The 115,343-nt window shown below is 72.2% G+C and carries 99 protein-coding genes, 2 pseudogenes and 1 riboswitch (1 of these 102 running past the window's edge); of the genes and pseudogenes, 37 read left to right on the top strand and 64 right to left on the bottom strand.

From position 1 onward, the window contains the following. The 4 genes from AC5L30_RS27695 to AC5L30_RS27680 all read right to left on the bottom strand — a co-directional run. On the bottom strand, window positions 1-1,162 hold the 5' portion of the coding sequence (locus AC5L30_RS27695) for an ABC transporter permease (protein WP_494870731.1). It extends 1,313 nt beyond the left edge of the window; only the first 1,162 of its 2,475 coding nucleotides appear in the window; its start codon is at window positions 1,160-1,162; its stop codon lies off the left edge, out of view. A 147-nt stretch (window positions 1,163-1,309) separates the two neighbouring features. After that, window positions 1,310-1,975: a response regulator gene (locus tag AC5L30_RS27690; protein WP_494870729.1), complete on the bottom strand. Its 666-nt coding sequence runs from the start codon at window positions 1,973-1,975 to the stop codon at window positions 1,310-1,312. Beyond that, window positions 1,972-3,192: a sensor histidine kinase gene (locus AC5L30_RS27685; RefSeq protein ID WP_494870728.1), complete on the bottom strand. Its 1,221-nt coding sequence runs from the start codon at window positions 3,190-3,192 to the stop codon at window positions 1,972-1,974. Before AC5L30_RS27685 ends, AC5L30_RS27690 begins: the two co-directional genes overlap by 4 nt. 48 nt (window positions 3,193-3,240) lie before the next feature. Continuing rightward, complete coding sequence (locus AC5L30_RS27680) at window positions 3,241-3,948, bottom strand: DUF305 domain-containing protein (RefSeq protein ID WP_494870727.1); 708 nt, start codon at window positions 3,946-3,948, stop codon at window positions 3,241-3,243. A gap of 138 nt (window positions 3,949-4,086) precedes the next feature. Here AC5L30_RS27680 and AC5L30_RS27675 point away from each other — a divergent pair, with 138 nt between their 5' ends. Both AC5L30_RS27675 and AC5L30_RS27670 read left to right on the top strand, forming a co-directional pair. After that, complete coding sequence (locus tag AC5L30_RS27675) at window positions 4,087-5,532, top strand: LVIVD repeat-containing protein (protein ID WP_494870726.1); 1,446 nt, start codon at window positions 4,087-4,089, stop codon at window positions 5,530-5,532. Window positions 5,533-5,688: 156 nt separating this feature from the next. Then, window positions 5,689-6,012: a hypothetical protein gene (locus tag AC5L30_RS27670; protein WP_494870725.1), complete on the top strand. Its 324-nt coding sequence runs from the start codon at window positions 5,689-5,691 to the stop codon at window positions 6,010-6,012. A 40-nt stretch (window positions 6,013-6,052) separates the two neighbouring features. Here AC5L30_RS27670 and AC5L30_RS27665 read toward each other — a convergent pair whose 3' ends face one another. The 8 genes from AC5L30_RS27665 to AC5L30_RS27630 form a co-directional block, all read right to left on the bottom strand. Continuing rightward, complete coding sequence (locus AC5L30_RS27665; protein ID WP_494870723.1) at window positions 6,053-6,880, bottom strand: MerR family transcriptional regulator; 828 nt, start codon at window positions 6,878-6,880, stop codon at window positions 6,053-6,055. Between the two features lie 62 nt (window positions 6,881-6,942). Then, complete coding sequence (locus AC5L30_RS27660; protein WP_494870721.1) at window positions 6,943-8,532, bottom strand: asparagine synthetase B family protein; 1,590 nt, start codon at window positions 8,530-8,532, stop codon at window positions 6,943-6,945. Window positions 8,533-8,536: 4 nt separating this feature from the next. Continuing rightward, window positions 8,537-9,505, bottom strand: a complete 969-nt coding sequence (locus AC5L30_RS27655) for a DUF5715 family protein (protein WP_494870719.1) — start codon at window positions 9,503-9,505, stop codon at window positions 8,537-8,539. Window positions 9,506-9,707: 202 nt separating this feature from the next. Continuing rightward, window positions 9,708-10,505, bottom strand: a complete 798-nt coding sequence (locus AC5L30_RS27650; RefSeq protein WP_494870717.1) for an isocitrate lyase/PEP mutase family protein — start codon at window positions 10,503-10,505, stop codon at window positions 9,708-9,710. Then, window positions 10,502-11,536, bottom strand: a complete 1,035-nt coding sequence (locus tag AC5L30_RS27645; protein ID WP_494870715.1) for a cytochrome P450 — start codon at window positions 11,534-11,536, stop codon at window positions 10,502-10,504. The genes AC5L30_RS27650 and AC5L30_RS27645 overlap by 4 nt, the downstream gene beginning before the upstream one ends. Window positions 11,537-11,607: 71 nt before the next feature. Next, on the bottom strand, window positions 11,608-12,351 hold the full coding sequence (locus tag AC5L30_RS27640; RefSeq protein WP_494870713.1) for an ArsR/SmtB family transcription factor: 744 nt from the start codon (window positions 12,349-12,351) through the stop codon (window positions 11,608-11,610). 97 nt (window positions 12,352-12,448) lie between these two features. Beyond that, window positions 12,449-14,758, bottom strand: a complete 2,310-nt coding sequence (locus AC5L30_RS27635; protein WP_494870711.1) for a DUF8189 domain-containing protein — start codon at window positions 14,756-14,758, stop codon at window positions 12,449-12,451. Between the two features lie 472 nt (window positions 14,759-15,230). Then, window positions 15,231-24,674 carry a LamG-like jellyroll fold domain-containing protein gene (locus tag AC5L30_RS27630; RefSeq protein ID WP_494870709.1) on the bottom strand — a complete coding sequence of 3,148 codons (9,444 nt, stop codon included), beginning with the start codon at window positions 24,672-24,674 and terminating at the stop codon, window positions 15,231-15,233. 672 nt (window positions 24,675-25,346) lie between these two features. On the opposite strand from AC5L30_RS27630, the gene AC5L30_RS27625 reads away from it, so the two are divergent. Next, entirely contained in the window at window positions 25,347-27,368 is a 2,022-nt protein-coding gene (locus AC5L30_RS27625; protein WP_494870707.1) for a tachylectin-related carbohydrate-binding protein, read from the top strand. A gap of 52 nt (window positions 27,369-27,420) precedes the next feature. On the opposite strand, the gene AC5L30_RS27620 is transcribed toward AC5L30_RS27625, so the two are convergent. The 4 genes from AC5L30_RS27620 to AC5L30_RS27605 form a co-directional block, all read right to left on the bottom strand. Then, on the bottom strand, window positions 27,421-27,972 hold the full coding sequence (locus AC5L30_RS27620; protein WP_494870705.1) for a 2'-5' RNA ligase family protein: 552 nt from the start codon (window positions 27,970-27,972) through the stop codon (window positions 27,421-27,423). A 59-nt stretch (window positions 27,973-28,031) separates the two neighbouring features. Then, the gene (locus tag AC5L30_RS27615) at window positions 28,032-29,231 is read right to left on the bottom strand and encodes a low temperature requirement protein A (RefSeq protein WP_494870703.1); all 1,200 of its coding nucleotides are present in this window, start codon (window positions 29,229-29,231) and stop codon (window positions 28,032-28,034) included. A gap of 101 nt (window positions 29,232-29,332) precedes the next feature. Then, window positions 29,333-29,938 (bottom strand): response regulator transcription factor, encoded by a 606-nt coding sequence (locus tag AC5L30_RS27610; protein WP_494870701.1) that lies wholly within the window; start codon window positions 29,936-29,938, stop codon window positions 29,333-29,335. Then, window positions 29,935-31,089, bottom strand: coding sequence for a sensor histidine kinase (locus AC5L30_RS27605; RefSeq protein WP_494870699.1), 1,155 nt, complete (start codon window positions 31,087-31,089; stop codon window positions 29,935-29,937). The genes AC5L30_RS27610 and AC5L30_RS27605 overlap by 4 nt, the downstream gene beginning before the upstream one ends. A gap of 132 nt (window positions 31,090-31,221) precedes the next feature. Here AC5L30_RS27605 and AC5L30_RS27600 point away from each other — a divergent pair, with 132 nt between their 5' ends. Further along, window positions 31,222-32,136, top strand: coding sequence for a hypothetical protein (locus tag AC5L30_RS27600; RefSeq protein ID WP_494870697.1), 915 nt, complete (start codon window positions 31,222-31,224; stop codon window positions 32,134-32,136). Between the two features lie 105 nt (window positions 32,137-32,241). Further along, window positions 32,242-33,975: a DEAD/DEAH box helicase gene (locus tag AC5L30_RS27595; protein ID WP_494870695.1), complete on the top strand. Its 1,734-nt coding sequence runs from the start codon at window positions 32,242-32,244 to the stop codon at window positions 33,973-33,975. Window positions 33,976-34,071: 96 nt separating this feature from the next. Here AC5L30_RS27595 and AC5L30_RS27590 read toward each other — a convergent pair whose 3' ends face one another. The 5 genes from AC5L30_RS27590 to AC5L30_RS27570 all read right to left on the bottom strand — a co-directional run bounded on the left by AC5L30_RS27590 (window position 34,072) and on the right by AC5L30_RS27570 (window position 40,129). After that, on the bottom strand, window positions 34,072-35,208 hold the full coding sequence (locus AC5L30_RS27590) for a right-handed parallel beta-helix repeat-containing protein (RefSeq protein ID WP_494870693.1): 1,137 nt from the start codon (window positions 35,206-35,208) through the stop codon (window positions 34,072-34,074). A 228-nt stretch (window positions 35,209-35,436) separates the two neighbouring features. Further along, window positions 35,437-35,841, bottom strand: coding sequence for a DoxX family protein (locus AC5L30_RS27585; RefSeq protein WP_494870691.1), 405 nt, complete (start codon window positions 35,839-35,841; stop codon window positions 35,437-35,439). 131 nt (window positions 35,842-35,972) lie between these two features. Further along, window positions 35,973-38,303, bottom strand: a complete 2,331-nt coding sequence (gene lon, locus AC5L30_RS27580) for an endopeptidase La (RefSeq protein ID WP_494870689.1) — start codon at window positions 38,301-38,303, stop codon at window positions 35,973-35,975. A gap of 141 nt (window positions 38,304-38,444) precedes the next feature. Next, window positions 38,445-39,314: a manganese catalase gene (locus tag AC5L30_RS27575; protein ID WP_494870688.1), complete on the bottom strand. Its 870-nt coding sequence runs from the start codon at window positions 39,312-39,314 to the stop codon at window positions 38,445-38,447. Between the two features lie 83 nt (window positions 39,315-39,397). After that, window positions 39,398-40,129 carry a sensor histidine kinase gene (locus AC5L30_RS27570; RefSeq protein ID WP_494870687.1) on the bottom strand — a complete coding sequence of 244 codons (732 nt, stop codon included), beginning with the start codon at window positions 40,127-40,129 and terminating at the stop codon, window positions 39,398-39,400. Between the two features lie 98 nt (window positions 40,130-40,227). Between AC5L30_RS27570 and AC5L30_RS27565 the strand changes: the two genes are divergently transcribed. Both AC5L30_RS27565 and AC5L30_RS27560 read left to right on the top strand, forming a co-directional pair. Continuing rightward, on the top strand, window positions 40,228-40,836 hold the full coding sequence (locus tag AC5L30_RS27565) for a response regulator (RefSeq protein WP_494870686.1): 609 nt from the start codon (window positions 40,228-40,230) through the stop codon (window positions 40,834-40,836). Window positions 40,837-40,981: 145 nt separating this feature from the next. Further along, complete coding sequence (locus AC5L30_RS27560; RefSeq protein WP_238672224.1) at window positions 40,982-41,329, top strand: histone-like nucleoid-structuring protein Lsr2; 348 nt, start codon at window positions 40,982-40,984, stop codon at window positions 41,327-41,329. Window positions 41,330-41,458: 129 nt separating this feature from the next. Here the strand turns inward: AC5L30_RS27560 and AC5L30_RS27555 are convergent, their stop codons facing one another. Next, window positions 41,459-42,730, bottom strand: a complete 1,272-nt coding sequence (locus tag AC5L30_RS27555) for a hypothetical protein (RefSeq protein WP_494870684.1) — start codon at window positions 42,728-42,730, stop codon at window positions 41,459-41,461. Between the two features lie 296 nt (window positions 42,731-43,026). Beyond that, window positions 43,027-43,902, bottom strand: a complete 876-nt coding sequence (locus AC5L30_RS27550) for a DUF2726 domain-containing protein (protein ID WP_494870683.1) — start codon at window positions 43,900-43,902, stop codon at window positions 43,027-43,029. 164 nt (window positions 43,903-44,066) lie between these two features. Here AC5L30_RS27550 and AC5L30_RS27545 point away from each other — a divergent pair, with 164 nt between their 5' ends. From AC5L30_RS27545 to AC5L30_RS27525, 5 genes are all read left to right on the top strand, one after another. Further along, complete coding sequence (locus tag AC5L30_RS27545; protein ID WP_494870681.1) at window positions 44,067-44,258, top strand: hypothetical protein; 192 nt, start codon at window positions 44,067-44,069, stop codon at window positions 44,256-44,258. Then, the gene (locus AC5L30_RS27540) at window positions 44,255-44,635 is read left to right on the top strand and encodes an Asp23/Gls24 family envelope stress response protein (protein WP_494870679.1); all 381 of its coding nucleotides are present in this window, start codon (window positions 44,255-44,257) and stop codon (window positions 44,633-44,635) included. The genes AC5L30_RS27545 and AC5L30_RS27540 overlap by 4 nt, the downstream gene beginning before the upstream one ends. A 1-nt stretch (window position 44,636) precedes the next feature. Continuing rightward, window positions 44,637-45,158, top strand: coding sequence for a DUF6286 domain-containing protein (locus tag AC5L30_RS27535; RefSeq protein WP_494870677.1), 522 nt, complete (start codon window positions 44,637-44,639; stop codon window positions 45,156-45,158). Then, on the top strand, window positions 45,155-45,718 hold the full coding sequence (locus tag AC5L30_RS27530; RefSeq protein ID WP_494870675.1) for a hypothetical protein: 564 nt from the start codon (window positions 45,155-45,157) through the stop codon (window positions 45,716-45,718). Before AC5L30_RS27535 ends, AC5L30_RS27530 begins: the two co-directional genes overlap by 4 nt. A gap of 62 nt (window positions 45,719-45,780) precedes the next feature. Continuing rightward, window positions 45,781-46,506, top strand: coding sequence for a helical backbone metal receptor (locus tag AC5L30_RS27525; protein WP_494870673.1), 726 nt, complete (start codon window positions 45,781-45,783; stop codon window positions 46,504-46,506). Between the two features lie 72 nt (window positions 46,507-46,578). Here the strand turns inward: AC5L30_RS27525 and AC5L30_RS27520 are convergent, their stop codons facing one another. Next, window positions 46,579-47,535 (bottom strand): TerC/Alx family metal homeostasis membrane protein, encoded by a 957-nt coding sequence (locus tag AC5L30_RS27520; protein WP_494870671.1) that lies wholly within the window; start codon window positions 47,533-47,535, stop codon window positions 46,579-46,581. Window positions 47,536-47,719: 184 nt separating this feature from the next. Between AC5L30_RS27520 and AC5L30_RS27515 the strand changes: the two are divergent. Further along, a pseudogene (locus AC5L30_RS27515) lies at window positions 47,720-48,204 on the top strand (hypothetical protein). A 216-nt stretch (window positions 48,205-48,420) separates the two neighbouring features. After that, complete coding sequence (locus tag AC5L30_RS27510; protein WP_494870669.1) at window positions 48,421-48,813, top strand: FKBP-type peptidyl-prolyl cis-trans isomerase; 393 nt, start codon at window positions 48,421-48,423, stop codon at window positions 48,811-48,813. Window positions 48,814-48,897: 84 nt separating this feature from the next. Here AC5L30_RS27510 and AC5L30_RS27505 read toward each other — a convergent pair whose 3' ends face one another. After that, a complete protein-coding gene (locus AC5L30_RS27505; protein ID WP_494870667.1) occupies window positions 48,898-49,284 on the bottom strand; it encodes an STAS domain-containing protein in 387 nt (128 codons plus the stop codon). A 182-nt stretch (window positions 49,285-49,466) separates the two neighbouring features. Here AC5L30_RS27505 and AC5L30_RS27500 point away from each other — a divergent pair, with 182 nt between their 5' ends. Next, complete coding sequence (locus AC5L30_RS27500) at window positions 49,467-50,483, top strand: SMP-30/gluconolactonase/LRE family protein (RefSeq protein ID WP_494870665.1); 1,017 nt, start codon at window positions 49,467-49,469, stop codon at window positions 50,481-50,483. A gap of 164 nt (window positions 50,484-50,647) precedes the next feature. Here the strand turns inward: AC5L30_RS27500 and AC5L30_RS27495 are convergent, their stop codons facing one another. Then, a complete protein-coding gene (locus AC5L30_RS27495; RefSeq protein WP_494870664.1) occupies window positions 50,648-51,916 on the bottom strand; it encodes a L,D-transpeptidase in 1,269 nt (422 codons plus the stop codon). Between the two features lie 1,228 nt (window positions 51,917-53,144). On the opposite strand from AC5L30_RS27495, the gene AC5L30_RS27490 reads away from it, so the two are divergent. Together AC5L30_RS27490 and AC5L30_RS27485 are read left to right on the top strand one after the other, a co-directional pair. Continuing rightward, entirely contained in the window at window positions 53,145-54,110 is a 966-nt protein-coding gene (locus tag AC5L30_RS27490) for a sugar phosphate isomerase/epimerase family protein (RefSeq protein WP_494870663.1), read from the top strand. A 22-nt stretch (window positions 54,111-54,132) separates the two neighbouring features. Then, on the top strand, window positions 54,133-56,232 hold the full coding sequence (locus AC5L30_RS27485) for a PQQ-dependent sugar dehydrogenase (protein WP_494870662.1): 2,100 nt from the start codon (window positions 54,133-54,135) through the stop codon (window positions 56,230-56,232). 125 nt (window positions 56,233-56,357) lie between these two features. Here AC5L30_RS27485 and AC5L30_RS27480 read toward each other — a convergent pair whose 3' ends face one another. The 4 genes from AC5L30_RS27480 to pdhA form a co-directional block, all read right to left on the bottom strand. After that, window positions 56,358-58,037 carry a right-handed parallel beta-helix repeat-containing protein gene (locus AC5L30_RS27480; protein WP_494870765.1) on the bottom strand — a complete coding sequence of 560 codons (1,680 nt, stop codon included), beginning with the start codon at window positions 58,035-58,037 and terminating at the stop codon, window positions 56,358-56,360. 186 nt (window positions 58,038-58,223) lie between these two features. Then, window positions 58,224-59,690: a dihydrolipoamide acetyltransferase family protein gene (locus AC5L30_RS27475; RefSeq protein WP_494870764.1), complete on the bottom strand. Its 1,467-nt coding sequence runs from the start codon at window positions 59,688-59,690 to the stop codon at window positions 58,224-58,226. Next, window positions 59,675-60,679 carry an alpha-ketoacid dehydrogenase subunit beta gene (locus tag AC5L30_RS27470; protein WP_494870763.1) on the bottom strand — a complete coding sequence of 335 codons (1,005 nt, stop codon included), beginning with the start codon at window positions 60,677-60,679 and terminating at the stop codon, window positions 59,675-59,677. The genes AC5L30_RS27475 and AC5L30_RS27470 overlap by 16 nt, the downstream gene beginning before the upstream one ends. After that, a complete protein-coding gene (gene pdhA, locus AC5L30_RS27465; RefSeq protein ID WP_494870661.1) occupies window positions 60,676-61,842 on the bottom strand; it encodes a pyruvate dehydrogenase (acetyl-transferring) E1 component subunit alpha in 1,167 nt (388 codons plus the stop codon). The genes AC5L30_RS27470 and pdhA overlap by 4 nt, the downstream gene beginning before the upstream one ends. A 105-nt stretch (window positions 61,843-61,947) precedes the next feature. Here pdhA and AC5L30_RS27460 point away from each other — a divergent pair, with 105 nt between their 5' ends. Beyond that, a complete protein-coding gene (locus AC5L30_RS27460) occupies window positions 61,948-62,454 on the top strand; it encodes an Lrp/AsnC family transcriptional regulator (RefSeq protein WP_494870660.1) in 507 nt (168 codons plus the stop codon). 10 nt (window positions 62,455-62,464) lie between these two features. Here AC5L30_RS27460 and AC5L30_RS27455 read toward each other — a convergent pair whose 3' ends face one another. Beyond that, entirely contained in the window at window positions 62,465-63,487 is a 1,023-nt protein-coding gene (locus AC5L30_RS27455; protein ID WP_494870762.1) for a DNA polymerase domain-containing protein, read from the bottom strand. Window positions 63,488-63,545: 58 nt separating this feature from the next. On the opposite strand from AC5L30_RS27455, the gene AC5L30_RS27450 reads away from it, so the two are divergent. From AC5L30_RS27450 to AC5L30_RS27440, 3 genes are all read left to right on the top strand, one after another. Next, the gene (locus tag AC5L30_RS27450) at window positions 63,546-64,277 is read left to right on the top strand and encodes a histidine phosphatase family protein (RefSeq protein WP_406065141.1); all 732 of its coding nucleotides are present in this window, start codon (window positions 63,546-63,548) and stop codon (window positions 64,275-64,277) included. Then, entirely contained in the window at window positions 64,261-65,130 is an 870-nt protein-coding gene (locus AC5L30_RS27445; protein ID WP_494870658.1) for an NAD(P)H-hydrate dehydratase, read from the top strand. Before AC5L30_RS27450 ends, AC5L30_RS27445 begins: the two co-directional genes overlap by 17 nt. Before the next feature lie 79 nt (window positions 65,131-65,209). Continuing rightward, window positions 65,210-65,710: a hemerythrin domain-containing protein gene (locus tag AC5L30_RS27440; protein ID WP_238685752.1), complete on the top strand. Its 501-nt coding sequence runs from the start codon at window positions 65,210-65,212 to the stop codon at window positions 65,708-65,710. A 60-nt stretch (window positions 65,711-65,770) separates the two neighbouring features. On the opposite strand, the gene AC5L30_RS27435 is transcribed toward AC5L30_RS27440, so the two are convergent. Then, complete coding sequence (locus AC5L30_RS27435; protein WP_494870656.1) at window positions 65,771-66,577, bottom strand: SDR family NAD(P)-dependent oxidoreductase; 807 nt, start codon at window positions 66,575-66,577, stop codon at window positions 65,771-65,773. A gap of 149 nt (window positions 66,578-66,726) precedes the next feature. Continuing rightward, window positions 66,727-66,816: riboswitch (ZMP/ZTP riboswitch) on the top strand. Between the two features lie 19 nt (window positions 66,817-66,835). Here AC5L30_RS27435 and AC5L30_RS27430 point away from each other — a divergent pair. Further along, window positions 66,836-68,272, top strand: coding sequence for a glycine hydroxymethyltransferase (locus tag AC5L30_RS27430; protein WP_494870654.1), 1,437 nt, complete (start codon window positions 66,836-66,838; stop codon window positions 68,270-68,272). A 123-nt stretch (window positions 68,273-68,395) separates the two neighbouring features. Here AC5L30_RS27430 and AC5L30_RS27425 read toward each other — a convergent pair whose 3' ends face one another. The 6 genes from AC5L30_RS27425 to AC5L30_RS27400 form a co-directional block, all read right to left on the bottom strand. Then, complete coding sequence (locus AC5L30_RS27425) at window positions 68,396-68,656, bottom strand: hypothetical protein (protein WP_494870761.1); 261 nt, start codon at window positions 68,654-68,656, stop codon at window positions 68,396-68,398. A gap of 67 nt (window positions 68,657-68,723) precedes the next feature. Continuing rightward, window positions 68,724-70,067 carry an aminotransferase-like domain-containing protein gene (locus AC5L30_RS27420; protein WP_494870653.1) on the bottom strand — a complete coding sequence of 448 codons (1,344 nt, stop codon included), beginning with the start codon at window positions 70,065-70,067 and terminating at the stop codon, window positions 68,724-68,726. A gap of 3 nt (window positions 70,068-70,070) precedes the next feature. Next, window positions 70,071-71,174, bottom strand: coding sequence for an alpha-hydroxy acid oxidase (locus tag AC5L30_RS27415; RefSeq protein WP_494870651.1), 1,104 nt, complete (start codon window positions 71,172-71,174; stop codon window positions 70,071-70,073). Beyond that, a complete protein-coding gene (gene lipP1 / locus AC5L30_RS27410; RefSeq protein WP_494870650.1) occupies window positions 71,167-72,171 on the bottom strand; it encodes a LipP1 family hormone-sensitive lipase in 1,005 nt (334 codons plus the stop codon). Before lipP1 ends, AC5L30_RS27415 begins: the two co-directional genes overlap by 8 nt. A 7-nt stretch (window positions 72,172-72,178) precedes the next feature. After that, window positions 72,179-73,390: a cytochrome P450 gene (locus AC5L30_RS27405; protein ID WP_494870759.1), complete on the bottom strand. Its 1,212-nt coding sequence runs from the start codon at window positions 73,388-73,390 to the stop codon at window positions 72,179-72,181. A gap of 70 nt (window positions 73,391-73,460) precedes the next feature. Beyond that, complete coding sequence (locus AC5L30_RS27400) at window positions 73,461-74,738, bottom strand: SGNH/GDSL hydrolase family protein (protein WP_494870758.1); 1,278 nt, start codon at window positions 74,736-74,738, stop codon at window positions 73,461-73,463. A 312-nt stretch (window positions 74,739-75,050) separates the two neighbouring features. Between AC5L30_RS27400 and AC5L30_RS27395 the strand changes: the two genes are divergently transcribed. The 6 genes from AC5L30_RS27395 (at window position 75,051) to AC5L30_RS27370 (ending at window position 81,063) form a co-directional block, all read left to right on the top strand. Next, a complete protein-coding gene (locus tag AC5L30_RS27395; protein WP_494870648.1) occupies window positions 75,051-76,610 on the top strand; it encodes an AMP-binding protein in 1,560 nt (519 codons plus the stop codon). Next, window positions 76,607-77,830, top strand: coding sequence for an MFS transporter (locus AC5L30_RS27390; RefSeq protein WP_494870646.1), 1,224 nt, complete (start codon window positions 76,607-76,609; stop codon window positions 77,828-77,830). Before AC5L30_RS27395 ends, AC5L30_RS27390 begins: the two co-directional genes overlap by 4 nt. 40 nt (window positions 77,831-77,870) lie before the next feature. Next, window positions 77,871-78,794, top strand: coding sequence for an aminoglycoside phosphotransferase family protein (locus AC5L30_RS27385; protein ID WP_494870644.1), 924 nt, complete (start codon window positions 77,871-77,873; stop codon window positions 78,792-78,794). Window positions 78,795-78,812: 18 nt separating this feature from the next. Further along, a complete protein-coding gene (locus AC5L30_RS27380; protein ID WP_494870642.1) occupies window positions 78,813-79,217 on the top strand; it encodes an MmcQ/YjbR family DNA-binding protein in 405 nt (134 codons plus the stop codon). A 175-nt stretch (window positions 79,218-79,392) separates the two neighbouring features. Further along, window positions 79,393-80,331, top strand: coding sequence for an exo-alpha-sialidase (locus AC5L30_RS27375; RefSeq protein WP_494870640.1), 939 nt, complete (start codon window positions 79,393-79,395; stop codon window positions 80,329-80,331). Window positions 80,332-80,370: 39 nt separating this feature from the next. Next, window positions 80,371-81,063, top strand: coding sequence for an SGNH/GDSL hydrolase family protein (locus tag AC5L30_RS27370; protein WP_494870638.1), 693 nt, complete (start codon window positions 80,371-80,373; stop codon window positions 81,061-81,063). Between the two features lie 69 nt (window positions 81,064-81,132). On the opposite strand, the gene AC5L30_RS27365 is transcribed toward AC5L30_RS27370, so the two are convergent. The 11 genes from AC5L30_RS27365 to AC5L30_RS27315 all read right to left on the bottom strand — a co-directional run bounded on the left by AC5L30_RS27365 (window position 81,133) and on the right by AC5L30_RS27315 (window position 91,569). After that, window positions 81,133-82,491 (bottom strand): hypothetical protein, encoded by a 1,359-nt coding sequence (locus AC5L30_RS27365; protein WP_494870636.1) that lies wholly within the window; start codon window positions 82,489-82,491, stop codon window positions 81,133-81,135. Beyond that, window positions 82,491-83,456, bottom strand: coding sequence for an alpha-ketoacid dehydrogenase subunit beta (locus tag AC5L30_RS27360; RefSeq protein WP_494870634.1), 966 nt, complete (start codon window positions 83,454-83,456; stop codon window positions 82,491-82,493). The genes AC5L30_RS27365 and AC5L30_RS27360 overlap by 1 nt, the downstream gene beginning before the upstream one ends. Window position 83,457: 1 nt before the next feature. After that, on the bottom strand, window positions 83,458-84,432 hold the full coding sequence (locus AC5L30_RS27355) for a thiamine pyrophosphate-dependent dehydrogenase E1 component subunit alpha (RefSeq protein ID WP_494870633.1): 975 nt from the start codon (window positions 84,430-84,432) through the stop codon (window positions 83,458-83,460). A gap of 1 nt (window position 84,433) precedes the next feature. Beyond that, window positions 84,434-85,363, bottom strand: coding sequence for a phytanoyl-CoA dioxygenase family protein (locus AC5L30_RS27350; RefSeq protein WP_494870632.1), 930 nt, complete (start codon window positions 85,361-85,363; stop codon window positions 84,434-84,436). Next, a complete protein-coding gene (hppD, locus tag AC5L30_RS27345) occupies window positions 85,360-86,451 on the bottom strand; it encodes a 4-hydroxyphenylpyruvate dioxygenase (RefSeq protein ID WP_494870630.1) in 1,092 nt (363 codons plus the stop codon). Before hppD ends, AC5L30_RS27350 begins: the two co-directional genes overlap by 4 nt. A 75-nt stretch (window positions 86,452-86,526) precedes the next feature. Beyond that, window positions 86,527-87,765: a beta-ketoacyl-[acyl-carrier-protein] synthase family protein gene (locus AC5L30_RS27340; protein ID WP_494870629.1), complete on the bottom strand. Its 1,239-nt coding sequence runs from the start codon at window positions 87,763-87,765 to the stop codon at window positions 86,527-86,529. After that, a complete protein-coding gene (locus AC5L30_RS27335; RefSeq protein WP_494870628.1) occupies window positions 87,762-89,378 on the bottom strand; it encodes a class I adenylate-forming enzyme family protein in 1,617 nt (538 codons plus the stop codon). The genes AC5L30_RS27340 and AC5L30_RS27335 overlap by 4 nt, the downstream gene beginning before the upstream one ends. Further along, entirely contained in the window at window positions 89,375-89,812 is a 438-nt protein-coding gene (locus AC5L30_RS27330) for a beta-ketoacyl synthase chain length factor (protein WP_494870627.1), read from the bottom strand. Before AC5L30_RS27330 ends, AC5L30_RS27335 begins: the two co-directional genes overlap by 4 nt. Window positions 89,813-89,958: 146 nt before the next feature. Beyond that, window positions 89,959-91,065, bottom strand: a complete 1,107-nt coding sequence (locus tag AC5L30_RS27325; RefSeq protein WP_494870625.1) for a beta-ketoacyl synthase N-terminal-like domain-containing protein — start codon at window positions 91,063-91,065, stop codon at window positions 89,959-89,961. Continuing rightward, a complete protein-coding gene (locus AC5L30_RS27320; RefSeq protein ID WP_494870623.1) occupies window positions 91,058-91,303 on the bottom strand; it encodes an acyl carrier protein in 246 nt (81 codons plus the stop codon). The genes AC5L30_RS27325 and AC5L30_RS27320 overlap by 8 nt, the downstream gene beginning before the upstream one ends. Beyond that, window positions 91,303-91,569 carry an acyl carrier protein gene (locus AC5L30_RS27315; RefSeq protein ID WP_203119726.1) on the bottom strand — a complete coding sequence of 89 codons (267 nt, stop codon included), beginning with the start codon at window positions 91,567-91,569 and terminating at the stop codon, window positions 91,303-91,305. The genes AC5L30_RS27320 and AC5L30_RS27315 overlap by 1 nt, the downstream gene beginning before the upstream one ends. Window positions 91,570-91,584: 15 nt before the next feature. Here AC5L30_RS27315 and AC5L30_RS27310 point away from each other — a divergent pair, with 15 nt between their 5' ends. Beyond that, window positions 91,585-92,271 carry a 4'-phosphopantetheinyl transferase family protein gene (locus AC5L30_RS27310; RefSeq protein ID WP_494870621.1) on the top strand — a complete coding sequence of 229 codons (687 nt, stop codon included), beginning with the start codon at window positions 91,585-91,587 and terminating at the stop codon, window positions 92,269-92,271. Here AC5L30_RS27310 and AC5L30_RS27305 read toward each other — a convergent pair. From AC5L30_RS27305 to AC5L30_RS27255, 11 genes are all read right to left on the bottom strand, one after another. Next, window positions 92,199-93,548 (bottom strand): class I adenylate-forming enzyme family protein, encoded by a 1,350-nt coding sequence (locus tag AC5L30_RS27305; protein WP_494870619.1) that lies wholly within the window; start codon window positions 93,546-93,548, stop codon window positions 92,199-92,201. The two genes, AC5L30_RS27310 and AC5L30_RS27305, sit on opposite strands and share 73 nt — an antisense overlap. 325 nt (window positions 93,549-93,873) lie before the next feature. Then, entirely contained in the window at window positions 93,874-94,701 is an 828-nt protein-coding gene (locus AC5L30_RS27300; protein WP_494870617.1) for a M55 family metallopeptidase, read from the bottom strand. A gap of 210 nt (window positions 94,702-94,911) precedes the next feature. After that, window positions 94,912-95,229, bottom strand: coding sequence for an antibiotic biosynthesis monooxygenase family protein (locus AC5L30_RS27295; RefSeq protein ID WP_494870615.1), 318 nt, complete (start codon window positions 95,227-95,229; stop codon window positions 94,912-94,914). Then, window positions 95,226-96,482, bottom strand: coding sequence for a beta-ketoacyl synthase N-terminal-like domain-containing protein (locus tag AC5L30_RS27290; RefSeq protein WP_494870613.1), 1,257 nt, complete (start codon window positions 96,480-96,482; stop codon window positions 95,226-95,228). The genes AC5L30_RS27295 and AC5L30_RS27290 overlap by 4 nt, the downstream gene beginning before the upstream one ends. Before the next feature lie 76 nt (window positions 96,483-96,558). Next, window positions 96,559-97,833 (bottom strand): beta-ketoacyl-[acyl-carrier-protein] synthase family protein, encoded by a 1,275-nt coding sequence (locus tag AC5L30_RS27285; protein WP_494870611.1) that lies wholly within the window; start codon window positions 97,831-97,833, stop codon window positions 96,559-96,561. A 55-nt stretch (window positions 97,834-97,888) separates the two neighbouring features. After that, window positions 97,889-98,293: a cupin domain-containing protein gene (locus tag AC5L30_RS27280; RefSeq protein ID WP_196922953.1), complete on the bottom strand. Its 405-nt coding sequence runs from the start codon at window positions 98,291-98,293 to the stop codon at window positions 97,889-97,891. Then, window positions 98,286-99,041 carry an SRPBCC family protein gene (locus tag AC5L30_RS27275; RefSeq protein WP_494870609.1) on the bottom strand — a complete coding sequence of 252 codons (756 nt, stop codon included), beginning with the start codon at window positions 99,039-99,041 and terminating at the stop codon, window positions 98,286-98,288. Before AC5L30_RS27275 ends, AC5L30_RS27280 begins: the two co-directional genes overlap by 8 nt. Further along, on the bottom strand, window positions 99,038-100,468 hold the full coding sequence (locus AC5L30_RS27270) for an acetyl-CoA carboxylase biotin carboxylase subunit (RefSeq protein WP_494870607.1): 1,431 nt from the start codon (window positions 100,466-100,468) through the stop codon (window positions 99,038-99,040). The genes AC5L30_RS27275 and AC5L30_RS27270 overlap by 4 nt, the downstream gene beginning before the upstream one ends. A 19-nt stretch (window positions 100,469-100,487) precedes the next feature. After that, window positions 100,488-101,018 carry an acetyl-CoA carboxylase biotin carboxyl carrier protein gene (gene accB / locus AC5L30_RS27265; RefSeq protein ID WP_494870605.1) on the bottom strand — a complete coding sequence of 177 codons (531 nt, stop codon included), beginning with the start codon at window positions 101,016-101,018 and terminating at the stop codon, window positions 100,488-100,490. Continuing rightward, window positions 101,015-102,763 carry an acetyl-CoA carboxylase carboxyltransferase subunit alpha gene (locus AC5L30_RS27260; protein WP_494870603.1) on the bottom strand — a complete coding sequence of 583 codons (1,749 nt, stop codon included), beginning with the start codon at window positions 102,761-102,763 and terminating at the stop codon, window positions 101,015-101,017. Before AC5L30_RS27260 ends, accB begins: the two co-directional genes overlap by 4 nt. Continuing rightward, the gene (locus AC5L30_RS27255; RefSeq protein ID WP_494870601.1) at window positions 102,760-103,098 is read right to left on the bottom strand and encodes a TcmI family type II polyketide cyclase; all 339 of its coding nucleotides are present in this window, start codon (window positions 103,096-103,098) and stop codon (window positions 102,760-102,762) included. Before AC5L30_RS27255 ends, AC5L30_RS27260 begins: the two co-directional genes overlap by 4 nt. Before the next feature lie 426 nt (window positions 103,099-103,524). Between AC5L30_RS27255 and AC5L30_RS27250 the strand changes: the two genes are divergently transcribed. From AC5L30_RS27250 to AC5L30_RS27235, 4 genes and pseudogenes are all read left to right on the top strand, one after another. Further along, entirely contained in the window at window positions 103,525-104,322 is a 798-nt protein-coding gene (locus AC5L30_RS27250) for an AfsR/SARP family transcriptional regulator (protein ID WP_494870599.1), read from the top strand. A gap of 128 nt (window positions 104,323-104,450) precedes the next feature. After that, window positions 104,451-104,777, top strand: a pseudogene (locus AC5L30_RS27245) (TcmI family type II polyketide cyclase); the annotation flags it as partial. A gap of 175 nt (window positions 104,778-104,952) precedes the next feature. Further along, the gene (locus tag AC5L30_RS27240; RefSeq protein WP_494870597.1) at window positions 104,953-106,302 is read left to right on the top strand and encodes an FAD-dependent oxidoreductase; all 1,350 of its coding nucleotides are present in this window, start codon (window positions 104,953-104,955) and stop codon (window positions 106,300-106,302) included. 308 nt (window positions 106,303-106,610) lie between these two features. Beyond that, on the top strand, window positions 106,611-107,759 hold the full coding sequence (locus tag AC5L30_RS27235) for a helix-hairpin-helix domain-containing protein (protein WP_494870595.1): 1,149 nt from the start codon (window positions 106,611-106,613) through the stop codon (window positions 107,757-107,759). 195 nt (window positions 107,760-107,954) lie between these two features. Here AC5L30_RS27235 and AC5L30_RS27230 read toward each other — a convergent pair whose 3' ends face one another. Together AC5L30_RS27230 and AC5L30_RS27225 are read right to left on the bottom strand one after the other, a co-directional pair. Further along, window positions 107,955-108,671: an isocitrate lyase/PEP mutase family protein gene (locus AC5L30_RS27230; protein WP_494870593.1), complete on the bottom strand. Its 717-nt coding sequence runs from the start codon at window positions 108,669-108,671 to the stop codon at window positions 107,955-107,957. A 37-nt stretch (window positions 108,672-108,708) separates the two neighbouring features. Continuing rightward, entirely contained in the window at window positions 108,709-109,464 is a 756-nt protein-coding gene (locus AC5L30_RS27225; protein WP_494870591.1) for an SDR family NAD(P)-dependent oxidoreductase, read from the bottom strand. Window positions 109,465-109,554: 90 nt separating this feature from the next. Here AC5L30_RS27225 and AC5L30_RS27220 point away from each other — a divergent pair, with 90 nt between their 5' ends. Further along, window positions 109,555-110,145 (top strand): TetR/AcrR family transcriptional regulator, encoded by a 591-nt coding sequence (locus tag AC5L30_RS27220; protein ID WP_494870589.1) that lies wholly within the window; start codon window positions 109,555-109,557, stop codon window positions 110,143-110,145. 22 nt (window positions 110,146-110,167) lie between these two features. Here the strand turns inward: AC5L30_RS27220 and AC5L30_RS27215 are convergent, their stop codons facing one another. Then, the gene (locus AC5L30_RS27215) at window positions 110,168-110,470 is read right to left on the bottom strand and encodes a GNAT family N-acetyltransferase (protein ID WP_494870587.1); all 303 of its coding nucleotides are present in this window, start codon (window positions 110,468-110,470) and stop codon (window positions 110,168-110,170) included. A 151-nt stretch (window positions 110,471-110,621) separates the two neighbouring features. On the opposite strand from AC5L30_RS27215, the gene AC5L30_RS27210 reads away from it, so the two are divergent. The 3 genes from AC5L30_RS27210 (at window position 110,622) to AC5L30_RS27200 (ending at window position 114,781) form a co-directional block, all read left to right on the top strand. Then, the gene (locus AC5L30_RS27210) at window positions 110,622-111,317 is read left to right on the top strand and encodes a DUF1223 domain-containing protein (RefSeq protein WP_494870585.1); all 696 of its coding nucleotides are present in this window, start codon (window positions 110,622-110,624) and stop codon (window positions 111,315-111,317) included. Between the two features lie 40 nt (window positions 111,318-111,357). Next, entirely contained in the window at window positions 111,358-111,756 is a 399-nt protein-coding gene (locus AC5L30_RS27205; protein ID WP_494870583.1) for an MmcQ/YjbR family DNA-binding protein, read from the top strand. A 157-nt stretch (window positions 111,757-111,913) separates the two neighbouring features. Continuing rightward, window positions 111,914-114,781, top strand: coding sequence for a glycosyl hydrolase (locus AC5L30_RS27200; protein WP_494870581.1), 2,868 nt, complete (start codon window positions 111,914-111,916; stop codon window positions 114,779-114,781). Window positions 114,782-114,873: 92 nt separating this feature from the next. Here AC5L30_RS27200 and AC5L30_RS27195 read toward each other — a convergent pair. Beyond that, window positions 114,874-115,343, bottom strand: a 470-nt coding sequence (locus AC5L30_RS27195; protein ID WP_494870579.1) for a cellulose binding domain-containing protein, incomplete at its 5' end; no start/stop codon positions are given.

Below are 115,343 nucleotides of genomic sequence, written 5' to 3'. Positions count from 1 at the left end.
GCTGCACCGCCGCGTCGGTGAGCGCGGCCACCGGGGCGATCCGCGTCCCCCGCCAGGCGGGCAGCAGGGCGGCGCACACGGTGAGCCCGGTGCCCAGCAGCAGGCCGGTCAGCACCGTCGAACCGGTCACGGTCAGGCCACCGGTGACCGGCACGTCCAGTCGGGACAGCAGCAGCCGCATCCCGCCGGCGAGGGCCACCCCGAGCAGCACCCCGAGCGTGGAGGCGACCAACCCCAGCACCGCCGACTCCAGCAGGGTGGACCGGAAGACCTGCCCTCGGGTGGCGCCGATCAGGCGCAGCAGCGCGGTCCGTCGGGTGCGCTGGGCCAGCACGATCGCGAAGGTGTTGGCGATCACGAAGCCGGCCACCACGATCGCGACCCCCACGAAGATCAGCAACAGCATGCGGAACTGGTCGACGTTGCGGACCGCGTCCTCCACGGCCTCGTCGAGGATCTGCTGGCGACTCTTCACGGTGGCTTCGGCGCCGGCCACGGCGCGTACCTTCTCGGTCAGCGCCGCGACGTCGGCGCCCGGTCGGGCCGCCACCATGATCCGGCCGTAGCCCCGCTCGCCGGTGAGGGCCAGCGCGTCCGGTCCGACCAGGCCGACGAACGGACCGCCGACGTCGCGGGCGGTGCCGGCCACGTCGACGGTGCCGACCAGGGTGTACGGGCGGGCCGCCCCGCCGGTGGCGCCGATCCGGACGGCCGCGCCGAGCCCGAAGCCCTGCTCGGCCGCCGTCGGCGCGTCGAGCACCACCTCCCCGGCCCGGTCGGGCAGCCGACCGGCCACCACGTCGTACGAGCGCAGCGCGTCCTCGGTGGGGATGGCGACGAGCATGGTGAAGCCGAGCACGGGTCTACCGTCGGCACCGACGATCCCGCCGGTGTTGGTCAACTCCCCGGCCGCGGCGGCCACCCCGTCGACCGCCCGCACCCGGTCGACCAGGGCCGGAGGCAACACCTGGCGGCCGGCCGGGTAGACCCCCAGGTCGGTGTGGCGGTCGAAGGTGCCGGCCCGCTCGTACGCCCCGGCCCGCATCCCGTCGACGAAGATCATCGTGCCGGCGACGAACGCGACGCCGAGCACGACGGCGAGCGCCGAGAGCAGCATGCGCAGCGCCTCGGCGCGCAGCGAACGCAGGGTCAGGCGGATCATGCGGGGCTCCCGGTGCAGGTGGCGGATCGGACCCCTCCGACGCTATGGCCGGAACCGGTCTGTCGATCTCCACCTGTGCGCTCGACCTGTGTGCCCCCCGGGTCGCGGTGCGCCCACCGGCCGCTACGACCCAGGTCGTACGCGGTGTCATCCGCCGGGCGTGACCAGCCCGCTCTCGTACGCCAGGACCACCGCCTGGACCCGGTCGCGCAGCTGGAGCTTCGCCAGGATCCGCCCGACGTGGGTCTTCACCGTCGCCTCGGCAACATGCACCCGGGCGGCGATCTCCGCGTTGGACAGCCCCTCGGCGACCAGCAGCAGCACCTCCCGTTCCCGTTCGGTGAGCTGCGCGAGCCGAGGGTCGGCGCTCGGGGCGGCGCCGAGCTGCCCGGCGAACCGGTCCAGCAGGCGCCGGGTGATCGACGGGGCCACCACCGAGTCGCCCTGGGCCACCACCCGGATGGCGGCCAGCAGCTCCTCCGGCGGGACGTTCTTGAGCAGGAAACCACTCGCCCCGGCCTGTAGGGCCGCGAACGCGTCCGCCTCGGTGTCGAAGGTGGTCAGCACCAGCACCCGGGGTCCACCCCCGGGTCGCTCGGCGCAGAGCCGACGGGTCGCCTCCACCCCGTCCATGGTGGGCATCCGGATGTCCATCACGACGACGTCCGCCTCGGTGCGGGCGAGCACCCGCAGGGCGTCCGCGCCGTCGATCGCCTCCCCGACGACCTCCAGGTCGGGCTGGGAGTCCAGCACCATCCGGAACCCGGCGCGGACCAGCGCCTGGTCGTCCACGATCACTACTCGGATCGTCATGCCGCGATCACCTCCGTTGCCGGCTCTGACGGTAGCGGCAGCCGCACGTCGAGCTGCCAGCCCCCGGTCAGCCGGGGACCGGCGGTGAGGCTGCCGTCGTACACCGTCACCCGCTCCCGCATGCCGAGCAGGCCGTGACCCCCGGACGGCGCCGGGCTGACCAGCGGACGGCCGCGACCGTCGTCGACCACCCGGACCACGACGGCCTCGGCGGTGTACGACAGGACGACCTCGACGCCGGCGCCGACGCCGGCGTGCTTGAGCGCGTTGGTCAGCGCCTCCTGCACCACCCGGTAGACGGTCAGCTCCAGGCCCGGCGGCAGGGCCGGTGGCGCACCGGTGACGGTGCTGCGGACGTGCAGCCCGGCGTCGTCGAACCGGGTCAGCAGGTCGGGCAGCTCGGTCAGGGCGAGGCGTCGGTGCTCCGGGTCGGCCGCCACCGCCAGCCCGTCGGCGCCGTCCGCGCCGGCCGGGCCGGCGTCGCGTAGCACGCCGACCAGCCGGCGCATCTCCTCCAGCGCCTGCCGGCCGGTGTCCGCGACCACCTTCACGGCGGTACGCGCCTGGGCCGGGTCACGGTCGAACATGAACCGGGCGCCGTCCGCCTGGACGATCATCACGGCCATGCTGTGGGCGACCACGTCGTGCAGCTCACGAGCGATCCGGGTGCGCTCCTCGGCGACCGCCGCCCGGGACTCGGCCTCCCGCTCGCGTTCCAGGGTGGTGGCCCGCTCCTCCAGGCTGAGCACGTAGAGCCGGCGGGTCCGCACGTTCAGCGCGACCAACCACACCGCGCCGGTGACCAGCGCGTACCACAGCGCGGTCACCCACCACTGGATGACGTTGGGGGTCTGCGCGGCGGCCAGCAGCACGCCGACGGCCGCGACCGCGCCGGCCAGGACGCCGTCGCGCAGCCGCCGGCCGTACTTCACCACGCTGTAGAGCGCGATCAGGACGGCCACGTCGTAGATGAGCGGACCCCACCGGGCGATCACCTGGATCAGGGCGAGCGCCGCGACCGCCACCGTCACCGCGCTCGGGTGGGTGCGGCGGAACAGCAGCGCCACCGCCATGCCCAGGCCGACCGCCGTGGCCGCCCAACCGCCCGGCTGGTTCACCGCCGCGGCCAGGGAGACGAGCACCACCAGGGCGGCGACGGCCACGTCGAAGGCGACGCCGCGCAGCGGGCGACCGAACAGGGTGCGTCTCACGGTCACCCAGCGTACGTGCCTGGGACGCTCGGCCCTCGCGCCCCGCGCCCGGGCTCAGCTGTCGATGACCTCGCGCATGCGGTCGATCTCGACGGTCTGCTCGGTGGCGACGGAGTTGGCGAACTCGTTGAGCGTCAGGTCGGAGCCGACCTTGAGCAGCTCGGTGGCCATCTCGATGGCGCCCTGGTGGTGCTCGGTCATCATCCGGACGAAGAGCCGGTCGAAGTCCGCGCCACGGGTCGCGGCGAGTTGCCGCATCGCCTCGGGCGACTGCATGCCGCGCATGACGCCGTGGTCGTGCCCCTGGACGTCCGCCGGGAGGCCACGGGTCTGTAGCCAGCCCCGCATCATGCCCATCTCCGGTCCCTGGCTGGCCCGGATGCGCTCGGCGATGGCCCGGACGTCGGGGTCGGCGGCCCGGTCGGGGGCGAGTTCCGCCATCGCCAGGGCCTGCGCGTGGTGCGGGATCATCATCCGGACGAACCAGACGTCCAGCGAGTTGTGCGGGGCGGGGCCGGCGTCGCGGACCTCGTGCGCCGGGCGGGTGGCCGCCGTCTCGCCGGGGCGGCCGGGCGCGATGACGGTCAGGTCGGTGGGGACGGGACTGACCGTCGGCGGCGCGGCGGAGGTGGCGGGCGCGGAGACCGGCTGCGGGGCGTCCGTCTCGGTGTCGCCGCCGAGGCGGATCACCATGAACGCCAGCAGCGGCAACACGAGAGCCAGTGTGACGACCGCCAGGGTGCGTGCGCGCCGGTTGGTCATGGGCCACTCCCTGCAGTCGAGGTCACCGCGATGCTATCCATTGAAGAACCCAGTTTGATGTGACCCAGCTCACATCGACGTTCTTCGCCGAACGGTAACGTGTCAACCATCGTCTCCCCCTTGCGAAGGGCCCCGCCGATGATCAGACTCCACAAGCCACGGTTACGACAACTGCGTGTCGTGGCGCTCGCCACGACCGGCCTCCTCGTCGCCAGCGCCCTCGTCGCCCCGCCGAGCAACGCCCAGACGGCGCCGCAGGCGGCCCCAGCCCCCGCGCTCACCAACACGATCCCCGGCGTCGACGAGATCGTGAGCAGCCCCAACCTGCGGCAGATCGCCAACGTGCCCAAGGTCGCCCCACTGGACGCGACCAACAGCGACATCGCCTTCCAGGGCAAGTACGCGTTCGCCGGCAACTACAACGGCTTCGTCATCTACGACATCTCGCGGCCCAGCGCCCCGACGGTCAAGGCCCGGGTGCTCTGCCCGGGGTCGCAGAACGACATCTCCGTCCACGGTGACCTGCTCTTCCTCTCCACCGACTCGTCCCGCAGCGACGACTCCTGCAACAGCACCACGCAGGGGGCGAACGTGAAGGGCTCGTGGGAGGGCATCAAGGTCTTCGACATCAAGGACAAGGCCAACCCGCGCTACATCAAGTCCGTCGAGACGGCCTGCGGCTCACACACCCACACCCTGGTGCCGGGCAAGGACCGCAAGGCCATCTACCTGTACGTCTCCTCGTACAGCCCGCGGGCCGAGTTCCCGGACTGCCAGCCGCCGCACGACTCCATCTCCATCATCAAGGTGCCGGTGAAGAAGCCGACCGACGCGGCTGTGGTCGCGACGCCGAACCTCTTCCCGGACGGCGGCTTCCCCGGCAGCCAGACCGGCTCGGCGACCACCGGTTGCCACGACATCACCGCCTACCCGTCGAAGGACCTGGCCGCCGGCGCCTGCATGGGTGACGGCATCCTGCTCGACATCAAGAACCGCGAGGCGCCCCGCGTCATCAACCGGGTCCGGGACGAGGTCAACTTCGCGTTCTGGCACTCGGCCACCTTCAACAACGCCGGCACCAAGGTGATCTTCACCGACGAGCTGGGTGGTGGCGGGGCGGCGACCTGCAACGAGGCCGTCGGCCCGAACCGGGGCGCGGACGCCATCTACGACATCGCCGGCCGCGGCGACGCCCGGACGGTGACCTTCCGCAGCTACTACAAGATCCCCCGGGCGAACGCCGACACCGAGAACTGCGTGGCGCACAACGGCTCGCTGATCCCGGTGCTCGGCAAGGACATCATGGTCCAGGCGTGGTACCAGGGTGGCATCTCGGTGTTCGACTTCACCGACTCGGCCAACCCGAAGGAGATCGCCTTCTGGGAGCGCGGCCCGCTCTCGGCCGACACGTTCGTCGGCGGCGGCACCTGGTCCGCGTACTACTACAACGGGCACATCTACTCCAACGACATGGTGAAGGGCCTGGACGTCCTCGAGCTGAACGACTGGCGGACCTGGACGGCCAAGCTGACCCGCTACCAGGAGCTCAACGTGCAGACCCAGCCCAGCTACCTGGGCTGGTAGGCACCGAGCACACAGCCGGGCCCGGTCCCCGATCTTCGGGGGCCGGGCCCGGTCCTGGTGCGACGCCGGAACCCGCGGGGCCGGGCACGGTGGGGCCCGTCACCCGGACGGGGGTTGCGAACCGGCTGGTCAGGCGCTGTGTCAACGTGAACAGACGTGACCCTTGCCGCCCCGCCCGAACCGACCACGCGCTGGCGGCCCCACCCGCTGGGCCTGGTGGCGGTCGTCCTCGCCGTGGTCGGCGCGGCCTGCGCGCTGAGCGGGCTGCTCCCCCGCGCGGAGACCACCGCCACCCTGCACCGGATCCTGCCGCTGCTGCTGTTCCTCGGCACCGTGATCGTGCTCGCCGAGCTGACCGCCGTGGCCGGTTGCCGGGCGGCCGGGGTGGCGGTGCCGGTGACCCGGTTCGTGCTGACCAGCACGATTCTCGCGGTCACCGGCACCCTCGCTGCGGTCGGCGCGCTGCTGTTGGTGACCTGAGCACCCCACCGGCGGCGCAAGTCGCTGCGCGGCGGTCGGCTCAGTCCCGGTACACGGCGACCTGAAGTTCGGTGACACCCTTCTCCGGGGTGTCCGGGCAGTAGTCGAGGTAGACCTCCCGGGCGAAGCCGTCGGTGCGGTAGCCGTTCTCCTCGATCCACCGGGCGAGCGCCTGCATGCTCGGCTCGACGTCGTCCATGGCACCGTGATGGACGATGGTCGCCGCGTTGCGCACCTCCGGCAGGTCACGCACCGCGACGTCGGGCGCCGCGGCCGGCTCGGCGTCGACGAGCACCCCGGCGTGTACGACGACAGCGTCGCCGCCCGGGTCAGCGGGCTCGTACCAGGCGATGGCAGGCCCGGTCGGGTTGATCCCGGCGGCCGACAACCGCCGGAACAGCTCGGGGTAGAGCGGTTGGATCACCGGGCCGATGTCCTCGCCCTGGTAGCTGGGCGCGACGGCGGTCAGCTCCGCGACGCGGACCGACGCGATCTCCTTGAGCACGACGTCCTGGGTGGTCATCCGACCCTCCGACTCGATCATTCGGAGCCTCGCCTCGACGGCCGTGAGCCGGGCCGTGTCGGCGGCCAGCTGTGCGGCCAGCTGGCTCCGGCGCAGCCGCAGCATCCCGCGCAGCTCGGCCACATCGACGGCGTCGTCGACGATCGCCCGCACCTGCTCGAGGGTGAGGCCCAGCTCCTTGAGGGCGATCACCCGGTTGAGCCGGCGCAGCTGGTCGGCGCGGTAGAAGCGGTAACCGGTGTGCGGGTCGACGCTGGCGGGGCGCAGCAGGCCGATGCTGTCGTAGTGGCGCAGCATCCGCACCGACACCCGGCCGAGTCTGGCGAAGTCTCCGATGGTGAACATGGCCCCCTCACACTCGTCCCTGACACCGTGTCAGAGTCAAGCGTCGGCGTGCGGGGCGGCCGTCAGTGCCGAGCCGGGCGCGGGCCGACCAGTCGGCGGACCATCGGGGCGGCGTTCCACTTGGCCGCGCCGACCAGGTCGCGGGCGTGCTCCAGGACCGTGTAGTCGGGTCGGGTCAGCCCGTCGGCGATGGCCCGGTCCAGGTCGTTGCCGCAGCGGCTCAGCACGGTGTCGAAGTCCCGGCGGACCGGCTCCTGCAGGTCGTAGCCGAACGAGCGGTGCAGCCGGGCGAAGAGCGGCTTGTACAGCCGGACCCGCTCGTGCAACCCCGACGAGTACGACATCGGGTTCTTCGGACGGCGGATGATGTAGTCGGGCAGCACGTCGGCGAACGCCCGCCGGACGATCCACTTCTCCTGCCCGTGGCGCAGCTTCAAATTTACCGGCAACCGCATCGCCAGCTCCACCACGCTGAGGTCGAGGAACGGCACCCGGGCCTCCACGCCGTGTGCCATGGCGGCCCGGTCGACCCGCTGCAACTCGGTGCGGCACAGGTTACGGATCCGGTGCAGGAACAGCCGGCGGGCCGCCGCCGGATCGACCTGGTGGTACATGGGGTACCCGCCGAACAGCTCGTCGGAGCCGTCACCGGTCAGCACCACCTTGATGCCCAGGTCGCGGAGCCGCCGGAAGATCGGCACCGAGACGACCGCGTTGATGATGTCGCCGTACTCGGTCAGCTCGGAGATCCGGATGGCCTCCCGGACGTCGGCGAGCCGGATGTCGCTCGGGCGCAGCTCGACCACCACGTGCGGCACGTCGAGGTCGGCGGCGAGCCGCCGGGCGTACGCCACGTCGGGGCTGTCCGCCACGCCGACCGTCACCGCGACACAGTCCGGGTGGATGTCGCGCACCTGCCGCAGGGTCAGCGAGCTGTCCAGGCCACCGGAGAGCACCACCCCGACGGTCAGATCGGTCTCCACCCGCATCCGGATCGCGTCGCTGAGCGCGGCGCGGACCAGCAGCGCGGCCTCGTCCGGGTCGTCGATGACCGGCAGGCCGTCGCCGATGGTGAGCAGGTCGACGTACGGGCTCAGCCGTACGTGCCCGTCCGCCTCCGCCCAGCCGTGGTGCCCGGGCGGCACCTCGGCGATCGGAGCGCCGTGCCCGACGAGAGCCTTGACCTCGGAGGCGAGTTGCAGGCAGCCGGGCCGACGGGACCAGTACAGGGGCTTGACCCCGAGCGGGTCGCGGGCCAGGTACGCCCGGCCGGTGGCTCGTTCGACGACCGCGAAGGCGTACTCGCCGCGGAGCCGGGTCACCGCCGCCTCGCCCCACTGTTGGAACGCGGCGAGCAGCACCTCGGTGTCACTTTCGGTGCGGAAGGTTTGCCCGAGGCGCCTCAGCTGCGCCCGCAACTCACGGTAGTTGAAGATCTCGCCGTTGAAGCAGAGCAGCCAACGCTCGTCGGTCGAGGTCCACGGCTGCACCGCCCGGTCCCGGTCGACGACCCGCAGCCGACGGGTGCCGGCGAGCAGCCCGCTCTCGGACCGGGTTTCGGTGACCTCGCCGCGCGGAGCCAGGGCGGTGAGCATCCGCCGGAAGGTCGCCGGGTCGGCCTCGGGACCGATGCTCAACGCGATGCCGCACACCGGCTCAGACCCCCATCTCGGCCTCGTACGCCCGACGTAGGCGACGCCGGGCGGTGGGCGCGAGACACAGGTGCCATGCCTGCCCCTCGTCGATGACGTTCAGCTCGCCGGCCTCCTGCCGGTTCAGCAGCAACTCCGCCAGGGCGTCACGCGCGCCGAAACGCTCGAACCAGGCCAGCTCGACGTCAACGGAGTAGCCGAGGCAGTGGCCGCTGGGCAGCATCGCCGCGTAGCCCAGGCGGCGCAGCCGGTACTGGTGCTCGATGCTGCGGACCAGGCTGGTCACCCAGAGCGGCGGGGTGGCCGGCGGCGCGACGGCGGTGAACTCCCGTCCGATGTCGTTGAGCAGCGCCACCACCTCCCGCCGGGCGCGGCGGAACAGCAGCCCGGCGGTGCGCGGGGTGGCGTCGGGGCGCAGCCGGCGACGCAGCCCGCGCGCGGCCCGGCCCAGGATGGTGGCGGGCTGCTCCTGGTAGCGGAAGCGCAGCAGGTCGCGGCGGCGCAGCCACTCCAGGTCGACCAGCTCGGCGCTGCCGTTGACCTGGTCGTCGGTGACGAAGGTCGGCGCGTCCTGCCACCACAGCACGTCGATGCGGGAGAGCAGGTAGATCCGGACCAGCGCGCTGAGGTCACCCGCCGAGGTGCGGTCGTTCGGCTGGTAGCGGGCCATCTCCAGCAGCAGCGTCTCGCGCGCGCCGATCAGCCCCTGCGGGGTGGCGTCGAGGACCGCGGCGAGCGCCGGCTCCCGCAGCCGCTCGTCGATGAGCACCTGCCGAGCCCGGGTGCTCGCCGCATCGGCCAGGGCACCGACCTCGACCAGCAGTTCGGCGACGGCGGCCCGGTACGCGGCCAGGTCCGGCGCGGGCGCGGGAACGCGGCGGGGGGTCGCGCCAGCGGGTCGACGGCGGGCCGGAGCGGTGGGCGACGGAGGCGAACCGGGCTGCTGTCCCGGGCTACGGCTGGGCACTCGCATGACGGGGTCCCTTCTCCGGTCACGGCACTGGGTGGTTCGCCCTGAAACACACCGTAATCATCGGGAGTGGAACGGACCGAACATTCCTCCTATCTCCCCCCTAACGGAGCGCGGACAACGCACTCGCCGACGCCGCCGACCAGGCCGCCCGGCGCGAGCCGAGCCAAGCCCGGCACCCACCGCCGAGTGCCGGCCGCCACCGTCAGTCGCCGCCCGTCGGCACCAGGGCCTGCACCTCGGCGTACGACGGCAGTCCCGCCGGTGCGGTGGACCCGCCGAGGCGGACGGTGTCGGCGGCGGCGACCGCGGCGCCCAGCGCGGCCCGGAACAGCAGCGAGCCGGTGCTGACCCGGGCAACCCCGGCCCTGCCCAACTCGGTCAGCCCCGGCCCGCCGGGCTGGTACAGCGCGTTCACCGGCGCGTCGAGTCGCTCGGTGAGCACCCGCAGCGTCGTGTCGTCGACGGTGCCCGGCACGAAGATCCCGTCCGCGCCGGCCGCCCGGTAGGCACGAGCTCGGGCGAGGGCCTGCGGCAGCGGGTCGGCCACCGCGAGCCACCACGCGTCGGTGCGCGCGTTGACGAACAGGTCCGGCACCGCCGCCTTCACCGCCGCGACCTTGTCGGAGACGCACTCGGGTTCGGCCAGGGTGCCGTCTGGGCGGCCGTCCTCCAGGTTGATCCCGACCACGCCGTGCCCGGCCAACTCCGCCACGTACTCGGCGACCTCGGCCGGGTCGTCGCTGAACCCGGCCTCCACGTCCACGCTGAGCAGCACCGGCAGCCGGGCCAGCCGGCGCGCCAGGGCGAGGGTCTGCGCCGCGGTGGCCGCCGCGCCGTCGGGAAGGCCGGTGGTCGCGGCGACCCCGAGGCTGGTGGTGCCGATGGCCGGATGCCCGCGCGCGGCGAGCGCCGCCGCCGAGGCGTGGTCCCACGCGTTGGGCAACAACAGAGGGCGGCCGGCGCGGTGCAGGGCGTGGAACGCGGCACGACGTTCGATCATCGGACGTTCACCTCCAGATGTGTCGGTACCCGCAGTGTCGGGTGGGGTTCGTGGCGCAACGGGTTCGGGCCCCGCCAGCACCGTTCCCGCAACACGTCGAGCACCCCGGTGGCCAGCGCCACGGCGTGCCGGTCGCCGGGGCAACCCCGCTGCCCCGTCCCGAAGGTCAACAGCCCCGCACCGGGCCGACCGGGTTGGAACGTCGCGGGTTCGGTGAACACCTGCGGGTCACGGTTGGCCGCGTCGAAGCGCAGCAGCACGGGGCTGCCCGCCGGCAGGTCCTGCCCGCCCAGCCGTACCCCGTTAACGGTGACCCGTCGGGTGGCCCGGACCGGCGGGTCGAGGCGCAGCACCTCGGCCAGCAGGTCGGCGGTCCCAGCCGCAGTCGGTGCTGGTGGTGCGGTCGGGGGCAGCAGGTGGTGGGCGGCGGCACCGATCAGGCCGGCGGTCGCGTCGCAGGCCTGGACCAGCAGACCGATCAAGTTCGCCAGTACCTCCGGCGGACCCGGCGGCGCGAGCGCCAGCAGCGCCGTCACCGCCCGGTCGGCCCGCGCGGTCAAGGCCGGGTCCACCCCCGGGTGGTACGCCGCCGCGACGACCGCGACCGCCGTCCCGGCGGCTACCGGATCAGCGAAGCCGAGGCGATCGGCCAACGCCCGCAGCGGCACCGGCCGGGCCAGTTCCCGCATCACGTCGACGCGGTCGCCGGCGCGGTCGAGAACGGCCCCGGCCAGCCGTGCCGTGTCGTGTCGCAGGTCGTCCGGGTCCAGCGGGGCCAGCGCGCTCACTGCGACCGCCCGACGGTCGGCGTGCCGTCGCGGTGGACTGAACCGGCTGACCGTGGCGCGCAGCCAGGCGAGGGTGCCGGGCGGACCGGTATCGACGGCTGGCACCTCGAAAGCCGGGTCGGTCAGCGCCGTGCGCAGGTCGGCGTTGCGCGTCACCGTCCAGCCGCGCTCCGGTTCGAACGAGGGCGGCCCACACGCGGGTGTTCCCGGGGCGGGCGCAATGACGGGCCAGTTGTCGGTCACCGCCGGACCGTAGGGCCCGAACCGTTCGCCCCGCACCGAACGATCCCGCCGCAGTCGCCCGCGGTCGCCCGTCAGGCGCGGCCGCTGGTGGGCGCCGGGGCCACCGGCGGGTCGAGGGTGTGTTCGGGGATCGCCAGGGCCCCGGCCAGGCCAGCGCGGCCGGTGGGAGTGACACGGACGGCGCGGCCGGCGCCCTGGCTGATCCAGCCCAGGTCGGTGAAGCGGCGGCAGAGCGCCGCGCCGAGCGCCCCGGCTAGGTGCGGGCGGCGTTCGGTCCAGTCCAGGCAGTCGCGGACCACCGGGCGGCGGGCGGCGCGCAGCACGTCCACGGGTACGCCCAACCCGGCCACCCACGCCCATCCGTCGGGCGTCAGCGCCAGCCCACTAGACCGGTCAAGCCGACGCTCGGCCAACAGCGCGTCGTACACCAGCACGCCGAGCCGCCCGGCGAGGTGGTCGTAGCAGGTCCGGGCGTACGCGAGGGCGGCGGTGGCGGTCGTCGCGCGCAGCGACCCGGTCGGGGTGGGCGTGGCAGGGGCGTGCCCGGCCAGGTCCTCGATCAGCTGAGCCACCGACGGCCCGGCCAGACGCAGGTAGCGGTGCCGGCCCTGCCGTTCCTCCACGAGCAGCCCACCCCGAACGAGTCGGGTGAGGTGGTCGCTGGCCGTCGACGGGGCGACCCCGGCAAGCCGGGCCAGCTCCCCGGCGGTCCACGCCCGCCCGTCGAGCAGCGCCAGGCACATTCCGGCGCGGGTGCCGTCGGCCAGCAGGGCCGCCAGCTCGGCCATTCCCCGACCGTCGGTGCCAACGCTCATCGCCCCAGTCTAGGAAGGCAGGCGATGTGCCGGTGAACAGCGACCCGGGGGCCTCCGTCACGTGGACGGAGGCCCCCGGGGCTGGTGGTGCCGAGGATCAGGCCGGTGGCGTCGGGATGAGATGCGGGGTGAAGCTGACCGCCGACGGGCTCACCTTCGCTGCCGCCATTCCTCCGGGGGCGGCGAACCGACGGTCCAGCGCGATGGTGGTGTTGTTCCGATTGCGGTACACCACCACGAACCCGAGCCCGCCGGAGTTCTCGATCGGCGCGATCGTGGGATCGGTGGCGCTGGTGGCTGCGGTCGGGTCTTCCGTGTTCACGTACAGGCGCAGCCACTCGCCCCAGGTGCCCGAGCCCTGCTCGGTCTCGTACACCCGGTAGACCTCGTTGTCGGTGCCCCGAGCGACGACGGCGATACGGCTCAGCGCCGGGTCGACGATCGCGGCCGGGGAACCAGCGGCGGTGAATGTGCCCACCGTCTGCCAGGTGGTCGGCCAGGCCCCGCCCAACTCCTGCTTCTTCATGACCAGCGAACCGTCGGCCGCGCGAGCCACCACACCGGTGCGGTAGCCCTGGTTGAGGAAGGCGGCAGGCACCCCGGTCACGTTCCCGCCCAGGTCGGTCCAACCGCTGAGGATGCCGTCGTTGGAGTAGACCGCGGTCTTGATGGTGCCGACGGTGGTGGTGGCGACCAACCGGACTCCGGTGTCGACCTTCACGACGGTGACGCTGCCCGCGAGGTCGACGTCACCCAGGCTCTTCCACGACGCACCCGTCCCCGATTGGCGGTAGTGCCACAGGCGACCATCGACGTCCACACCGAAGATCACGCTGGTGCCGTTGGGCAGGGTGGCCGCGACGGGCGGGGCGGCCATGGAGCCGCCGAGGCTCCCGTTGGACGCCCACGTCGCGGCGTTCGCCGTCGTCTGGGCGCCGGTCCACACCGTCCCGGTGGTGTGCAGGGCGCTGATCTGCACCTGCTTACTGGAGCCCAGCACGTTGAGCGTGGGCTGCCCGGTGAATGCCTCCGCGCCGAACAGGGGGACGTGTTGAACGGTGGTGTAGTCGTCGGGGTGTGCCTGGTGGATGACCCGCACCTGACCGATGTTGTCGGTGTGCGCGTAGACGATGGGCGCGAGCATGCCGACTTGGCTCGGCTCGCCCTGCGCCGCCGTCGAGCGAGAGAAGGTCTCGGTCGGCAGGAACGGCATCGGGTCGGCGTACCAGCCCTGCAGGTCGACCACGACGTGCACGGTCCCACTGCTGGCGTTCTTGATCCGGACTTTGCCCTCGGTGCCCAGTTTGGTCACCACGAGGCTGGACCGGGCGATGTGCGCGGCGGGGAAATTGGTCGTCGACGCGGTGTTCGCGGCGCTGCCCAGCGGCGTGACGGTGAAGAACCCGTCGACCGTCGGGGCGACCGCGTGCACGTTGAGGACGGCGGCGGCGATGCCGCGGGTCGGCAGGCCGTTGGTGCCCGCGACGGCGACATCGACGGTGCCGTTGGCGGGCACCGGCTGGGCGCCGGTGGGGAAACGGCTGTCGTACAGGGTGGTCGCCGGCACCGGGCGCAGGCCGGCGCCGGTGGTCGGGCTGCCCGTCCAGTAGCCCTGGACGGTGATGGCGACATGAACGGCCGGCCCGCGATTCTCCAACACCACCGAGCCGCCGCCGCCGGGATTCAGCTTGACGACCATTCCCATCGAGGTGGCGCCCTTGGCGTAGTCGATGCCGGTCTCCGCGACCGCGCTCGACCCGACGGTCAACCAGCCGTTACTGGTCGCACCGATCACCACGACGTCGAGCATCACCGCCGTGGCAGTGCTGGGCACCAGCCCACCGCCGGAGATGTTCGCGGTACGCGTTCCACGGGTGGGCATCATGCCGGCGGTGATCCCCTGCCCGGTCCGACTGTCCACCACCCGGGTGTGGTTCACCGGCACGAAGCCCGAGCCGGTGCTCCCGGTGGCGGTCGTGAAGTAGCCCACCAGGTCCACCCGGATGTGAACGTTGCCGCCCGCGTTGTGCACGGCGAGCTTGCCGTTCGTACCGGGCTTGACCACCGCCGAGTTGGTCATGACCTCACCGATCGAGGCGTTCATGGCCGAAGCGCCCCGGTCCGTCAGGTCCGGGTAGATGGACAGGAACGTGTTGGCGGTCGGGTAGATCGCCGTCACGTCGACCATCAACGCGCTGACCCCGCTGCTCGGGATACCACCGATGCCGACGGCGTTGAACGTGGTGACGGACTTGGCGCCCCGAACACCGGTAGTGCCGCCGGTGCCGTCCCGGGTGTCCAGCAGGGCGATGCTGTCGATCGGCACGAAGTCACCACCCCTGCCGGCGGCGTCCGCGGAAGCCTTCAGCGGCACGACGAGGGTAGCCGCGGCCGCGACAAGGGTCATGATGAGCGTCTTGACAGTCAAACTCTGCACCGACAGAACTCGGACAGATCTCAAATTATCAGCCTCCGGTTAGTAAGAGTTGACCCGGCAGCGAATTATCTGCGCGCGGTCGGCAAGATTAACGGTCAAATTGTTGCGGCAGCGCGCCACTATTCCACAACTCATCCAATGTCCGGAAGAGCTCAGCACCCTTACGTTCCAGCGCCTTCCGCTCGTCGCGAGACATATGGCTCAATGGGTCATTGAAACGAAGTCCATCGGGACGAGGACCGACCGAGCCGTGATAACGCCGACAGGACGTACACCATGTATAACTAATAATCGTCGGCCTGCCCTGGCGGTCAGAACCGTACATGTACGTTCTGACTCCCTGGTTACCACAAGCTGGGCACATCCGCTCCACTGGCTGATCCACGAAGCGTGGCCCCGCAGCCAGCGCCTGAACCTCAGCTGCGTCGAACACTCGCATGGGTCAATTGCCTCTCGTTCGAGCACGAAACTTATCCAACATCCGCCTACCATACGCCTCGGCCGCTTCCTCAAAACCGAGCGCACCCTTAGTCCGATGATGGTAAATCTCGTGGAAGACCGTAGTGACGGCCTCGTCCATATCTCTCAAACCAAGGTCCGAAATCTGGATCAAGGGCTTCCCTGTGGCACCCAATTCTGGAACACCATTAATATGAGGACTATTGCCGAAAGCGAGGCCGCCGTCCGGCTGCAAGATTTCGGGCACACGTTCGACATCGTATTTCCGCACACTCATGCCAGCCCGACCGAGGCTCCTCTTGAGCTGGTCGACCGTGACTGCGGCACCATTCCGCCCGCCGGGAAAGCTCTGCGACAAACCGCGGAACGGTCCTGCCTGAACGGCACGGCCAGCGGAAGTCAGCAGACCGCGGGCTTCTCCGATACCTGCGCCCAGCGCCTTGCTACCCGCTGACTGGAGACCCCCGCTTAGCCCACGGATACCGGCACCCAGCGCCTGGCCCGCGATGGAGCCGAGCGCACCGCCAGCAGCACCGAACAGACCGCCCATGGCAGTGGTGCCGGCGAGGTCCCAGCCGCGCTTGCCGTTCATGTAACCGGTGACCGCCGAGCCGACCGCGCCGGCGAGCGCCCCGCAGGCCACCGCTCCGACACCGGTCCAGCCGATGGCCGCGCCGCAGCCCAGGCCGACGACGGCACCGACGGCGAAGCCGGCGATTTCGGCGGCGTGATCCTCGACGAACTGGGTCGCCTTGTCCCACATCTTCTCGGCGCCCTCGACGAGCGGCGCCAACTTCTGTGCGGCCGCCAGCCAAAGGTTCTGTTTGAACTTCTGTGGGTCCTGGATGGCCATTGTGGTGACCGCGACGACGCTCGCCGCCATCTTGAATCCGGTGGACACCACCTTGCCGAGCGCCATGAGCGGCTTTGTCAGGGCCTGGATCACCGGCAGCTTGGTGAACTTGACCGCTTGTTTGATGGCCGACTTCGCGGCGGCGGTCACCGCGACCTTCGCCTGATGGATGCGTTGGGCGACGACCTTGGCCTGTTGTTTCGCCCAGTCGGCGGCGCGGGCCAGCTGGTTGTACCCGCTCCGGAGTGCGTTGCCGACGGTCTTGACCGCGTTCACGGCCTTGTTGGCGATCCACTTCGCGCTTTCGGAGATCACCCGGCCGACCGCCTTGATACCGGACCAGGCGTAGTGAACGGCGGTGGACACGAAGTTCCTGGCGTAGTTGAACGCCGTGCTTGCGCCACTGACGACGTGGGAGACGGTGTTGCTCACCGCACTCGCGGCCCGCTTCACCCAGCGCGGCCAGTGGCCGTCCGGGTCGTCGAAGTCCAGCGGGGCGCCAGCACCGTAGGTGTAGCGGTTGGCCAGGATCGAGTCGCCGGAGGTGTAGTTGACGCTGTCCCGCGAGGTGAACGTGCCGGTGCCGGGCTGGTACCAGCGGGCGCCCATGTCGACCTGCCCAGTGTCCGGGTCGGTCCAGTCGCCCTGGAAGCCCAGCCGGCCGGTGCTGCCGGTGCTGGTCACCTTCTTGCCGAACGGGTCGTACGCGGTGGAGTCGTTCAGCGTGGACAGTTGGGTGTCGGCCGGATTGATGGCCGCCACCACGTCGCCGTGGGCGTCGGTCAGCGACAGCCGCTTGTTGGCGGCCTGGGCGGTGGCGAGCAGCTCGTCGTTCGGGCCGCGGCCGTAGTACTCGACCCCGTCGTGCACCACCTCGTCGCCCAGACCGGCGTAGACGAACGAGTTGCCGGTGCGAGACGCCAACCGGTCCAGGCCGTCGTAGGTGTAGGTCTGGTCCTGCGCCCCGGTGAGCCGGTCGAAGGCGTCGAACGAGAACTGTTCGGCCAGGCCCGAGCTGGTGCGGGTCCGCAGGGTGCCCCGTGGCGTGTACGCGTAGGTGTAGTCGCCGTCGGAGAGCAGCCGGTTGCGTTCGTCGAAGGTCGCGGTCTTGGACCCGGCCTGGACCCGGTTGCCGCTGGCGTCCCAGGCGTACGTGACGGTCCCGGCCGGGCTGATCCAGGAGATCAGCCGGCCGGCCTTGTCGTAGTCGTAGGTGTTGGCGCCGGCGCCGGCGGTGCCGGTGGTGTTCTTACTGGTGAGGTGGCCGTTGAGGTCGAAGCCGTAGGTGACCGAGGCGACCGTCTGGCCAGCCGCGTTGCGGAGCACGTCACTGGCGACCCGCCCGTAGTCGTCGTACCCGAAGGTGCGGACGCGGCCGGCGCCGTAGTCGACGGTCTTGACGTCACCGGCGGCGTCGTAGTCCAGCTTCTGCTGCTGGCCGGTGATGCTGTCGGTGAGCGTGTCGAGGCGACCCTTGACGTAGCCGAAGGTGGCCGTGCCGGTCAGGTCGGTGCGGCTGGTCACCCGGCCGTCGTCGTTGTAGTCGAAGCTCGCCGTGCCGGACGGGCCGGCGGTGGACAGCAGCCCACCCCGGTCGTTCCAGCTGTAGGTGTTGCTGCCACCGGGGGCGTTGACGCTGGTCAACCGGCCGTCCTGGTCGTAGTCCAGGGTCCGGGTCGCGGTCGGGGTGTCACCCCCGGAACCGGTCTCCACGGTCAGTCGACCGGCCGCGTCGTAGGTTCGCGTGCGGCTCACCCCACCCGGGGCGCTGAGTCGCACCGCGTTGCCGTCGGCGTCGTACGCGACGGTCCAGGTTCGGTCCGCGGCGGCCGGGTGGCTCGCCGTGGACGGCTCGATCGCCGACTCCGGCAGACCCAACGTGTTGTACGTGTAGATGGTGGAGTTGTTGCGGCCGTCGGTGTAGCGGGTCCGGTTACCGGCGGCGTCGTACCCGAACGTGGTGGTGATCGGGTCGGCGTCGGTCGGCTCGACCTGCTTGACGAGTTGGTCCGCCGCGTCGTACTCGTAGGTGGTGACGGTGTTGTAGGGGTCCTTCGACGAGGTCATGTTGCCGGCCACGTCGTAGCCGTAGCTCTGGGTGCGCAGGACCGTGCCGTCAGCCTTGAGATTGAGGGTGCTGACCCGGTTGCCGAACTGGTCGTACCCGATCCGGGTGGTGCGGCCGAGGCCGTCGGAGACCCGGACCTGGCGGCCGGCGAAGTCGTAGCCGAAGATCGTGGCCTCGCCGGTCGGCGCGGTGCTGCGGGTGATGTCGCCGGCCCCGTTGAAGGTGTTGACCGTGGTCGCCCCGGTCGGGGACGCCGTCGAGGTCAGGTTGCCCGCGTCGTCGTAGGCGAGCTTGCTGACCAGGTTGCGGGTGGTCGGCCGACGCTCGACGATGGTCTGGGTGACCTGCCGGTCGAGGTCGTCGTAGGTCGACTCGACCCGGGCGCCGGTCGGGCCGGTGACCGAGAGGACCTCACCGGTGCGGGTGTAGGTGTAGCGGGTGAGCGCCCGGTCGTCGTTGGTCTTCGACGGTTCGTCCCGGACGGTCAACCGGTTGAGCTGGTCGTAGGTGTAGCTGGTGGTGCCCGCCGGGTCGGTCTCCTCGAGCACGTTGCCCAGGGCGTCGTAGCGGCGCTTGTGCTCCGGGGTGACCGGCTGGGTCACCCCGGGTGCCTGGTACGTCGGCGCGAGGCTACGCACCACCCGGCCGAGCTTGTCGTACTCGGAGGTGGAAACCCGGCCGAGCGGGTCCTTGACCGCGACCTGCTCACCGAAGGTGTTGTAGCCGACCGTGCTGGTCGGGTTGGTGGGTACGGCCGCGGTGCCGTCGCTCTCGGCGAGGACGGTCGGGCCGCTCTGCCCAATCTGGCGGCCCAGCTCGTCATAGCGGAAGGTGCTGGTGTACGTCGCCTTGTCGGCGCCGCTGACGTTGCCGCGCGGGTCGGTGACCGAGGTGCGCAGACCGCGCTTGTCGTACGTGTAGCTGGTCACCCGGGTGGCGCTGCCGGCGGTGACCTTCTCGGTGAGGACGTTGCCGGCGTCGTCGTAGGTGTAGTCGACGACTTCGGAGGTGGCCAGTACCTCCCAGTTCAGGTTCGACGGGTTGCCGGTCCGGACGGTCTGAGTGACGTTGCCGTTGAGGTCGTAGGTGAAGCTGTTGGTGCGGCGCACCCCGGTCGGGTCCAGCACGGTGCTCTTCACCTTGCCGGTCTTGTCCGGCGTGTGGTCGGTGATCTGGGTGCCGTTGGCGCCGACCTTGCGGGTCACGTTGCCGGCGCCGTCGTAGGTGTTCTCCTCGACGACGTAGTCCCGCTTCGTGCCGTCGGGATTGCGGAAGTCCTTCAGGGTGATCTTGTGGAGCAGGTCGTCGCGGTAGTACTGGTACTCCAGCCGCCGGCCCATCGCGTCGGTGTCGCTGGCCAGCCGACCGGCGAAGTCGTACGAGTAGGAGTGCAGGACCAGGTAGTCACCGGTCCCGGGGCCGGGGGTACCGGCCGGGTCGCTGCGCCAGTCCCGCAGCCGCACCTCGGCCACCTTGTTCTGCGCGGTGTACGCCCAGTCGTAGCGGTTGCCGTTGGCGTCGGTCATAGTCGTCTTGTTGCCGAACCGGTCGTAGCCGTAGCTGGTCTCGTTGCCCTCCGGGTCGACGACCCGGACCGGCCGGCCCTCGTCGTCGTAATCGGTGCTGGTGACCCGCTCGGGATCACCGCCGAGCAGGTCGGAGACGGTGACCTTGGTCGGGTTGCCGTCGGCGTCGTACTCGTTGACCGTCCGGCTCTGGTGCTGCTTAGCGGAGACCGCGTCGGTGGTGACCGGGCCGGTGACGGTGGCGACCCGTGAGTGCGCGTCGTAGGTGATCGTGGTGGTGACACCCGAGGGATAGGTGTCGGAGGTGACCTTCTCGCTGATCCGACGGCCGAGCGCGTCGTAGGTGTACTCGGTCACCAGCCCGGACGGCTCGGTCACCTTGTACAGGTCACCGTTGGTGTAGTACGCGTACCGCGTCACCTTGCCGCGCCCGTCGGTGCTGCTGGCCAACAACCCGGACGGCGAGATGCCGTTGATGCCGGCCTCGGCGCCGGTGGTGTAGGTGTGGCTGACCGTGCTGCCGTCGGGGTTGGTCTGGCTGAGCAGCTGACCCGTGCGGTGGTACGAGAAGGTGGTCCGGTAGTTGGTGTCGGTCGGACCGCTGGAGCGGCCGTCGCGCTGCTCGACGGCCAGGTCGACCCGGGGATCGAACGGGTCGGTGATGGTGGTCGAGTAGGTGTAGTAGTTCGTGAAGCACTGCGTCGGCGTACGGCAACTCTTGCGGGTGGCGAGACGACCCTTGCTGTCGTACGTCATCTCCACCGTGTCACCGTTCTCATTGGTGACCTTGCTCTGCTGACCGTCCTCGTTGTAGGAGAAGGAGCGGATGGCCATGCCGTCCAACGGGTGGCGCACGAAGATCGGCCCACCGGCGTCGCCGGGGATGACGGTGCAGAAGGCGGGGTCGTTCGGGTCGGGCTGGGTGCAGACCTCCGTCGGCGGCGGGCTCGGCGGCGGGCTGGTCTGCCCGGGTCGGTCCTCCTCGCGGGTCTCCAGTCCGAGCGGGGTGCCGGAGCGCAGCAGCTGACCGGCGAGCGCGTCGTACTCGTACAGGTAGGGGCGGTTGGCCGGGTCGAGGACCTGGACGCTGCGCCGCAGGTCGGTGTCGCCGCCGTAGACCGTGGGCTGGCCCACCTTCCAGGTGCCGCCGTTGTCGTCGGTGTACTCCTTGACCCGGTCGGTGGCGGTGTCGTACTCGACCTCGGTGGCGACCCGGCCGCTGGGCAGGGTGACCCGGGTCAGCTGCTGGGCGGCCGGCTTCGCGTACTGGAAGTGCGCCTTGGCCGTGTCCGGGCCGATCGGTCGCGAGTAGACGGCGACCTCGTCGATCGTGCCGGCGAAGTAGCGCTGGGCGGTGCCGCCCCAGGCCGGCCACGAACTGGGTGCGGTCGCCGACGCGAGGCCGACCTGGTTGAAGGTCAGCAGCGAGTGCTCGATCGGCTGCCCCGCCAGGTCACCGACCTTGACCCCGTCGAGGTACATGGTCTGGGTGTTGGCCATCGCGGAGAGCACCACGTGGTGCCACTTGTTGTCGTTGACCGTGATGCCCGAGGTGATCGGTGCGATCGTGCCGGTGGCGAACTGGCCGCGCAGCTTGCCGTCGGTGCCGGTGTAGAGCAGCGGGACGCCGCTGGTGGCGGCGGTACCGACGGCCTTGTCCTGGTAGCCGATGAGCGGGCCACCGGTCTGGGTCAGGCCGATCTTGAACCACAGCTCGACGGAGATGTCGCGGCTCTTCTTGACCAGGCCCTTGGGCAGTTCGAGGTAGGCCGAGGTGCCGTTGAAGGCGGCGGCCGTGCCGCTGGTGCCCTCCAGCACGCCGGGCTGGCCCAGGGTGACGTTGTTGCGGTACGTGCCGGCGTCCTTGCCCAGGTTGATCGCCACGTCGCTGGCCGCGCCGGTGCCCTCGGCCTCGCCAAGGTGGTAGTACGAGTCGGGCTTGGCGTCGAGAACGGCGGTGCGGTAGTGCGAACCGGCCGCGTAGTCGTAGTTGGTGCAGGCGGACTCCGGGCCGCAGACCTTGGTCAGTAGATCACCGTTGTAGGTGTAGTTCCAGGTCAGCTTCGCGCCGTTGACCTGGTCGGTGCTGACCGTGGCGATGTGGTTGCCGTTCCACGTGAAGGTCAGCGAACGGCCGGCCGTGTTGGTCTGGCTGTTGGCGACCTGGGCCCGGGCGAGCTTGCCGGTCATCGGGTCGAGGGTCAGGTTGACCGAGTGCCCGGAGTTGTCGGTGATCTTCTGGAGTTTGTTGAGCAGGGAGAACTGGTAGGTGCTGCCGGAACGGTCGACCAGCTTCCAGTTGCTGCTGTCGACGGTGAGCTTCGCGACCCGGCCCGGCGGCGGCGCGTACGTGCCGTCCGGGTTCTTGCCGAACCGCACCTCCTGACCGTCCGGGTAGCGGACCACCACGTTGCCGGTGCCGTCGTTGTCGGGGACCAGCGTCATGTCGTACCGGCTGGACCAGCCGGCGCCGAAGACGCCGGTCGTCCGGGGGTCGAGGCTGTTGTAGGTGCGGACCAGGTTCAGTTCCGGCCCGACGGTCACCACGGTGGCGTCCACGGCGGAGGTGGCGAAGTTGCCGGTCTGAGCGTCGAACTCGCGGCCCTGCTCGGCGTTGGGCGAGGTGGCGATCCGGGACAGCAGGTCCGGTTGTGGCACCGAGCTGAGCATGGTCGAGTACGGCGAGATGACCTCGTTGGCGCTGTCCTTGACGAAGGAGCGCCACAGGTAGCTCTTGCCCCAGAACATCCGGCCGGCGGGCACCACCCAGGACTGCTTGGCCTGGTAGCCGGAGTTGGTGCAGTTGGTCGCCGCACCGGCGTCGGTGCGGTCGCAGATCTCGAACTTGAAGGACAGGGTGGCGCCGGGTGCGGCGTCGGTGTCCACGGCCCGGGCCCAGAGCAACGGGGTGAGCGTCGGCGCCTGGTAACCGTTCTGTGGGTAGAGCTCCTGCACCACCGGCGGAACGTCGAAGACCTGGAGCACGATCCGACCGGGTGGCACCTGGTGGTCGGTGAAGACCGCTCCACCGGTACGCACCATGGTGAAGTCGAGGAAGTAGGAACCCGGCTCCAACCGTTTGACGGTCGCGTCGAGGGTGACCTTCGCGCCACGGGCCAGGGTGGACGGGAGGTTGGCCGCCCGCTGCTGGGTCACCGCGGCGCCGGTCTGCGCGTTGTAGACCCGGTAGGCGAGGTAGTAGTTGGCCGGCGTCCAGGCCTCGGCGCCGAGGTTGGTGACGGTCACCTTCACCTTGCCGTCCTGGTTACGCAGGACGGCCGGCTCCGGGGTGGGCTTCGGGATCGCGTACCCGGCGTTGTACGGGCTGTGCGTGACGTAGAGCGCCGGCGGGTTGGCCGTGCCGGTACCGGCGAACTTCTTCCACGCCGAGGTATCGGTGGTGGACGCGCGCAGCGAGAGACCGTTGTTGGCCTGCTGGCCGTTGACCCAGCGCTGCACGAGGTTGCGGCCGCCGGCGCCGAGGTCGAACATCTCCCCGGCGGCCGGGCACGCGGACTGGGACTGGCCGAGAGCGACGTACCCGTGGGCGAACGAGCGGCTGACCAGCGCGCTACCCACCGACGGCCCCGGGTACGAGTAGCCGGTGCCGGCCGACCACGACCCGGTGACCGGGTGGACGGTGACCGCGCGTGCCTTGCAGGAGGCCGCGTCGAAGTTGACCGCCGAGAGCGCCGCCCCGTGGATGGTGTGGTTCTGGAGTCGGCTGACCAGGTTGCCGAACTTGAGGTAGGCCGCCGCGTTGGACCCGCCGGAGCGACCGACGAGCAACTCGCTGCTGCCCGACGTGGAGCTGCTGCCGTGCACGTACATGCTGCTGTCGGCGTTGATCGCAGCGACCGGCGGGCCGACGGTCGGGTCGACCTCGACCGGGTACCGCCGGGCCGGGTCGGTCAGCCAGGCCCGGTCGGGGGTGACCTTCAGCGCCGTCTGCCCACCGGTGGTGACCAGCTCGTACGCGACCTTGGTGGAGGTGGCGGGACCGGCCGTGCCGGAGCCTGCGTCCACCATGTAGCCCGCCGGGATGACCCCGCGTTGGCGCCCGTCCCGGTCACTGAGGACCACCTGACCGTCGACCAGCTTCGCGGTGAGGTTGCGCAGGCTCAACGGGAACACGTACGACGCGGGCGCCTTGGCCGAGTGCAGGACCAGGGTTTCCTTCACGCCACCGGCCCGAGGCTCCAGGCGCAGGTCGACGTCGGGGCGTACGCCGGGGTAGGTGACGGCGTTGCCGTCCACCCGGCCCGGCGCGTTGGACGCCTCGGCCAGACCGAACCCGAACTCGGTGTCGACGTCGAAGCTCAGCCGGGCCAACTGACTCGCGGCGCCGTTGCCGGCGAGGTGCAGACCGACCGAGTCGGCGGCGGTCCCCCACCCGTCGGCGTTCGGTACCAGGGCGTGGTCGATGGGTGCCCAGGTGCCGTCCGGCTTGCGGTAGTTGATCGGGGCGGAGGAGAACTCGGTGGTCTGGGTGCCGTCGGCGTTGTCGAACACCCGCTGGTTGACGTCGCGCTCGGCCGGCCGTTCCCGGCTGGTCCGCTTGTCGAAGCCGCGGGCATCGTCGACGGGTGCGGTCGCCACGGACGCCTTGTTGCGCCCCGGGGCGGCCTTGTCGGGGAGCTTGTGCAGCGGGTACTGCCCGCGCAGCGACTTCGGCAGGTCACGGTTGGGGCGTCCGGACGTCACGTGCGCCCTGCCCGCCGCCGAGCCCCATGCCTGGGTCGGCTTCTTGCCGCCGCCCTGGACGGTGGAGGTGGCACCGTCGCGGTCCCGGGCACCGCCCGCCGGCAGCGCGGTCACCCCGCTGCCGCCCAGGTTGAGCATCAGCACGCCGGCCAGGGCGGCCGCCAGGACGGACCGGGTGGTGCCGGAGCCGAACACCGAGCGTTGCCGGGGTAACCGACCACGCAGATCGGTCAGCCGACCGCGCGGGTCGGGCAGACGCCGAATGCTGAAGGACATGGTCACCCCTGGATCGAGGACGGGCTGAGAGGCGGAGAGAGGCGAGCAGGGCCGCGCGACCGGCGACGGTCACGAACCCGGGTGTGAGCGCCGTTTCCTGCACGGGCACGGCGGTGCGGCGGTGCGGCGTCAACCCATCGGTCGACGGAAATGTCAGGAGAAACGAAGAGGCAGATCGGGTGGGCGGAAGTCACGTCGGAACGGTTCGCCCAACAAATTCGGTATCGCCTCGGCACGGCAAAATGCCGCCAGGTTCGCGGTCACAGCTTCACACCCCCGTGTGCTGCTACTTGTCGATATGCCGCTGTAGGTTGCAGCACGCCCAATCGGCTGTCAAGCCACAGTGGAGACGGACTGGCTCATTAGCGCTACGACCTGGGACGATTACTTTCCGTCAAGACTCCGGGCATTTGAAGGCTTAAGTCCGTTTACTGCTTGCTCCGACCCCCTCCCGGCCGTCCATCGTGGATGCTCCCGGAGCCCACGATCCGGACCGCGCTCCCGCGCTTGGCAGGCGACCCGTGGTCGTGCATGATGGGCCGCGACCGTGGCGGATGAATTACGCGCCGAGCACCGTACGTTCATTGTGAATTTGCCGGGAACTGCACGGCGGCTGATTCACTACGGTCGTTTTATTTATTCTCGGGGGAGGATGACACAAACGTGTCCCAGTTGACCAAAGAATCCACACCACGGACGCCTTCTCGGCGTCGATCGCTGGCGTTGGCCGCCGCGGCGCTCATCGGCGCTGCCGGCCTCGTGGCGCCGCTGCCGGCGTCTCCCGCGCAGGCGGCCACCGACGCCTTCAGCTGCACCGGAGCGGCGGCGTTCCTCAACTCGACCACGACCGGCACGGTCGTCCGCCGCCAGTACAGCACCCCGGGTCGGGACGGCGGCGTCTTCACCGCCGCCACCACCATCGGACCGAGTGGCTGGCAGACGTTCGGCCGATTGCTGGGCGGGCCCGACGGGCGGGTCTACGGCATCAACTCGACCGGGCTCAACCGCTACCGATGGACGGGCAGCGTCTGGGAAACCGTCGACGGTAAGCAGAGCTGGATCATCAGTACGAGCTTCACGAACTACGCGACGGCCAGTTTCCGTGACAAGATCACTGTGGACCAGATCGGCGACTTCTACGCCGTCGACGCCCAGGGCAAACTGCGCTGGTACCGGTTCGACGAGCCGACGCGGACGTGGACCATCAACGGGCGCGTCATCGACACCGGATGGGACCGGTACAACCTGATCGTGGCCGGCGCCCCCGGCACCCTCTATGCCCGAGCGTCCGATGGCAAGCTTTACCGACACCGCTTCGACCCGGCGAGCCAGCGGTGGCTCCTCCGTGACCGCCTGGTTGGTTCGAGCGGCTGGCAGGCATTCACCAAGGGACTCTTCTCCGCCGGCGGCGACACGCTCTTCGGCATCCAGACCGACGGCGACCTGTTCCAGTACCGCTTCCGCGAGGACAACCTGTCCTGGGCGCTGACCGCCGACCAGATCGGCACGGGCTGGGCCGGCTTCCCGAACGTCTTCACCACCACCAACACCTGTCGGCAGGGGGCGATCACCAGCCCCGCGCTGCCCGCCGCTCCGGTGCAACAGAACGCTCCGTTGGCGATCGTGCAGGCTCCGGCCGCCGGCACCGCGCTCGGCAGCCTCGAGATCGCCTACACCGACAACATCGGTCAGCTGCGGCACGGACGCGCGAACCCGGACTCACTGTTTTCGATCCAGTGGTCACCGGTGCCCGGCACCGAGGCGTACACCGGTAAGCCGTCGCTGGTCTCGGACGCCCAGAGCCGGGTCACCATCGTTGCCCACGAGACCACCAGCAACGTGGGTTCGTTGACCCAGAAGACGCCGGCCATGCCGGACTGGAACCCGTGGCTCGCCCTCGGCGGGGCGATGCGCTCGGAGCCGACCGCCGTCCGGCTCTCCGACGACACCCGCGCGGTGTTCGCCCTGGACGCCGAGGGCGCACTGTGGAACCGCCGGCAGGACGGCACGGCCGGAGATCTGCTTCCGTGGACGCCGCTCGGTGGCGCCGGCCTGACCGGTACGCCGGTCGCCGTGCCGGGCGCGGACGGCACGGCCACACTCCTGGTGGCCAACGCGGCCGGCACCCTGCAGGCTGCCACGTACAAGGGTGGCGCGCTGACCTCCGCCTGGGCGGGGCTGGGTGGCGCGGGCTTCGTGGACACGCCGAGCGCGGTGACACTGCCCGGCCGTCGCCTGATGGTGTTCGCCCGACACACCGACGGCGCGGTCAAGAGCCAGTTGCAGAACATCGACGGCACCTGGCCGGGCACCTGGAACGCGGTGGGAGACAGCGGCATCACGCCGGTCGGCTCCCCGACCGCCGTCCTGAGCCCCAACACCGGCCGCATCTCGGTGTTCACCCGGACGTCCGACAACACCATCCAGCACAGCCGACAGACCGCCGCGGGCTCGACCGCGTGGGGCAACTGGGCCACGGCGACGGTACCGGACGAGACCTATCCGACCGACCCGACGGCATTCGTCTTCCAGAACTCCAGTGGCATCCGACTCGGGTTCGTGAGCCGTACCGCCAACGGTTCGGTTCGGCTCTACGACACCGACGAGTCGGCTGCCTCGCTCGCCACCCGGGCCGCGGCAGCTACGGGCATCTCGTTCACCAGGCAGGAGATCGCGCAGCCGCGCGACAACTGACCACGATCGGGCCGGCGGCCGTCGGGGCGACACGCCCCGACGGCCGCCTCGGCTAAGGGGGGCAGCGACTGACGCCGCGACGGCGCCCGGTGTGGCGGGTCAACGGGGTCACCGTCCGGTCCGTGCCGTCGTAGCTGCGGGCGGCGTCGAAGTCGCCCGTCGGGCGCTGCCCACCGGCGACGGCACGAGCCAGCCGCAGGTCCGCGGTGCGGAACCGCAGGGCCAGGCTCAGGTGCGGCACCCACGCGTCGGGCGCGTGCCACGGGCGGTGTCCGTCGGCCTCGGCGAGCACGTCCCAGACGGCGGCGTGCAGCGCGGTCAGCGCCGGGGTGGGTCGGACGAGCCAGACCAGTGGGGCGCTGCCGTCGAGGACGACGACCCGGTCGAGCGTCACCGGCACCGGCAGCGCGGCGTCGAACAGGTCGGCCAGGCGGTGCTCGACCCCCGGCGGGAACTCGTCGACGGCGGCGAGGGTGAGGTGCGGCTGGTTGGTGGGGTGGATGTTGCGGGCCAGGCTGGGCAACCCGGCGGCGGCCAACCGACCCCAGACCGCCCGGACCGCGACCTCCAGTCCGGGCGAGCAGACCAGCTCCACCGTACGCACGCGCCCACGCTAGCCGGACGGTCCCGCCGCCCCCCGCAGACCGGGACCGAGCCACACGTTCAGACCGGGTGGCGGCGGGAAGTGGCCCCGCCCGACACCGGGTTGACCTCACCCGCGATCCGGGCGCGGTGGGTCAGGTCGAAGATGGCGACGACGGTGATGGTGGCCGCACCCAGCAGGCCCACCGCCAGCGGCGGGAGTTGCGCCGCAACCGGGCTCAGGATCAGGCACGCCACCACGGCCGCGAGGCAGTGCCTCGTCAGGCGGCCGAACACCCAGATCTCGAAGATCATCCGCCCGATGAGGAAGGTCAGCGGCCCGACCAGGATCGCCACGACGTTGCCGGCCGACCGCTGCGCGTCGGGCTCCTTCAGCATCAGCTCGCCTCCGATGCCGGTGAGCAGGATGCCCGCCACCATCACCAGGTGGGTGTAGCTCGCCCGCAGGTTGAGCCGGTACGGGTCCACCGCGGTGTCGATCTTCACGGCGAGGCTGCTCGTGGTGCGATAGAAGTAGGTCCACCAGAGGAAGACCACCGTCCAGAAGGTGAGCAGAAACGCGGTGGTGTCCGCCAGGTCCCGCGCCGACAATCGGTAGAAGTTGCCGGTGGCCAGAATCGTCTCGCCGAGGGCCAGGATGATGAACTGCCGGTACCGCTCGTTGAGGTGTTCGCCCGAGAGGTGCCACTCGTTGGCCCGCGCCCGGCCGAGCCACGGCACCGGCCACCCCAGGACCGGCCCCGAGTAGTCGATCGCCAGGGCGCACGCCCACAGCAGGACCCGGGCTTCGCCGCCGCTGGCCGCCGCCCCGGCGAACCAGACCGTCGCGGACAGCAGATACCAGGCGATTCCCCGCACCGGCCGACGCCAGGCCGGGGTGCCGCGCAGGTAGAGGGCCATGACCAGGGTACGGCCGAGGTGGATCCCGAGGTACGCGCTCACGAAGACGAAGCCCTGATCACCGAAGGCGTCCGGAACGTTGATGGACATCAGCAGGCTGCCGAGCATCACGCAGATGATCAGGATCTGCACCGTGGGTCGTTCGCAGTCGAGGCTGTCGGTGGCCAGGTTGGTGTTGTACCAGATCCACCAGAAGGCGAGCAGGAAGATCACGGCCTGCGCGTCGGCGAGCAGGCTGGGCTCCTCGACCAGGGTCGCTGACAAGCGGCCGAGGGTGAAGATGAAGACGAGGTCGAAGAACAGCTCGACGGCACTGGAACGCACCGGGTCGACCGGACCCGCCGCGACTTTCCTGGGCATTTGTCCATCTTCGCAGCCGGGTGGGAGGCGAGGACTCGACTGCCTTTATTGATCAGCGTCCGTCCATTCACGCTCCGGGTCGTTCTGAGGCGCGCCGACGGTCAGAGCCAGCCGTTGTCCCGGGCGGTGCGGACGGCCTCGGCCCGGTCGGCCACGCCGAGCTTCTGCACGGCGGCGGAGAGGTGGTTGCGCACCGTGCCGGTGGACAGGTGCACCCGACGGGCGATCACCGCGACCGGGGCACCGACCTCGACCAGCCGCAGCGTCTCCAGTTCCCGAGGGGTCAGCGGACACGGGGGCAGGGTCAACGCGTCGGCGGCCAGCGACGGGTCGACGTAGCGCCCTCCGGCGTGCACCCGGCGGATCACGTCGGCGAGTGCCCAACCCGGCGAGCCCTTGGGCAGGAACCCTCGGGCCCCGGCGGTCAACGCCTGGCGCAGGTGCCCGGGGCGACCGTGCCCGGTCAGCACGACCACCGCGCAGTCGGGTCGGACCCGGCTCAGCTCGGCGGCTACCGCGATGCCGTCCAGGCCGGGCATCTCCAGGTCCACCACGGCCACGTCCGGGCGGTGCGCCAGTGCCGCGGTGACGGCTGCCGGCCCGTCGGCGGCGTGTGCCACCACCTCGATGTCCGGTTCCAGGCCGAGCAGCGCGGCGACGGCTACCCGGATCAGGTCCTCGTCGTCGGCGAGCAGGACGCGGATCACGACGGCGCCGGCACGGTGGCTTCGAGGGTGAAGATCGCGTCCTCCCGGTGTACCCGCAACTCGCCCCCGGCAGCGGCGAGCCGGTCGGCCAGCCCGCGCAGGCCGTGGCTGTGCGCGTCCGGGCCACGGTCGTCGGCGCCGTCGTTGGCCACCGTCATCCTGGCCACATCACCCTCCCGATCGATGCGGATCCGGCACCAGTCGGCCCGGCTGTGCCGCAGCACGTTGGTGCTCGCCTCGCGCAGCACCGCCGCCAGTTCGATGGCGGCGCGTTGCGGCAGGTCCGCTGGTGGCGGCAGGACCGTGCACCGCACCCCGCAGGAGCGCAGCACCCGCACCACCGCGGTGAGCTGTTCGTCGAGGTCGACGGCCCGGTAGCCGTGCACGGTCTCCCGTACCTCGCTCAGCGCGGCGGCGGCCAGGCGTTGCACCTCGGCGGCTTCCCGCCCGGCCCGTTCCGGGTCGACCGGGGCGAGCCGGGCGGCGAGTTCGGCCTTCAACGCGATCACCGTGAGGCGGTGCCCCAGCACGTCGTGCACGTCACGGGCGAAGCGCAGCCGCTCCTCGGCGGCGGCCAGCCGGGCCTGGGCGGCCTGGCCCTGTCGGGCCTCCACGAGCAGGCCCCAGAACCAGACCTGGAACCCGTTGACGGCGGCGACGGCCACGCCGATCCCACCGGTCACGGCGAGGTGGCGCGGGACGGACCCGCCGGTCCACCAGGCCACCGCGCCCGCCACCGCCAGGACACCGGCCGCCACCGCCAGCGCGGCCCGCCAGCGCACCAGCAGCGGCGTCATGCCGATCAGTGCCGCACCGAGCCAGGCCCAGGTCGGCCACCTGCCGGCCGCCACCGGACCCACCAGCGGAACGGTCAGCACCGCCGCCCCGACCAGGCTCAGCTCGGCGCGACGCCGCCAGCGCGGGTCGAGCCACGGCGTCACGGCCGCGTACAGGACGACGGTCTGGGCGATCACGAAGGCGAGGATGCCGACCGCGCCGAGCGTCACCCGGCCCGGGTCGGGCTCGCGGGTCAGCCCGACCGCCGGGAGCAGGACGCTCGCCCAGACGCCGGTGGCCAGCGACACCAGCGTCGCCTGCCGGGCGCGGCGCAGCCGGCGGTCCACCCGGGGGGTCACCGCCTCGCTCGTCACGCACCGATCCTAGGACCGTCCGGCGCACGGTCCACCCCGGCAAACTGTCACGGTCGGGCCGTGCGGTCCGCACGGTTTTCCGGTGACGAACGGGTCTGCCGGCCGCACCGGGGACACCGGCAGGGTCGAGGCATGGACAACACCCAGATGTACGCGGACAGCGCTACCGCCGTACCGTCACTCACGCCCCTGCCAACCGACGAGCCGGCGACCCCGGACCTGGCACCGCCCAGCGCGGCACCGCCCAGCAGCACCCGGCGGCTGCTGTGGCATCTCGGCGAGATGACGCTGACGATGATCGCCGGGATGCTGCTGCTCGGGCCGTTGTGGGAGCTGGCCGGCGCCGCGCTGGGCGTCGGCGACGTGCTGACCCGGCCGGAGGTCGCCGCGCTGGTGATGGCCACGAACATGACCGTCGGGATGACGGTGGGGATGCGCTACCGGGCGCACCGCTGGCACGCGGTCGGCGAGATGGCTGCCGCGATGTACGTCCCCTTCCTGCTGCTGCTCGTGCCGTTCCGGGCCGGCCTGATCGATGCCGACGCGCTGCTGCTCGGCGGTCACCTGCTGATGATTCCCGCGATGGTGCTGGTGGCGGTCCGACACCGACACGAGGCGTCGGCGCCGGTACGCCGACACCGGGCCGTGGTGGCCCTCGCCCACCGCTGGCCGACCGGGCTGGCGCTGCTGATGACCGCGGACATGTGGGTCGACCCGAGCGTGCTCAGCCCGTGGACCATGCTGGTGCTACCCGGCGGCTACCTGCTGATCGGCGCGGCCCGCCGCACGCTGGGCGGCCGGGGCGCGCTCGCCACCCAACTCGCCGGTCTGGCCGGCTGGGTCGCGCTGACACTGGTCGCGGTGGCGGCCGACGGGCGCACCGCCGACTGGCTGGTGGCGCTCGGGTGGTTGGCGCACGCCGGTTGGGACGTGGCGCACCACCGCCGCGGCCGGGTGGTGCCGCGCGGCTACACCGAGTTCTGCGCGGTGCTCGACGTGGCCCTCGCCGCGGTCATGGTGCTGGCCATCCTCACCACCAGCGGCTGATCGAGGCCGCCACCGGGCTCGCGGAACAGCCGCAGCACGGGCTCGCGGACAGCTCTTGTGGCGGTCGCCGCAACGGCCCGGACGGCGTGATGAAAGGCTTGGCACATGAGTTCCGCACCTGCACAGCACGACGCACCGATTGACCGCACCCCCGACGGCACCGACGAGGTGAGCGCCTTCACCGAGCTCGGGCTGCGCGCCGAGCTGCTGCGCGCGCTCGCCGCCCTCGGGTACGAGGAGCCCACCCCCATCCAGCGGGAGGCTATCCCACCGCTGCTGGAGGGTCGGGACCTGCTGGGTCAGGCGGCCACCGGCACCGGCAAGACGGCTGCGTTCGCGCTGCCCCTGCTGAACCTCATGGCGGCCCACCGCCAGGGCGGCGACCCGGTGGCGCTGGTGCTGGTGCCGACCCGGGAGCTGGCGGTGCAGGTCTCCGAGGCGTTCCACCGCTACGGCAAGGACCTGGGCGCGCGGGTGCTGCCGATCTACGGTGGGCAGCCGATCGGGCGGCAGCTGCGGGCGCTGGACAGCGGTGTCGACGTGGTGGTGGCCACCCCGGGGCGGGCTCTCGATCACATCGCCCGGGGCACCCTGCGCCTCGGTGGGTTGGCCACGGTGGTGCTCGACGAGGCCGACGAGATGCTCGACATGGGCTTCGCCGAGGACATCGAGGCGATCTTGGAGCACGCTCCGGCGCAGCGTCAGACGGTGCTCTTCTCGGCCACCATGCCGTCGCGCATCGACGGGATGGCCCGCCAGCACCTGCGGGAACCGGTGCGGATCGAGATCGGCCGGGAGCAGCCGGTCGCGGGTGAGGCGCCCCGGGTGCGGCAGAGCGCGTACATCGTGACCCGGGCGCACAAGCCGGCCGCCCTGGGACGGGTGTTGGACGTGGAGTCCCCGACCGCGGCGATCGTGTTCTGCCGCAGCCGGGAAGAGGTCGACCGGTTGACCGAGACGATGAACGGTCGGGGCTACCGCTCCGAGGCGCTGCACGGCGGCATGAGCCAGGAGCAGCGTGACCGGGTCATGGGCCGGCTGCGGGCGGGCACCGCCGATCTGCTGGTGGCCACCGACGTGGCGGCCCGTGGGCTGGACGTCGAGCAGCTGACCCACGTCGTCAACTACGACGTGCCGTCCGCCCCGGAGTCGTACGTGCACCGGATCGGTCGGGTGGGTCGGGCCGGCCGCGAGGGCGTGGCGATCACCCTCGCCGAGCCGCGTGAGCACCGGATGCTCAAGACCATCGAGCGGGTGACCGGCCAGCGGATCACCATCGACAAGATCCCCACCGTGGCCGACATGCGTACCCGGCGGCTGGAGCTGACCCAGGCGGCCCTGCGCGAGAGCCTGCTGGAGGACGACCTCGACCCGTTCCGGGTCATCGTGGAGACGCTGACCGACGAGTTCGACCTGATGGAGGTCGCCCTCGCCGCCGTGAAGCTGGCCCACGAGGTGACGTCCCCGGGCTCCGACGACGAGGAGGAGATCCCGCAGGTTCCGGTGCGCGGGCCGCGCGAGGGCCGACCGGAGACCGGTGGTCGGGGCGGCGACCGGCGGGGCGGGGGTCGGCCACGCTCCGGCGGCGGCAACACCGTCCAGGTCTTCGTCGGCCTGGGTCGCCGCGCCGGGGTGCGCCCGCAGGATCTGGTCGGCGCGATCACCGGGGAGACCGGCATCCGCGGCCGGGACATCGGCTCGATCGAGATCGCCGACCGGTTCTCGCTGGTGGAGGTACCGCTGGGGGTGGCCGACGAGGTCATCTCCGGGTTGCGCTCCAGCACGATCAAGGGCCGCAAGGCCACCGTGCGCCGGGACCGCGGGGGCGACGAGCGCTGAGCACGCCGTCGGCGACCGCCGGGGTACGACGGTCGCCGACGCCACTGCCCGGCGAGGCGGCGGTGGGACGCCAGAGTGCCCGCCGCCCCACCGGTTCTAGCCGATGTTTCCGCTGACCACGTTGTTGGCCCCGACCAGCGACGCGCCTCCGGACCGGTGGTCGAACGCCCGCATCACGTTGGTGTTGACGATCCAGTTGTTGCTGTTGCCGACCGTCACGATCGGTCGGTCCTGGCGACGGGGCGTCGCGTCGTCGTAGAACTGGTTGCCGATCACCTGACACATGTCGGCGTCACGGCCGAGGATTCCGTTCGCGCCGTTGTCGTGGATGTCGAGCCCCATGATCCGGGTACGTCCGGACGAGGAGACCTCGATGCCGTTGGACGCGTTGCGCCACAGCCGGCCGCCGATGAACTGGGTCCCCCAGACCTGCCGCAGGTCGGCGCCGCTGCCGGTGCCACTCGTGCCGTTCGACTCCAGGTAGACGTTCTGGAAGATGTTCCGGTGGGCGGGTTCGCGTAGCTCCACGCCGTTGCCCCGGCAACCCCAGACGTGCAGATTGTCGAAGAAGCAGGCGCTGTCCAGCAGCCGTATCCCGGTCTGGCACTCACCGACCCAGACGTTGAGGAACTCGTTGTCGTACGCGACCTTGTTCACGAGGATGCCCACGCCGAGGCAGTCCTCGATGTTGATATCAGTGATCTTGTTGGCGTGGGCGCTGGTGTCCGCGTCCTTGCCGAGGAACTCGATGGCGTGGCTGCCTGAGTTGCCGAAGTGCAGGTGGTGGAAGGTGGACCGGGGGCCACGGACGGTCAACAGCACGTTGGAGGTCCGCATGCCGTAGAAGTGCACGTTGGAGATCTGGTTGTACTTACCGCTCGAGACCAGCCGACCGGTGTAACCCGGGGCTGGCTGGATGATCGACGCGCCGATGTTCTCGCCGGTCCAGGTCACACCCGTCGGGAAGCGGACCTCCGATCCGAGACCGAGTGCGCCCACCGGCTGGAAGATCTCCCCGCCGGCGGCCGGCAGCAGGCTCAGCGCGGTGGTGACCTTGGCCGACTCGTCACTGCCGTCGAGCCGGCAGCCGACCCGGGGGTCCCGCAGGCTGAGCGGGGCCTCCCGCACAGTCGCGACGGGCGGCGATCCCGTCTGTTCGGCACCGGCCAGGGTGGCCACCGTCGTCGCCACCGCGGCGCCCGCGCCGCCAGCGAAGAGGACCCGCCGTCCCAACCGTCTACCCGCTGGATCTGACCGTGGTGGCACTGCCGGCGGTACCGCACCAGGTGCGCTCACGATCGGTTCCATACCTCTCCCCCGTTGGGTGCCGCGTCGAGCAGCGGGCAGACTCTACAGTGCATTGTCGTCGCTGACGACGCGCGTGGGCGGGCCCGATCCCCGCCCGGAAGCGGGTGGAGGCACCCGTCGGCGACCGCCGGATACGACGGTCGCCGACGCGGATCAGAGGGCGTACGGGCCGAAGCGCCCCCAGGCCACCACGGCGGCGAGGACGAGCAGCACCGCGCAGGCGATCGCGCCCTGGATCTCGGTGCGACGCCCCTCCTGGGTGGTCTGCTGCTTGCGGTCGCGCAGGTGCACCAGGATGCCGCCGATCATGACGATGACCAGTCCGACGGCGGCGAGCGGGGTGAGCCCGGTGGCGATGCCGGTGGCGGCGGGCAGCACGAGCCCGGCGGCGGCCAGCAGCTCGACCGCGCCGAGCGCCTTGACCTGTGACGGCGGGACCGGGTCCACCCACCGCATCACGTCGCGCAACTTCTCCTTGGGCTGGCCCAGCTTGGCCAGTCCGACGCCGGCGAAGACGGCGGCGAGCAGGATCTGAATGATCCAGAGCACCACGTTCACGGGAGTTCCTCCAGGGGGCCCGCCTCGCGGCGGAGAGGTGGTTGACGGTGCAGACGAGACAGTAGACCTCCCGCGCGTACCGAAAGGGCCCCCGCCGTCGGAAGACGGCGGGGGCCCGGATGGTCGGAGCGTCAGACCGCGAAGAGCGCCGGACCGTCCAGCGTCTTCACGTCGGCCGGGCGCAGCGCCAGGGCGAGCACGTCGGCCACGTCGGCCAGGGTGTGCACGGTCAGCGCCTCGCGCACCTCGGTCGGCAGGTCGTCCAGGTCGGGCTCGTTGCGCGCCGGGATGATCACCTCGGTGAGGCCGGCCCGGTGCGCGGCGAGCAGCTTCTGCTTCACCCCACCGATCGGCAGCACCCGACCGGAGAGCGTCACCTCACCGGTCATCCCGAACTCGGGGCGGACCGGGCGACCGGTGACCAGCGACGCCAGGGCCGTGACCATGGTGATGCCGGCGCTCGGACCGTCCTTGGGCACCGCGCCCGCCGGGAAGTGGACGTGGATCCGGCGTCCCGCGAGGGCGTTCGGGTCGATGCCGAGCCGCCGCCCGTTGGAGCGCAGGTAGGAGAGCGCGATCTGCGCCGACTCCTTCATCACGTCACCGAGCTGGCCGGTCAGGGTCAGCCCCGGCTCGCCCTCCATGCTGGTCGCCTCGATGAAGAGCACGTCCCCACCGGCGCCCGTGACGGCCAGGCCGGTGGCCACGCCGGGTACGGCGGTGCGCTCGGCCGATTCCGGGGTGAACTTCGGCCGACCCAGGTAGCCGGCGAGGTTGTCGGTGCCGACGCGTACCGGCGTCGGGTCCGTCGCCAGCGTCACCGTCACCTTGCGCAGGATCTTGGCCAGGGCACGCTCGAGCTGCCGGACACCGGCCTCCCGGGTGTACTCCCCCGCGATCAACGCGAGAGCCTCGTCGGCGACGCCGACCTCGTCGGCGGTCAGCCCGGCCCGCTCCCGCTGCCGGGGCAGCAGGTGGTCGCGGGCGATGGCGACCTTCTCGTCCTCGGTGTACCCGTCCAGGGTGACTAGCTCCATCCGGTCCAGCAGGGGGCCGGGGATGGACTCCACCACGTTGGCGGTGGCCAGGAAGAGCACGTCGGACAGGTCGAGGTCGACCTCCAGGTAGTGATCCCGGAAGGTGTGGTTCTGGGCCGGGTCGAGCACCTCCAGCAGGGCGGCGGCCGGGTCACCGGCGTAGCCGGCGGCCAGCTTGTCCACCTCGTCGAGGAGCACGACCGGGTTCATCGAACCGGCCTCGCGCAACGCGCGGACGATTCGGCCGGGCAGCGCCCCCACGTAGGTGCGCCGGTGCCCGCGGATCTCCGCCTCGTCGCGGACGCCGCCGAGCGAGACCCGGACGAAGTTACGCCCGAGCGCCCGCGCCACGGACTCGCCGAGGCTGGTCTTACCCACCCCGGGCGGACCGGCGAGGGCGAGGACCGCGCCGGAGCCACGACCGCCGACCACACCGAGGTTGCGCTCGGCGCGCCGGTTGCGCACCGCCAGGTACTCCAGGATGCGGTCCTTCACGTCGGCCAGGCCGGCGTGGTCGGCGTCGAGCACCGCCCGGGCCGCGGCCAGGTCGGTGTTGTCCTCGGTACGCGTGCCCCACGGCATCTCGAGCACGGTGTCCAGCCAGGTACGGATCCAGCCCGCCTCCGGGGAGGCGTCACTGGCCCGCTCCAGCTTGCCGACCTCGCGCATGGCCGCCTCGCGTACCTTCTCCGGCAGCTCGGCGGACTCCACCCGGGACCGGTAGTCGGCGGAGCCGTCCGGCTCGTCCTCGCCCAGTTCCTTGCGGATCGCGGCCAGCTGCTGGCGCAGCAGGAACTCGCGCTGGGACTTCTCCAGCCCCTCGCGGACATCGCTGTTGATCTGCTCGGTGACCTCCTGCTCGGCCAGGTAGTCCTTCACCCAGCCGACCAGCAGCTCCAGCCGGGCGGTGACGTCCGGCGCGGCCAGCAGTTCGTTCTTCTGCTCCAGCGTCAGCCAGGGCGCGTAACCGGCCGAGTCGGCCAGTTCGGAAAGGTCGGTCATCCGCTCCACCGCGTCGATGACCTGCCAGGCGCCCCGCTGCTGGAGCACGGAGGTCACCAGGGCGCGGTACTCGCGGGCGAGTTCCCGGGCCCGACCGGCGTAGGCGGGTTCGTCGAGTTCGGTCGCCTCGACCCAGAGGGCGGCGCCGGGACCGGGCACGCCGGAGCCGATCCGGGCCCGGGACAGGCCACGGATGACGGCGGCGGGCTCACCCTCGGGCAGCCGGCCGACCTTCTCGATGGTGGCGACCACGCCGACCGGCCCGTACTCGCCGTCGATGCGCGGCACGGCCAGCAGCTTGCGGTCGCCGGTCGCGCGCGCCGCGTCGATCGCGGCCTGGGTGGTGGGGTCGAGGGTCACCGGGATGACCATGCCGGGCAGCAGCACGGCGTCGGTCAGGGGAAGTACCGGAAGAGTTGCCATCGAACACCTGCTATCGCGTTGAGTTGAGCGTGTCTCACTCAAGTAACAAAGCGTTCCCCTTGTTCCGCCCTGTGACCCAGACCACTCTTCCACCCGGTCCGGTGGGTCGCCCGGGACCGGCGGGCGACCCGACGAGACACCTCAGGCGAGCTTGCCCTTCACCGTGTTCACCACCGAGCCGGCCACCCCCGGGTTGGTGCCGTACAGGCGAGGGTCACCCGGGGGCAGCACCGGCTCCGGCGCGTTCGCCCGCGGGTTGTCGTCGTACCGGAACTCGCCCTTGCCGTCCGGCGATGGCCCGGACGCCCAGCGCCCCTGGGCGGCGTCGGTGCCCGAGGAGAAGCCCAGGTAGGTGTAGCTGTACTCCTCGGTGAGCTCGCCCGAGTCCGGGAACGCCTCCGGCACCGGCATCTCCTCCAACCCGTCCTCCTTGAGCTGCTCGATCGCCGCCAGCCACATGTTCTGGTGCATCGTGTCGCGGGCCAACAGGAAGCGCAGCATCTGCTTGACGCCCGGGTCGTCGGTCATGTGGAACAACCGGGCGACCTGGAGCCGACCCTGCGCCTCGGCGGTGACGTTGAGCTGGAAATCGGCCAACAGGTTGCCGCTGGCGGTGATGAACGCGCCGTTCCAGGGCACCCCGTTGGAGTCGGTGGGCAGGGCGCCACCCCCGCCGTGGATGAAGTGCGCCGGGTTCTCGCCGGCGTAGGTCGCCGCGCCTCCGGGGTCCTCCGCGATCCCCTCGGTCAGCGACAGCGGCGCGTTGTCCAACAGCCGGGTGATCATCGTGACGATCATCTCGACGTGGCCCATCTCCTCGGTGCCGACATCGAGCAACAGATCCTTGTACTTGCCGGGCAGCCGGCAGTTCCAACCCTGGAAGAGATACTGGTTGGCGACGGTCATCTCGCCCCACTTGCCGCCCAGCACCTCCTGCAACCGGCGGGCGAACGCCGCGTCCGGGCCGTCCGGTTTGGCCTCGAACTGCAGATCCTTGACGTGGCTGAACATCCAACCTCCTCGGTACCAGAAACAGGTAGCGAGGCCGTTCCCGCCCCACTGACCCGAGCGGGCCAACCGGTGTCCCGCCCGGGTCAGCGCAGCGGGCGAGCCATCGGCAGCAGCACCTCCAGCGCCACTCCACGGGGTCGCAGCCGGTGCGCCCGCAACGCTCCCCCGTCCGTCGCGACGAGCTGCCGCGCGATCCACAGGCCCAGACCGGACATCCCGACCGCTGGCGCCGGACGCCGCAACGCGACCAGCAGCGCATCGTCGACCCGACCCTCGTCGGTGACCAGAATGCTCAGGCCAGGGCCGCGCAGGGTGGCGTAGAGCCCGACCTGCCCGTCCGGCGGCCCGTGCCGCAACGCGTTCTGCACCAGGTTGACCAGCACCTGTCGAGTTCGTCCGGCCGGCACCGGGCAGGAGGCCGCCCGCCGGGTGGCCCGCGCCCGCCGACGGCCGACCGGCACCAGCGCGGCGGCCTCCCGCAGGATGCCCGCCAGCGCGACGGCCGGCTCCGGCTGCGGGCTCAGCGTCAGCACGCCCGTGCTGGCGGTCGCGTCGCGCAGCAGGCTCTGCAGGTGGGCGGCCTGGTCGCGGGCCAGCTCGATGATCGCCCGCCGGTCGTCACTGGTCAGCTCGCGACGCTCGTCGGCCAGCGCGCGGGTCAGCGAGGTCAGGGTGCTGATCGGCGTCCGGAACTCGTGGCACAACACCCGCAGCAGCAACTCCGACTCGGCCTCCGGCGATCGCCTCTCACCGGGTGTCGGCTCGATGTGGCGCAACCCTCGCAGCAGGTCCCGCAAACCGTGCCGTACGCGCATCCACCCGACTCCCCTCGTTTGGTGCGAACCCGCATGATCGGTACCCGCTGGGGAACGGCCCAGACATGCCGGGAGCCTCCACCTTGCGACTCGTTGTCGTGGACGATCACCCTCTTTTCGTCCGCGGCCTGGAGTTGCTGCTCCCGATCACCACCGACGGCCGCGCCGAGGTGGTCGCCTCGACCGGCGACGCCGCCGCGGCGGCGGCGGTGGTCAGCAACTGCTGCCCCGACCTGGCCCTGGTCGACCTGAACATGCCGCCACCCGGTGGCATCCGGGCGGTCGCCGCGATCCGGCGGACCACCCCACGGGTGCGGGTGGTCGCGATGTCCGGTTCCGCCGAGCCCGCATCGGCGGTGGAGGCGCTGCGGGCCGGTGCCGAGGGGTTCCTGCCCAAGACCAGCGAACCGGAGGAGTTGCTGCCCCCACTGCTGGCCATCCTCGACGGCTGGGCGGTGCTCCCGGCCGAGCTGCTGCGCGCCATACTGCGGCCCAACCGCTCCTCCCCGGTCGACCTGGACGGCGAGGAACGGCGGCTGCTGCGGGCAATCGCCGCCGGCCGCAGCACCGTCGACATCGCCGAAGAACTGCACGTCTCCGAACGGACGGTGAAACGGATGACCGCCGCGTTGCTGCGAAAGTTGCGGGTCTCGAACCGGGCCGAGGCCGCCGCCGTCGCCGGTCACAGCGGCATCCTCGGGGAATGAAGCCCTCGCGTTCAGACCGATTCACGGTTTTGCTCGGTAACGGAATCGCGACGCGCCGAATGAATGGAAGGCATATTGTTGCGGATTACCGGGGTGATAGGTCAGACTTTGGACACATCCCGCCGCACACAGGGAGTAATCGGCAATGGCGAGAAAAGTAATCACGGTCCTGACCGACGACCTCGACGGTGGGAAGGCCGACCGGACGGTCGAGTTCAGTCTCGACGGCGTGGCCTACACGATCGATGTCTCCGACGAGAATGCCGGCGTCCTGCGCAAGGCGCTCGATCCGTACATCAATGCGGGTCGGCGGATCGGGCGCGGTCCGGTGGAGAGCGCCCGTTCAGTCCGGCGACCGGGGCGACCCACCGGCGCGGGAATGGATCGGGAGCAGAACCGAGCCATCCGGGAATGGGCCGTCAAGAACGGCTACAAGATTTCCGAGCGGGGCCGGATCCCGGTTGAGGTGGTCGAGGCGTACAAGAGCCGCTGAAGCGACTCGACGACGAGGCCCCGCCGGAAACGGCGGGGCCCCGCCGTTTGTCCGGGCACCCGTGACGAGGCGGCGGCCGGCCACCCCGGGTTGTCACCCCGGGTGGCCGGCCGCCGTCGGTACGTCAGCTCAGTTGACGTCGATGCGCACCGAGTCGAAAGCGGGGGTCTGGTTGGCCCGCTCCATCATCGGCAGGCGGTGCGAGCCGTCACCGGCCCAGACGGAGCACTGGGCGGTACCCGACTCCGGCAGACCCGGAATCTGGATCGTCACCTCGTCGGCCTGGGCGCCACCGCGGCCGTCCTCGGTCGCGACGAAGAACGCGGGCACCTCCTGCGGCTCCGGCGGAGCGGTCAGGCTGTCCAGCATCCGGCAGGCGGTGTGGAAGTGACCGCGGACCAGGCCCTGGTCGTTCAGCAGCGAGCTCTCCACGTAGTAGCCACCCTGGCCGGCGGCCAGGAAGCGGTCCCGGACCAGGTTGCGGGTGCTGACCCGCAGGGTGAAGGGCTGGTTCTGGCCGATCTGCTCGGGGAACTGGGTGATCAGCAGCGACGGGTTGTTGGCCGCCGCGCCGACCTCACCGAACTCGGTGCTCACGCAGCGGTTGCCGTTCTGGAAACCGTCGTGCGGCTGGAGCCGGCTCTCGTCGCAGTCGTTGGCGAGCACGCCGAGGCCGGCGCCGGGCGCAGTGCCACCGCCGTTGTTGCCGCCGCCGTTGTTCCCGCCACCGGGGGTGGTGGTGGGGGTGGTGGTGGGCGTGGTCCCGCCGCCGTTGTTGCCGCCCGTGTTGCCGGTGGGCTGCACCTGGCACTCGGCGAGCTGGGCGAGGCCCTGCGGCCGGGGTCCGGCCCGGTCGATGGCGGTCGTGATCCGGTCCAGCACGGCGCGGCGCTTGCCGGCCAGCGGCTGGAGGATCGCGCTGCGGATGAACGCCTCGCCCTTGTTGCCCTCGGCGGCCAGCCGGCGGTCCGCCTCGGCGATCTGGGTCTGCAACTGGGCGAGGTTGCGGTCCACCTCGGCCCGCGCCCGGTTCGGCACCTGCGGCAGTTTGGCCGCCACATCCGGGCAGGCGATGGCCGTGCCGGTGCCCACCGTGCCGTCCTTGCCGTCCTCGCACTCGGGGACCGACTGCTGTCCGTCACCCCAGTGATTGCGCACCCACCGACCGTTCTGCCAGGTCCGGCTGGTCGAGCCGCCGCCAGTCGGCGCGGTCGCGCCCGGGCTCGGCTCCACGCACTGCCCGGAAGCCGGACGTGGCTTGTTTGTCCGCCGGTCCTGGGCCGACGAAATCTGAGTCACGGCGACAACTCCGCCGAAGACCGCGAGCGTGCCGACAACTGCCAGCAGACGCTTGCTCCGCGCGTTGCCGGAAGGCCGGCGCGCCCGAGTGGACCTGCGCATCGAATTGCTCTCCTTCTCGATCCGGTAGTGGATTTCTGCCCTCGGCGGACCGACGGATGTGAGGTGGCACGCCGCGGCGGGGGACCCACCGTGACCTACCCGGTAATGCGTCGATGGCCGACGATGCCCTTTCCGCACCGTCTCCCGCGCCCGGTGGACGCGGATGGGGAGATCCTGTTCATTCGCGCAGGAGTACGGGGCGGCGGCCGGGAAGGTTCAACTGACGCACAGGAAATTGCCGCGACCCGACACGGAGCCGGTGCGGAGCAGGGATCAGCAGGTGAAACGGACGCCGGTCAGTCGGCGCAGAGGTGGTCGAAGGCGAACCCGCCGACCAGTTCGTGGCGGCGCTGGCTCAGCGCGGCGATCTGCGCGGTCCACTCGGCGCGCGGCAGCAGGTCCGCGACGGCATTCTCCCGCAGTCGTTCCCCCACGGCGACGGCGGCGAGATCCTCGGCCAGCCGGGCAGCGTCGATGCCGCAGGAGAAACGCTGTTCGGTCACCGAGACCTGCTCGACGAGGCAGGCGTCGGGGCGTACCTGCACCCAACTCCACCCCTGTGCCGGCCCGTCCACCCAGCGGACGTGCAGCCCTCGCACGATCGGGTCGGCCACCTGCCCGGCCACGTACGCCTCGACCGCCGCCGCTCGGGTCAGCGCGCCGAGGTCGTTGACCGGTCCGGTACGCCCGTCCGGCAGCCGGCCCAGGATGTCCCGGAAGCCCACCGGCGCCGGTTCGGTGCCGGCGGCGGTGGCCCCGCCCGCGGCGTAGCCGCGCGCGTCGATCACGTACTCGACCAGGCGGCGGCCGTGCTCGGCGGCCCGCAACGTCGGCGAACCGATCCGCAGTACGGGCAGGCCGGCGGCCGCGCTCACCGCGTCCTTGAGTCGCTCCACGCGCTGCTCCGCCGAGCCTGCGGACGGCACCGGTCCGATCTCCACGGCGACGACCGGACGGCCGGTGTCGGCGGCGTAGACCACGAAGTCGAAGCTGGCGCGGCTCGCCGAGGTCCACTGGCTGCCGGTGACACCGGATGGGCGGCCCTGGACCAGATCACTGAGCCGGCGCGCCGACAGGACCCGGTGGTCGGCGCGGCTGAACAGCGCGTCGCGCCCCGCCTCGGCGGGCATCGCCCGCAGCCAACCGCGGTCGTCGCTCCCGATGCTCGTCATCTGCCTGATCCATCCGCCGGTCGGTCGAGCCGGGCCGAGTCTAGGTGGTCGATCATGGGCCACCGACTTCTGATGTGACCCGGATCACAGCAGCATCGACGTTCCAGGGATGGCCGCCCGGTGTATCCAGCGACCGCCGGTACCCGACCGGCCCGGAGGTGACCATGTCGCGACAGCAGTTCGGCTCCCTCGCCGGGTTCCTCGCCGTGGCGGTCTGGGCGCTCGCCGGCGTCGGCGTGGCCGCTCTCGCCGTGCTCGCCGGCCTGCTCGGCTGGCTGGTCGTCCGGGTGCTCGACGGCGACCTCGCGGTGACCGGTCTCGGTGACCGCCGCGCCGACGCTCGGCGACGCCGATGACCACCCGCCCGTCCACCGGGACGAACCCCAGCGCCGGACTGGCCGCCGGGACGACCGGTTCGGAGCGTCGTCCGGGCGACGCGGCGGACGTCGTGCGGATCGCGGTGCAGGCCGCCAGCCTGGTGCGGGGCGTGTCCGTGGTCCGCCCGGCGGCGGTCCGCCTGGATGACCGGTCCGTCGGACTCGACCTGCACCTCATCACCTGGTACGGGCACAGTGTGCCGACGATCGCCGAGACGGTCCGGGCGGTGGTCGCCGACCGGGTGGCCGCCCAGACCGGGCTCAGCGTGGCGGTGGTGACTGTCACCGTCGACGACCTGCTCGTCCCCGGCGTCGACGGGCCCGGGGCCGGCGCCGCACGAGCGGAGGACGGCTGAGATGCGCACCGCCAACCGGGTCGCCTCGTTGCTGCTGGCCGCCGCGCTGCTTCTCGGCGGCGCGGCGGTGGCCGTCCAGGCGTTGCTGCTCACCCTGCACCGCCCGACGCCGCTCGACACCACGGGCTGGTTCGACGCGCTGAGCAATACCCGGTGGGGCGACCCCACGGTCCGGGCGGTGGCCGGTGTGACGCTCCTGCTGGGCCTGGCCATCCTCGTCGCCCAGCTACGCCGGTGGACACCGGTCCGCCTGCGCGCCGACGAGCGCGACGGCTGGTACCTGCGCCGGCGCTGTGTGGAGCGGCGGCTCGCCGACGCCGCCAGCGCGGTGCCGGGCGTCCGCCGAGCCCGGGTCCGGGTTCGGCGGCGCGGCGGCCAGTGGCGTCCCCGGGTCCACGCGAGCGGTGACCCGGCGGCCCGGACGGAGATCGAGTTCGCTGTGCACCAGGAGTTGCACCGCCTCACCGCGCCCCGCGCCGCCCGAATCGACGTCCGGCTGCTGCCTCGACGGCGGCCGGCGTGACCAACGCCGGGCACCGACTGCTGTGGACCATCATCGCGCTGCTGCTGCTGGTGGCGGGCGGCGCGGCGGCGCTGGCGGCCAGCCTCGGCACGCTGCCCGGGGCTGACCCAGCGGCGGTGCTGCTCAACGCCGGCCTGGTCGACCGGTGGCGGAGGGCGGCGCCGTGGAGCACCCTGGCCGCGGCGGTCACCGGGGCACTGGTCGCACTGGCCGGGCAGCGCCTGCTGGCCCGGGAGCTGCGGGGCCCAGGCGGCACACTGCGCGGCATCCTGAGCCACCCCGGACGCCGGCCGGGCCGGACCCGGCTGGCCGCCGACGTTCTCACCGACGCGCTGGTGCGCGACCTGACCGGCAACCCCGGGGTACGCCGGGCCCGGGTGGTCCTCACCGGCACGCCACCGCGCCCCGACGTGTGGATCCGGGTGGACCTCACCGCCGACGCGCCGGCCGCCGGCGTACGCGAGCACGTTCGCGCCGCGGTCCGACGATTCGCGGCGACGACCGACTGCCAACCCGCCCACCTCGACGTGACCGCTCGCATCGAGCCCGGCCGCCCCTGACCCGACGCCGGCCCGGGAGGCATGATCGGTGCCGGGGACGGGCGGCGAACGGAGGTACGCGGGTGCGGGTGGTGTCGCTGGTGCCGTCACTGACCGAGGCGGTGGCGCTGACCCTGCCGGGAGTGCTGGTCGGGGCCACCGACTGGTGCAGCCACCCGGCCGGTCTCGACGTGGCCCGGGTCGGCGGCAGCAAGTACCCGGATCTGGACCGGGTGCACGCGCTGCGGCCGGACCTGGTGCTGCTGAACGTGGAGGAGAACCGCCGGGCCGACGCGGAGGCGCTGCGGGCGGCTGGCGTACCGGTCCGGGTCACCTTTCCGCGCACCGTTCCCGGCGCGTTGACCGAGCTGGGCGAGCTGCTGACCGAACTGGGTGCGCCGACGGAGCCGGCCTGGTTGCGGGCCGCCCGGCGGGCCTGGGCCACGCCGCCCCGGCTGACGCCGACCCGCCGCGCGGTGGTGCCGGTCTGGCGTCGGCCGTGGGTGGTGCTCGGCGGCGACACGTTCGCCGGTGACATGCTGCGCCGCCTCGGCGTGCTGAACACCTACGACGAGCACCCCGAGCGGTATCCCCGCCCGACCCTCACCGAGCTGCGCGAACGAGAGCCCGACCTGGTGGTGCTGCCCGACGAGCCGTACCGGTTCACCGCCGACGACGGACCGGAGGCGTTCCCCGGCGTACCGTGCGCCCTGCTCTCCGGGCGACACCTCACCTGGTACGGCCCGTCCCTGGCCGAGGCGCCCACCCTGCTCGCCGACCAACTGTCCCGGCCGGTGCTGGTCGACTGATCCCGGCCGCCGCCGGGCGGTCGGGACGCGGCCCGGCGGTTCAGGCCCGGCGGCACGGCGCGGCCCGGCGGCTCAGCCGTCGGGTCGGCGGCGGGCAACCAGGGTGCTGGCGCCGATGGAGACCGTCAGGGTCAGCACCACCACGGCCAGGGTCAACCAGACCGGCAGCTTGCCCACCGGCGTCTCGGCGAGAATCAGCTTCAGCCCGGCGAAGGCCAGCAGCAGCGCGAGCCCGTACCGCAGGTAGCCGAAGTGCCGCAGCAGGCCGGCGAGGCAGAAGTAGAGGCTTCGCAGCCCCAGCACGGCGAACGCGGTGGCCGTCCAGACCAGGAAGGTGTTGGTGGTGATGGCGAGGATCGCCGCCACCGAGTCGATGGCGAAGACCACGTCGGTGGCCTCGATGGCGACCAGCGCCACCAGCAGCAAGGTCGCCACGCGCCGGTCGCCCACCCGGGCGGTGAACCGGTCGCCGTGGTAGCGGGCGTCGGTGGGCACCAACCGCCGAAACAGCCGGACCGCGACGTTGCGTTCCGGGTCGACGTCCGGCTTCCCGCGTACCGCCAGCCGCCAACCGGTCCAGACCAGGAACCCGCCCAGCACGAACCCGGCCCAGGTGAGCCGGTCCAGCAGCTCGGCGCCGGCGAAGATGAACAGCAGCCGGAAGACGAGCGCGCCCACGACACCCCAGAACAGCACCTTGTGCTGGTAGCCCGACGGCACCTGGAAGTAGCCGAAGAGCAGCGCGAAGACGAACACGTTGTCCACCGAGAGCGCCTTCTCCAGCAGGTAGCCGGAGAAGTACGCGATGGCCGGGTCACCGCCGAGACCCCACCAGACGACCAACCCGAACAGCAGGCCCGCGCCGATCCAGACCGCGCTCCACAACAGCGCCTCGCGGAGCTCGATGACGTGGTTGTCCCGGTGCAGGAGCACATCCACGGCGAGCATCACCGCGATGACCGCGCCGACCGCCGCCCAGGCCCACAGTGGGACCGCGACCGTCGCCTCAGCCACCGAGGCCCTCCGCATCGACCACCGCGCCACCGCCCGTCAACCAGGCCGGCCGGCCCTTTTCGAGCCTAGGTGAACGCCCGAGCCGGCATCGGGCGGTCCAACGAAGTCGGGCACCACTACGACAATCTGGTCCTCACCAGCGGCAACGGCTGAGGTTCTGAGCGAGAGCGGCCCTCGCAGCAGGTCGGCACGACTGACGATGCCGATCAGCCGGCCGAGGTCGTCCGGGCCGCCGGGCCGGAGCCTCGGCTGGATCTTCCTCTGGGCCTTCATCGACAAGATGTTCGCCTCGGGATGGCCACCGAGTCGAAGAACGCCTGGATCAACGGGGGTAGCCCCACCAGGGGATTCCTGACCTTCGGCGTGACCGGCCCGTTCAAGGATCTCTACACCGGGATCGCCGGTGCCGCCTGGGCGGACTGGCTCTTCATGGCCGGCCTGGCCGGGATCGGTGTCGCCCTGCTGCTCGGCATCGGCATGCGGGTCGCCGCCGTAACCGGTGGGCTGCTGGTCATGATGTGGACCGCCGTCCTGCCTCCGGAGAACAACCCCTTCATGGACGACCACCTGATCTACGCAGCGGTGCTGGCGGTCCTGGCGCTCGTCAACGCCGGCGACACCTGGGGCCTCGGCCGGGTGTGGGCGACGCTGCCGATCGTCCGACGGGTGCCCTGTCTCCGGTGAACACCGCGCAACCCCCTCGGCGGGCGTCACCAGCACCGGTGACGCCCGCCACCTCGTCGTCCCACCGCCCGGGCCGGAACGCCACCGGGACGGTCGGTGCACGACCGGCGGATGGGGCTGCGGAGCAGGTTGCGGGTCCGCCGCACATCGGTGAGGGGTGATCCGGCAGGATCGACGGTGACCGGACACATCACCCACACGGCAGGAGATCCCCGCATGAACCAGGCAGCAGGCGCCCAATCGGGTAAGCCCGAGGTTGGTCCGATCGAGGGTGCACCGCCGGCCGACCTCGTGATCGAGGACATCACCGTGGGCGACGGCCCGCAGGCCGAGCCGGGCCAGCTGGTCAGCGTGCACTACGTCGGCGTCTCGCACTCCACCGGCGGCGAGTTCGACTCGTCCTGGAACCGGGGCCAGGCGTTCGACTTCCCGCTCGGCGGCGGTCAGGTCATCGCCGGCTGGGACCAGGGCGTCGCCGGCATGCGGGTCGGCGGTCGCCGCCGGCTGATCATCCCGCCGCACCTGGGCTACGGCGACCGGGGCGCCGGCGGCGTCATCAAGCCGGGCGAGACCCTGGTCTTCGTCGTCGACCTGCTCGGCGTGCGCTGACCGATTGTCGGGGTCGCCGGCCCACGCCGGCGACCCCGCGTCGCGCCCGGGTACGACCGTGGAGGCCGCCCTCGTCGACCGAGGTCAGGCGGCCAGTTGCAGGTCGGTGGTCGCGACCACCGGGCGACGCGCGGCCTCGATCACCGAAGCCGGCTCCAGAATCGGCATCACGCGGTGCAGCCCGCTGACGCGCAGCACCCGCGCCACCACCGGGCTCGGGTCGACCAGGACCAGCTCGCCACCGCAGGCCCGCACGCGCAGGTGCGCGGCGAGCAGCGTGCGCACTCCAGCGGCGGAGAGCAGCCGCAGCCCGGACAACTCCAGTTGAAGCACCGGGCGGGCCGGCGCAGACCACAGCGCGGACCGGAACGCGGCCACCGTGGCGATGTCGATCTCGCCGGCCACCCGCATGAGGACCAGTTGGTCACCCACGCTGACCTGCACGTCGAGCCGGTCGCTGTGCTCTTCCATGCCCTGAAATCTAGCCCCCACCACCGACACTTTCGCCCCTCCAGGGAGTGATTCCGGGTACGCCCAGGGGCATACCCCGAGGCTTCCCACCTCCCTCTCGGGGTGGGGTCAGGGGGCTGGGCGGCGCGCCGGGCGGGCGCGGAACCCGGGGGTCGGTCGAGACCGGGGTGGAGAATAGGCCGATGCTGATCCCCCGGCCCCGGCCGCCCCGGCTGATCCGTCCCGTCCGCGAGCCGGCGACCAGCCCTCCGGCGCTGGCCGGAGCGTGGGCCCCCACCGACCGCCGGCTCGATGAGGCCGAGTTGCTGCCCCTCCCCACGGGCGCCGTCGGCCCCGAGGACGTGCTGGTCGACGGTGCCGGGCGGGTGATCAGTGGCGACGAGAACGGCCGGCTCTGGTGGTGGCCGGTCGACGCGCTGGCCGGCACCCGACCTGAACTGCTGGCCGAGACCGGCGGCCGTCCGCTCGGCATCGAACTGGACCCGTCCGGCGAGGCCCTGGTGGTCTGCGACGCGTACCGCGGGCTGCTGCGGGTCACCCCGGACGGCGCGGTACGCGCACTCACCGGAACGGCACCCCCGGTGCACCTGGCCAACAACGCGACGGTGGGCCGGGACGGCACCATCTACTTCACCGACAGCTCCGACCGGTTCCCGGTTTCACACTGGAAGCGGGACCTGCTGGAGCACCGCCCCAACGGTCGGGTGCTGGCCCACCATCCGGGCAGCGGCCGCACCGAGGTGGTGACCGAGGGGTTGTACTTCCCCAACGGGATCGCGCTGACCCCGGACGAGTCGGCGCTGATGCTCGTGGAGACCAGCACCCATCGCCTGCTGCGCGTCGAGCTGAGCGGCGGGGTGCGGGTCCTCGCCGACCTGCCCGCGTACCCGGACAATCTCGCCGCGGTGGGTGACGGGACGTACTGGATCGCGCTGCCCAGCCCCCGGGTGCCGATCGCCGAGCGGTTGCTGCCCCATCCGCGGCTGCGTCAGATCGCCGCTCTGCTGCCCGAAGCGATGCAGCCGCAACCACGCCGCTACGGGCTGGTCGCGCTGGTCGACGGCGCGGGCGCGGTCCGCCGGACGCTGCACGGTCCGAACGGCAACTACTCCATGATCACCGGGGTACGTCAGCACGGCGACCAGCTCTGGCTGGGCAGCCTGACCGGGCCCGGGGTGGCCCGCGTACCCCTGGGGTGAAGGCCGGAGCCACGGCGCCGAGCCGATCGCCGGGAGGGCGCTCGGCGGCGTTCCTGGCCGCGACCCCGCCTCTGCGGTCCCAGCTGCGCCAGCGGTCGTCAGGCGGCGACCGGGCCGGTCCGCCGTGGTGGCGGGCCGGCCCGGTTCCTGCCGCGAACGGTGACTCAGCGACCGCTGACCGAGGGCGCCGGGGCGGGCGAGCCGCCGGCCACCGCGCCCGGGTGCGCCGGGGCGACCGGTGCGGGCTTGAGCCCGGGCGGCACCGGCAGGGCGCTGCCCCGGGCGAACTCGTCCCAGCTCACGTTCCAGGCGGTCCAGCCGTTGCCCGGCTGCAACTCCACCTCGGTGCCCTTGACGGTGACCAGGTCACCAACCTGCGTCACCCCCATCAACCAGTCGGCCGCCGTGGGGGAGACGTTCGCGCAACCGTGCGAGACGTTGGTGTTGCCCTGGTCCCCCTCCGACCACGGGGCGGAGTGGATGAACTCGCCGCCCCAGGTGTAGCGCTGGGCGTCGTCGACATCGACCACGTAGCCGCCGTCCGGCTCACCCCGGGTGTCGAAGGTGACCCGCTCGTGCTTCTCCATGATCACCATCTTGCCGCTGGAACTCGGCGTGCTCGGCTTACCCAGGCTGACCGGGATCCGGCGGACCTGCTTGCCGTCGCGCAGCACGGTCATCTGCTTGGTGGCGTTGTCGATCTCCAGCGAGACCTGTCGTCCGATCTTGGAGGTCGCGGTCCGCTCGGCGTCGCCGACTCGATCCTTTCCGATCGGCAGACCCTCCAGACCGGCCCGGACGCTGATGGTGGTACCCGGTTTCCAGAAATCAGGCGCCCGGTAATAAACCTGACTTCCATCCTCAAGCCACGACCAGGTGCCCGGCTGCGGCGGATTGGTCTTTACGAACAACCGTCGCTGGACATCCGCTCTGGCCTCTTTCGGAATTCCCGGGTCGAACGCCACCGTTACTGGCATCGCCGTGCCGTACGTCCGATTGCCGTTGAAATAAAGGGTGCTGGTGATCTGCGGTTTGGTCGATTTGGCCATCGTCGTGAAGGTGGTGGTGCGGGTGGTGGTGGCACCGGAGTCACCGGTCGCGGTCACCTCGGCGGTGTAGGTCCGTCGTGGTTGCAGCGGAGCACTCGGCACCCAGCCGGAGCCGTCCTCGCGCGGCTCGGCGTTGACCTGCTTGCCCTTGTCGTCGGTGAGGCGGACGCCGGTGACCCGACCGCCCTTGACCATGGTGCCCACCTCGGCGCTGACCGGGACGTCCCGGGCCTTGTCCCCAGGCGTCACGGCGAGCTCCGGCGGGGCGGTGGGCTTCTTCGCCGAGCCGGTCGCCGACCCCCGGTCGGCGGTGCACGCACCCAGGACGAGTGGTGCGGCCGCGATGGTTACCGCCAACAGCGTCAATCGCCGCCTAGACGTCATGTTCAGTCCCCCCGTTTTCGACTTCCCTCCGCCACATTCTTGCCCGGGTGAGAGGACCATTCGCGGCATTCGGAAATAATCGGCGGCGCATTTACCGGCGCATTTTCCGACAATGTTCCAGTTGGCAGAACAGGGGTTCAACCGGCCCCTGTCGAGCGCTTTGCTCCACTTGAGCGAGGCAGCGTCGACTGTCCGAATGGCGGGCGCGAGTGGCGGGCGCGAGTGACCGGCGCGAGTGACCGGCGCGAGTGACCGGCGTAGGCGACGGGCATGGGTGGCGGGCGTGGTGGGCTCGGCGCGGACCTGCCGCAGGAGATCGGTTGCGGCGGAAAGCGGCGCGGAAAGGCGCGCGACCGGTCCCCGCCAGCCCGGGTGGACCCACCGCGACGCCCCGCCACGGCGTACGAGACGACCCGAGGTCGGGGCGGACTCAGCCCGGCTGTGTGGCCCGAGGCCGCAGTGCCGTGCGTCGTGCAGGGCGCCCGAGCGGTCCTTCGAACGGGCGAGGTGCCGACGCACGTCCGGTTCACGGGCGCTGATGCGATCGACCCATCTCGTGATCGACTCGGCTTCAAGGAAGTCGCGGCATCACGGCGTCCGGGATACCCCAACTTCCATGAAGCCGAGTCGATCACGCGCCGGAGCGGGCCGGGGGTAAGGCCGGGGCGGGCCGAGGCGAGGCGAGCCGGGCTGGGCCGAGGCGAGCCGGGCCGGGCCGGGCCGGGCCGAGGCGAGCCGGGCCGGGCCGAGGCGAGCCGGGCCGGGCCGAGGCGAGGCGAGCCGGGCCGAGGCGGGGTGGGCCGGGCCGAGACGGGGTGGGCCGGGCCGAGGCGGGGCGGGGCGAGCCGGGCGGGGCCGGGGTGGAGCGGGTGCTCGGCCAGGCCGGCGAAGGGTGCGGGAAGTAGAAGGTCAGGCCGGGTGGCGCACGTCGTGGGCGGACTTTTGTCAGCTGGAGCGAAACTTCTGCCGAACGCGACGAAGCTTTGCCTTCGTCCGGGGGCAAGGGTAAGGTCTGGATCTAGATAGAGGGTTGCCCATTCGTCGATCAACTTGCCGCCACCCCTGCCGGGTCGCCGCGTTCCGGTCCCGATGGGTCCGGGCCGCACCCGCGCGCCGTCCCTCACCGTCCCGCCGGAGCCCGCCTCCGGCCGGTTCGACGCGCCCGGCAGACGGCAGTCAGGTCGACCGCCGCCGACGGCGTACCAGCCGTCAGGAAGGGACCACCACCATGGATCAACAACTCAACCGACCGGGGCCGACACCGGCATCCGAGCCGGTCAGTCGGCGTGGAGTGCTGCGCGCCGCGACCGTTTCCGCGGCTGCCGTCGGCGCCGCCGGTCTGCTCGCCGGCCCGGCCGCCGCCGCGCCAGCCGCATCCGGCGGGCAGGCCCAGGGCCGCCGTCGGGTGCCGGTGGACCGGATCAGCATTCAGCTCTACACCCTGCGTGATCAGCTCGCCGCCGACCTGCCCGGCACTTTGGACGCGTTGCGCCGGATCGGCTACCGGCGAGTGGAGCACGCCGGTTTCGTCGGACGCACCGCCGCGCAGTTCCGGGCCGCGCTCGACGAGGCAGGGCTGCATTCCACCTCCGGGCACGTCGGCATCCCGCAGCCGTTCGACGCCGCCACCTGGGAGCAGGCCCTCGCCGACGCCAACGTGGTGGGCTGCAAGAAGATCGTCCACCCGTACTTCGGTCGGGACGCGAGCGGCCAGCCGATCCGGGACCCCGCCGTCTACCGGGCGCTGGCCCGGGACCTGAACCGCGCCGGTCGGCTCGCCGAACGCGCCGGGCTCGACTTCGGCTACCACAACCACCAGCTCGAGTTCGTCCCGCTGACCGGCGGCTCGACCGGGTTCGACATCCTCAGCGCGCAGACCGACCCGCGGTTGGTCCACTTCGAGCTCGACCTCTACTGGACCTGGCGGGGCGCCCACGACCCGGTCGACGTGATCCGGGCCAACCGCGGCCGGATCCGTCAGGTGCACGTCAAGGACCTTGACGTCGAGGGTGGTTTCGCCGACCTCGGCGACGGTGTCATCGACTTCGGCCGCATCTTCGCCCACGAGCGGGAGGCCGGCATCGAGGAGTACATCGTGGAGCGTGACGACGCGGGCACCCCGCCGCGCTCCCCCGCCGACGCCCTGGACACCGCTCGCGTCGGCTTCGACTATCTCGCTTCACTTCGGTACTGAAACCACTCGGGGGACACACCTGATGAACAGGACCGCATTCGCGTCCGCCCTGCTGCTGGTGACGGCCGGCCTGGCCGTACCACCGTCGGCAGCGGCCGCAGCGCCGGCCGCGCCGCCGGACAGCAGCTTTCAGAAAGTGACACTGAACGACTTCCCGGGCGAGCCGATGAGCCTCGCCGTCCTGCCCGACCTGCGGGTGCTGCACACCTCCCGTACCGGTGAGGTCCGCATCCACGACCCGCGCACCGGGCTGAACACCCTCGCCGCCGACATCCCGGTGTACGAGCACGACGAGGAGGGGTTGCAGGGGGTCGCCATCGACCCGAACTTCGCCCAGAACAAGTGGGTGTACCTCTACTACTCACCGCCGATGAACACGCCGGTGGACGACCCGGCGACCCCCGGCGTGAACGAGGGGGACGCGCCGGAGACCGGCACCGAGGCGGACTGGCAGCGGTTCAAGGGCGCGCTGCGGCTGTCCCGGTTCAAGCTGGACGGGATGAAGCTGAACCTCGCCAGCGAGCAGCAGATCATCGACGTGCCCACCGACCGGGGCATCTGCTGCCACGTCGGCGGTCAGATCGACTTCGACAGCAAGGGCAACCTGTACCTGTCGACCGGTGACGACACCAACCCGTTCGCCTCCGACGGTTACATCCCGATCGACGAGCGGGCCGACCGCAACCCGGCGTACGACGCTCAGCGCACCTCGGCCAACACCAATGACCTGCGCGGCAAGCTGCTGCGTATCAAGGTGAAGGCCGGTGGTGGTTACACGGTGCCGGCCGGCAACCTGTTCAAGTCCGGCACGGCGCAGACCCGCCCGGAGATCTACGCGATGGGGCTGCGCAACGCGTTCCGGTTCGCCGTCGACCGGCGTACCGACGACGTGTACCTGGGCGACTACTCCCCGGACGCCTCCGATCCGGACCCGGAGCGCGGGCCGGCCGGGCACGGTCGGTGGATGCGCATCGACAAGCCGGCGAACTACGGCTGGCCGTACTGCGTGACACCGACGATCGCCTACCGCGACTACGACTTCGCCACCGGCGAGTCCGGCGCCACGTTCAACTGCAAGCGCCCGGTCAACGACTCGCCGCACAACACGGGCAAGCGGCAACTGCCGCCGGTCGAGCAGCCGGAGGTCTGGTACCCCTCCGCGGCGTCGGGCGAGTTCCCGCAGTTGGGCGCCGGCGGCATCGGCCCGATGGGTGGCCCGGCGTACGAGTACGACGGGACCAGCACGTCGCGTACCCGCTGGCCGGCCTACTACGACGGCGTGCCGCTGTTCTACGAGTGGACCCGCGACTACATCAAGGAGTTCCGCCTCGACTCCGACGGCGACGTCAACGACATCCGCCCGGTGGTGCCGTCGCTGGTGGTGGACAACCCGATGGACATGGAGTTCGGCCCGGACGGCGCGCTCTACGTGCTGGAGTACGGCGACGGTTACTTCGCCGAGAACCCGGACGCGCAGTTGTCCCGGATCGACTTCGTCCGCGGCAACCGGACGCCGATCCCGAAGATCAGCGGCACCCCGACCGTCGGGCAGGCCCCGCTGACCGTCGAGTTCTCCAGCGCCGGCACCACCGACCCGGATGGTGACAAGCTGAGCTACGCGTGGGACTTCAACGCGGACGGTTCGGTGGACAGCACCGCTCCGAACGCGAGCTGGACGTTCCCGGAGAACGGGTCGTACACGCCGACGCTGAAGGTGACCGACCGCACCGGACGATCCGCCTCGGCGTCCCTGCCGCTGGTGGTGGGGCCGACCGCACCGCTCGTCGAGTTCGTCGCCCCGGAGGCCGGGCAGCCGTTCCAGTTCGGGCAGACGGTCGCGTACGAGGTGAAGGTCACCGACGACCTGCCGGTGGACTGCTCCCGGGTGAAGGTCACCTACGTGCTCGGGCACGATGAGCATGGGCACCCGCTCTCCACCTCGACGGGTTGCTCCGGGAGCATCCCCACCTTCGTGGACGGTGGGCACAGCGGCGCGGACAACCTGACCGCGGTGTTCGTCGCGGAGTACACCGACGCGCCGACCGACCCGGGCGTACCCCCGCAGTCCGGCTCGGCGACGGTGGTGCTGGACCCGACCCCGGTGGCCGGTCTGGCCGGCTGATCAGCTCGACCGAGACAGCGGCGGCGGCCGGATCACTCCGGCCGCCGCCGCACGTCGTCCAGCTCTGAGTTTCGCCGGCACCATCGCCGGCCGTCCAGGCCCACCAGACGGCGGCCAGCCGCCGGTCAGCTCCAGTCGCTGTCCACGTGGTTGTCCCGCCACCGTCCGCCCACCGGCGGGGTGTCCAGCTGCATCCCCTCGTCGGCGTTGCCGGCCAGGTCGTTGTCCTCCACCCGGCAGTCCACGCAACTGCCCCGCCCGGTGATCCACAGCCCGTGCGTCTGGGTCTGGTTATCGTGGTTGTCCCAGATCCGGTTGCCGCGGATGGTGGCCGAGTCGAACGGCGCGTCGATGGTGATACCGGCCCGCAGTTGGGGTGCGGCGGCCAGTTCGTACGCGCATCCCGGCGGTGGCACGTCCCCGCTCCAGGCGCTGAACGCGTCCGGGCGGACCGGGGCGAGGGTGAGTTCGTCGCCGGTGTTGGAGGCCACCATGGCAACGGTCTTCCCGACCCGTAGAACTTTGCCCCGGTGCCCGTCGTGCGGCCAGTTGGCCGACCGGTCCACCAGGCACCGCTCGCTGTAGCGGACGGCGTCACCCGCGCCGCCGGCGCCCTCGCCGTACTGCCGCCCGTTGTTGCGGATCCGGTTGTTGAGCAGCACCGCGTCGGTCATCTGGTGGTCGATCCGGACCGCGTCGAGGCCGTTGCCCCAGAACTCGTTGCTCTCGATCACCACGTCCCGGATCGAGCCCCGGTAGCCGCGCCCGAGGTCGTGCGAGTGATAGCCGTGCCGACCGTTGCCGCTGATCCGGTTGCCCCGGACGGTGTACGGGCCGGGGCTGTTGCCGATGCTGACCCCGTCGCACATGTTGCCGTCGATGACGCAGTCGGTGAGCAGCCCGCCCCGGCCGGCCACGGACGAGGTGCCCTGCGCCGACACGTCGAACCCGGTCTCCAGGTTGCCGGTCATCGTGCACGCGGAGACGATCAGGCCGTCGGCGCCCCAGTCGGAGATGCCGAACCGGTTGCCCTGACTGTGGCAGCCGATGATGCGGTAGCCGCGCGGTGGCACCCAGTAGTCCTTCTGCAGTTCCAGGAAGATGCCGTTGGTGCCGTTGGCCAGGGCGGTGCAGTTGGCGATGGTCAACCGCTCCACCGCTCCCCAGCCGCCGATGCCGATCCCGATGCCGGCGCCGCCCATCTGCTCGCCGTTGTCCAGTCGGCCACAGCCGACCACCACCACGCCGTCGATCAGGGAGTCCTGGAGGAAGTCACAGCCCAACCCGGTGGCCGCGGTGTGGTGGATGTAGAGGTTGCGGAAGACGCCCCGCACCACGTACTGGAGGCCGAGGCCCTTGGCCAGGTAGCTGTACTCGGCCATGGCGACGCCGGAGCCGTCGATCTGGAAGTCGGCGAAGGTGCAGTCGGCGATGTGCCGGTCCCGGTCGGCGCCGTGCTGCACGGTGGTCCAGAAGGCCAACGGGGTGGGGTCGGCCCGGTTTCCCTCGTTGCTCAGCATGAACCGGGTCGCCGCCGGGCCGGCCCCGATCAGCGACACCCCGCTGCGCCACACCGTGCCCGCGTCCCGGATCGAGTAGATGCCCGGCGGGCAGTAGATGACCCGGGCCCGCCCGTCCGAGGCGTACCCGGCCCCGAGGCGGTCCACCAGGGCGGCCAGCGCCGGCTGGTCGTTGGTCGCGCCGTCACCGGTCAGCCCGTACTCCAGCGCGTCGCAGTACAGCGGCGCGCCGGCCGAGGCGGGCCGTCGTACCCGGACCGAGTTCAGTAGCAGCTCGTTCGCCACGGCCACAGGCCGGCTCCCTTCGACGCGTTCGGTGCGCTCCGGCGGGGCCGATTTCCCGGTGCAGCGACCGGGAAACCCCGCCCCGATCACGCCGCCGGGGAAACCCCGCCCGATGGCGCCGCCGGGGTGCCCCGGACGTGCGCCGGCCCCGGCGCCGCACGGGCAGCGCCGGGGCCGGGGTACGCGTCAGACGGCGGCGATCAGCAATGCCGGGCGCTCCACGCAGTCGGCGACGTGCCGCAGGAAGCCACCGGCCACCCCGCCGTCGCAGACCCGGTGGTCGAAGGTGAGGCTGAGCTGGGTCACCTTGCGGACGGCGAGTTGCCCGTCGACCACCCACGGCTTGTCCACGATCCGCCCGACCCCGAGCAGGGCCGCCTCCGGGTGGTTGATGATCGGCGTGGAGCCGTCGACACCGAACACCCCGTAGTTGTTGAGCGTGAAGGTGCCGCCGGTCAGCCGGGCCGGGGGCAGGCTGCCGGCGCGCGCGGCGGCGGTGGTCGCCGCCAGTTCGGCGGCCAGTTCGGCGGTGGTGAGCCGCTGGGCGTCGCGCAGCACCGGCACCAGCAGACCCCGGTCGGTCTGCGCGGCGATACCGAGGTGCACCCCGGCGGACTGGACGATGCGCTGCGCCTCGGTGTCGACCCGGGCGTTGAGCTGCGGGAACCGGCGCAGCCCGCTGAGGCAGATCCGGGCCAGCAGGGCCAGGATGCTCACTGGCGCGTCGGGCGTCGCCGCGTTGATCGCGGCGCGGGTCTCCAGCAGCCCGGTGGCGTCCACGTCGACCCAGATGGTCACCTCGGGGATCTCCCGCCGGCTGCGGGAGAGCTTGTCGGCGATCACCTTGCGGACGCCGGTGAGCGGGACGATCACGTCACCGTCACCGTCCCCGACCGGGGCCGACCCGACCTGCGGGTCCGGCACGGCGGCGAGCCGGGCGGCGGGCACGGTCAACGCGGCCTCCACGTCGGCGCGGCGGATCACGCCCCCGGGCCCGGTGCCCCGCACCGTGTCGAGGTCGACGCCGTGCTCGCGGGCCAGCCGCCGGACGATCGGCGAGATGACCAGGGCCGCCGGGCCCGGGACTGCCGCCGACGCGCTGCCGGCCAGGCCAGCGCCCGCGACCGGGCCACCGGCCGCACGCGGACCGGCCGCCGTCGGGGCGTCGGCCGCACGCAGACCAGGGGCCGCGGTCGGACCGGCGCCGCCGGCCGCGCCGGCATCCGCCGGACCGAGGCCGGTCGGTTCGGGGGCCACCGCCAGGCGGGGCCGACGCCGGCGGCGGGTGGCACCGCCGTGGCCGGTGCCGTACCCGATCAGCACGTTGCCGGAGCCGGCCCGCTCCTCCTCGCGGTAGGTGGCGTGCCCGGCGGGCTCGTCGCCCCCGTCCAGCGGCGCGATGGTGATCAGCGGCTGGCCGACCGGGCGTACCTCACCGACGGCGCCGTGCAGGGTGACCACCCGGCCGGCGTACGGGCAGGGCACGTCGACGACGGCCTTGGCGGTCTCCACCTCGACCACGCTCTGGTCGACCGTGACCACGTCACCCACGGCGACCCGCCACTCGACGATCTCGGCTTCGCTCAGCCCTTCGCCCAGGTCGGGCAGGAGGAAGACCTGCGTCCGTTCGACGATGGTCATGCCGCCGCCCAACGCGCGTCCGGTTGGTCGTCCCACTGAAGGCGGGCCACCGCGTCGAGCACCCGGTCCACGCCGGGCAGGTGGGTGTGCTCCAGCATCGGCGCCGGGTACGGGATGTCCAGCCCGGCGACCCGCAGCACCGGGGCGTGCAGCGCGTGGAAGCAGCGCTCCTGCACCCGGGCGGCGATCTCCGCGCCGACGCCCGCGAAGCCGGGCGCCTCCTGGATCACCACGCACCGGCCGGTACGCCGGACCGAGGCGGTGATGGTGGCGTCGTCGAACGGCACGATGGTGCGTACGTCGACGACCTCCAGGTCCCACCCCTCCTCCCGGGCGGCCTCGGCGGCCTCCAGCGCGACCGGCACCGCCGGCCCGTACGCCACCAGGGTGGCGTCGCGTCCGGGCCGGCGCACGACGGCCCGGCCGAACGGTTCGGTGCGGGTCGGCAGAGACGCCTCGTCGCTGGCGAAGTAAAGCTTTTTGGGCTCCATGAAGACCACCGGGTCGGGGTCCTCGATCGCCTCGCGCAGCAGCGAGTACGCGTCGTCGACGGTCGCCGGGGTGACCACCTTCAGCCCGGGGGTGTGCGCGTAGTACGCCTCGGACGAGTCGCAGTGGTGCTCGACTCCGCCGATTCCGCCCGCGTACGGCACCCGGATGACGATCGGCACGCTCAGCGCGCCCCGGGTGCGGTTGCGCAGCTTCGCCACGTGCGAGGCGATCTGCTCGAACGCCGGGTACGCGAACGCGTCGAACTGCATCTCGACCACCGGGCGCAGGCCGGACATGGCCAGGCCGACGGCGAAGCCGACGATGCCGGCCTCGGCGAGGGGGGTGTCGAAGCAGCGGTTCTCGCCGAAGCGGGCCTGGAGGCCGTCGGTGATCCGGAAGACGCCGCCGAGGGCGCCGACGTCCTCACCGAAGACGACGACCCGGTCGTCGGCGGCGAGCGCGTCGGCGAGCGCGGTGTTGAGCGCCTTCGCCATGGTGGTGGCCATCAGGCGTCACCCTCCTCGGCGTGCGCGGCGGCCAGCTCGGCGCGGACCTGCTCGCGCTGTTCGATCAGCTGCGGGGTGGGCTCGGCGTAGACGTGGTCGAAGAGGCTCAGCGGGTCGACCGTGGGCTGCTCGTTCATCCGGGTCCGCAGGTCCGCCGCGTACGCCTCGGCCTGCTCGGCGATCTCGGCGACCGCCGCGTCGTCGAGCACACCGCGGGCGCGCAGGTAGGTCTCCAGCCGGGCGACCGGGTCCCGGTCCCGCCAGGCGTCGACCTCGGCGCCGTCGCGGTAGCGACTGGCGTCGTCGGCGTTGGTGTGCGGCTCCATCCGGTAGGTGTGCGCCTCGACCAGGAACGGACCCTTGCCGGCCCGGGCGTGGGCGACCGCGCGGGTGAGCACGGCGAGCACCGCGACCGGGTCGTTGCCGTCGACCTGCTCGCTGGGTACGCCGTAGCCGACGCCCTTGTAGGCCAGCGACGGCGCGGCGGTCTGCCGCGACAGCGGGACGCTGATCGCGTACCGGTTGTTCTGCACGAAGTAGACCACCGGCGCCTTGAACACGGCGGCGAAGTTGATCCCTTCGTGGAAGTCGCCCTCGCTGGTGGCGCCGTCGCCGATGAAGGCCAGCGCCACGGTGTCGCGGCTCTGGTACGCCTCGCCGTACGCCAGCCCGGCGGCGTGCACGCACTGGGTCGCGAGGGGGGTGCACTGCGGTGCGGTCCGTACCTCGGTCGGGTTGTAGCCGCAGTGCCAGTCGCCGCGCAGCAGGGTGAGCACCTCGACCGGGTCGATGCCCCGGGCAACCAGCGCCATCGACTCGCGGTACGTGGGGAAGACCCAGTCGGTGTCGCGGACCGCGAGCACCGCGCCGACCTGGCACGCCTCCTGGCCTCGCGAGGACGGGTAGACGGCGAGCCGGCCCTGCTTGGTGAGGGCGGTCGCCTGAGTGTCGAAGCGGCGGCCGAGCACCATCCGGCGGTACATCTCGCGCAGCACCTCGGCGGGTGGTTCGGGGTAGTCGGCGCGGGCGGGCAGCGGCGTGCCGTTCTCGGCGAGCAGGCGGACCGGCTCGGCGTCTGGCAGCAACGAGCGCGCCGGGTCGGGCGGGGTGACCGTTCGACGGGTGCGCGGGGATGCCCTGCGGACCGCCTGGGGAGTGGTCGTCACGGCGGAACCTCCTGGGACGTGTGGTGAGCCTATGCTTCCGCTTGTGGATGATTGACTCAAGATCGACACGGAAGGCGGGACGGTTGGCATGCGGAGGGCCCATCAGTGAGCCAGGAGACCGCCGACGAAGCAGGCCGGGGCGCGGGATCGGGACGATCGGCCCGAGCCCTGGACGAGGTGGACCGGCGGATCCTCGACGAGCTGGTCCGCGACGGTCGAACGTCGGTGCGCACCCTCGCCGAGCGGATCCACATCTCCCGCACCAACGCGTACGCGCGGGTGGAGCGGTTGCTGCGCGACGGGGTGATCACCGGGTTCCGGGCCCAGGTGGCGCCCGAGGCGGCCGGGCTGGGCACGTCGGCGTACATCGCCCTGACCATCGAGCAGAACACCTGGCGGGAGGTGTCGGCCGAGCTGGCCCGGGTGCGCTACATCGAGCACGCCGCGCTGCTCGGCGGTGACCACGACGTGCTCGCGCTGGTGCGCGCGCCGGACAACGCCGCGCTGCGCGACGTGGTGCTGGGCCGGGTGCAGAGCATCCCCGGGGTGCTGTCCACCCGCACCTGGCTGGTCTTCGAGGAGTTCGACGGGGCCGGCAGCCCCTGGGCGTGACCGGCGGGGCTCAGCGCTCCGGCGGGGCCTCCAGCCCGTCGCGGTCGGCCAGCTCCAGCAGCGGTTCCAGTGAGTGCCGGTCACCGTCCAGGCCGGCGTGCGGGTCGCCGCGCTCGGCGAACCGGGCCGGCATGCTGAGCACGTCGAAGTCCTCCGGGCGGACCTGGTCCAGCTCCGACCAGTCCAGCGGCGCGGAGACCAGCGCGGCCGGCGTCGGCCGGATCGAGTACGCCGAGGTCACCGTGTGGTCCCGGGCCATCTGGTTGTAGTCGACGAAGACCGGCCGGTCCCGCTGCTCGCGCCACCAGGTGGTGGTGACCACCTCCGGCAGCCGGCGCTGCATCTCCCGGCCCAGCGCGAGCACCGCCCGCCGGCACTCACCGAAGCTCCACCGCGGCTCGATCGACAGGTAGACATGCAGACCCCGACCGCCGGTGGTCTTCGGGTAGGCGGTCATGCCCAGCTCGGCGAGGAACGCCCGCACCTCGTGCGCCACCGGCACCACCTGCTCGAAGCCGACGCCGGGCATCGGGTCCAGGTCGATACGCAGCTGGTCGGGGCGTTCCACGTCGGCGGCGGTGACCGGCCACGGGTGGAACCGCAGGGTGCCCAGATTGACGGCCCAGATGACCACGGCCAACTCGCTCGGCGCGACCTCGTCGGCGGTACGGCCACTGGGGAAGGTGATGTGCGCGGTCCGCACCCACTCGGGCGCGCCCGCCGGCAGCCGCTTCTGGTAGAACGCGTCACCCCGGTTGGTCTGCCGGGTGGCGATCGTCGCGCCCTCGAAGACACCGCGCGGCCAGCGTTCCAGCATCGTCGGCCGATCCCGCAACGCCCGCAGGATGCCGTCACCCACCGCCAGGAAGTAGCGGACGACGTCCAGCTTGGTCAGCCCACGCTCAGGGAAGTACGGCTTGTCGGGGCTGGAGACGCGGACCAGCCGCTCCCCCACCTGGATCTCCTCCGCCGCCGTGGCCACGCCACCGAGGGTACGACCTGCGCCCGCGCCGGACGCCCACCGAGCGGACATCGGCATGGCGGATCACCGGACACGGTTACCGTCGGCGGCGCCCGGGTAGGGGGGCCGCATGGCGGAACTGGCAACCCTCTGGATCGTCCGGCACGGCGAGAGCACCGCGAACGTCGCGGCGACGCACGCCGAGGCGTCGGGCGCGGAGCTGATCGACCTCACTCACCGCGACGCCGACGTGCCGCTCTCCGCGACCGGCGAGGACCAGGCCCGGGCGACCGGCCGGTGGCTGGCCGAGCTGCCGGACGCGAAGCGCCCGGACGTGGCGGTGGTGTCGCCGTACCTGCGCGCGGTGCAGACGTCGCGGCTGGCGCTGGCCGGCACCGACATTCCGGTGCACCGCGACGAGCGGCTGCGCGACCGGGAGCTGGGCATCCTCGACGGGCTGACCGGGCACGGGGTGCGGCGGCGGTACCCGGACGAGGCCGACCGTCGGGAGCGGTTGGGCAAGTTCTACTACCGGCCACCGGGCGGGGAGTCCTGGACGGACGTGGCGTTGCGGCTGCGGACGCTGCTGGGTGACCTGCGCCGCGACCACGAGGGTTGCCGGGTGCTGCTCTTCGGCCACGACGCGCTGGTCTTCCTGCTTCGCTATCTGGTGGAGGGGTTGACCGAGGACGAGCTGATGGCGCTCACCCGGCAGGACGTGATCGCCAACTGTTCGATCACCGAGTGGTCGGCCGACGGCGAGGACCGGCTGGCGCTCACCGCCTTCAACCATGTCGAGCACCTGCGTCAGCAGGGCGCCCAGCCGACCAGGGAGGACGAGATCCATGCCGAGCCGGTCTGAGGTGAAGGTGATCACCCCGGCGTTGCTGCGGGACTGGGCGCTGCCGGTGCCGGCCGGTGGGAAGGAGAGCCGGGGCACCGTGCTGGTGGTCGGCGGTTCCCGCTTCACCCCGGGTGCGGTGCTGCTCGCCGGGGTGGCCGCGTTGCGCGCCGGCGCCGGGGTGCTTCAGCTGGCCGCCGCCGAGTCCACCGCCGCCGCGCTGAGCATCCAGGTGCCCGAGGCGCTGGTGGTCGGTCTGCCGGAGACCGCCGACGGCGCGGTGGCCGCCGACCGCGACGGCCAGCTCGGCGACCTGGTCGCGCAGGCCGACGTGGTGGCGGTCGGCCCCGGCCTGAAGGCGATCGACGAGACCAACCGCCTGTTGGGCCTGGTCCTGGAGGCGGCCCGTCCGGACACTGCGCTGGTGCTCGACGCGTACGCCCTCGGTGCGCTCAGCCACGCACCGGACCTGCTGGTCGGTTCGGGTCGGCCGGTGGTGCTCACCCCCAACGTCACCGAGGCCGGGCACCTGCTCGGCCGGGATCCGGGCGACGACCTGGACGCCGAGGCGGCCGAGTTGGCCGCCCGGTACGAGGCGGTCGTGTCGCTGTACGGGCACGTGGCCGCCCCGGACGGGCGGGGTTGGCGGGAGGAGAGCGGCGACGCCGGGCTGGGTACCTCCGGCAGCGGGGACGTGCTCGCCGGGTTGTTGGCGGGGCTGCTGTCCCGGGGCGCCGACCCGGCGCAGGCGGCCTGCTGGGGCTCGTTCGCGCACTCGGTGAGCGGCCAGCGGCTGATCCCCCGCTACGGCCGGATCGGCTTTCTGGCTCGGGAGTTGCTCGACGAGATCCCGCGCACACTGGCCATGGTCTGAGGCGGTTTCACCTGTTTCCGCGTTCGGCGTGGGGGTACCGGAACGCCACCAGCCGAAACTTTTCAGGGAGGTCATACCGGTGTCGACCGATGCCATCGTCCTGCTCAAAGAGGACCACAAGGAGATGCGCCGCCTGTTCAAGGCATTCCAGGACGCCGAGGAGGGGCCGGCGAGCCAGCGGCAGAAGCTGGTGGACCAGATCCTGGAGGCGCTGACGGTGCACACCTATCTAGAGAACGAGGTGATGTACCCGGAGGTCCGCCGACTGCTGCCCGATCTGGAGGACGACATCCTCGAGTCGTACGAGGAACACCACGTCGCCGACGTGCTCTGCGCCGAGCTGGCCAGCATGGACGCCGACGACGAGCGGTTCAACGCGAAGACGACCGTGCTGATCGAGAACGTCACCCACCACGTCGAGGAGGAAGAGCAGGAGTGGTTCCCCAAGGTCCGCGACGCGCTGGGCCGCAAGCAGCTCCAGGAGATCGGCGAGAAGATGATCGCGCTGCGCGCGGACGCGCCGCGTACCCCCACCGCCCCGAAGGCGATCAAGAAGGCGCTCGATGCGGTGACGGCCTGAGGCGCCCGCTCACACCGAAGGGCCCGGCATCGTGCCGGGCCCTTCGGTGTGCACCACGGGTCAGCTGCCCGATCCCGGCTCGGCCATCCGGCGGTGCTGCTCGGACTTGAGCTTGTCCGGAATGATCTTGCCGGCGGCGGTCTGCACCTTGTTCATCAGCGAGCCGGCGGTGACCGTCTGATCACCCTTCATCATCGCCCCGAAGCCCTGGGCGGCGACCTTCGCCGGGTCGTCCTTCTTGCCCGAGCCCACCCGGGTGTCCTCCATGTCGGCCCGGTCGAAGAACTCGGTGTCGGTCGGCCCGGGCATCAGCGAGGTCACCGTGACGCCGGTGTCCTTCAACTCGTTGCGCAGCGCCTCGGCGAAGGACTGCACGAACGACTTCGACGCGTTGTAGACCGCCTGGAACGGCCCGGGCATGGTGGAGGCGATCGACGAGGTGAACAGGACCCGGCCCGTACCCCGCTCGACCATCCCGGGCAGCAGCCGCTTGGCCAGGTGCACCGTCGAGCGCACGTTGAGGTCGACGATCTCCAGCTCGTCGGCGAGGTCGGTGCCGCCGACGAAGGCGCCACCGGCACCGCGACCGGCGTTGAGCGCCAGCGCGTCCAGCGGCCGTCCGGTCGCGGTTACGGCGGCTACCAACTCTGTCACGCCCTGCTCGCGGGCCAGGTCGACGCGGACCGACCAGATCTGCGGGCCGCCGTCGCGGCGCAGCTTCTGTGCCGCCGGCTCGATGCCGTCGTCCTCGGCCGCGATGACCAGGTCGAAGCCGTGCTCGACGAACTGCGCCGCCAGCTCGTACCCGATCCCGCTGGAGGCCCCGGTCACCAGGGCGAGCGGCCGGTTGGAGGTGGGTGTGGTCATGTTCTCGACTCCTTCTGTGCGAACCCTGGCCGCATCCGTGACGGTGCGGTGGTCACCTACCGTGTGCCCCGCGACGCAACGCCCAATCACGTCGGCGGGGTCGCCTCCCGGAGGGCGGCCCGAACGGCCGGTTCCGGCCCGGTAGGATCGGCCCGGGCCGTTACTGGCGCGTGGGGATGGAGAACCATCGGGGAGCGGCCTCGTCACGTGGACGTTTGCCGAGCGCCTGGGCCTTCCCGCACGTCTGTTGGAGGTCGCATGTCCCGCAACGCCGAATCCACCGCATTCCGGAGTGCCCTTGAGGTGATCCGGGCTGTCGAGCCGCGGGTCGCCGACGCCATCGGCGCCGAGCTGACCGACCAGCGGGAGTCACTCAAGCTGATCGCCAGCGAGAACTACGCCTCCCCGGCGACCCTGCTGGCCATGGGCAACTGGTTCAGCGACAAGTACGCCGAGGGCACCGTCGGCCGGCGCTTCTACGCCGGCTGCCAGAACGTCGACACCGTCGAGGCGCTCGCCGCCGAGCACGCCCGGGAGCTGTTCGGCGCCGCGCACGCGTACGTGCAGCCGCACTCGGGCATCGACGCCAACCTGGTCGCGTTCTGGGCCGTGCTGGCCGACCGGGTGGAGTCCCCCGCCCTGAAGAAGGCTCAGGTCCGCCAGGTCAACGACCTCACCGAGGCCGACTGGTTCGCGCTGCGCCGCGAGCTGGGCAACCAGCGGATGCTCGGCATGTCGCTGGACGCCGGCGGCCACCTTACCCACGGCTTCCGGCCGAACATCTCCGGCAAGATGTTCGACCAGCGCAGCTACGGCACCGACCCGGCGACGGGGCTGATCGACTACGACCGGGTGGCCGAGGCGGCCCGCGAGTTCAAGCCGCTGATCCTGGTGGGCGGCTACTCGGCGTACCCCCGGAAGGTGAACTTCCGGATCCTGCGCGAGATCGCCGACTCGGTCGGCGCCACCTTCATGGTCGACATGGCGCACTTCGCCGGCCTGGTGGCCGGCAAGGTCTTCACCGGCGACTTCGACCCGGTGCCGCACGCCCACATCGTCACGACCACCACGCACAAGTCGCTGCGCGGTCCGCGTGGCGGCATGGTGCTCTGCCAGCCGGAGCTGGCCGACCAGGTGGACCGGGGCTGCCCGATGGTGCTCGGCGGCCCGCTGCCGCACGTGATGGCCGCCAAGGCGGTCGCCCTCGCCGAGGCCCGCCGTCCCGACTTCGCCGACTACGCCCAGCGGATCGTGGACAACGCGCAGGCGCTCGCCGAGGGGCTGCTGCGCCGGGGCGCGAAGCTGGTCACCGGCGGCACCGACAACCACCTGGTGCTGATCGACGTGTCCGGCTACGGGCTCACCGGTCGGCAGGCCGAGCAGGCTCTGCTGGACTCGGGCATCGTCACCAACCGCAACTCGGTCCCGCAGGACCCGAACGGCGCCTGGTACACCTCCGGCATCCGGATCGGCACCCCGGCGCTCACCACCCGGGGGCTGGGCACCGCCGAGATGGACCAGACCGCCGAGCTGATCCACACCGTGCTGACCCAGACGACCGCCGGCGCCAACGCCGACGGCACCCCGTCCAAGGCGAAGTACACGCTGGACCCCGACCTGGCCGGCAAGATCGCGAACCAGGCCACCGACCTCCTGGCCCCGTACCCCCTCTACCCGGCCATCGACCTGACCTGACCCGACCCCGCCCTGCTCCCGTCGATCATGGAGTTGTGGTGCCCGACACGGGCTGGTGCACGCCTTTCGTCCACCACCACAACTCCATGATCGACGCCGGTGGGGCGGGGATGGGGTTCGGGGTTAGGGCATGGGGCGCTTCAGGTGGTAGCGGTGGACTTCGGTGCTGCCCTGGACGTTGTTGACGTCCTCGGCGGCGGAGACCAGCTCCCACCCCTCACGGCCGGCGCGGTTGAGGTGCGCGATGGCGGTGTCGCCGAAAGCGGTGATGTCCTTGCGGGACCCGTCCGGCGCGTACCAGACGAACGAGACGTGAAAATTGCGGCCCTGTCCCTGATAACGGCGGACGAGCAGGGCGTACTCCCAGGCAACCATGCGGCCTATTATGACCGTCCACCCAGGACGGCAGCACGCGGGTCGTCGCGCATTGCCATCCAATGAACGCGGTGTGTCAACCCGCCCGGCTGGTCAGCTCGTCGGTGATCAGCGCCGCGAGGCGATCCAGCCCGACGTCGATCTGCTCCGGCGTGACCGCGCTGACCGACAACCGCAACGCCCGGACCGGCGCGGTGTCGTCGTAGAAGTGGGCCATCGGCGTCCACAGCACCCCGTAGTCGCGCGCCGAACGGTCCAGCAACGCGTCGTCGACCGGAAACGGCACGGTCAGCACCACGAAGAACCCGCCGGCCGGCGCCGTCCAGCGCACCGCCGGCTGGCCCGGCTGATCGGGCTGGTCCGGCAGAGCCGGAAAACGCCGGGTCAGGCCGGCCACCAGGTGGCGCAGGTTCCGGGTGTACGCGGACCGCTCCCGGGTGTTCGCGGCCACCAGGCTGCACCCGTGCTCCAGCAGCCGGCCGCCGATCACCGCCTGCGCGATCGGCGACGTGTTCACCGTGACCATGCTCTTGATCATGGCGAGTTGGTCGGCGAGCGGGCCGACCCGCCCGTCTGCGCCGGCCACCCGCTGGTCGGCGACCACGTACCCGACCCGTGCGCCGGGGAGCACGGTCTTGGCGAACGAGCCGAGGTAGACGACCCGCCGCCCGGTGTCCAACGCCTTGAGGGTGGGCGGGCGCGGCCCGTCGTCGAGGTGGAACAGGCCGTACGGGTTGTCCTCCAACAGCAGCAGATCCTCCTGCGCGGCCAGGTGCAGCAACCGCCGCCGGTGGGCGGTGTCGATGCTGACCCCGGAGGGGTTGGCGAAGTCCGGCATCAGGTAGCAGGCGCGCGGGCGCAGCCCCGCCGCCCGGGCCCGGCGCACCTGAGCGGCCAGGTCCGCCAGATCGATCCCGGACGACCCACCGGAGACCGGCCACACCGGCAGGTCCACCAGCCGGGCCGCCCCGGTCAGCCCGACGTAGGTCGGGGCGACCGCGAGCAGCACATCCGTCGGCCCGGCCCGCAACGCCCGCAGCACCAGGAACATCGCCTCCTGGCAGCCGACGGTCACCACGACGTCCTCCGGGTCGACGGTGATCCCCTCGTCGACCGCGAGGTTGCGGGCGATCAGGTGGTGCACGATGCCCTTGGTCCGGCCGTACTGCAACAGCAGCCGCCGGGCCTGCTCCGGCCGGTGCCCCAGGTCGTCGACGAGGTGCCGGTGGAAGGTGTCCAGGTGCCGATGCACCGCCGCGAGGTCGAAGAACTCCTCGTACGGCCGGCCGGCCGCGAGGGACACCGCCGCCGGGTAGCGTTCGGACACCTCGTTGAGGAAGTTCATCGAGGTCAGCGCCGGATCGCCCAGCGCGGGGTGCAGGTCCGCGACGGTCAGGTCGACCGGTTCGGCGGCGGCCACCCCTCACCCCGCCCCGAGGGTGCGCAGCTCGCCGGCCGCCACCACGTCGGCGCAGCCGGCCAGGGTGAGCGAGTCGGTCAACTCGGCGACGAGCAGACCCAACGCGTCCCGGGCCGCCGACTCGCCTCCGGCTGCCAGCGCCCAGAGCAGCGGCCGGCCGACCAGCACCCCGGCCGCGCCCAACGCCAGCGCCCGCAGCACGTCGGTGCCGCCCCGGATGCCGCTGTCCAGCAGCACCTGGCAGCCGTTCCCGACCGCGTCGACGACCTCCGGCAGCATGGTGACGCTCGCCGGTGAGCCGTCCAGTTGCCGCCCGCCGTGGTTGGAGACGACCACCGCGTCGGCGCCGACCCGTACCGCCTCGGTCGCGTCGCGCGGGTCCAGCAGCCCCTTGACCACCAGCGGCAGGTCGACCTGCTCGCGCAGCCACGCCAGGTCCGCCCAGCGCAGCGCCGGCGCGAACGACGCGGCGGTGTGCGCGGCGATCGCGGACACCCCGGGGGCGCCGGAGTGCGCCAGGGCGTCACGGCCCTCGGGGAGGTTCGCGGCGACCACCTCGGCCGGCAGCCGGAACGCGTTGCGCAGGTCCCGGGGGCGTCGGCCGAGCACCGGGACGTCCACGGTGACCACCAGCGCGCGGCAGCCGGCCGCGACCACCCGGTCCAGCAGGTCGCGGACGAGAGCCCGGTCGCGCAGCCAGTAGAGCTGGAACCAGACGTCCGCGCCCGCCGCGGTGACCTGTTCGATGGGGGTGCTGCCCAACGTGCTCGCCAGGTACGGGATCCCGGCCGCGCCGGCCGCCGCCGCCAGACCCAGCTCCCCGTCCGGGTGCACCAGCCGCTGGTACGCCATCGGCGCCACCCCGACCGGCATCGCGTACCGACGACCGAGCAGCCGGGTGCCGAGGTCGACGGTGTCCACCCCGCGCAGCACCCGGGGCAGCACCGCGACCCGGTCCAGCGCGTGGCGGTTCGCGGCGAGGGTCACCTCGGACGCGCTGCCGCCGGCCAGATAGTCCCACACGTCCGGCGGCAGCACGGCCCGGGCCCGCTCGGCGTAGTCGGCCAGCGACACGGCCGGCAGGTCGGCCAACACCCGCTCACCCATCCCCGGCCGCCGGTCCCGTCGCGGCCACCGGCTCGGCCGGGCCGGCCAGCTCATCCGCCTCGCCCGGCCCGGCCGGCAGCCCGAAGCGCTCGCGGAGGAACGCCGCCGCGCTCGCCTGCGCCCGTCGCCCGTCGGTGAAGGTTCCCGGCATGGCGAAGAACCCGTGGATCATGCCCGGGTAGTGCTCCAGCCGGGTGGAGACGCCGGCGTCGCGCAGCCGCTCGGCGTACCGCTGCCCCTCCTCACGGAGCGGGTCCAGTTCGGCGGTGATCACCAGCGCCGGCGGCAACCCGGACAGGTCGTCGGCGAGCAGCGGCGAGGCCAGCGGATCCCGGGCGTGCGCCGGGTCGGCCAGGTAGTGCGTCCGGTACCAGGCGACCGAACGGCGGTTGAACAGCGTCGGGTCGTCGTCACCGACCGGTTCGCCGCTCTGGTCGGTGTTCGGGTAGACCAGCAGCTGCGCGGCGAGCGGGGGCCCGTCCGTACGGCTGAGCAGGGTGACCGCGGCGGCCAGGTTCCCGCCGGCGCTGTCCCCGCCCACCGCCAGCCGGTTCGGGTCCGCGCCCAACCGGTCGGCGTGCCGGGCTACCCACGAGGTGGCGGCGTGGCAGTCGTGCACCGCCGCCGGGAAGGGGCTCTCCGGGGCCAGGCGGTAGCCGACGGTGATCACCTGACAGGGCACGGCGTTGGCCAGCCGCCGGCAGATGCCGTCGGCGGTGTCGATATTGCCGAGCGTCCAGCCGCCGCCGAAGAAGTACAGCACGGTGGGCAGCGGACCCGACCCGGTCGGCCGGTACACCCGCAGCGGCAGTTCCCCGGCGGGGCCGGGGATCCGCTCGTCGCGTACCTCGGTCACCGGCTCGACCGCGCCGCTGCCGGCGCGGATCGCGGCCAGGTCCGCGGCGCGCGCCTCGTCGAGGGTCTGCGCGTACAGCGGCGGGGTGCCGGCCGCGGCGCGGGCCGCCCGGTACACCGCCACCTCCGGGTGCAGGGCCATGTCGCTCCTATCCACCGGTGCTGACCAGCAACGTGTCGATGCCGCGCAGGAACAGGCTGCCGCTGTACGTCGGCGTTTCGGTGACCGTCAGCGCGGGGAACCGGGCGAACAGCCGGGGCAGCGCGAGGCGACCCTCCATCCGCGACACCGCCGCGCCGAGGCAGAAGTGCAGACCCGCCCCGAAGGCCAACGACGGCGGGCCCGGCCGGGTCGGGTCGAAGACGTCCGGGTCCGGGAAACGTGCCGGGTCCCGGTTGGCCGCTGCGATGATGAGGAGCACGTTGTCGTCCCGGGCGACCGGCACACCGCCCAGCACCGTGTCGACCGGTGCGGCACGGGCCAGGAAGTGCACCGGGGTCTCCAGCCGCAACACCTCGTCGACGCAGCCCAGGGCCAACTTCTCGTCGGTGGGCACAGCGGCGACCGTCTCCGGGTGGGCCAGCAGCAACGGCAGCCCGTTGCCGAACATGTAGGCGGTGGTGACGAAGCTGGCGTTGAACAGCACGATCAGGTTGCTGACCAACTCCTCCTCGGTCAGCTCCACCTCGCCCGAGTCGAGGGCCTCCACCAGCCCGCTCAGCAGGTCATCCCCGGGCACCCGACGGCGGTGCCCCAGCAGCTCCCGGTAGAAGCCCCGCAGCTCCTGGGCCGCGGTGTTGGCCGCGGCCAGCCGCTGCGGGGTCTTTCCCGCCACGTCCAGGAACTCGTCGATCCACTCCACCCGCTCGCGGTACCACGCCAGCTCCCCCGCCGGGATGCCGATGAACTCGGCCATCACCAGCGCCGGGACCGGGTACGCGAAATCCGCCACGAAGTCGACCACGCCCTCCCCGGCGTCCGCCATCCGGTCCAGCAGCTCGTCCACCACCCGCAGGATCACCGGTTCCAGCGCGCCGAGCCGACGCGGTGTGAAGGTGCGGGAGAAGACGTGCCGCATCCGGGTGTGATCGGGTGGGTTGACGAACATCATCGAGGTCTGGAGGGTGCGCAGGATCTCCTGCTCCTGCCAGCCCGGCGGCGGCTGCTTCGTCCACTCCGGATCACGCAGCAACCCGTCGACGAGGTCGTAGCCGACCGCGACCGCGGCCACCGTACGGTGCTCGGGGCGCGCCGGCACCGCGCTGATCGGGCCGAGCCGGTGCAGGCCGGCGTACCACGGGTACGGATCCTGTCTGCCCTGTTCGCTGTACAGGCCGGTGAGTATCTCCTCCACGTCCACGGCCAACTCCTCCCCGCCGATGTCGGTGACCGGGGGACGGCGGGGATCACCCACCGCCCCCCGGTCGATGTCACAGGTCGAGCAGCCGCAACGGCACGGCGTCGGCCAGTGCCTGGTTGCCGGCGTCGTTCGGGTGGATGTGGTCCCCCGAGTCGTACGCGGGCAGCAGCTGGCTGGGCCGTGCCGGGTCGCGTAGCACCCGGTCGAAGTCGAGCAGCCCGTCGAACTCCCGACTGCCGCGCAGGTACGCGTTCACCGCCTGGCGGGTGGCCTCCTTCTGCGGCGTCCACACGCCCGGCGCGCCGTGCCCCTCGTACGGCGTCAGCGTGGCCACGAGGCTGGTCAGCCCGCGCTGCTGGAGCTGCTGGTTGATCTGCCGCAGAGTCCCGATGATCGCCTCGGGTGTGTCGTTCGACATCCAGATGTCGTTGATGCCCAGGTGGGTGACGACGGTACGCACGCCGGTCTGCGGGAAGACGTCCTCGTTGAGCCGGGCCGCCGCGTTCGGTCCGAGCTGGTAGTAGCCCGGGTAGTTGCCGTCGCCCGGCTCGGTGCCCTCGTGGTTGAGCCGGTTACCGGCCAGGCTCAGGTTGAGCACGCCCGGGGTGCGCCTGTCCGGCCGGTCGGCGAGCAGCCGGTCGGAGAGCAGGTCGGGCCAGCGCCGATTGGCGTTGACCGTGCTGCCGTTGCCGTCACCGATGGAGTCGCTGAGCACGACCAGCGCGCCGGGGCTGCCCTTGCGCTGCACGTCGATGCCGGAGAGGAAGAACCAGCAGCAGGTGGGACGGGTGGTGAACCCGGTGCCCTCGGCCGCCCCGGTCAGATCCCCCGCGCCGATGAAGTTGGCCTGCTGGGACTGCCCGTGAAACGTGGTCGGGCCGGTCGGCGTCGGGAAGTGCAGGGTGACCACCAGGTCACTGTCGTCGGCGACCGGGAAGGTCAACGGGTCGCTGAGCAGTTCCGCGCCCCGGTTCATGGTCGCCGTGGTGGCACCGGTGAAGGTCAGCGGGCGCACCGACGCCGCGTCGATGTCGGAGAGGTCGTCGGCGGTTGTGGTGTTCGGCCGGGCGATGGTGGCCCGACCGACCTTGACCGCCTGCTCGCCGTAGAGGTTGCTCAGGCGTACCCGCAGCGCCGGGCCGCCCACCGAGACGTGCACGATCATCCGGACGCTCTGGTCGTTGAGGCCGGTGTTGGTCAACCCGACCGAGTTGCCCCGGGTGACCGCGGTGGCCCAACTGCCCGCCCACTCGGCGCGGTCAGCTCGGTCGGCGGCGGTGCCGGACGGACCGGCGCTGGCGACGACGGCGGGTGCGCCGGCGACCAACAGCGCGGCCGCGGCGGCGATGACAGGCCATCTCTTCGGGGTTGCCGTTGCCATGGAACCTCCATCGTGTGGCAGCCCAGGGCCGTCCAGTGACGGCGCCCGCCTGGACGATGGTCCAGAAACCTAGCCGCCGCCGCTGACGGGCGTCAATCAACCTGATCGACGTGATCAAATGTCCGCCGGGTCGCTCGGATCGCCCGTCGGCACGGTTCCGACCAGCCGTTTCCGGCCTAGGCTTCCAGGCGGCGGCGGTGCGGTCGCCCGAGCGCGCCACCGTCGCGTCGTCACCGGGAACTGCCCGGGACCGCCGCATTCTCGGATGGGGGCTGCCGGATGACTGACGGACCCGGACACACCACGACCTACGTGCACAGGGTGTTGGACCTCTTCGCCGAGTTCGGCGACCGGGAGGCGCTGGTCGGCGGCGATCGGCGACTCACCTACACCGAGGCCGCCGCGCGGGTCCGGGCAATGGCCGCGACGGTGACCCGGCACGGCGTACGACCCGGGTCGGCGGTACTGGTGACCGTGGCGAACGCCGTGGAGGGCCCGCTGTTGCAGCTCGCCCTGCACCTGCTCGGCTGTCGGACGATGTGGGTCGCCCCGGTGACCGCGCGCCGGGAGGTCGACGAGTTCATCCGGTTGGCCCGCCCGGACGCCCTGGTCTACGACGCCCGGGACCCGGCCAGTCTGGGCCCGGAGCTGGCCGCCGCGCTGCCCGGCACCCCGGTCTGCTGTCTGGGCGCGGGCGGTCCCGGCCCCGACCTCACCGCCGACGCCGACGTGACGGGCCTGCCGGCGTCCGTGCCGGCGCCCGAGTCGTTCCTGCAGACCAGCGGCACCACCGGAAGCCCCAAGCTGGTGCACCACCGGGAGAGCTTCTACGCCCAGATCCTCGCCTTGGCCGCCGACTTCCGCGCCGCCGGGTTCCCGCTGCTGCGGCACCTGTCGCACTCGCCGATGTGGCTGGCCAGCGGGCAGATCACCACATTGTTCAACCTGTTCACCGGTGGGGTGCTGTTCCTGCGCGACGACTGGGACCCGGTGGCCTTCGTGGACACCGTGCAGCGGGAACGGATCAACTCGACCTTCGTCACCCCGCCGATGCTCTACGAGGTGTTGGACCACCCGGCGCTGGTCGGCGCGGACTTCTCCGCCATGGTCATGTTCAACGTGGGCGCCGGGCCCGCCGCGCCCGCCCGGCTGCGCCAGGCCATCGCGCGGTTCGGCCCGGTGCTGCGCATCGTGTACGGCCTCAGCGAAGCGGTCGTGATCACCGCGCTGCCCGGGCTGACCGACGATCCGGAGCACCCGGAGCGGTTGCGCTCCTGCGGGCGGCCCTACGGCGACGTCCGCATCGAGATCCGCGACGACGACGGCGCGGTGCTGCCGACGGGCCGCGACGGCGAGGTGTGGGTGCGGACCCGACTGAGCTTCGCCGGCTACCACGGTCAGCCCGAGCTGACCGCGCAGACGCTCGTCGACGGGTGGGTGCGAACCCGCGACATCGGCCACCTCGACGACGATGGCTACCTCTACCTCGTCGACCGGGCACACGACATGATCGTCACGCATCGCCGAAACTGGGCGATCTTCTGCCGTCCCATCGAGGACGTGCTGGTCGGGCACCCCCAGGTACGGGCCGCCGCCGTGATCGGCGTGCCGGACGAGACGGTCGGCGAGGTGCCGCACGCGTACGTGGTGCTCGGGCCGGGCGCGACGGTCACCGGGGCGGAACTGATCGACCTGGTGACCGCCGAACTCAACAAGATGTGGGCGCCGGCCGGGGTCGAGTTCCTCGACCGGCTGCCGGTGAACCGGTCGATGAAGGTGGACAAGCGGGCGCTGCGCGCGCGGTACGCGGCCCGTCGGGCGGCGGCGGTCGGGGCGTGACCCCCCGCCGGCAACTGGTCGTCCTGGTCAGCGCGGACCTGATCTCCAACCTCGGCACCCGCATCTCGGTGGTGACCATTCCGTGGCTGGTACTGGTCACCACCGGCAGCCCCACCAAGATGGGTCTGGTCGCGTTCGCCGAGACCCTGCCGTACCTGCTGTCCAGCGCCTTGGGCACGCCCTGGGCGGACCGGATCGGCCTGCGCCGTACCTCGATCCTCTGCGACGCGGGCAGCGCGGTGGTGATGGTCGTCGTGGCGCTGACCCCGTGGTTGGGCTTCGTCCCGCTGGTGGCGCTCGTCGCGGTGGCCGGCGCGTTGCGGGGCATCGGGGACCGGGTGAAACACGTGATGTTCCGCCCGGTCGCGGAGGCCGCCGGGGTGCCGCTGATCCGGCTGACCTCCGCGTACGACGGGCTCAGCCGGGTGGTGACGCTGTTCGGCGCCGCCGTGGGCGGCCTGCTGATCGCCGCGTTCGGGGTGACCGAGGCGATCCTCATCGACGCGGCCAGCTTCGGCGTCTGCGCGCTGCTCATCGGCGTCCTGGTCCGCCCGCTGGCCGCCCCGACGCAACCCGCGCAGCCGGAGAGTTACCTGCGCGCGCTGCGGGGTGGCTTCAGTTACCTGGGTCGGGACCGGCCGCTGCTCGGCATGCTCGCCGTCATCTCGGCGCTGAACATGGTGGCCAACGCCAGTGTGGCCGTCTACATACCGGTGTGGGTGGCCCGGGAGCTGCCCGGCCCGAGCGGTCTCGGCCTGGTGCTGGCGGCGTTCTCGGCGGGCGCGCTGCTGGGTAACCTGGTGTTCACCGCGCTCGGGCCCCGGTTGCCCCGACGGCTGACGTTCCTGGTCGGCGCGCTGGTCGCCGGCACACCCCGGCTGGTGGCGCTGGCGATCAGCGACGAGCTGCCGGTGGTGCTCGTGGTGACGTTCCTGTCCGGAATCGGCATCGCGGCGGTCAACCCGCTGCTCGGGGTGGCGCTCTACGAGCGGGTGCCACCGGAGTTGCAGACCCGGGTGATTGGCATCGCCGGTTCGTTGGCGTTCGTCGGGTTGCCGGTCGGCGCGTTGCTCGGCGGCTGGTCGGTGGACGCTCTGGGGTTCACCCCGGCCCTGCTGACCATGGCGGCGGTGTGCCTGGCGGTCACCGCGTACCCGCTGTTGAACCGGGCGCCCGGCCCGGAGAAACCGGTGCGGCCCACCCCCGTCACCACCCGGTAAACCGTTGCGGGGCACGCCCGGCTGCCGCAGGCTCGGACCGATGAACGCGCACCCGACGCCGGGCGTCCCGGTGACCAACGATGTCGTGGCCGACCGGATCGACGTGGCAGTGGTCCGCCGACTGGTGGCCGAGAAGTTCCCCCGGTGGGCGGAGCTGCCGATCCGCCCCGTCGAGGTCGACGGTTGGGACAACCGCACGTTCCACCTGGGCGAGGAGATGAGCGTGCGGCTGCCCGGCGGCGCCGGGTACGCCCTCCAGGTCGCCAAGGAGCAGCGCTGGCTGCCGGTGCTCGGGCCACAGCTGCCGGTGGAGGTGCCGACCCCACTCGGCCACGGCCGGCCCGCGGCCGGATACCCGTACCCATGGTCGGTCTACCGCTGGATCGACGGGCGGACCGCCCACAGTGAGCGGATCAACGACCTGACCCGGGTCGCCACCGACCTCGCCGCCTTCCTGCGCGCCCTGCGCCGCGTGGACGCCACCGACGGCCCGGCGGCCGGCCCGCACAGCGCCTGGCGGGGCGGTCCGCTGTCCACCTACGACGCCGAGACCCGGGCGGCGATCGAGACGCATCGCGACCGCGTCCCCGTCGACGTCGTCACCGGCATCTGGCAGGCCGCCCTCGACGCCACCTGGGCCGGGCCTGCGGTCTGGTTCCACGGCGACGTCGCCGAGGGCAACCTGCTGGTCCGCGACGGCCGGCTCGCCGCCGTCATCGACTTCGGCTGCTCCGGCGTGGGCGACCCCGCCTGCGACACCGTGATCGCCTGGACCCTGCTGCACGGCCCCAGCCGGGCCGCCTTCCGCGCCACGCTCGGTCTCGACGACGCCACCTGGGCCCGGGGACGAGGCTGGGCGCTGTGGAAGGCGCTGATCACCCTGAACAATCCCGACCCGGCCAAGGCCGAGTGGGCCGGACAGGTGCTCGGCGAACTCCTCGCCAAGCACACCGTGGCCCGCTGAACCCGTACCGTGGTGGGCATGGCCAGCTGGGACGACGTCCGTCGGATCGCGCTCGCGCTGCCCGAGACCACCGAGCGGGCCTCGTACGATGGACTGCCGGCCTGGCGGGTGCGCGACAAACCATTCGTCTGGGAACGACCGCTGCGGCGGGCCGACCTCGACGCCCTCGGGGCCGCCGCGCCTGACGGCCCGCTCCTCGGCGTACGGGTGGCCGACCTCGGCGTCAAGGAAGCCCTGCTCGCCGACGACCCGTCGGTCTACCTCACCACCCCGCACTTCGACGGCTACCCGGCGGTGCTGGTCAGACTCGACCGGATCAGCCCGTCCGAGCTGATCGAGGTGATCACCGAGGCGTGGTACGCGCGCGCCCCGAAGCGGCTCGCCGCCGCCCACCGCGCCGAGCAGGAGTCGACCGCCGGCTAGTCAGTGGCCGGTCGGGGTCGCGGTGGCATGGTCGGTACGGCAGCGCGGTCGCGCCCACGACGCCAATCCGACCGCGCCCGCGCGTTGTTCGTCGGACGTTCGGCTGCTGGCCGCCCGGGCGTCGGCGGGGGCGGCTAGCGTCGACCGTCGTCACCGCACCTGGAGGCTGCCGCGTATGACGTCATCACCCACCCGCCGCCTCACCGCCGAGGTCACCGCCGTACGTCGGATCGGCGACACCGCGCCGCACAGCGCGTTCACCGACCTCGTCCGGTACGCCGGGAGCTGGTTCTGCGCCTTCCGGGAGGCCCGGACCCACCTCAGTGACGACGGCGTGATCCGGGTGCTGACGTCGACCGACGGCCGGTCCTGGACCAGCGTGACCGTCATCCGGCAGGCCGGCACGGACCTGCGCGACCCGCGCTTCGTGGCGCGACCCGACGGGCGGCTGCAACTGCTGGCGGCGGCCGCCACCGGCGCGGCCACCAAGACGTTCCAGACGGTGACCTGGCTCTCCGCCGACGGGCACGCCTGGAACGATCCGACCCCGGTGGGCGAGCCGGGCGTCTGGGTGTGGCGGGCGGCCTGGCACGACGACGCGATGTACGGCGTCGGCTATGCCACCCGGGAGCCGAGATTCGCCCGGCTCTATCGCAGCACGGACGGGGTCGACCTGCGGCCCTGGGTGCCGACGCTGTTCGAGGACGGGTACCCCAACGAGTCCGGTCTGGTCTTCGACCCCGACGGCACCGCCCGCTGTCTGCTGCGGCGGGACGCGGGCACCGCGAGCGCGCAGCTCGGCCGGGCCGTGCCGCCGTACCGGGACTGGGCCTGGACCGACCTGGGCGTCCAGGTGGGCGGGCCGACGCTGCTCCGGCTGCCCGACGGGCGGCTGCTGGCCGGGGTGCGCCTGCACGACGGGGAGGTCCGCACCGCGATCTGCGTCGTCGACCCCGACCGGGGCGAGCTGACCGAGCTGGTCGCGCTGCCGTCCGGCGGCGACACCAGCTACCCCGGCCTGGTCTGGCACGACGACCTGCTGTGGGTGAGCTACTACTCCTCCCACGAGGGGCAGACCTGTGTCTACCTGGCCGAGGTCAGCCTGACCGGCTGAGCCTGGCCCGGCAGCCCGGCGGTCGGCTAGCGTGCCGGCATGCCATCGACCCTCACCGAATCGACGGACCCGTACTGTCTGCGCCCGGGGGAGGCCGCCGACCTGCTGCACGGGCACCCGTGGCACCGGTTCGTGGCGCTGGGCGACAGCGTGGTGGAGGGCATGTGTGAGCCGACACCGGGCTACCCGGACGTGCAGTGGGTCGACCGGGTCGCCGCCGAACTGACCGCCGTACGCCCCGGGCTGGCGTACCGGAATCTGGGGCGACGCGGGCTGCGCGCGCACCAGGTGCGGGCCACGCAGCTCGCCCCGGCGCTCGCCTTCGCGCCGGACCTGGCGCTGGTCGTCTGCGGCGGCAACGACGCCTTCCACCCGGCGTACGACGCGGAGGCGGTGGACGCCGAACTGACCGCGATGATCACCGCGCTGCGCGACGTGGGCGCCGACGTGATCACCGTGGGAATGTTCGACGTCTCGCACAGCCCGGCCGTGCCCGAGCACCTCCGGGCCGGGCTAGGGGAACGAATGCGCCGCCTCTCCGCCCACACGGCGAGCCTGGCCCAACGCCTCGGCACCCTCCACGTCCACCTGACCGACCATCCCCTGACGGCCGACCCCAGCCTCTACAGCACCGACGGCCGCCACGGCAGCGCCCGCAGCGACGCCATAGCGACAGCCCAAACCCTCCGCACCCTCTCCCTCCCCCGCCCCCACCGCACCTCGCCTCGGTGATCAAGAGGTTTGCGTCAGGAAGCTGGCGTGTCTTGACCGAAATCTCTTGATCACCGCGTAGGGCCGGGGTCAGTCGGTCAGGAGGATTCCGGTCAGGAGGACGCCGTGGGCCAGGTTGAGGATTCCGTCGCAGCCGGGATATCCGACCCTCGCCAGGCCGCCGGAGGCATGGCGGCCGAACAGGTACGGGGCCAGCGAGTACGGGACGTCGGCGGTGACCGTGTCACCCGTCTCGATCTGGACGAAGTCCATCGACACCCGGTCGGTCGGCAGGTACTCCTGGAGGATGGCGCCGCCCTGCTCGACGGCGGCCCGCACACCGTCGGCCCACTCCGCCGCGCTCAGCTCCGGGCCGAGCAGCACGCCGTGCCCGGCCGAACCGTCGGCCGGCTTCGCCACCAGCGTGGCCTGCTCGGCGATGGCCCGGTCGAGCACCGCGGCGGTCAACGGCACCGTGTACGGCACGTGCCGGCGGATCAGCGCCTGGTCGTCGGCGGGCAGCCCGTCCACGTCCTCCCACAGCCAGCCGAACGTGGTCTTGTTGCCGAGCAGCCAGGCCGCCGCCGACACGAACATCGGTAGGGTGCCGGCGGCGAGCGTCAGGGCCACCGCGTCCAGGCCGGGGCTCGGGGTGACCCGGTTGGGCACGAACAACCGGAACAGCGCGTCGACCGGTGCGCCGTCGACGACCAGACGGTTGTCGGCGTCCACTGTGGCGGTGGAGACCGGGGCCATGACCAGGTCGATGCCGAAGTCCCGGGCCCGTACGGCGAGGGGGTCGAGGATCCGGATGAACGTCTGCGGGTCGTCGAGGCCCGGGTAGTCGGCGTCGAAGTCCATCAGCAACGCCACCCGGGCGCCCTCGGGCAGCCGCAGCTCCTCGCGGATCGCCACGAACCGCTGGTCCAGCAGTGACGGCGCGGCCCGCACCGGCAGGTCGTCGAGGAGGCCCTGCTCCCGGTAGAGGCGTGCGAACCGCTGGATGACGGTGTCGGCGTCGAACCCGCCGCCGAGGCTGCTGTCGATGTTGTACTCGACGAACTTCGGCACCCCGGCGGAGAAGATCACATCCGGGCGGTACGCGGCCAGCAGCGCCTCGGTCAGCGGCTCGGACTCGTCCAGCAGCCGGGTCTCCCCCGCCGGTACGTCGAGCAGCTGGCGCAGCTCGCCGGCAGTGCCGGCCCGCCGACGGCAGGCGTCGAGGATGAGTTGGGCGAGCCGGTCGCAGACCTCGTTGAGCTCCCGCCAGGCGTCGGCGGTGAGCACCGGGGGGCGGGCCAACCGCCACTGCTTGTTGTAGCTGGCCCGACCGTGGAAGACCTGCTCCCAGGCCGCCGCCCCACTGGCCACCATGGCCCGGCGGGCCGGCTCCGGCAGGTCGGTCCAGGCCCGGTCGGCCGCCGGCCACGGGTAGTTCGGGTCGGTCATCATGAGTCCTTCATGGTCAGGTGGATGGCGGTGGCGAGCTGGTCCCGACCGGGCTGGACGGCCCGGTCCAGCGCTGGGGCGAACGGCAGCACCGCCCCGTCCGGGCGGGTGACCCGACGCGGCGGGGCGAGCAGCCGGACCCGCTCCACCACCGAGGCGATGATCTCGGCGGCCATGCCGCAGGCACGGTTGCCGTCGTCGAGCACCACGAGTCGCCCGGTGCGGGCCACCGACTCGGTGAGACCGTCGATGTCGAACGGGTACAGGGTGCGCGGGTCGAACACCTCCACCGAGACCTGGTCGGCCAACTCCTCGGCGACGGCGAGCGCGTCGTGCACGAGGTGCCCGATCGCGACCACGGTCACGTCGTCGCCGAAGCGGTGGATCCGGCCCCGGCCCAGCGGCACCGGCGTCAGGTCGTCGACGTCGTCGCGCACGTCCATCGCGCCGGCCGGCGCGAACACCACCACCGGGTCGTCGTGGCGGATGGCGGTGACCAGCAGCCCGTACGCGTCGGCCGGGGTGGCCGGCACGACGGTCACCACGCCGACGTGGGCGAAGAGACTGTACGGGTGGTCGGAGTGCTGCCCGGCCCACCCGGTACGCGAGCCGGAGCCGGGCACCAGGTAGGTGACCGGGACACTGCACTGCCCGCCGGTCATCAGCGGGAACTTGTGCGCGTGGTTGACGATCTGCTCGAAGACCAGGAACAGCAGCGACGGGATCTGGAACTCGATCACCGGCCGCAGCCCGGCCAGCGCCGCCCCGGTGGCGAAGCTGGTGAACGCCTGCTCCGACAGGGGGGTGTCGCGGACCCGTTCGGTGCCGAACCGCTTGGCCAGCCCGGTGGTCACCAGCGACGCCCCGACCTGGACGTCCTCGCCGAGCAGGAACACCGCCTCATCGCGGGCCAACTCGTCGGCGAGGGCCCGGGTCAGCGCCCGGCGGTACGACAGTCGGGGCACCTCAGCCACCTCCGGTGCGGGCGGTCAGGCCGCTGGCGTACAGGTAGGTCAACGCCTCGGCCGGGTCGGGTTCCGGGCTGTTCAGGGCGAACCGCACCGCCGCGTCGAGGGTCGCCTCGACCTCGGCGTCCACGGCGGCGCGATCGGCGTCGGCGAGGCGTTCACCCTGAATGCGGACCGGGTCGCGGGCCCGGGCCCGGGTCACCTCGTCGAGTGGCCGGTAGTCGTCGAGGCGTACCCCGTGTTCGAAGGTGTGGTGGACGTCGAAGCGGTAGGTCCGGGCCTCGATCAGCTCGGGGCCGCCACCGGCGCGCATCCGGTCGACGGCGGCGGACGCGGCCATGCGTACCGTCTCGGGGTCCTGGCCGTCGACCTGGACGGCCGGGATGTCGAACGCGGCGGCCCGGCCGGCGATGCTGCCGGCCACCGCGCCGTCGACCGGCATGGTGGTGGCGTAACCGTTGTTCTCGCAGACGAACAGCACCGGCACCCGCCAGAGCGCGGCCAGGTTGAACGCCTCCAGCAGCATCCCCTCGTTGACCGCGCCGTCGCCGAAGAAGCTCACCCCGACGGTGTCGCGGCCCCGGCGGCGGTGGGCCCAGACCGCGCCGGTGATGATCGCCCCGGAGGCGCCGACGATCGCGTTGGCGCCGAGCACGCCGATGCTCAGGTCGGCGGCGTGCATCGAGCCGCCCCGGCCGGCGTTGAGCCCGGTGACCCGGCCGCACAGTTCGGCGAGCATCCGGGCCGGGTCGGCCCCGCGGGCCAGCACGTGCCCGTGCCCACGGTGGGTGCCGGCGAGCACGTCGTCGGCGCCCAGCGCCGCGCAGACGCCGGCGGCGATCCCCTCCTGACCGAGGTACGGGTGGATGCCGCCGACGATCTGCCCGCCGTGGACCAGCTCCACCGCCCGTTCCTCGAACCGGCGGATCAGCCGGACCGTGCGGTAGAGCCGGACCGGGTCGGCGTCGGTCACGTCAGCCTCCCTGCTGGGCGCGGTGGCGCCAGATGACCGGGCAGTAGTCGGGGTCCGCGTAGTCCGGCCGCCCGTCGTGGGTGCGGCGGACCAGCACGTCGTGGTTGTACGCGGCGAGCGTGCCGTCGGAGAGCGGATACTCCCGCCAGGCGTTGTCGCCGTCCTGAAGGTGCAGCGAGATCGCCTGACGGGGGCGGCCGCTGACGTTGGGGCCGCTGCCGTGGTAGGTGCGGCAGTGGTGGAAGCTCACGTGTCCCTTGGGGATCACCATCGGGACCTTGCGGATCTCCGCGCCGTTGTACGCGGCGTTCTCGGCCAGCATCTCCTCCAGCTGGCTGCGGTCCCGGTCGGCGAAGTGCCGCACCACGGTGTCGTCCGCGCCGATCTCCTTCCACCGGTGCGAGCCGTCGACCATGGTGATGGTGCCCATCTCCTCCCCGCAGTCGTGGAAGGGGATGAACGCGGTCAGCATCTTCTCCGACGACGAGGAAGCCCAGTAGTGCTTGTCGAAGTGCCAGGGCACGATGTTGCTCGGCTCGCCGGAGATCGGCGGCTTGTAGATCAGCGTGGACTGGAAGACGCGGATCTCGTCGGCCTGGGCCAGCCGGGCGGCGACCGCGCCGAGCAGCGGCTTGCGCAGGATCGCGCCGAGCCCGTCGTGCTCGTGGTGGACGTAGTCGTTGTGTCGCTGCACCGGGCCCAAGGACTGCTCCCAGTAGGCCAGCTTCGGTGGGCGTACCGGCAGGCGGCGGTCCCGCTCCCCGTCGTAGTAGCGCTGCGCGGCGGCGGCGAGAGCGTCCACCTCGGCGTCGGTGAACACCTTTCCCGACAGGTACCAGCCGTGCTCGGCGTAGTGCCGCACATCGTCGTCGGACGGCAGCAGCGCCCGCTCCTCGGCGGTGAGCGTCGGTTCGTACTCCGTAGCGGTCATGCCCCCACCCCCTGTGGTGTGGCCGCCACGGCGGCCAGTTCCCTCTCCTTGGCCTCGTAGAGCGCCTTGATGTTGCCGCTGCCGAAGCCCCGCGCGCCGCGCCGCTCGATCAGCTCCAGGAAGAGCGTGCGGCGCACGTGCATCGACTCGGCGAAGATCTGCAACAACTGACCGTCGTGGTCGGAGTCGACCAGCACCCCCAGCTCGCGCAGCCGCTCGAGCGGGGCGTCCACCCGGCCGACCCGCGCCTCCAGGGCGTCGTAGTAGCTGGCGGGAGTGCCGGCGAAGCGCACCCCGCGCCGGCCCAGCGCCTCCACCGCGCCGACGATGTCGTCGGTGCGCAGCCCCAGGTGCTGCACTCCCCCACCGGCGTGCTGGTCGAGGAACGCGTCGATCTGCCCCGGCCGCCGGGTGCGGTCCGGTTCGAGCAGGACCACGGTGACCCGCCCGGACGGGCTCTGCACCACCTTGGAGTTCATCCCCTGCCCGTCGACCTCGATGTGCTCCTCGAAGATCTGCGCGAAGTCGAACAGCGCCTGGAAGTGCCGGACCGTCGCGTCGAGCTGGCCGGGCGGCACGCAGACCGCCAGGTGGTCGATCTCGGCGAGCACCGGCGGGTGGTCGTCCGTCGTGGACACGGCCGCGGTGATGGCGCCCGGCAGGAACTCGCCCCGGTCGCCCCGGCGCTGCACCAGCCGATGCCGCACGTCGGCGAAGCCGTCCACCTCGGCGATCACCACCTCGGCGTCCGCGCCGGTGCGGGTGGTCGGCGGCGTCACGCCGGTCGCGCCCCGACCCACCAGCTCGGCGTACGCGGCCGACACGTCGTCGACCTCGACCGCGACGACCGCGATGCCGTCACCGTGGCGCTGCACGTACCGTGCCGCCGGATGCTCGGCGCTCAACCCGGAGGTGAGCAGCAACCGGATGTCGCCGTGGCAGAGCAACAGCGAGCGCTGCCCCGCCAGCCCGGTCTCCGGACCACCCTGGCCACAGATCTCGAAGCCGACGGCGGTGCTGAAGTAGAAGGCCGCCTGTCGGGCGTCCCCCACGTAGAGTTCGATGTGGTCGATACCACGGATGTCCATGTCCCCTGAAACCCTTCCCACCCGATTCCCCCTGTGTTGCCGTCCGGGCACGCCCCGCCCGGGATGCCGCCTCGATCACCCCCTCGGCTCGCCGACGCGCGCCAGCAGCAGGCTCACGTTCTGGCCGCCGAACCCGAACGAGTTGGTGACCGCGTACTCCAGGTCGGCCTTGCGGGGGGCGCCACGGATGTGGTCCGCCGGGCAGGCCGGATCCGGATCGTCGAGGTGGTACGTCGGCGGCAGCAGCCCCCGACCGAGCGCCAACGCGGTGGCCGCCGCCTCCAGCACCCCGGAGGCGCCCAGCAGGTGACCGGTGAGCGCCTTGGTGGAGCTGACCGGCACACCGCCGACGCCGAAGACGTCGGCCAGGGCGGTGGTCTCGGCGATGTCACCGAGCTTCGTGCCGGTGCCGTGCGCGTTGACGTAACCGACCACCGCCGCCGGCACACCGGCACTGCGCAGCGCCCGGCGGATGCACGCCGCCGCGCCAGCGCCATCCGGGCGGGGGGCGGTCGGGTGGTACGCGTCCGTCGTCGCGCCGTGGCCGGCCACCTCGGCGTACCCGGCGACGCCGCGCGCCGCGGCGTGCTCGGCGCGTTCGAGCACCAGCAGCGCGGCGCCCTCGGACAGGACGAACCCGCTGCGGGAGGTGTCGAACGGCCGACTCGCCCGGCCCGGGTCGGTGCCGGCGCGCGCCAACGCCCGCGCGTTGCCGAAGGTGTCGGCGAAGGTCGGGAAGAGCGGTGCCTCGCTGGCCCCGCAGAGCACCACGTCGACCTCACCGGTCGCGATGAGCCGGACCCCGTCGGCGACCGCCTGGGCGCCGGAGGCGCAGGCGGTGCCGACCGACGAGCTGTAGCCCCGGATGCCGTGCGCGATGGCGATCCGCGCCGCCGGCATGTTCGGCAGGATCCCGGTGAGCAGGTACGGGCTGACCGCCGCCCGCCCCCGGGCCGCCCGCGCCAGCACCTGCGACTCCAGGGTGGCCATCCCCCCGACCCCACCGACGATCACCCCGATCCGGTCGGGGTCGACGTCACGGCCCACCTCGATGCCGGCGTCGGCGAGGGCGTCGGCGGCGGCGAGCAGGGCGAGCACGACGATCCGGTCCAGCACCCGGGTTTCCGGCCCGGACGCCACCGTCCGCGGGTCGATGTCGGGCAGCAGGCCGGCGACGTCCAGCGACTCCCTCGCCGGGTGCCCCTCGGGCGGGCGGGTCAGCCCGGACCGTCCGGTGGTCAGCGCGTCGAAGGTCTCCTCGACGCCCCGCCCGACCGGGGTGAACAGACCCATCCCGGTGATCACAGCCGTCATGAGGCCGCCTCGGTGAGGTAGCGCTCACGCAGGACCACCTTGCGGACCTTGCCGGTCACGGTGACCGGGATGTCGGCGGAGCGCACCGGCACCACCCGGCGCAATGTGGCGCCGACGTCCGGGCCGAGGGCGGCACGGACCCGCTCGGTGCGGTCCTCGGCCTCGTCGGCGCCGGCGGCCAACTCCAGCAGCACGTCGGTGACCACGCCACCGGTCTCGGCGACGATCACCACCGTGCAGTCGGTGACGTCCGGGCAGTCGGCGAGGATCCGCTCCTCGGACAGCGCCGTGTAGAACCGCCGCCCGTCACCGGCGTCGACCGAGTCCACCGCCCGGTCCAGGTGGTAGTAGCGGCCGTCGGCGTCGGCCCGGACCAGGTCACCGGTGAGGTACCAACCCCGCTGGCGGAACCGGTAGGTGGTGACCGAGTCGTTCCAGTAGCCCCGGAACAGCGACGGCGAGTCGATGCCCAGGAAACCCACCTCGCCGACCGGCACCGGCTCGCCGTCGGCGTCGAGCACCGCGACCTTGGTGAACTGGTACGGGCGGCCGATGCAGCGGCCGTACCGGTCGGTGTCGGCGCGATGGGTGATGTGGAACATCGAGTGCCCCATCTCGCTGGAGCCCAGCCCGTCGATGAAGACCGACCCGGGCACCTTCGCCACCCCGTCACGGGTGACGGTGTCGTGCCAACCGACCGCGACGAGGCGGCGGATGTGCGGCTCGTGCGAGGCGTCCCCGGTGTTGAACCACAACCGCACCGAGTCCAGGTCGTACCCGGACAGGTCGAAGCGGGCCAACTCCGCCCAGGTCACCGAGAAACCGAACACCCCGTCCGGGCGCCAACGTTGGATGGCGTCCAGCACCCGCTCACCGCCCTGCTCGGACAGCAGGAACATCTGCGCGCGGTTGCCCAGCGCCTGGTTGACCATCAGCACCGTGGCGGTGTGCGGGGCGGGCAGCGCGTTGAGGATCCGGCTGGTGCCCTGCGCCTGCGGCATGGTGAGCAGGTGCCGGGTAGCCGCGAAGAGACTGGCGTGCGAGTGCAGCACCGCCTTGGGCACCCCGGTCGTCCCGGAGGTGTGGGTGATCACGATCGGGTCGTCCGGGTGGTGCCGGTAGTGCGCCGGCGCGGTGGCCGGGTCGCCCGCGCCGGCCTGCGCGGGAGTGCCGAGCACCGGCACGCCCAGGTCGTGCCCGGCCAGCAGCGCGGTGTGCGCGTCGTCGGCCAGCACACCGACGCCCCGCAGCCGGCGAATGTACTCGGCGGCGATCTCCGGGCGGAGTTTGCCGTTCATCAGCGCCGGGATCGCCCCGAGCCGGGCCAGCGCCAGGAAGCTGAGCACCATGTCGGCGGCGGCGGTGGCCCAGACGGCGACCGGGTCGCGCGGGCGTACCCCCTGCTCGTGCAGCCAGGCGGCGCGGGCGGCGACCCGCTCGTCGAGCCGCCCCAGCGTCAGTGGCGTCTCGGCGGGGTGCCCGTCGACGGCGGTGTCGAAGGTCAAGCCGGGCCCGTCCGGGTCGGCGCCGTGCGCCAGTACCCGGGCCAGCACGTTGCCCGCACCCACTTCGGCGTCGGCGGCCAGTGCGCCGCGCAGTCCCCGTGTCCTCATGGTCGTGCTCCTCCCCCCAGCAGCACCGCGACCGCCTCGGTCGGCCGGTCGGGTGCCTGTTCGATCAGGATCAGCAACACCTCGTCGGCGTCACCGTCGTGGCGCAGCAGGTCGGCCTCGGCGACGCCGTCGGCGTACGGGTCGCCGGTCGGGCTGAGACAGACCACCGGGCCGCGCAGGTCCCAGCGGGCCGCGACGAGCCCGGCGACGCTGTTGGGCACGGACTGGAAGAAGAACAGCGGGCCGACCCGCCCGCCGGCCTCGACGGTCTCCCGTACGTGCTGGGCGCTGGCGAGATCGCCACTGGCGCTGACCAGCACAATTCCCGTCCGTACCCCGGCGGGCACCCCCGCCGACCCGTACCCCCGCCGCAGACACCGCTCGGCCACGGCCACCACCACCGGCGCGAAGTCCGAGTGCACGAACCCCGGCACCCCCGGCGCGGCCGCCCCGTCCTCACCCTCAGGCCACCGCGCCCGAGCCCTCTCCCCCGACGATCGTGCGGTTTCGGTTGTCGCTTCAGGTGCTTGGTCGGATTTGTCAGGGCAGAAAGTGCACGATCGCGGGGAGTTGGGGGCGGTCATCCGACGCCGACCAGGAGAGCGGTGTTGGCGCCGCCGAAGGCGGCGTTGAGGCTCAGGGCGTGGGTTGCCGCCGTCTTCTCGGGACGGTCCGTTACGACGTTGAGCGGGCACGACTCGTCGGGGGCCAGCCAGCCGGCGTTGACCGGCAGCTCGCCGTGGCGCAGCGCGAGGGCGGTGACCACCAGTTCGAGCAGCCCGGACGCCTCCAGCGCGTGCCCGTGCACCGACTTCGTGGAGCTGACCGGGACCCGCGTGGCGTGCCCGCCGAGGGCCCGACGCAGGGCGGCGGCCTCGGCGGCGTCGCTCTGCGCGGTACCGGTGGCGTTGGCGTTGACGTAGCCGACGGCCTGCGGTGGCAGCCCGGCCCGGCGCAGCGCGCCGTCGATCGCGCGGGCCAGCCCGGTGCCGCCGGGCTCCGGCTGGCAGGGATGGAACGCGTCACCGGCCCGTCCCCACCCGGCCACGGTGGCCACCGGATCGGCGCGGCCGCGCCGACTGGTGGCGCTCGACTCCAGCACCACCGCGGCCACGCCGTCGCCCAGCAGCAACCCCCGGCGGCCGGCGCTGAACGGGCGGACCGCCCCGTCGACCGCGAGGGCGCGACCGGCGTCGAAGAGCGCGAACTGATCCGACTCCACCAGGTAGCCGGCCGCGACCACCACCCGCTCGACCCCACCCCGGGTGATCTGGGCGGCGGCGTCGGCCACCGCCGTGCTCGCCGACACACAGGCGCTGGTGTAGACCCGGGTGTGACCGGAGAGTCCACACCGGGCGGCGAGCTGCCCGGCGAGCACGGCCGGGGCCGGGCCGGTGGCCGGGCCACCGTGCACGGCGAGCAGCAGGGCGCACCCCGCGCGCTGCGCGCGGTCCAGGCCGGCCGCCCGGCAGGCCCCGTCGATCGCGGCGGCCAACTCGTCGGGGAGCGTGCCGACCTCGGGCAGGGTGGCCGCCACGGTGACCCGGCGGGCGGCGGTGTCGAACCGGCCCACCGGCCCGAACGCCGGCACCCCGGCCAGCACACCGGCGAGCTGCGCGTCGGCGCCCCGTCCCAGGGCGCTGACCGCGTGCACGCCGGTGAGGTGGGCGACGCGCGCCTCAACCATCTGCGGGGGCGGTCAGCGACGCCCGGAACACCACCAGGGCGTCGTCGACGGTGCGGATGCCGGCCAGCTCGTCGTCGTCGAGGTCGAGCCGGCGTTCGTAGCGCTGCTCGACGAGGTGCACCAGCCAGGCGAGCTCCATCGAGCCGATCCGGTCGGACACCTCGGCAACCGGTTTCGCGGTGAGTTCGGCGAGCATGGTCATCAGGTCAGCTCGCCCCAGATCGGGCTGACCGCTCATCAGCCTTTGTCGCTCGTCGCCTCGGTGACGCGATTGGCGACCATGGTGGTGAACTCGCCGACCGTCATCAGGGCCAGCTGCTCCGACTCGTCGTCGGCGAACGTCAGGCCGTAACGGTCCTCGACCCGGACGGACAGGTCAGCCAGGGCGAGAGACTCCAGGTCGACGCCGGACGGGCCGAGCGTGGTGTCGTCGTCGAGCCCCTCGACGTCGTAGTTCATGTCGGCGAGCTGTTCGACGACGAAGGCGCGGACCTCGGCTCTCATGGATACCCTCTCTGCGTGGTTCAGCTGACGGTGTCCGGTCGGGACACCGCCTACGTGTGGGTCGGCCGGGACACCGGCGGTCAGCCGGATCCGGCCGCTGTGCTGCTGCGGCGGGCGGGCGCTCTGCTGCTCGGTCGCGCGGAGACCGAGCTGGTACTGACGCACGACCGCGAAGGACGGCCGGTCGTCTCGGTCGACGAGGCGACCGGGTCGGTCGAGCTGCCGGTCAGCGTCAGTCGCACCGCCGGGCTGGTGGTGGTCGCCGCCCGCCGGGCCGGCGCGGTCGGGGTGGACGTCGAACGGGTCCGCCCGCTGCCGGCGCTCGCGCTGGCCCGCCGCTGGTTCCCGCCGACCGAGTTGGCCTGGTTGGGCGATCGGCCCGAGGCTGATCGGACGGTGGACTTCCTGCGGCTGTGGACCGCCAAGGAGGCGGTCGGCAAGGCGCTCGGGCGGGGGTTGCGCGACGGCGGGCTGCACCGGTTGATGCCGGCGCCGGGGCTGCCGTTGCGGCCGGTGCCCGGCGCCGAGCCCGTGCGGGTCGGTCACCCACAGCTGGGCGGGGGCTTCGTCCTGGCGGTCGCCGCGCTCGCGAGCGCTCACGTCGACGTCGAGGTGGTGCAGCGGCCCGGTCACGGGGTGACCGCCGAGCGCAGCGCGTCGGTCGAGCGGACCAGCTTGCCGGTGGTCGTGCGGGGCAACTGATCGAGCAGGTGCAGCGCCCGGGGCCGCTTGTAGCCGGCCAGCCGCTCGGCGAGGAGCTTGTCCAGCGTCTCCTCAGACAGCGGGCCGTCGGGTTGGACGTACGCGGTGATGCCGCCATCCCAGACCACCACGGCGGCGGCCACCCCGGTCAGCTCGGCGACGGTGGCCTCCACCTCGGTCAGGTCGACCTTCATCCCGCCGACGGAGACCTGCGAGTCGAGTCGACCGCGCACCGTGACCAGGCCGGTGTCCTCATCGACGGCGCCGGCGTCGCGGGTGTGCAGCCAGCCGTCGGACCAACGGGTCGGGTCGCTCAGTCCGACGTACGGCGACGCCGGGCAGGACACCCACAGCTCACCGCCGGACTCGCGGACCTCGATGCCGGGCGCCGGGGCGATCGACGGTCGGTGCGACCCGTACAGGTCGGTGCCGATCACCCCGACCTCGGTCATCCCGTACATGTTGCCCAGCGGCACCCCGTACCGGTCGGTGAACGCCCGGGCGACGGTGGCCGGCACCAGTTCGCCCCCGGTGGTCATCCGCCGCAGCTGGGGCAGCGGACCGGCCGGGCGGGTGGAGGCGAGCAGTCCAATGTGGAACGGCACACCGAGGACAGTGGCCGGCGTGGTGTCCGCGCTGATCGCGGCCAGCACGGCGTCGCCGCTGAGCCGCTCCGGCGGCACCAGCTCGACCCCGGCGTGCAGCCCGTAGAGCAGGCCACCGACCAGGCCGAGCACGTGCACCATCGAGGGCAGCAGGATGATCCGCTCGCCGGGCAGCGCCACTCCGTCGATCCGGGTGTAGCGGTGCACCTCGGCGACCAGGTCGGCGGCGGTGCGGCCGATCACCTTGGACGGACCGGTGGAGCCGGAGCTGAGCTGGATCACGGCGTGGCCGCTGACCGCCGGCCGGTCGGCGTACCGGGTGACGCCCTCGGTGACATCGACGAAGATCTTCAGCGCGCCGCCACCGCTGTGCACCGGGGCGACCACCACCTGCGGGGTCAGTCGGAGCAGGGCGCGGTCCACCTCGTGGTCGGTGAGCCGGTGGTCGAGCAGGATCGCCTGTCCCCCGGCTCGCCAGGTGGCCAGCAGGTTCACCACGTACGCCAGCGAGGGCGGCAACCGCAGCGCCGCGGCGCCACCGGGGCGCAGTCCGGCGGCGGTGAGCCGGTCCTGCGCGGCGGTGACCAGCCGGTGCAGGGTGGCCCGGTCGACGGGCTCGGGCAGACGGAGACAAACGTCGGTCGGACGGCCGGCGAACAGGACTTCGTCCACCCATCCGGGGTCGGTCGCCGTAGGATCTTCTGCCGCCACTGCCGTTCACCGCCCAGCATCAAAAAGGGCGAATCCGCCCATCACGTACGCTTGTCGGGGTGCTGCGGGGAACCATACGACGCCCACAGGGCCATTGCTAGATGCGAATGGATGGATCAAAAGCAGCGGCCAGCCGGATTGCCGACAGCCCGTTCGGCGGGCAGGATCGGGCGGGCGATCCGGCAGAGCGTCACCGAGGCATGACCCCTCGTACAACCGTCGCGCGGCCCCAGCCGGACGGCCGATGGCGTCGCGGTCACCAAGTGAACCCGACGATTCGCGCGCGCTAACCGGGTTTGATGCTGGCGAGTTGGACGAGCAGCTGAACGAGCCGATAGGCGTCGGCGAAGTCGGCGGCGTGGAAGGCGACCGTCCGGCCGCCGCCGACGCGGGTCACACCCGGCACCAGAGTTGCGAGGTCGACCATGTACGGGCCGTACAGGTCGACCTCGACCGCTAACGGCCCGGCCCGCTTCGCCGGGGGAATCGAGGCGCGCCGGGCGATCGCGTCGGCGGCAGCGTGACGCAGCCGCTCCCGCGCCTCCTGCGGATGCAGGGCCACCGCGGCGGCCTGCCCCAGGGTCTGCTTGACCGCGACGGTGACGGCCGAGGGCACCAGCTCACCGAACTCGGCGCAGGCGGTGTCGTCTCCGCTGAGCAGAACGACGGGCGCGTCCAGGTGTCCCGCCATGGCGACGTTGAGGCCAATCTCGCCCAGCGAACGGCCGGCCACCCGCACGTCGAGGATGGCGTCACTTATCGTGTGCGCCAGTACGGCGGGCCCGGCACCGGCCCGGGCGTGATAGCCGACGAGCAGAACGGCGTCCGTGTGTTCGTCCAGCCCCGCCAGCATGCCCAGCGGGCGGGGTTTGCCTCGCACCAGGTGAGCACGCCGGTCGAGGTCCTCCGGCAGGATGTTCCGAAACGTTCCGTGCGCGTCGGCGACCCACACCACCGCGTCGGGTTCGGCGTCGAGAACCCCAGCGATCACGGCGTTCGCCTCGGCCGTCATCAACGCTCGGCCACGCTCGTAGTCGTACCGATCCGGGTTGGTCTCGGCAGGATGCACGATCCCCGAGATGCCTTCCAGGTCCACCGAGATCAGCACCTTCATGACTACCGGACCCTACGCGCTCCCGAGACGATGTCGACCCCGCGCGGCGCAGCCCCGTCCCACCGTGCCGATCTCGCAGTTGCGGTCGCCGGGAAGAGAGCCGTCGATCATGGACTTGTGGTGCCTGGATCATCACGGTAAGAGGCACTTGTCCCCCACCACAACTCCATGATCGACGGGGGCGGGGCGGGGCGGGGCGGGGCGGGGGCGTCAGGCTAGGGCTGGGGTTTGGGCGTGGATGTGGAAGCGCAGCGAACGGGCGTCGGTGAAGCACTCCCGCATCGGGCGCACCAACTCGCGGTGCTCCGGGCTGCGTTCCCAGTCTTCGAAGTCGGCCAGGCTCGCCCACTCACTGGTGATCAACCATTGCTCCGGGTCGGTCGACGAGCGGCACACCTGGTCGACCAGGTGCCCCGGCACGCCACCGGCGACCAGGTGCCGCACCTGTTCGTACGCGGCGAGGAACTGCTCGGTGCGCGGTGCCGGCACCCGTACCAGGAAGACCACCCTCGCTCGTTGACCGCTCATGACGCCTCTCCCCTCATCGGCGCGGCCCCGCGCAGGACCAGCGCGCTGTTGAACCCGTCGAAGCCCCGCGCGCAGACCAGGGCGAGCCGGCTGCGCGGTCGGCGGTGCTCGCGCAGGAAGTCCAGCTCGCAGCCCTCGGCCACCTCGTCCGGCCCGGCCGACGCGGGCACCGTGTCGTGGGCGAAGGCGAGCAGCGCGGTGGCCACGTCCAACGCCGAGCCGCCCTGGTACGCCCGACCGGTCAGCGGTTTCTGAGTGGTCACCGGGGGTGACCGGTCGGCGAACACGGCACGCAGCGCCTCGGCCTCGCTGCGGTCGTATCGGGGCACGCCGAGCGCGTCGGGCAGCACCACGTCGATTCCGGCCGCGGCGACGCCCGCCCGGTCCAGGGCCAGGCGCATGGCCCGCGCGTACTGGGTCGCGTCGCCGGCGCTCTCCGCCGTGGTGTGCGCGGCGTCGTGGGTGGAGCCCCACCCGCTCACCTCGCCGTAGACCCGGGCGCCCCGGGCCAGGGCGTGCCCCAGCTCCTCCACCACGAACACCGCTCCCCCCTCGGCCGGCAGGTAGCCGCTGGCGGTGGCGTCGAACGGCCGGTACGCCCGCTCCGGGTCGGCGACGTCACTGAGCAGCCCCGAACGCAGCTGGCAGGCGAGCGCGTACGGGCTCAACGGGCACTCGGTGGCCCCGGCGATCACCACCGGGGTGCCCCGGCGCACCGCGCGGGCGGCGTGCGCCAGGCTGTCCAGCCCGCCGGCCGACTCCGCGACCAGCACCCCGCTCGGGCCCTTGAACTGGTGGTGGATGGAGAGCTGTCCGACACTGGCCGCGTAGAACCAGGCGATCGACTGGTACGCCCCGACGGTCCGGGACGTGCCGCCCCACAGGCGTTGCAGCTCCCGCTGACCGAACAGGTTGCCCCCGGACGAGCTGGCCAGGGTCACCGCGTAGCCGTACGGATCGGGGGCCCGGTCGGGCAGGCCGGCGTCGGCCAACGCCAGCCGGGTGGCGGCGAAGCCGAGGTGCGTCCACCGGTCGGTCTGCACCAGTTGTCGACTGTCGGCGTAGGAGTCGGCGGTGAAGCCGGGCACCTCCCCGCCGAAACGGGTCGGATAGCCGGACGGGTCGAATAAGGTGATCGGCCCGGTCCGGCGGGTGCCGGCGAGGACCGTGCGCCAGTGCGCGTCCGCGCCGATGCCGCTCGGTGCGACCACCCCGATCCCGGTCACCACGGCGCGAGCGACCTCGGCGCTCACGCCAGCACTCCGCTTCGCTCCGCGCCGGCGCGAGGCGCCGCGCTGCTGTGCCTGATGGTTCGCTCGCTACGCTCGCTCACGCCGCCACCGCGCCCAGCATCCGCCGGAAGACCATCGCCGACTGGAAACCGCCGAACCCGCTGCCCACCGAGAGGGCCACGTCCACCGGAACCTCCCGCGCCTCGTTGGGTACGTAGTCCAGGTCGCACTCCGGGTCCCGGGTGCTCCAGTTCGCCGTCGGCGGCACCACGCCGAACTCGATGGCGAGGGCGCAGGCGGCCATCTCGATCGAGCCGATCGCGCCGAGCGAGTGCCCGACCATCGACTTGATCGAGCTGATCGGTATCCGGTACGCGGCCTGGCCCAGCGCCCGCTTGAACGCGGCCGTCTCGTGCCGGTCGTTCTGCCGGGTGCCCGAGCCGTGCGCGCTGATGTAGGAGACCTGCTCGGGCAGGATCCTGCCCTGCTTGAGCGCGTCGGTGACGGCGAGGCTCATCTCCAGCCCGTCCGGTCGTAGCCCGGTCATGTGGTAGCCGTTGCTGCGGCTGGAGTAGCCGGCCACCTCGCAGTAGATGTGCGCCCCGCGCCGCCGGGCGTGCCCGGCCTCCTCCAGCACCAGCACCGCCCCACCCTCGGCCAGCACGAACCCGTGCCGGTCGGCGTCGAACGGGCGGGAGGCGTGGGCCGGGTCGTCGTTGTCCGGGCTGGTCGCCTTGATCGCGTCGAACGAGGCGACCGTGACCGGTGAGATCGGCGAGTCGGACGCGCCGGCCAGCATCACGTCCGCCTCACCGTCCACGATCAACTGGTGGGCGTACCCGATGGCGTCGATGCCGGAGGTGCAGCCGGTGGAGACCACCTGCGCCGGGCCGTGCAACCCGTGCCGGCAGGCCACGTCCGCCGCGAGGCTGCTGGGCACCAGCGCCTGATAGAGGTACGGGCCACCGCGCGCCCCGTCCACCAGCCAGCGCCGGCCGTGCTCGCTCACCGTCACGTACTCCTGCTCCAACGCCATCGTGCCGCCGACCGCCGTGCCCAGCACCACCCCGGCCCGGTCCCGTTCGGCGTCGGTGAGCACCAGTTGGGCGTCGGCCACCGCCTCGGCGGAGCAGGCCAGCGCGAACTGCACGTACCGGTCGGCCCGACGGCGCTCGGCCTCGCTGAGCCCCGCCGCCACCGGGTCGAAGTCGCACTCCGCCGCGATCTGCGACCGGAACGCCGACGGGTCGAAGAAACTGATTCGCCGGGTGGCGGTCCGCCCCTCGGTGATGGTCTTCCAGAAGCGGTCCCGGCTGGCGCCGCCCGGGGCGACCACCCCAATCCCGGTCACCACCGTGCGGCGCCCGGTCATCGCGTCACCTCTGTTCGCGACTGCGGGGCTCGCAAACCCGGCTCACTCCTCGCGCTCACGACGTGCCCCGCTGTTCGACCAACTCGGTGTCGACGTGGCCCAGCTCGGGCCGGGGGGCGAGCGGACCCAGGTGGAAGACCACCTCGGCCGGTTCGACACCGGTGTTGCGCAGCCGGTGTCGCACGTTCACCGGTACGAACAGCCCCTCGCCGGCGGCCAGCAGGGTCGGCTGGTCGTCCAGGTCCACGGTGATCGCGCCGCGCACCAGGTACAGGAACTCCTCGCTGTACGGGTGGTAGTGCTCGGCGATCCGCTCCCCCGGCTCGAGCGTGGCCACCCCGAGGAAACCCGAGGTGCTGCCGACGGTGCGCGGGCCGAGCAGCACCCGCAGCTCACCACCGCGACGGCGGTCGGCGGGTACGTCCCGGGCGGCTATCGGGCGGGTGCTCAGGTCACTCATCGTCGGCCTCCGTCGGCGCGTCGCTGGCGGTCGGGCTGTCCTGATCGGCGCGCTGCCAGGCGATCCGCTCCACCCGGTCCTTGATCACCGCGAGTTGGATCACGCTGTTGGTGTTGATCCGTTCGGTCATCGCGGCGTTGTCGACCGGCGCGGTCGGCTTCATCGAGAAGTCCTGCGTCCAGGTCATCCGGGTGCCACCGGCCTCCTCGGTGTAGCGCCAGTGGATGCGCATGTACTCGAACGGCCCGGTCTCCACCCGATGCGCCCGGACCTGCCTGCTCACCGGGTCGGTGGTGCGCTCGCTGACCCAGCTCCAGGACACCCCGTTCTCGTCGGGGTACATGGTGAGCCGGAACCGCACCGTGTGCCCCTCGCGGTGCAGGATCTCCACCACCGCGTACTCGGTGAACAGCTCGGTCCAGTTCGCCACGTCGTTGGTGACCTCCCAGACCAGTCCCAGCGGCGCGTCGATGACCACGCTGTTCTCGGTGTGACCGGGCGGGTCGGCGCGGCGGGCGACCAGGTCGGCCACCGCCGGGATGCTCAACTGCCCGGCCTGCTCGGGGATGTTCACCTGCCAGCGGTCGGCGACGACCGCGGAGAGTTCCAGCAGGGCGAGCGAGTCCATGCCCAGCTCCTCGAGCGACGCGGCGGGCGCCCGGGCCGCGGCGTCGGCGTCCAGCCCGCAGTGCGCCACCAGGATGTCGGTGATCTCGGCGGTCATCGGTCGACCATGGGTGACGGTCATCGGGTCCTCCTGTGGGTTGCGTCGGGATCTGCGGCGGGCGCGGTGCGCGGTGCGGGGGCGGCCGCCGGCCCCCGGGTGGGGGCGGCGAGCAGACGGTCGACCAGGCCGGTGGTGTAGCGGCCCTTGCGGAAGGCGGCGTCGTCGAGCACCCGCCGGACGAACGGGATGGTGGTGTGCACGCCCGGACCGGCGATGTCGAACTCGTCCAGGGCCCGTTCCAGCCGGTTGAGGGCCAGCTCCCGGTCCGGCGCCCAGACGATCACCTTGGCCAGCAGCGAGTCGTACCAGGGGCCGACCAGGTAGCCGGCGCTGGCGTGGGTGTCCACCCGGGTGAACGGGCCGCCGGGCGGGGTGAACCGCTCCAGCCGGCCGGGGGTGGGGGCGAAGCCGCGCTCGGGGTCCTCGGTGTTGACCCGGCACTCCACCGCGACGCCGTGCAGGCGGATCTCCTCCTGCCGCCAGCGCAGCGGCACCCCGGCCGCGATGTGCAGTTGCTCGTGCACCAGGTCGATCCCGGTGACCATCTCGGTCACCGGATGCTCCACCTGGATCCGGCAGTTGATCTCCAGAAAGTGGAACTTCTCCTCGGCGTCGACCAGGAACTCCAACGTGCCGGCGCCGACGAAGCCGACCTGGAGCGCACCCCGCAGGGCGGTCTCGGCGATGCTGTCGAGCACGGCGGCGGGCAGCGCCGGGGCGGGCGCCTCCTCGACCAGTTTCTGGTGCCGGCGTTGCACCGAGCAGTCCCGGGTGCCCAGGTGCACCCCGTTCCCGTGGGCGTCGCAGAGCACCTGCACCTCGACGTGCCGCGCCTCGGTGAGGTAGCGCTCGACGTACACCCGGTCGTCGCCGAAGGCGGCCTGCGCGGCGGCCCGGGTGCGGGCGTACGCCCGGCGCAGCTCGCCCGGGGTGTGCACCACGCTCATTCCCCGGCCCCCGCCCCCGGCGGCGGCCTTCACGATCACCGGGTAACCGACGGCCTCGGCCACCTCGGCCGCCGCGGCGGCGGTCGGCACCGGCGCGACACTGCCGGGTGACAGTGGCAGACCGGCGCGGCTCATCAGGGCCCTCGCCGAGGACTTGTCGGCCAGCGCGGCCATCACCGCCGGCGGCGGACCGATGAACGTCAGCCCGTTGTCGGCGCAGATCTCGGCGAAGTCGGCGTCCTCGGAGAGGAAGCCGTAGCCGGGGTGCACGGCCTGCGCGCCCACCTGCCGGGCCGCCTCCACGATGGCAGCGGCGTTGAGGTAGCTGCGCCGACTCGACGCCGGCCCGATCCGGACGGCCTGGTCGGCGAGGCGGACCACCGCAGAGTCGGCGTCGGCCGCGGAGTAGACCACCGCCGTTCGCACGCCGAGCTCCTTGCAGGCGCGCAGCACCCGCAGCGCGATCTCGCCCCGGTTGGCGATCAGCACGGTCTCGAACATGATCAACCACCCCGCGCCATCATGCCGGGTCCAGCTCGACGAGCGGCTGGTCGTACTCGACCGCCTGGCCGTCCTCGACGAGGATCGCTGCCACCCGGCCGGCCCGGTCGGCGGTCACCTCGTTCATCAGCTTCATCGCCTCGACGATGGCGACCGGCTGGCCCGGCCGGACCAGGTCGCCCACCGCGACGAACGGCCGCGCGCCGGGCTCCGGCGCCCGGTAGAAGGTGCCGACGATGGGTGCCCGCACCGCGGCGCGCCCGGGCACCGATGGCCGGATCACCGCGGGCGGGGCGCCGGGCGCCGGCACGACCGCCGGTGTCGCCTGGGCCGGTACCGCTGGTACGTCCGGTCGGGTCGCGTCTTCGGGGTGCCACTCGACCTCCAGCACCGCCGGCCCGCTGCGCAGCCGGATCCGGCGTACCGGCCCGGCCAGCTCGGCGATCAGGTGCTGCGCCTGCCGGCGCAGCCCGGCCAGCGCCTCCTCGCCGCCCATCCCGATCTCGTCGGACGCCTCGACGGTCGACACCGCCCCGTCGCCGGCGGTCATCGCCGGCCAGCCCGAGCGCCGGCGCGGTTCGCGCCGAACCGTCGGAAGCGTTGCCGGCGCAGGCGGACCAGCATGGCGGGCGGCACGTCCAGCAGCGGCAGGAGGTTGGCCAGCAGGGCGGCGCGCAACCGGTGGGCGGTCTCGGCCGGGTCGTCGTGCGCCGCGCTGGACGGCTCCGACACGACCTCGTCGACCACCCCGAGCCGGCACAGGTCGGGCGCGGTCAGTCGCAACGCGCGGGCGGCCTGCGGCGCCGCGGACCGGTCCGGCCAGAGGATCGCCGCACACCCCTCGGGGCTGATCACCGAGTAGACGGCGTTCTCCAGCATCAGTACCCGATCGGCCACCGCCAGCGCCAGCGCGCCGCCGCTGCCGCCCTCCCCGGTGATCACCGCGAGCACGGGGGTGGGCAGCACGGTGAGGGTGAGGATGTTCTCGGCGATGGCCGCCGCCTGACCCTGCTCCTCGGCGCTCACCCCGGGGTCGGCGCCGGGGGTGTCCACGAGGGTGACCACGGGCAGGCCGAGCCGGGCGGCGAGGCGCATGAGCCGCAGCGCCTTGCGGTGCCCCGCCGGGCTGGCCATGCCGAAGTTGCGGGCGACCAACTCGGCGGTGGTGTGCCCCTTCTGGTGCCCGATGACCATCACGTGCCGGCCGGCCAGCCGCGCCACCCCACCCACGATGGCCGGGCAGTCCGCGCCGAGCCGATCGCCGTGCAGCTCCACGAACCCGTCGAAGACGGAGTCCAGGTAGTCCAGTGTGGTGGGCCGCCCGGGGTGCCGAGCCATCCGGACGGTGTCCCACGCGTCGCGTACCGCCGGGATGTCGGCGTCTCCCTCGGCCGCCGGGTCCGCCGGCCGGGTCAGGGCCGCGCCGTCGTCGGCGAGGCGCTCGCGGCGCGACGCCGGCTCCTGCCGGGGTACGGATGAGCGTGCCGGACGGCCGGCGCGGGTCGCGGCGAGCAGCGCCACCAGCCGCCCGCGCAGCGACCGACGCTGCACCACCATGTCGACCTGCCCGTGTCGAAGCAGGAAGTCGGCGGTCTGGAAGCCCTCCGGCAGGGCCCGGCCGGTGATCTGGCGGATCACCCGGGGCCCGGCGAAGCCCATCCGCGCGCCGCTCTCGGCGAGCACCAGGTCGGTGTTGGTGGCGAACGAGGCGGCCACCCCGCCGTACGTCGGGTCGGTGAGGACGCTCACGGTGAGCAACCCGGCCTCGCGCAGCGCGGCGATGGCCTGGCTGACGGTCGCCATCTGCATCAACGACAGCGCGCCCTCCTGCATCCGCGCCCCGCCGGAGGCGGTGACCAGGATGAGTGGGGTGCGGTCGTCCAGCGCCCGTTCGGCCGCTCGGGTGATCAGCTCGCCCACCGCGCAGCCCAGGCTGCCGCCGAGGAACCGGAAGTCCATCACCGCCAGGGCCACCGGGTGCCCACCGATGGTGGCCGTGGCGCAGACGACCCCCTCGGCCAGGCCGGTGCTGGCTCGCGCGGCGGTGAGCCGATGTGGGTACGGCAGCACGTCGACGAAGTCGATCGGGTCCGCCTCCGGCAGCCGGTCGGGCAGCGGGCGCAGCGAACCCGGGTCGACCAGTTGGCGCAGGCGTTCCGGCGCGCCGAGCCGGGCATGCTCCCCGCACTCCGGGCAGACGTCGAGGTTGCGGCGCAGCCGTTTGCGGTAGAGCAGGCTGGCGCAGCCGGCGCAGCGGGACCAGAGCTGCTCTTCGCGCGGCGCGGTGGCCGTCACGACCGCCGCCCGGTGTCCGGCGCGTCGAACCGGTAGAAGCACCGCGCCATGGCGTCGCGTGGCGAGCGCCAGGTCGACAGGTACGGCGACACGTACGGGCGCAGGCGGTCACTCACCCGGATGAACTCGGGGTGGCCACGAGCGGCCTCCACCGCGCCCTCCGTCGGCTGCGCGGTCTCGAGCAGGTGCACATAGAGGTCGTGCAGTCGGTACAGCGAGCGGTGCTGGACACCGACCAGGCGCGGCAGCTCCGTGGCGTCCGACTCGGCGAAGATCTCGGCGACCCGCTCCTCAGCGGTCGGATCCACCTTCGCGACGATCAGCGATCGGTCCATACTGGGCCTCCCCCCACAGCGTCCGGCCGGCGACGGGTGGCCCCCGGACGCGCTGGACGACTGCCGACACGATGCGCCGATCCTCGTCACGGCGGCGTCACCACGCCGGGTCGACCATCGACGCATGGTGGTGACGCTGCGTTGACGCAACCTGTGTATCAGCTATGCGTCCGGTGCACGCCACGCGCTAAAGTTTGTGCAGTTCAGAACCGATCTCGGGTTGGCTGTCGCTAATAGAAGGTCCGCGCTGATATTGACTCAATGTGACCGTTATTGATAATCTTCAGCATGGTCAGCCCGGCGGCCTCGGCGGGGCGGGGCCGCGCCCGGCCACGCCACGATCGGCGGGGTCGACAGTGGCGTCGCGGGCAACCGATCCGGGACACAGCAGACAGTCGGGACGAGCGTTCCGCAGGGGGTGCCGCCGTGGCCGCTGATCCGTCCGTGCCGACCGCCGGCGACCCGCCCGAGGAGGGCGTCTCACTCCACCTGCTCGGCGGCTTCCGACTCCTCCGCGAGGCGGTGCCGGTCGTGGTGCCACGCGGGCTGCAACGGGTGATCGCGCTGATCGGGCTCCGCCCCGGCGCCACCCGCAGCCAGCTCGCCGGGCTGCTCTGGCCCGACGCGTCGGAGGAACGGGCGCTGTCCTCCCTGCGCACCGCCCTGTGGCGGCTCCGACAGGACCCGTGCTGCCCGATGACCGTGGCCAGCGACACCGTACGACTCAGCCCGGCGGTCCGGCTCGACGTGGACGACCTGATCGGCACCGCGGCCCGGGTCCGCGACGGCGACGACCCGCGCACCGCGGCCGGGGCGCTCGCCGCCGGCCGGCACGACCTCCTCCCCGGCTGGTACGACGACTGGGTGCTGCTGGACCGGGAGCGCCTGCGCCAACTCCGCCTGCACATGCTGGAACAGGTGGCCGGGCATCATCTGGCCGCCGGGCGGCACGGCGAGGCACTCGAAGCCGCGCTGGAGGCGATGGCCGCAGAGCCGTTACGGGAGACACCACACCGGCTGGTGGTCCGCATCCATCTGGCCGAGGGCAACGCCTTCGAAGCCGTGCACGCCTTCTACGTCTACCGGGACCTCCTCCGCCGGGAACTGCGGCTGGAGCCGAGCCCCGCGATGAGCGCCCTGCTCGACGACACCCTCGCCCCGATCCGCCAGGCCAGCCGCGACGCCATCACCGACCGCCCGTCACCGGCCGCTCGGCGCGGGTGACGGCGCCGCCCGTCACCGGCCGGTCGGCGTACGTGACGGTGACGTGACAGGCGCTGCGGCACGGTGGGCGCACAGAGCACGTGGCACCGATCCCGAGGGTCGGGCAGGCCACCGGCGGAAGGGGTCCCATGAGTCGTCTACTGATCGTCAGCCGGATCATCCCGGGAGCGGAGGGGCGGGTCGCGCAGATCTTCGCCGAATCCGACGCCACCGAACTCCCCAGCCTGACCGGCGTCACGCACCGATCCCTGTACTGCCTGCACGACCTGTGCGTACACCTGCTGGAGACCTCGGACGACGTCGACCCGGACGCGCTCGCGGCGGCCCGCAACCACCCACTCTTCCAACAGGTCAACGAGCGGCTCTCCGCGCACACGTCGCCGTACCTGCCGACCTGGCGCTCTCCCCGGGACGCGATCGCCGGCTGCTTCTACCGGTGGGACGCCACCACCGCGCCCACGGCGCGTTCAGCCAGCACCACCGCGCCCACGGCCAGCCCGGCCGGCACCGACGCGCTCACAGCGCGCCCGGCCAGCGCCGCCGCGCCCACGGCGGGCCCAGCCGGCACCGACGCGCCCGCTCCGCGCCCGGCCAACACCGAGGCACCCGCCCCGCACCCGGCCGGCTGAGATGTCCGCCGCGCCGCCGCACATCCTGATCATCGGCGCGGGCACGGGCGGGTTGTGCCTGGCGCACGGCCTGCGCCGGGCCGGGATCAGCGTCGCCGTCTACGAACGACACCGCGATCGCGCCGAGGGGCTGCTCGGCTACCGGGTCGGCATCGGCCCCACCGGTAGCCGGGCGCTGCGGGAATGTTTGCCCCCGGAGCTGTTCGCCACCTTCCTGGCCACCTGCGCCCGGCCGCCGCACTACTTCAACGTCGTCACCCAGGGGCTCCGCCAGACCGCGTCGTTCGCGCTGCGGCCGAGCGCCGACCCGGTGCGCACCGAACACTCGGTGGCCCGAATGGTGCTGCGCCAGGTGCTGCTGACCGGCCTGGAGGACGTGGTGCACTTCGACAAGACCTTCACCCGGTACGAGCAGCGCGACGACGGCACCGTCACCGCGCATTTCGCCGACGGCACCAGCGCCACCGGCGACCTGCTGGTGGCGGCCGACGGCACCCACTCCGCCGTACGCCGCCAGTACCTGCCGCATGCCGTCACCCGCGACGCCGGGACGATCAACATCGCCACCCGGATCCCGCTGACCCCACACACCCGCGGCCTCATTCCGGAGCGGGTCCAGCAGGGCATCTCGCTGATCTTCGGCGTCGGCGGGATGATGGGCGTGCTGCACGTCATGGAGTTCAAGTGGGACGCCGAACGCGCGATCAAGCCCGGCGTCAGCGAGCCCGACGCCGCCCTGCTGCGAGACTGGCCCGGCCTGGCCCACGACACCACCACCGACAACATCAACCTGATCATCTGGAGTGCGGCCAACCGGTTCCCGCCCGACGTGATGGAACGCCGCGGCGAGGACCTGGTGCAGGTGGCCCTGGATCTCACCACGAAATGGCACCCGCACCTACGGGAGCTGCTGACCCACGCGGACCCGGCCAGCGCCCTACCGATCAAAGTGTCCACGTCCGAGCCGGTGCCGCCCTGGAAGAGCAGCACCGTCACCATGCTCGGCGACGCCATCCACACCATGACCCCGGGTCGCGGCGTCGGCGCGAACACGGCGCTGCGCGACGCCCGCCTGCTCTGCGCACAGCTCAGCCGCGCCACCGCCGGCGACAAGACGCTGCTCCAGGCTGTCGCCGACTACGAGGCGGTGATGGCGCCGTATGGCTTCGCGCGGGTCGCCGAATCGTTGAATCGCAGCGGCACCAACGGCGACGACCGGATGTACCGACCGGTGGTGGGTCGGCTCGCGCTGCTCGGCGCACGCGGCTACTTCGGAGTGACCAGCCGGGTGCCAGGGCTCCGTCGCCGGTTCGTCGACGACTTCCACACCTACGAGGGCGACCGGGACTGAACCCCCGCATCGCCCGACCCGGGCTCGGCGTCCCTCGCCGGGCCCGGGTCTCATCGTGTCCGGGCCTTGTCGGTTGCCGTCTCGCCGGGCCCGGTCTCGTCCGGTCGGGTTTCGGGGGTGATTGGGCGACGCTGTGTTATCCGGCAGGCACCGGCTGAGGTGGCTGGCGCACCCGCGACGCTGACGGCCGATCCTGCCTGTCGTCGGCAATACGCGTGTGCGAAGCTGCGGCGAGTTTTTCTCGTGACTTTTCCAACGAGGTGAGAGGGAGGTTCGCCGTGGCGTGGTCTTTCGGACACTCGCTGATAGTGGTACTGGCACTGTTGCTGGGCCTGGCCGCCGGGTGGCTGCTGCGCGGCCGGCGGGGCGCACAGGGCAATTCGATAGTGGAGGGTGACCCCGTTGCCGGTCTGGCCGTGATCAGCACGCCGACGCCGGCTGCCACCACCGACGAGGCCCGTCCTGCGGCCGCCGTCGACCCGGCACCCACCGCGGTCGCCGACGAGCCGGTACCGGTCGACACGGTCAGCGCGCCAGCCGCGGTGACCGCACCGGACGGTCCTGCCCCGGTGCCCGTGCCGGCGGACACCCCGAGCACCGCCGACCCGGCGGACATGGCGTTGACCGAGGACCCGCCGCCCGGACCGGCCACCGAGCAGTCCGACGCCGCCGAGCCTCGGCCGGAGCCGGCCCTGGACCCAGCCCCCGAGCCGGTCACGGCCGACGAGCGGCCCGCCCCGGCGGCCGTGGTCGCTCCCCGCCAGCCCGCGGACGACCTCCCGCTCGCCAACACCGCGCCGGTCGACACGACGCCGGCCAACGACGCGCCGGTCGCCGATGCGCCCGTCGACACGACCCCGGTCGACACCGCGCCCGTCAACGCCACGCCGGTCGACACGACGCCCGCCGACGACGCGCCGATCGCGGTCACTTCCGCCGTTCTCGCGCCGGCCGACGACGCGCCGGCCTCCGGCGGCCCGGTCGACGACGCGGGGACCAAGGCCACGGCGGTCGACCCGACGCCGGCAGCGGCGGCGACCGCCGAGCCGGCACAGGCCGACTCCGTGAACGCCGAGCCGGCACAGGCCGACGCGGCGGGGACCGAACGGTCGACGGTGGCCACGCCTCCGGTCCGGCCGGCCGGCACCGCGACCCCTCCGGTCCGTTCGGCTGCCGACGCGGCGATCAGCAGCGTCGACGCCGACCCGACGGGCCCGGCCGACGACTTCCGCCGGATTCAGGGGATCGGGCCGAAAATGGCGGCCGCGTTGCAGGACGCCGGCGTGCGTACGTACGGCCAACTCGGCGAGTTGGACGAGCCGGCGCTGCGCGATGTGATCCGGGCCGCCGGCCTGCGCGCCGCACCTGGGCTGGCCAGTTGGCCGCAGCAGGCACGCGTGCTCGCCGGTGCCGGCGACGAGATGGCGGCGGTGCTGCCGAACGGCAACCAAACCTGACCGCCTGCATTCGAGCCCCCGGCGGCCGTCATCGCGACGGCGGCCGGGGGCTCGGCCGTAGCCGCCGACAATCTCCGACGCCACCGCCGCGGTGATCGACTCGGCATTCAGGAAACCGCGCCATCCACCCGGCCCGGACACCCCGACTTCCAGGAACCCGCGTCGATCACCCCGGTGGGGTGACGTGCAGCTCCCTCAGGCGCGCAGCTCGGCCGCGAGGTCGCCGATCGCGCCCATCGCGTACCGCTGCATCCCGGGGCCGAAGGTGATGCGCGTCGCGCCCTGCCGGCCCAGCTCGGCCACCGACTCCCGGTCCGGTCCGGCGGCCATGTTGATCGGCCCCGAGATGCCCTCCCTCAGCTGCGGGAGCACCTGCGGCGGCGCCAGGATCGGGTAGACGCAGTCGGCGCCGGCCGCCACGTAGAGGCGGGCGCGTTCCACCGCGTCGGCCGGGTCACCCGCCCCAACCAGGAACGTGTCGACGCGCGCGTTGATGAAGAGAGCGTCACCGGCCTCGGCGCGTACCTCGGCCAGCCAGTCCGCGTGCCGCCGCGGGTCCTTGAGGGTGGCGGGCCCCGCCGAGTCCTCCAGGTTGCAGCCGACCGCGCCGGCCTCCAACAGCCGCCCCACCAGCTCGCGGGGGGCGAGACCGTAACCGCCCTCGACGTCGGCGGACACGGGAACGGACACGGCGCGGACGATCCGCGCGACCGCCGCGAACATCTCGTCCGGCGGGGTCGCGCCGTCCTCGTAGCCGAGCGAGGCGGCGACACCCGCGCTCGGGGTCGCGAGCGCCGGGTATCCGGCGTCGGCCAGCACCCGGGCGCTGCCCGCGTCCCAGGGGCCCGGCAGGACGAGCGGGTCACCGGCGGCACGGTCGTGGTGCAGGGCACGGAAGGTGGCGGCTGTCATCGTTGGGGTCTCCCGACGGGTTGCGCAGGGGCGGGGCTCAGGCGGTGTATCCGCCGTTGGAGTCAAGCACGGCGCCGGTGACGTACGAGGCCGCGGGGCTGGCCAGGAACGCGATGGCCGCGGCGGTCTCGGCGGGGTCGCTGACCCGTTGGATCGCGAGGCTGGACACCATGCCCATGAGCATCTCCGGGTCCGGCGGCTCCATCCCGGTCAGCATCAGCCCGGCCTGCACCATGTTGACGGTGATGCCGCGCGGCGCCAGGTCGCGGGCGACGCCCCGGGTGTAGCCGACCAGCCCGGCCTTGGTCGCGGCGTAGTCGGCGAGACCGGGTACGCCGACGCGGGTGCCGATTCCCGAGCCGATGTTGACGATCCGGCCGTTGTCGCGCAGCACCTTCGCCGCCGCGCGGATGATCGCGATGACGCCGGTGTAGTTGGTGGCGTGCATCCGGTCCAGGATGGCCACGTCGACGTCCGGGTCGTCGACCGTCCGGCCCTGCTCCAGGGAGATCGCGGCGTTGTTGACCAGGATGTCCAGGCCGCCGAGCCGGGTGACGACGTCGGTGATCAGCTGCGGTGCGCGTGAGCTGTCCGCCTGGTCGTTCTGCAGGGCGAGGGCGCGCACTCCCCGCCCCACCAGTTCCTCGACGACCGTGGCGGCCTTGTCGGCGGAGCCGACGTAGGTGATGGCGACGTCCGCACCGGCATCGGCCAGAGCGCGGGCCGTGGCCGCGCCGAGACCGCGGGAACCGCCGGTGACGAGGGCGACCTTGCCCGCGAGAGGCTGTGTCATGGGTTGGTCCTCCACCTGAGCTGATTATTGACCGATCGGTCCACCATACGCTTGGTGGACCAACCGGTCAATAATTGCTACGCTGGTCACATGGCCAGGCCACGACAGTTCGACGAGGAAGAGGTGATCCGCGCCGTCCGGGACCAGTTCTGGGACGCCGGCTACGCGGCGACCTCACTGGAGGACCTGGTGCGCGTCAGCGGGCTGGGCAAGGGCAGCCTCTACGGCGCCTTCGGCGACAAACACCGACTGTTCCTGCGGGCACTGCGGGAGTACACCGACACCAGCGGCGGCTACCTGCGCGAGATGCTCACGTCCGCTCCCCGCGCCCTGGACGCGCTGCGCGCGTTCGTCATGGCGCCGGTGGACGACCCGGGTGGCGCCGCCGCTCGGCGCGGCTGCCTGATGGCCAACAGCACGTACGAACTCGCCACCAGCGACCCCGACGTTCTGGCCGAGGCGCGGCGCACCTACGAGGCGACGACCGCCCTGGTCGCCGAGAGCGTCGGGCGGGCCCAGGACGAGGGTGACCTGCCACGCGACGTCGACCCGGTGGAGACGGCGCGCGCGCTGCTCGCCGCGCAGCAGGGGCTGGTGTTCATGGGGCGGACGGGGCTGGACATCGACACCCTGACCGCGACGGCCCGCACCCTCGCCGCGAAGCTCCTACCGGACGCCTGACACCGGCCCGACCGGGGCGTGCTTATTTGATCTTGCGAGTGGACCGGACCACGATTCCCTCGTACTCCGGGTGCTTGACCAGCCAGTCGGCGATAAACGGGCAGATCGGCACGACCGTCCGGCCCTTGCCCCGCGCGTCGTCCAGCACGGCTCGCGCCAGCGTCGACCCGACGCCCTTACCCTCGTACGCCGGATCGACCTCGGTGTGGGTGTAGGCGATGATCGAGCCGGTCAGCTGGTAGGTGACGAACCCGGCGACCGCGCCCGCCTCGTCGCGCGCCTCGAAACGCTCCCGCGCCGGCGCGTCTGTCACGGTGAACTGCACCCGACCATCCAACCACCCGGCCCGGCGGCGCTCGCTGCGAGGCCGGCCGAGGACGCGAGCCCACGCGCATTGTCGCGGCCGAAACGGGAAACGCAGCGCCGCCGGGCACCGGGAAACGCCACCCGGCACACGTGGGAGGAGACACGCCACCATGACGAATCCATCGACGGACGGCGGCTTCGCCGTCGTCGAGATGTTCACGTCCCAGGGCTGCAACAGTTGCCCTCCCGCGGAGGAGTTGCTGAGCGAGATCGAGCGCGACGCACGGGTTCGGGGACAGAACGTCTTCGCCCTCGGGTTCCATGTCGACTACTGGGACGACCTGGGTTGGCCCGACCAGTTCGCGGACGCGGCGTACACCGCACGACAGGAGGCGTACGCCCGCGCGTTCGGCACCCGGGGTCTGTACACCCCGCAGATGGTCGTCAACGGCACCGTCGAGTTCGTCGGTTCCGATCGCCGACGGGCGGCCTCGGCGATCATGTCCGCCGTGGCGTGGACCGCCACCACGCCACTGGCGCTCTCCATCGCCAACCTGGGCAGCGACCGGGTGATGGTGGAGTACCGGGCCGAACGGCCGCCGGAGCGCGCGATGCTGCACGTGGCGGTCGTGGAACGGGACCTGACCAGTGACATCGCCCGGGGCGAGAACGCCGGGCGGACGCTGCGGCAGGACAACGTCGTACGCGCCTTCAGGTCGGTGGGCCTGGACGCCGAGCGGGGGCAGGTGGAACTGGCGACGCCACCTGATCTCGATCGGCGGAACGCGAGCGTGGTCGGCTATGTCCAGGAGAACGGCGAACGAGCGATCGTCGGCGCCACGGCCATCGAGCTGTCCAGCGCGTAATCTCGGCGCATGCGGATGGTGCGCGGTGCGAGGAGGTTCGGTGGCTGACGCGGACGACGTACGCCGGGTGGCGCTGGCCCTGCCGCACACGGTGGAGATCGCCAGTGACGGCTTCGACTTCCGGGTGGCCGACAAGGGGTTCGTCTGGTCCTATCCGGAGCGGATACCGGGCAAGCCGCGCGTGATCCGGCTCGACATCGCGGTGCTGTTCGTCGGCGACGAGGCTGAGAAGCAGGCTCTCCTGCTCGGCGAGCCCGAGGTCTTCTTCACCACGCCCAGCTACGAGGGCCTGCCCCTGGTGCTGCTGCGCCTGGCGGCGGTCGACCTGGACCGGCTGACCGAGTTGGTGACCGACGCGTGGCGGATGCGGGTGCCGGACGCATTGTTGAACGACCCTGCGGGCGAACCGCTGGGTGACCGTGCGGTCGCCGGCAAATAGCGACATCAGCACGCAACGGGTTGGACACATTGACGGGGATCTCGGTACTCGATTACCGTGGCCGAGAGAGCGCTCTCTCACCTGACCTTCCCCCCAATTCAGACGCATAGCGCTGGACCCGGCAAGGGCCGCACCCGGCGCGCGCGATGGAGGCACGATGAAACCTCCCGTCCCCCACCGCCGATGGGCCCTGGCCGCCGCCACCGCGCTGGCCCTGGTCGTCGGCGGCCTCGCCATCCCCGTCACCCGCGCGGCCGAAGCCGCGCCCGTCGGCGCCGGCAGCTACACCACCACCCCGGTCGGCCCGCTCCCCAGCGGCTGCGGCGCGATGTCCAGCAACCCCCGGCAGTTCGCCACCGCCAACGCGCCCGCCGGGCCGATCCCCACCAACGACTGGTGGTCCTCGCTGCTGTGGAAGCGCACCGACTGCTCCTTCAGTGAGCCGCTGCACGCCCACCCGATCTCGTACGACACCTTCGGCGACGGGCTCGGCTTCTCCGCCAACTCCACGCCCGCCATCAGCGGCACCGCCACCGGTGTCGGCGAGTTCCACTACCCGTACGTGCAGGACATCCGGGTCGGTGTGGCCGGGCTCGCCGCACCCCTGGTCAAGGTCGACGGCTGGACGGACTGGACGGTCAGCCCACACTGGAGCGACGGCACGCGCACCATGCGCGCCACCATCGGCCACGGGCTGCCCTTCGCGTACTTCCAGACCACCGGCGGAAACGCGCAGATCAGCACCGCCGGCACCCCCGACGTCTGGTCCAACAGTGGCGCCACCATCGGCTTCCGGGTCAACGGCCACGACTACGTCGGGTTCGCGCCCAGCGGCGCCAGTTGGACGGTGGCCTCCGGTCGGATCTCGTCCACCCTGGCCGGCCGCGGATACTTCTCGGTCGCCCTCCTGCCACCGACGTCGAGCGCGACGGAGCGCGCCGAGCTGGCCGCCACCTACGGCCGGTACGCGCACGCCCACGTGACCGGCACCCAGGTGTCGTACGCCTACAACCCCGCGAACAGCGGCCTCACCACCACGTACGCGTTCACCACGACCGCCCGGGAGGGCACCGCCACGCAGACCGTGGTCAGCCTCTACCCACACCAGTGGAAGTCGCTCAGCGGCTCCACCGCGATCACGCCGACCTACCCGTCGGCGCGCGGCCGGATGAAGGTGCTCACCGGCGTCAACCAGTTCCGCACCGCCATGAAATTCCAGGGCATCCTGCCGGAGTTGCCGGCCGTCGGCGACGGCAGCGGCGCCGACCTGGCGACGCTCACCAGCCAGTTGGCCGCCGTTCGCGCCAACCCGATGGACCAGCGCGGCAACGACACCTACTGGACGGGCAAGGGGCTCGGCCGGGCTGCCCGGATCGCGGAGATGGCCGACCTGGTCAACGACACCGCGACGCGCGACAGTGCGCTGAACGCGATCCGCAGCACGCTCACCGACTGGTTCACCGCGTCCAGCGGCAAGACCAGCCGGGTCTTCTACTACGACAACACCTGGGGCACCCTGATCGGCTACCCGGCGTCGTACGGGTCGGACCAGGAGCTCAACGACCACCACTTCCACTACGGCTACTACATCGCCGCCGCCGCGACGCTGGCGAAGTTCGACCCGGCCTGGGCGGCCACCAGCCGCTACGGCGGCATGGTCGACCTGCTGATCCGCGACGCCAACAACTACCGCCGCGGCGACACCCAGTTCCCGTACCTGCGCGACTTCGACATCTACGCCGGCCACGACTGGGCGTCCGGGCACGGCTCGTTCGGCTCCGGCAACAACCAGGAGTCGTCGTCGGAGGGGATGAACTTCGCGAGCGCCCTCATCCAGTGGGGGCAGACGACGGGTAACACCGCCGTCCGCGACGCCGGCGTCTTCCTCTACACCACCCAGGCGGCGGCGATCCAGGAGTACTGGTTCGACGTCAGCGACCAGAACTTCCCCGCCGCCTTCGGGCACTCGACGGTCGGCATGGTCTGGGGCGACGGCGGCGCGTACGCCACCTGGTTCAGCGGCGAGCCCGAGATGATCCAGGGCATCAACCTACTCCCGGTCACCGGCGGGCACCTCTACCTGGGCAACAACCCGGCGTACGTGCGGACCAACTACGCCGAGCTCGTCCGCAACAACGGCGGACAACCGACGGTGTGGCAGGACATCCTCTGGCAGTTCCAGGCCCTCGGCGACCCCGACGCGGCACTGGCGAACCTGCGCGCCAACCCCGGCTACACCCCGGAGGAGGGCGAGAGCCGGGCGCACACGTTCCACTGGATCCGTAACCTCGCCGCCCTCGGCAATGTCGACACGACGGTGACCGGCAACCATCCGCTGTCCGCGGTCTTCTCCCGCAACGGGGCCCGCACCTACGTGGCGTCGAACCCGACGGCGACACCGATCACGGTGACGTTCTCCAACGGCACCACGCTCACCGTTGGAGCCGGCAAGACGGCCACCACCGGGGCGTACACCTGGAGTGGTGGCAACGCGGCCGGCGGCGTCCCCCCGACGACGCCGACGGACCCCCCGCCGACGACCGACCCGCCGACGACCCCGGGCAATCCGACGCGGTACCTGCTGCCCGGGGGCGGGTTGGGCGCCGCCGGTAGCGCGGCCACGACGACGGTCGCGGCGGCAAACGGAAACCACGACGGTACGCCCACCAACGCCCAGGTCTTCACGGCGACCGGCCTCAACCTCGCCTACGCCGGCGGGCAGACGGCGTTCGACCTGTTCGTGGACGCCGGGACGGCGGTCGGCAACGGCGTGCAGGTGCGGATCTCCTACGACCTCACCGGAAATGGCAGTTGGGAACGGGTGGAGACGCTGCGTTACTTCGCCACCGACCCGGTCGCCGGCTACGAGCACTACACCCAGAACGCCGGCCTGTCCTCGGCCACCGGCACGTTGGGCGCGCTGAGCAACGGCACGGTCCGGGTGGAGGTCTGGTCGGCGATCGGCAACAACCCGACCACGGTGGGCATCGGCAACCAGTCGGTGCTGCGGCTTCCGTACTCCTGATCGATCCGTTTGTCGCGACACGTTGTCGGCCGGTGGGGAGGACCAGGATCGGTCCTCCCCACCGGCCGACGGGTGCGGTCAGTCAGTCGTGTTCAGGAGGCGGTGCAGGTGGGGGTGATGCCGGCCCCACTGCCCGTGCCCTGGAAGCCGAACTCGGTGACCTGGCCGGCGCCGAGCCGGCCGTTGTAGTCCACGTTGGCGAACCGCACCGTGCCGGTCGAACCGGTGGCCGTCGCGTTCCAGGTGTTGGTGACACTCGCACCGCTGGCAAGGGTGACGCTGACGTTCCATCCGCTCGTGCCGGCGGAGCCGGCGGTGACCTTCACGGTGGCCACGAAGCCGCCGTTCCACGAGTTCAGTGACGCCGATGCCGAACAACCACCCGTCGGCGGGTCGGTCGGCGGGTCCGTTGGCGGATCGGTCGGCGGGTCCGTCGGCGGGTCCGTCGGGATGGCGGGGCCAGCGTTGAGGGCGTTCAGAACGTTGGTGTACGCGGCCTTCTTGTTGCCGTTGCAGTCGAACAGCAGGGCGTTGTCGGACCCACGCCACGAGTCGCAGTCCC

It is taken from the genome of Micromonospora sp. BQ32 (genome assembly GCF_059358895.1).
Note: the sequence above shows the minus strand (reverse complement) of the source record. Positions and strands in the feature narration are given on the sequence as shown.

Bases quoted from the DNA above. Each gene is read 5' to 3' on its own strand.
- AC5L30_RS27490 (WP_494870663.1), top strand. From the start codon at position 53,145: ATGGATCAACAACTCAACCGACCGGGGCCGACACCGGCATCCGAGCCG.
- AC5L30_RS27505 (WP_494870667.1), bottom strand. From the start codon at position 49,284: ATGGAAGAGCACAGCGACCGGCTCGACGTGCAGGTCAGCGTGGGTGAC.
- AC5L30_RS27555 (WP_494870684.1), bottom strand. From the start codon at position 42,730: ATGCGCAGGTCCACTCGGGCGCGCCGGCCTTCCGGCAACGCGCGGAGC.
- AC5L30_RS27240 (WP_494870597.1), top strand. From the start codon at position 104,953: ATGTCCGCCGCGCCGCCGCACATCCTGATCATCGGCGCGGGCACGGGC.
- AC5L30_RS27210 (WP_494870585.1), top strand. From the start codon at position 110,622: ATGACGAATCCATCGACGGACGGCGGCTTCGCCGTCGTCGAGATGTTC.
- AC5L30_RS27415 (WP_494870651.1), bottom strand. From the start codon at position 71,174: ATGGGTGAGCGGGTGTTGGCCGACCTGCCGGCCGTGTCGCTGGCCGAC.
- AC5L30_RS27450 (WP_406065141.1), top strand. From the start codon at position 63,546: ATGGCGGAACTGGCAACCCTCTGGATCGTCCGGCACGGCGAGAGCACC.
- AC5L30_RS27690 (WP_494870729.1), bottom strand. From the start codon at position 1,975: ATGACGATCCGAGTAGTGATCGTGGACGACCAGGCGCTGGTCCGCGCC.
- AC5L30_RS27510 (WP_494870669.1), top strand. From the start codon at position 48,421: ATGAACCAGGCAGCAGGCGCCCAATCGGGTAAGCCCGAGGTTGGTCCG.
- AC5L30_RS27575 (WP_494870688.1), bottom strand. From the start codon at position 39,314: ATGTTCAGCCACGTCAAGGATCTGCAGTTCGAGGCCAAACCGGACGGC.
- AC5L30_RS27630 (WP_494870709.1), bottom strand. From the start codon at position 24,674: ATGTCCTTCAGCATTCGGCGTCTGCCCGACCCGCGCGGTCGGCTGACC.
- AC5L30_RS27455 (WP_494870762.1), bottom strand. From the start codon at position 63,487: ATGTCCGCTCGGTGGGCGTCCGGCGCGGGCGCAGGTCGTACCCTCGGT.
- AC5L30_RS27675 (WP_494870726.1), top strand. From the start codon at position 4,087: ATGATCAGACTCCACAAGCCACGGTTACGACAACTGCGTGTCGTGGCG.
- AC5L30_RS27325 (WP_494870625.1), bottom strand. From the start codon at position 91,065: ATGGTTGAGGCGCGCGTCGCCCACCTCACCGGCGTGCACGCGGTCAGC.
- AC5L30_RS27270 (WP_494870607.1), bottom strand. From the start codon at position 100,468: ATGTTCGAGACCGTGCTGATCGCCAACCGGGGCGAGATCGCGCTGCGG.
- AC5L30_RS27285 (WP_494870611.1), bottom strand. From the start codon at position 97,833: ATGACCGGGCGCCGCACGGTGGTGACCGGGATTGGGGTGGTCGCCCCG.
- AC5L30_RS27220 (WP_494870589.1), top strand. From the start codon at position 109,555: ATGGCCAGGCCACGACAGTTCGACGAGGAAGAGGTGATCCGCGCCGTC.
- AC5L30_RS27595 (WP_494870695.1), top strand. From the start codon at position 32,242: ATGAGTTCCGCACCTGCACAGCACGACGCACCGATTGACCGCACCCCC.
- accB (WP_494870605.1), bottom strand. From the start codon at position 101,018: ATGACCGCCGGCGACGGGGCGGTGTCGACCGTCGAGGCGTCCGACGAG.
- AC5L30_RS27300 (WP_494870617.1), bottom strand. From the start codon at position 94,701: ATGAAGGTGCTGATCTCGGTGGACCTGGAAGGCATCTCGGGGATCGTG.
- AC5L30_RS27385 (WP_494870644.1), top strand. From the start codon at position 77,871: ATGAACGCGCACCCGACGCCGGGCGTCCCGGTGACCAACGATGTCGTG.
- AC5L30_RS27665 (WP_494870723.1), bottom strand. From the start codon at position 6,880: ATGTTCACCATCGGAGACTTCGCCAGACTCGGCCGGGTGTCGGTGCGG.
- AC5L30_RS27655 (WP_494870719.1), bottom strand. From the start codon at position 9,505: ATGCGAGTGCCCAGCCGTAGCCCGGGACAGCAGCCCGGTTCGCCTCCG.
- AC5L30_RS27545 (WP_494870681.1), top strand. From the start codon at position 44,067: ATGTCGCGACAGCAGTTCGGCTCCCTCGCCGGGTTCCTCGCCGTGGCG.
- AC5L30_RS27495 (WP_494870664.1), bottom strand. From the start codon at position 51,916: ATGACGTCTAGGCGGCGATTGACGCTGTTGGCGGTAACCATCGCGGCC.
- AC5L30_RS27430 (WP_494870654.1), top strand. From the start codon at position 66,836: ATGTCCCGCAACGCCGAATCCACCGCATTCCGGAGTGCCCTTGAGGTG.
- AC5L30_RS27395 (WP_494870648.1), top strand. From the start codon at position 75,051: ATGACTGACGGACCCGGACACACCACGACCTACGTGCACAGGGTGTTG.
- AC5L30_RS27560 (WP_238672224.1), top strand. From the start codon at position 40,982: ATGGCGAGAAAAGTAATCACGGTCCTGACCGACGACCTCGACGGTGGG.
- lipP1 (WP_494870650.1), bottom strand. From the start codon at position 72,171: ATGGCCCTGCACCCGGAGGTGGCGGTGTACCGGGCGGCCCGCGCCGCG.
- AC5L30_RS27600 (WP_494870697.1), top strand. From the start codon at position 31,222: ATGGACAACACCCAGATGTACGCGGACAGCGCTACCGCCGTACCGTCA.
- AC5L30_RS27370 (WP_494870638.1), top strand. From the start codon at position 80,371: ATGCCATCGACCCTCACCGAATCGACGGACCCGTACTGTCTGCGCCCG.
- AC5L30_RS27435 (WP_494870656.1), bottom strand. From the start codon at position 66,577: ATGACCACACCCACCTCCAACCGGCCGCTCGCCCTGGTGACCGGGGCC.
- AC5L30_RS27315 (WP_203119726.1), bottom strand. From the start codon at position 91,569: ATGAGAGCCGAGGTCCGCGCCTTCGTCGTCGAACAGCTCGCCGACATG.
- AC5L30_RS27230 (WP_494870593.1), bottom strand. From the start codon at position 108,671: ATGACAGCCGCCACCTTCCGTGCCCTGCACCACGACCGTGCCGCCGGT.
- AC5L30_RS27365 (WP_494870636.1), bottom strand. From the start codon at position 82,491: ATGACCGACCCGAACTACCCGTGGCCGGCGGCCGACCGGGCCTGGACC.
- AC5L30_RS27280 (WP_196922953.1), bottom strand. From the start codon at position 98,293: ATGAGTGACCTGAGCACCCGCCCGATAGCCGCCCGGGACGTACCCGCC.
- AC5L30_RS27615 (WP_494870703.1), bottom strand. From the start codon at position 29,231: ATGCCCAGGAAAGTCGCGGCGGGTCCGGTCGACCCGGTGCGTTCCAGT.
- AC5L30_RS27295 (WP_494870615.1), bottom strand. From the start codon at position 95,229: ATGAGCGGTCAACGAGCGAGGGTGGTCTTCCTGGTACGGGTGCCGGCA.
- AC5L30_RS27380 (WP_494870642.1), top strand. From the start codon at position 78,813: ATGGCCAGCTGGGACGACGTCCGTCGGATCGCGCTCGCGCTGCCCGAG.
- AC5L30_RS27540 (WP_494870679.1), top strand. From the start codon at position 44,255: ATGACCACCCGCCCGTCCACCGGGACGAACCCCAGCGCCGGACTGGCC.
- AC5L30_RS27375 (WP_494870640.1), top strand. From the start codon at position 79,393: ATGACGTCATCACCCACCCGCCGCCTCACCGCCGAGGTCACCGCCGTA.
- AC5L30_RS27445 (WP_494870658.1), top strand. From the start codon at position 64,261: ATGCCGAGCCGGTCTGAGGTGAAGGTGATCACCCCGGCGTTGCTGCGG.
- AC5L30_RS27535 (WP_494870677.1), top strand. From the start codon at position 44,637: ATGCGCACCGCCAACCGGGTCGCCTCGTTGCTGCTGGCCGCCGCGCTG.
- AC5L30_RS27520 (WP_494870671.1), bottom strand. From the start codon at position 47,535: ATGCGGAGGGCCTCGGTGGCTGAGGCGACGGTCGCGGTCCCACTGTGG.
- AC5L30_RS27275 (WP_494870609.1), bottom strand. From the start codon at position 99,041: ATGACCGTCACCCATGGTCGACCGATGACCGCCGAGATCACCGACATC.
- AC5L30_RS27650 (WP_494870717.1), bottom strand. From the start codon at position 10,505: ATGATCGAACGTCGTGCCGCGTTCCACGCCCTGCACCGCGCCGGCCGC.
- hppD (WP_494870630.1), bottom strand. From the start codon at position 86,451: ATGGACATCCGTGGTATCGACCACATCGAACTCTACGTGGGGGACGCC.
- AC5L30_RS27570 (WP_494870687.1), bottom strand. From the start codon at position 40,129: ATGCGCGTACGGCACGGTTTGCGGGACCTGCTGCGAGGGTTGCGCCAC.
- AC5L30_RS27485 (WP_494870662.1), top strand. From the start codon at position 54,133: ATGAACAGGACCGCATTCGCGTCCGCCCTGCTGCTGGTGACGGCCGGC.
- AC5L30_RS27680 (WP_494870727.1), bottom strand. From the start codon at position 3,948: ATGACCAACCGGCGCGCACGCACCCTGGCGGTCGTCACACTGGCTCTC.
- AC5L30_RS27350 (WP_494870632.1), bottom strand. From the start codon at position 85,363: ATGACCGCTACGGAGTACGAACCGACGCTCACCGCCGAGGAGCGGGCG.
- AC5L30_RS27640 (WP_494870713.1), bottom strand. From the start codon at position 12,351: ATGAGCGTTGGCACCGACGGTCGGGGAATGGCCGAGCTGGCGGCCCTG.
- AC5L30_RS27320 (WP_494870623.1), bottom strand. From the start codon at position 91,303: ATGAGCGGTCAGCCCGATCTGGGGCGAGCTGACCTGATGACCATGCTC.
- AC5L30_RS27550 (WP_494870683.1), bottom strand. From the start codon at position 43,902: ATGACGAGCATCGGGAGCGACGACCGCGGTTGGCTGCGGGCGATGCCC.
- lon (WP_494870689.1), bottom strand. From the start codon at position 38,303: ATGGCAACTCTTCCGGTACTTCCCCTGACCGACGCCGTGCTGCTGCCC.
- AC5L30_RS27335 (WP_494870628.1), bottom strand. From the start codon at position 89,378: ATGAGGACACGGGGACTGCGCGGCGCACTGGCCGCCGACGCCGAAGTG.
- AC5L30_RS27200 (WP_494870581.1), top strand. From the start codon at position 111,914: ATGAAACCTCCCGTCCCCCACCGCCGATGGGCCCTGGCCGCCGCCACC.
- AC5L30_RS27255 (WP_494870601.1), bottom strand. From the start codon at position 103,098: ATGGACCGATCGCTGATCGTCGCGAAGGTGGATCCGACCGCTGAGGAG.
- AC5L30_RS27340 (WP_494870629.1), bottom strand. From the start codon at position 87,765: ATGACGGCTGTGATCACCGGGATGGGTCTGTTCACCCCGGTCGGGCGG.
- AC5L30_RS27225 (WP_494870591.1), bottom strand. From the start codon at position 109,464: ATGACACAGCCTCTCGCGGGCAAGGTCGCCCTCGTCACCGGCGGTTCC.
- AC5L30_RS27635 (WP_494870711.1), bottom strand. From the start codon at position 14,758: ATGACCCTTGTCGCGGCCGCGGCTACCCTCGTCGTGCCGCTGAAGGCT.
- AC5L30_RS27500 (WP_494870665.1), top strand. From the start codon at position 49,467: ATGCTGATCCCCCGGCCCCGGCCGCCCCGGCTGATCCGTCCCGTCCGC.